106 protein-coding genes, 1 tRNA gene and 1 pseudogene (2 of these 108 only partly in view) are annotated in these 114,641 nt (G+C 64.3%); 62 read left to right on the forward strand and 46 right to left on the reverse strand.

Annotated features, from left to right (window positions below):
• A protein-coding gene (locus tag FJ973_RS16480) for a cisplatin damage response ATP-dependent DNA ligase (protein ID WP_140496899.1) crosses the window boundary here: on the forward strand, positions 1-176 show its final stretch. Its footprint begins 1,426 nt before the window's first position; only the last 176 of its 1,602 coding nucleotides appear in the window; its start codon lies beyond the left edge, outside the window; its stop codon occupies positions 174-176.
• Positions 177-200: 24 nt separating this feature from the next.
• Here the strand turns inward: FJ973_RS16480 and FJ973_RS16485 are convergent, their stop codons facing one another.
• Positions 201-1,352 (reverse strand): hypothetical protein, encoded by a 1,152-nt coding sequence (locus FJ973_RS16485; protein WP_140496901.1) that lies wholly within the window; start codon positions 1,350-1,352, stop codon positions 201-203.
• 363 nt (positions 1,353-1,715) lie between these two features.
• Between FJ973_RS16485 and FJ973_RS16490 the strand changes: the two genes are divergently transcribed.
• Positions 1,716-1,791: transfer RNA gene (locus FJ973_RS16490), tRNA-Thr, on the forward strand.
• 26 nt (positions 1,792-1,817) lie between these two features.
• Here FJ973_RS16490 and FJ973_RS16495 read toward each other — a convergent pair.
• The 3 genes from FJ973_RS16495 to FJ973_RS16505 all read right to left on the reverse strand — a co-directional run bounded on the left by FJ973_RS16495 (position 1,818) and on the right by FJ973_RS16505 (position 4,329).
• Entirely contained in the window at positions 1,818-2,516 is a 699-nt protein-coding gene (locus tag FJ973_RS16495) for a hypothetical protein (RefSeq protein WP_140556760.1), read from the reverse strand.
• A complete protein-coding gene (locus tag FJ973_RS16500; protein WP_224680244.1) occupies positions 2,513-3,109 on the reverse strand; it encodes a hypothetical protein in 597 nt (198 codons plus the stop codon). Before FJ973_RS16500 ends, FJ973_RS16495 begins: the two co-directional genes overlap by 4 nt.
• Positions 3,110-3,507: 398 nt before the next feature.
• Complete coding sequence (locus FJ973_RS16505; protein WP_224680245.1) at positions 3,508-4,329, reverse strand: membrane-anchored protein; 822 nt, start codon at positions 4,327-4,329, stop codon at positions 3,508-3,510.
• Positions 4,330-4,854: 525 nt separating this feature from the next.
• On the opposite strand from FJ973_RS16505, the gene FJ973_RS16510 reads away from it, so the two are divergent.
• From FJ973_RS16510 to FJ973_RS16545, 9 genes and pseudogenes are all read left to right on the forward strand, one after another.
• A complete protein-coding gene (locus tag FJ973_RS16510) occupies positions 4,855-5,043 on the forward strand; it encodes a DUF2158 domain-containing protein (RefSeq protein WP_140496939.1) in 189 nt (62 codons plus the stop codon).
• A gap of 305 nt (positions 5,044-5,348) precedes the next feature.
• A complete protein-coding gene (locus tag FJ973_RS16515) occupies positions 5,349-5,792 on the forward strand; it encodes an EF-hand domain-containing protein (RefSeq protein ID WP_140556763.1) in 444 nt (147 codons plus the stop codon).
• A 44-nt stretch (positions 5,793-5,836) separates the two neighbouring features.
• Positions 5,837-6,379 (forward strand): RNA polymerase sigma factor, encoded by a 543-nt coding sequence (locus FJ973_RS16520; RefSeq protein WP_140556765.1) that lies wholly within the window; start codon positions 5,837-5,839, stop codon positions 6,377-6,379.
• Positions 6,372-6,518 (forward strand): hypothetical protein, encoded by a 147-nt coding sequence (locus FJ973_RS30940; RefSeq protein WP_181165287.1) that lies wholly within the window; start codon positions 6,372-6,374, stop codon positions 6,516-6,518. The genes FJ973_RS16520 and FJ973_RS30940 overlap by 8 nt, the downstream gene beginning before the upstream one ends.
• The gene (locus FJ973_RS16525) at positions 6,511-6,960 is read left to right on the forward strand and encodes a hypothetical protein (RefSeq protein ID WP_140556767.1); all 450 of its coding nucleotides are present in this window, start codon (positions 6,511-6,513) and stop codon (positions 6,958-6,960) included. Before FJ973_RS30940 ends, FJ973_RS16525 begins: the two co-directional genes overlap by 8 nt.
• Complete coding sequence (locus FJ973_RS16530; RefSeq protein WP_140556769.1) at positions 6,957-7,406, forward strand: periplasmic heavy metal sensor; 450 nt, start codon at positions 6,957-6,959, stop codon at positions 7,404-7,406. Before FJ973_RS16525 ends, FJ973_RS16530 begins: the two co-directional genes overlap by 4 nt.
• 107 nt (positions 7,407-7,513) lie before the next feature.
• The gene (locus FJ973_RS16535) at positions 7,514-7,810 is read left to right on the forward strand and encodes a hypothetical protein (protein WP_140556771.1); all 297 of its coding nucleotides are present in this window, start codon (positions 7,514-7,516) and stop codon (positions 7,808-7,810) included.
• A gap of 168 nt (positions 7,811-7,978) precedes the next feature.
• Positions 7,979-8,212: pseudogene (locus tag FJ973_RS16540) on the forward strand (hypothetical protein); the annotation flags it as partial.
• Positions 8,213-8,306: 94 nt separating this feature from the next.
• A complete protein-coding gene (locus FJ973_RS16545) occupies positions 8,307-10,046 on the forward strand; it encodes a sulfatase-like hydrolase/transferase (protein ID WP_246675893.1) in 1,740 nt (579 codons plus the stop codon).
• 15 nt (positions 10,047-10,061) lie between these two features.
• Here FJ973_RS16545 and FJ973_RS16550 read toward each other — a convergent pair whose 3' ends face one another.
• From FJ973_RS16550 to FJ973_RS16575, 5 genes are all read right to left on the reverse strand, one after another.
• Positions 10,062-11,645 carry an indolepyruvate oxidoreductase subunit beta family protein gene (locus tag FJ973_RS16550; RefSeq protein WP_140496951.1) on the reverse strand — a complete coding sequence of 528 codons (1,584 nt, stop codon included), beginning with the start codon at positions 11,643-11,645 and terminating at the stop codon, positions 10,062-10,064.
• Positions 11,638-13,791 carry an indolepyruvate ferredoxin oxidoreductase subunit alpha gene (locus FJ973_RS16555; protein WP_140496953.1) on the reverse strand — a complete coding sequence of 718 codons (2,154 nt, stop codon included), beginning with the start codon at positions 13,789-13,791 and terminating at the stop codon, positions 11,638-11,640. The genes FJ973_RS16550 and FJ973_RS16555 overlap by 8 nt, the downstream gene beginning before the upstream one ends.
• 45 nt (positions 13,792-13,836) lie before the next feature.
• Entirely contained in the window at positions 13,837-14,319 is a 483-nt protein-coding gene (locus tag FJ973_RS16560; RefSeq protein ID WP_140550152.1) for a MarR family transcriptional regulator, read from the reverse strand.
• A complete protein-coding gene (locus FJ973_RS16565; protein WP_140556773.1) occupies positions 14,319-15,890 on the reverse strand; it encodes an NAD(P)/FAD-dependent oxidoreductase in 1,572 nt (523 codons plus the stop codon). Before FJ973_RS16565 ends, FJ973_RS16560 begins: the two co-directional genes overlap by 1 nt.
• A gap of 302 nt (positions 15,891-16,192) precedes the next feature.
• Positions 16,193-16,984, reverse strand: a complete 792-nt coding sequence (locus FJ973_RS16575) for a cyclase family protein (RefSeq protein WP_140496959.1) — start codon at positions 16,982-16,984, stop codon at positions 16,193-16,195.
• A 118-nt stretch (positions 16,985-17,102) separates the two neighbouring features.
• Between FJ973_RS16575 and FJ973_RS16580 the strand changes: the two genes are divergently transcribed.
• From FJ973_RS16580 to FJ973_RS16645, 13 genes are all read left to right on the forward strand, one after another.
• Complete coding sequence (locus tag FJ973_RS16580; protein ID WP_140556777.1) at positions 17,103-18,677, forward strand: NAD(P)/FAD-dependent oxidoreductase; 1,575 nt, start codon at positions 17,103-17,105, stop codon at positions 18,675-18,677.
• A 112-nt stretch (positions 18,678-18,789) separates the two neighbouring features.
• Entirely contained in the window at positions 18,790-20,319 is a 1,530-nt protein-coding gene (locus FJ973_RS16585; RefSeq protein ID WP_140556779.1) for an ABC transporter substrate-binding protein, read from the forward strand.
• A gap of 88 nt (positions 20,320-20,407) precedes the next feature.
• Positions 20,408-21,415, forward strand: a complete 1,008-nt coding sequence (locus tag FJ973_RS16590) for an ABC transporter permease (protein WP_140523763.1) — start codon at positions 20,408-20,410, stop codon at positions 21,413-21,415.
• Positions 21,408-22,256, forward strand: a complete 849-nt coding sequence (locus FJ973_RS16595) for an ABC transporter permease (RefSeq protein ID WP_140523761.1) — start codon at positions 21,408-21,410, stop codon at positions 22,254-22,256. Before FJ973_RS16590 ends, FJ973_RS16595 begins: the two co-directional genes overlap by 8 nt.
• Complete coding sequence (locus tag FJ973_RS16600) at positions 22,253-23,131, forward strand: ABC transporter ATP-binding protein (protein WP_140556781.1); 879 nt, start codon at positions 22,253-22,255, stop codon at positions 23,129-23,131. The genes FJ973_RS16595 and FJ973_RS16600 overlap by 4 nt, the downstream gene beginning before the upstream one ends.
• Positions 23,124-23,960 (forward strand): ATP-binding cassette domain-containing protein, encoded by an 837-nt coding sequence (locus FJ973_RS16605; protein ID WP_140556782.1) that lies wholly within the window; start codon positions 23,124-23,126, stop codon positions 23,958-23,960. The genes FJ973_RS16600 and FJ973_RS16605 overlap by 8 nt, the downstream gene beginning before the upstream one ends.
• Before the next feature lie 80 nt (positions 23,961-24,040).
• A complete protein-coding gene (locus FJ973_RS16610; protein ID WP_140556784.1) occupies positions 24,041-24,640 on the forward strand; it encodes a VOC family protein in 600 nt (199 codons plus the stop codon).
• Between the two features lie 141 nt (positions 24,641-24,781).
• A complete protein-coding gene (locus FJ973_RS16615; RefSeq protein ID WP_140556786.1) occupies positions 24,782-27,076 on the forward strand; it encodes a bifunctional salicylyl-CoA 5-hydroxylase/oxidoreductase in 2,295 nt (764 codons plus the stop codon).
• Positions 27,073-27,846: an SDR family NAD(P)-dependent oxidoreductase gene (locus FJ973_RS16620; RefSeq protein WP_140556788.1), complete on the forward strand. Its 774-nt coding sequence runs from the start codon at positions 27,073-27,075 to the stop codon at positions 27,844-27,846. Before FJ973_RS16615 ends, FJ973_RS16620 begins: the two co-directional genes overlap by 4 nt.
• A complete protein-coding gene (locus FJ973_RS16625; RefSeq protein ID WP_140556790.1) occupies positions 27,840-28,310 on the forward strand; it encodes a MarR family transcriptional regulator in 471 nt (156 codons plus the stop codon). Before FJ973_RS16620 ends, FJ973_RS16625 begins: the two co-directional genes overlap by 7 nt.
• Positions 28,307-29,119: an enoyl-CoA hydratase family protein gene (locus FJ973_RS16630; RefSeq protein WP_140556792.1), complete on the forward strand. Its 813-nt coding sequence runs from the start codon at positions 28,307-28,309 to the stop codon at positions 29,117-29,119. The genes FJ973_RS16625 and FJ973_RS16630 overlap by 4 nt, the downstream gene beginning before the upstream one ends.
• A 231-nt stretch (positions 29,120-29,350) precedes the next feature.
• Positions 29,351-30,499, forward strand: a complete 1,149-nt coding sequence (locus FJ973_RS16640; RefSeq protein ID WP_140556794.1) for an acyl-CoA dehydrogenase family protein — start codon at positions 29,351-29,353, stop codon at positions 30,497-30,499.
• Between the two features lie 57 nt (positions 30,500-30,556).
• On the forward strand, positions 30,557-30,952 hold the full coding sequence (locus FJ973_RS16645) for a RidA family protein (RefSeq protein WP_140556796.1): 396 nt from the start codon (positions 30,557-30,559) through the stop codon (positions 30,950-30,952).
• A gap of 91 nt (positions 30,953-31,043) precedes the next feature.
• Here FJ973_RS16645 and FJ973_RS16650 read toward each other — a convergent pair whose 3' ends face one another.
• Complete coding sequence (locus tag FJ973_RS16650; protein ID WP_140556798.1) at positions 31,044-32,138, reverse strand: LLM class flavin-dependent oxidoreductase; 1,095 nt, start codon at positions 32,136-32,138, stop codon at positions 31,044-31,046.
• A gap of 125 nt (positions 32,139-32,263) precedes the next feature.
• On the opposite strand from FJ973_RS16650, the gene FJ973_RS16655 reads away from it, so the two are divergent.
• From FJ973_RS16655 to FJ973_RS16670, 5 genes are all read left to right on the forward strand, one after another.
• Entirely contained in the window at positions 32,264-33,040 is a 777-nt protein-coding gene (locus tag FJ973_RS16655; RefSeq protein ID WP_140556799.1) for an HpcH/HpaI aldolase/citrate lyase family protein, read from the forward strand.
• A 214-nt stretch (positions 33,041-33,254) separates the two neighbouring features.
• A complete protein-coding gene (locus tag FJ973_RS31605; protein WP_263486784.1) occupies positions 33,255-33,386 on the forward strand; it encodes a hypothetical protein in 132 nt (43 codons plus the stop codon).
• 90 nt (positions 33,387-33,476) lie between these two features.
• Positions 33,477-34,274 (forward strand): ABC transporter substrate-binding protein, encoded by a 798-nt coding sequence (locus tag FJ973_RS16660; protein ID WP_140496991.1) that lies wholly within the window; start codon positions 33,477-33,479, stop codon positions 34,272-34,274.
• A 158-nt stretch (positions 34,275-34,432) separates the two neighbouring features.
• Positions 34,433-35,107 (forward strand): amino acid ABC transporter permease, encoded by a 675-nt coding sequence (locus FJ973_RS16665; RefSeq protein ID WP_140556801.1) that lies wholly within the window; start codon positions 34,433-34,435, stop codon positions 35,105-35,107.
• A gap of 47 nt (positions 35,108-35,154) precedes the next feature.
• Positions 35,155-36,435 (forward strand): cysteine desulfurase-like protein, encoded by a 1,281-nt coding sequence (locus tag FJ973_RS16670; protein ID WP_140496995.1) that lies wholly within the window; start codon positions 35,155-35,157, stop codon positions 36,433-36,435.
• Between the two features lie 234 nt (positions 36,436-36,669).
• On the opposite strand, the gene FJ973_RS16675 is transcribed toward FJ973_RS16670, so the two are convergent.
• The 6 genes from FJ973_RS16675 to FJ973_RS31410 all read right to left on the reverse strand — a co-directional run bounded on the left by FJ973_RS16675 (position 36,670) and on the right by FJ973_RS31410 (position 42,680).
• Positions 36,670-37,500 (reverse strand): dipeptide ABC transporter ATP-binding protein, encoded by an 831-nt coding sequence (locus FJ973_RS16675; RefSeq protein ID WP_140556803.1) that lies wholly within the window; start codon positions 37,498-37,500, stop codon positions 36,670-36,672.
• Positions 37,497-38,354 (reverse strand): ABC transporter ATP-binding protein, encoded by an 858-nt coding sequence (locus FJ973_RS16680; protein WP_140497000.1) that lies wholly within the window; start codon positions 38,352-38,354, stop codon positions 37,497-37,499. The genes FJ973_RS16675 and FJ973_RS16680 overlap by 4 nt, the downstream gene beginning before the upstream one ends.
• Before the next feature lie 2 nt (positions 38,355-38,356).
• A complete protein-coding gene (locus tag FJ973_RS16685) occupies positions 38,357-39,211 on the reverse strand; it encodes an ABC transporter permease subunit (protein WP_181165298.1) in 855 nt (284 codons plus the stop codon).
• Positions 39,212-39,281: 70 nt separating this feature from the next.
• Positions 39,282-40,289: an ABC transporter permease subunit gene (locus FJ973_RS16690; RefSeq protein ID WP_140497004.1), complete on the reverse strand. Its 1,008-nt coding sequence runs from the start codon at positions 40,287-40,289 to the stop codon at positions 39,282-39,284.
• A 48-nt stretch (positions 40,290-40,337) separates the two neighbouring features.
• Positions 40,338-41,930 (reverse strand): ABC transporter substrate-binding protein, encoded by a 1,593-nt coding sequence (locus FJ973_RS16695; protein WP_140497006.1) that lies wholly within the window; start codon positions 41,928-41,930, stop codon positions 40,338-40,340.
• A gap of 210 nt (positions 41,931-42,140) precedes the next feature.
• Positions 42,141-42,680, reverse strand: coding sequence for a hypothetical protein (locus tag FJ973_RS31410; RefSeq protein WP_224684797.1), 540 nt, complete (start codon positions 42,678-42,680; stop codon positions 42,141-42,143).
• 97 nt (positions 42,681-42,777) lie between these two features.
• Here FJ973_RS31410 and FJ973_RS16700 point away from each other — a divergent pair, with 97 nt between their 5' ends.
• The gene (locus FJ973_RS16700; protein ID WP_224646604.1) at positions 42,778-44,481 is read left to right on the forward strand and encodes a long-chain fatty acid--CoA ligase; all 1,704 of its coding nucleotides are present in this window, start codon (positions 42,778-42,780) and stop codon (positions 44,479-44,481) included.
• An 8-nt stretch (positions 44,482-44,489) separates the two neighbouring features.
• Complete coding sequence (locus FJ973_RS16705) at positions 44,490-45,236, forward strand: methyltransferase (protein ID WP_181168361.1); 747 nt, start codon at positions 44,490-44,492, stop codon at positions 45,234-45,236.
• On the opposite strand, the gene FJ973_RS16710 is transcribed toward FJ973_RS16705, so the two are convergent.
• Together FJ973_RS16710 and pgi are read right to left on the reverse strand one after the other, a co-directional pair.
• A complete protein-coding gene (locus tag FJ973_RS16710) occupies positions 45,210-45,932 on the reverse strand; it encodes an HAD family hydrolase (protein ID WP_140497010.1) in 723 nt (240 codons plus the stop codon). The two genes, FJ973_RS16705 and FJ973_RS16710, sit on opposite strands and share 27 nt — an antisense overlap.
• Before the next feature lie 5 nt (positions 45,933-45,937).
• The gene (gene pgi / locus FJ973_RS16715; RefSeq protein WP_140556805.1) at positions 45,938-47,581 is read right to left on the reverse strand and encodes a glucose-6-phosphate isomerase; all 1,644 of its coding nucleotides are present in this window, start codon (positions 47,579-47,581) and stop codon (positions 45,938-45,940) included.
• 260 nt (positions 47,582-47,841) lie between these two features.
• Between pgi and FJ973_RS16720 the strand changes: the two genes are divergently transcribed.
• Positions 47,842-49,335: a PLP-dependent aminotransferase family protein gene (locus FJ973_RS16720; RefSeq protein ID WP_140497014.1), complete on the forward strand. Its 1,494-nt coding sequence runs from the start codon at positions 47,842-47,844 to the stop codon at positions 49,333-49,335.
• Between the two features lie 193 nt (positions 49,336-49,528).
• Entirely contained in the window at positions 49,529-51,115 is a 1,587-nt protein-coding gene (locus tag FJ973_RS16725; protein ID WP_140497016.1) for a trimethylamine methyltransferase family protein, read from the forward strand.
• A 23-nt stretch (positions 51,116-51,138) separates the two neighbouring features.
• Here the strand turns inward: FJ973_RS16725 and FJ973_RS16730 are convergent, their stop codons facing one another.
• The 5 genes from FJ973_RS16730 to FJ973_RS16750 form a co-directional block, all read right to left on the reverse strand.
• Positions 51,139-51,537, reverse strand: coding sequence for a hypothetical protein (locus tag FJ973_RS16730; RefSeq protein ID WP_140497299.1), 399 nt, complete (start codon positions 51,535-51,537; stop codon positions 51,139-51,141).
• A gap of 107 nt (positions 51,538-51,644) precedes the next feature.
• Positions 51,645-52,028, reverse strand: a complete 384-nt coding sequence (locus tag FJ973_RS16735; protein ID WP_140556807.1) for a VOC family protein — start codon at positions 52,026-52,028, stop codon at positions 51,645-51,647.
• Between the two features lie 19 nt (positions 52,029-52,047).
• Positions 52,048-53,439 carry a chromate efflux transporter gene (gene chrA, locus FJ973_RS16740; protein WP_140497020.1) on the reverse strand — a complete coding sequence of 464 codons (1,392 nt, stop codon included), beginning with the start codon at positions 53,437-53,439 and terminating at the stop codon, positions 52,048-52,050.
• Positions 53,436-54,254 carry a sulfurtransferase/chromate resistance protein gene (locus FJ973_RS16745; RefSeq protein ID WP_140497022.1) on the reverse strand — a complete coding sequence of 273 codons (819 nt, stop codon included), beginning with the start codon at positions 54,252-54,254 and terminating at the stop codon, positions 53,436-53,438. The genes chrA and FJ973_RS16745 overlap by 4 nt, the downstream gene beginning before the upstream one ends.
• Positions 54,255-54,496: 242 nt before the next feature.
• Positions 54,497-56,302, reverse strand: a complete 1,806-nt coding sequence (locus FJ973_RS16750) for an IlvD/Edd family dehydratase (RefSeq protein ID WP_140497024.1) — start codon at positions 56,300-56,302, stop codon at positions 54,497-54,499.
• Positions 56,303-56,453: 151 nt separating this feature from the next.
• Here FJ973_RS16750 and FJ973_RS16755 point away from each other — a divergent pair, with 151 nt between their 5' ends.
• Positions 56,454-56,906 carry a carbon monoxide dehydrogenase subunit G gene (locus FJ973_RS16755; RefSeq protein ID WP_140497026.1) on the forward strand — a complete coding sequence of 151 codons (453 nt, stop codon included), beginning with the start codon at positions 56,454-56,456 and terminating at the stop codon, positions 56,904-56,906.
• A gap of 35 nt (positions 56,907-56,941) precedes the next feature.
• Here FJ973_RS16755 and FJ973_RS16760 read toward each other — a convergent pair whose 3' ends face one another.
• From FJ973_RS16760 to FJ973_RS16770, 3 genes are all read right to left on the reverse strand, one after another.
• Positions 56,942-58,111 carry an Mrp/NBP35 family ATP-binding protein gene (locus tag FJ973_RS16760; RefSeq protein ID WP_140497028.1) on the reverse strand — a complete coding sequence of 390 codons (1,170 nt, stop codon included), beginning with the start codon at positions 58,109-58,111 and terminating at the stop codon, positions 56,942-56,944.
• A 77-nt stretch (positions 58,112-58,188) separates the two neighbouring features.
• Complete coding sequence (locus FJ973_RS16765; protein ID WP_140497030.1) at positions 58,189-59,193, reverse strand: inorganic phosphate transporter; 1,005 nt, start codon at positions 59,191-59,193, stop codon at positions 58,189-58,191.
• A gap of 3 nt (positions 59,194-59,196) precedes the next feature.
• On the reverse strand, positions 59,197-59,838 hold the full coding sequence (locus tag FJ973_RS16770; RefSeq protein ID WP_140497032.1) for a DUF47 domain-containing protein: 642 nt from the start codon (positions 59,836-59,838) through the stop codon (positions 59,197-59,199).
• 218 nt (positions 59,839-60,056) lie between these two features.
• On the opposite strand from FJ973_RS16770, the gene FJ973_RS16775 reads away from it, so the two are divergent.
• The 12 genes from FJ973_RS16775 (at position 60,057) to FJ973_RS16830 (ending at position 72,517) form a co-directional block, all read left to right on the forward strand.
• Positions 60,057-60,434, forward strand: coding sequence for a VOC family protein (locus tag FJ973_RS16775; protein ID WP_140556809.1), 378 nt, complete (start codon positions 60,057-60,059; stop codon positions 60,432-60,434).
• Between the two features lie 92 nt (positions 60,435-60,526).
• A complete protein-coding gene (locus tag FJ973_RS16780; RefSeq protein WP_140556811.1) occupies positions 60,527-61,426 on the forward strand; it encodes a LysR family transcriptional regulator in 900 nt (299 codons plus the stop codon).
• Between the two features lie 132 nt (positions 61,427-61,558).
• Positions 61,559-62,038, forward strand: a complete 480-nt coding sequence (locus tag FJ973_RS16785) for a formate dehydrogenase subunit gamma (protein ID WP_140556813.1) — start codon at positions 61,559-61,561, stop codon at positions 62,036-62,038.
• Positions 62,035-63,591 (forward strand): NADH-quinone oxidoreductase subunit NuoF, encoded by a 1,557-nt coding sequence (locus FJ973_RS16790; RefSeq protein WP_140556814.1) that lies wholly within the window; start codon positions 62,035-62,037, stop codon positions 63,589-63,591. Before FJ973_RS16785 ends, FJ973_RS16790 begins: the two co-directional genes overlap by 4 nt.
• A gap of 10 nt (positions 63,592-63,601) precedes the next feature.
• Positions 63,602-66,511 (forward strand): formate dehydrogenase subunit alpha, encoded by a 2,910-nt coding sequence (gene fdhF, locus FJ973_RS16795; RefSeq protein ID WP_140523688.1) that lies wholly within the window; start codon positions 63,602-63,604, stop codon positions 66,509-66,511.
• Between the two features lie 128 nt (positions 66,512-66,639).
• Entirely contained in the window at positions 66,640-67,470 is an 831-nt protein-coding gene (fdhD, locus tag FJ973_RS16800) for a formate dehydrogenase accessory sulfurtransferase FdhD (RefSeq protein WP_140556816.1), read from the forward strand.
• On the forward strand, positions 67,460-67,771 hold the full coding sequence (locus FJ973_RS16805) for a formate dehydrogenase subunit delta (RefSeq protein WP_140497046.1): 312 nt from the start codon (positions 67,460-67,462) through the stop codon (positions 67,769-67,771). The genes fdhD and FJ973_RS16805 overlap by 11 nt, the downstream gene beginning before the upstream one ends.
• A 112-nt stretch (positions 67,772-67,883) precedes the next feature.
• On the forward strand, positions 67,884-69,437 hold the full coding sequence (locus FJ973_RS16810) for an alpha/beta fold hydrolase (protein WP_140556817.1): 1,554 nt from the start codon (positions 67,884-67,886) through the stop codon (positions 69,435-69,437).
• 107 nt (positions 69,438-69,544) lie between these two features.
• Entirely contained in the window at positions 69,545-70,024 is a 480-nt protein-coding gene (locus tag FJ973_RS16815) for a carboxymuconolactone decarboxylase family protein (protein WP_140513022.1), read from the forward strand.
• An 18-nt stretch (positions 70,025-70,042) separates the two neighbouring features.
• A complete protein-coding gene (locus FJ973_RS16820; RefSeq protein WP_224680761.1) occupies positions 70,043-70,471 on the forward strand; it encodes a nuclear transport factor 2 family protein in 429 nt (142 codons plus the stop codon).
• Positions 70,472-70,504: 33 nt separating this feature from the next.
• Positions 70,505-70,819, forward strand: a complete 315-nt coding sequence (locus FJ973_RS16825) for a hypothetical protein (RefSeq protein WP_140497050.1) — start codon at positions 70,505-70,507, stop codon at positions 70,817-70,819.
• 288 nt (positions 70,820-71,107) lie between these two features.
• Positions 71,108-72,517, forward strand: coding sequence for an FAD-binding oxidoreductase (locus FJ973_RS16830; protein ID WP_140497052.1), 1,410 nt, complete (start codon positions 71,108-71,110; stop codon positions 72,515-72,517).
• Between the two features lie 151 nt (positions 72,518-72,668).
• Here the strand turns inward: FJ973_RS16830 and FJ973_RS16835 are convergent, their stop codons facing one another.
• The 6 genes from FJ973_RS16835 to FJ973_RS16860 all read right to left on the reverse strand — a co-directional run bounded on the left by FJ973_RS16835 (position 72,669) and on the right by FJ973_RS16860 (position 79,547).
• On the reverse strand, positions 72,669-74,096 hold the full coding sequence (locus FJ973_RS16835; protein ID WP_140556818.1) for a gamma-aminobutyraldehyde dehydrogenase: 1,428 nt from the start codon (positions 74,094-74,096) through the stop codon (positions 72,669-72,671).
• A gap of 63 nt (positions 74,097-74,159) precedes the next feature.
• The gene (locus FJ973_RS16840) at positions 74,160-74,975 is read right to left on the reverse strand and encodes an ABC transporter permease (RefSeq protein WP_140556820.1); all 816 of its coding nucleotides are present in this window, start codon (positions 74,973-74,975) and stop codon (positions 74,160-74,162) included.
• Positions 74,965-75,930 (reverse strand): ABC transporter permease, encoded by a 966-nt coding sequence (locus FJ973_RS16845; RefSeq protein ID WP_140556822.1) that lies wholly within the window; start codon positions 75,928-75,930, stop codon positions 74,965-74,967. The genes FJ973_RS16840 and FJ973_RS16845 overlap by 11 nt, the downstream gene beginning before the upstream one ends.
• A gap of 223 nt (positions 75,931-76,153) precedes the next feature.
• On the reverse strand, positions 76,154-77,152 hold the full coding sequence (locus FJ973_RS16850; RefSeq protein ID WP_140556824.1) for an ABC transporter ATP-binding protein: 999 nt from the start codon (positions 77,150-77,152) through the stop codon (positions 76,154-76,156).
• 188 nt (positions 77,153-77,340) lie between these two features.
• Positions 77,341-78,495 carry an ABC transporter substrate-binding protein gene (locus FJ973_RS16855; RefSeq protein ID WP_140556826.1) on the reverse strand — a complete coding sequence of 385 codons (1,155 nt, stop codon included), beginning with the start codon at positions 78,493-78,495 and terminating at the stop codon, positions 77,341-77,343.
• A gap of 125 nt (positions 78,496-78,620) precedes the next feature.
• Positions 78,621-79,547 (reverse strand): LysR substrate-binding domain-containing protein, encoded by a 927-nt coding sequence (locus FJ973_RS16860; protein WP_140513010.1) that lies wholly within the window; start codon positions 79,545-79,547, stop codon positions 78,621-78,623.
• Between the two features lie 89 nt (positions 79,548-79,636).
• On the opposite strand from FJ973_RS16860, the gene FJ973_RS16865 reads away from it, so the two are divergent.
• Together FJ973_RS16865 and FJ973_RS16870 are read left to right on the forward strand one after the other, a co-directional pair.
• Positions 79,637-80,086, forward strand: coding sequence for an Rrf2 family transcriptional regulator (locus FJ973_RS16865; protein WP_140523665.1), 450 nt, complete (start codon positions 79,637-79,639; stop codon positions 80,084-80,086).
• A complete protein-coding gene (locus tag FJ973_RS16870; protein ID WP_140523662.1) occupies positions 80,076-80,975 on the forward strand; it encodes an NAD(P)/FAD-dependent oxidoreductase in 900 nt (299 codons plus the stop codon). The genes FJ973_RS16865 and FJ973_RS16870 overlap by 11 nt, the downstream gene beginning before the upstream one ends.
• A 1-nt stretch (position 80,976) precedes the next feature.
• Here FJ973_RS16870 and FJ973_RS16875 read toward each other — a convergent pair whose 3' ends face one another.
• A complete protein-coding gene (locus FJ973_RS16875; RefSeq protein WP_140556827.1) occupies positions 80,977-81,747 on the reverse strand; it encodes a DeoR/GlpR family DNA-binding transcription regulator in 771 nt (256 codons plus the stop codon).
• A gap of 443 nt (positions 81,748-82,190) precedes the next feature.
• Here FJ973_RS16875 and FJ973_RS16880 point away from each other — a divergent pair, with 443 nt between their 5' ends.
• The gene (locus FJ973_RS16880; protein WP_140497071.1) at positions 82,191-83,069 is read left to right on the forward strand and encodes a phosphotransferase family protein; all 879 of its coding nucleotides are present in this window, start codon (positions 82,191-82,193) and stop codon (positions 83,067-83,069) included.
• 4 nt (positions 83,070-83,073) lie between these two features.
• Positions 83,074-85,527, forward strand: a complete 2,454-nt coding sequence (locus FJ973_RS16885; RefSeq protein ID WP_140556829.1) for an FAD-dependent oxidoreductase — start codon at positions 83,074-83,076, stop codon at positions 85,525-85,527.
• On the opposite strand, the gene FJ973_RS16890 is transcribed toward FJ973_RS16885, so the two are convergent.
• Entirely contained in the window at positions 85,528-86,160 is a 633-nt protein-coding gene (locus FJ973_RS16890) for a class I SAM-dependent methyltransferase (RefSeq protein WP_181165288.1), read from the reverse strand.
• A gap of 105 nt (positions 86,161-86,265) precedes the next feature.
• Between FJ973_RS16890 and FJ973_RS16895 the strand changes: the two genes are divergently transcribed.
• Positions 86,266-87,168 carry a phosphotransferase family protein gene (locus FJ973_RS16895; RefSeq protein ID WP_140523657.1) on the forward strand — a complete coding sequence of 301 codons (903 nt, stop codon included), beginning with the start codon at positions 86,266-86,268 and terminating at the stop codon, positions 87,166-87,168.
• On the opposite strand, the gene FJ973_RS16900 is transcribed toward FJ973_RS16895, so the two are convergent.
• The 3 genes from FJ973_RS16900 to ilvD form a co-directional block, all read right to left on the reverse strand.
• Positions 87,165-88,088 (reverse strand): DMT family transporter, encoded by a 924-nt coding sequence (locus tag FJ973_RS16900; RefSeq protein ID WP_140523654.1) that lies wholly within the window; start codon positions 88,086-88,088, stop codon positions 87,165-87,167. The genes FJ973_RS16895 and FJ973_RS16900 overlap by 4 nt on opposite strands.
• Positions 88,089-88,290: 202 nt before the next feature.
• Positions 88,291-89,571 carry an amidohydrolase family protein gene (locus FJ973_RS16905; protein WP_140523652.1) on the reverse strand — a complete coding sequence of 427 codons (1,281 nt, stop codon included), beginning with the start codon at positions 89,569-89,571 and terminating at the stop codon, positions 88,291-88,293.
• 272 nt (positions 89,572-89,843) lie between these two features.
• Entirely contained in the window at positions 89,844-91,688 is a 1,845-nt protein-coding gene (gene ilvD / locus FJ973_RS16915; RefSeq protein WP_140523649.1) for a dihydroxy-acid dehydratase, read from the reverse strand.
• A gap of 270 nt (positions 91,689-91,958) precedes the next feature.
• On the opposite strand from ilvD, the gene FJ973_RS16920 reads away from it, so the two are divergent.
• Complete coding sequence (locus FJ973_RS16920) at positions 91,959-92,426, forward strand: VOC family protein (RefSeq protein ID WP_140497085.1); 468 nt, start codon at positions 91,959-91,961, stop codon at positions 92,424-92,426.
• Positions 92,427-92,602: 176 nt separating this feature from the next.
• Here FJ973_RS16920 and FJ973_RS16925 read toward each other — a convergent pair whose 3' ends face one another.
• Complete coding sequence (locus tag FJ973_RS16925; protein WP_140497087.1) at positions 92,603-94,195, reverse strand: peptide chain release factor 3; 1,593 nt, start codon at positions 94,193-94,195, stop codon at positions 92,603-92,605.
• A gap of 140 nt (positions 94,196-94,335) precedes the next feature.
• Here FJ973_RS16925 and FJ973_RS16930 point away from each other — a divergent pair, with 140 nt between their 5' ends.
• Complete coding sequence (locus FJ973_RS16930) at positions 94,336-95,403, forward strand: FAD-binding oxidoreductase (protein WP_140556831.1); 1,068 nt, start codon at positions 94,336-94,338, stop codon at positions 95,401-95,403.
• A gap of 42 nt (positions 95,404-95,445) precedes the next feature.
• On the opposite strand, the gene FJ973_RS16935 is transcribed toward FJ973_RS16930, so the two are convergent.
• Entirely contained in the window at positions 95,446-96,240 is a 795-nt protein-coding gene (locus tag FJ973_RS16935) for a class II glutamine amidotransferase (RefSeq protein ID WP_140523643.1), read from the reverse strand.
• A gap of 14 nt (positions 96,241-96,254) precedes the next feature.
• Positions 96,255-96,503 (reverse strand): DUF6356 family protein, encoded by a 249-nt coding sequence (locus tag FJ973_RS16940; RefSeq protein ID WP_140523640.1) that lies wholly within the window; start codon positions 96,501-96,503, stop codon positions 96,255-96,257.
• A 116-nt stretch (positions 96,504-96,619) separates the two neighbouring features.
• Here FJ973_RS16940 and FJ973_RS16945 point away from each other — a divergent pair, with 116 nt between their 5' ends.
• The 5 genes from FJ973_RS16945 to FJ973_RS16965 all read left to right on the forward strand — a co-directional run bounded on the left by FJ973_RS16945 (position 96,620) and on the right by FJ973_RS16965 (position 100,298).
• Positions 96,620-97,090 carry an Lrp/AsnC family transcriptional regulator gene (locus FJ973_RS16945; protein WP_140497095.1) on the forward strand — a complete coding sequence of 157 codons (471 nt, stop codon included), beginning with the start codon at positions 96,620-96,622 and terminating at the stop codon, positions 97,088-97,090.
• A gap of 97 nt (positions 97,091-97,187) precedes the next feature.
• Complete coding sequence (dut, locus tag FJ973_RS16950; RefSeq protein ID WP_140556833.1) at positions 97,188-97,673, forward strand: dUTP diphosphatase; 486 nt, start codon at positions 97,188-97,190, stop codon at positions 97,671-97,673.
• Complete coding sequence (locus FJ973_RS16955; RefSeq protein WP_181167621.1) at positions 97,673-98,332, forward strand: HAD family phosphatase; 660 nt, start codon at positions 97,673-97,675, stop codon at positions 98,330-98,332. Before dut ends, FJ973_RS16955 begins: the two co-directional genes overlap by 1 nt.
• 153 nt (positions 98,333-98,485) lie before the next feature.
• The gene (locus tag FJ973_RS16960) at positions 98,486-99,286 is read left to right on the forward strand and encodes an oxaloacetate decarboxylase (protein WP_140523629.1); all 801 of its coding nucleotides are present in this window, start codon (positions 98,486-98,488) and stop codon (positions 99,284-99,286) included.
• Positions 99,287-99,299: 13 nt separating this feature from the next.
• Positions 99,300-100,298, forward strand: a complete 999-nt coding sequence (locus FJ973_RS16965; RefSeq protein ID WP_140556835.1) for a proline racemase family protein — start codon at positions 99,300-99,302, stop codon at positions 100,296-100,298.
• Between the two features lie 11 nt (positions 100,299-100,309).
• On the opposite strand, the gene FJ973_RS16970 is transcribed toward FJ973_RS16965, so the two are convergent.
• Together FJ973_RS16970 and FJ973_RS16975 are read right to left on the reverse strand one after the other, a co-directional pair.
• Positions 100,310-101,023, reverse strand: coding sequence for a sulfate transporter family protein (locus FJ973_RS16970; RefSeq protein ID WP_140556837.1), 714 nt, complete (start codon positions 101,021-101,023; stop codon positions 100,310-100,312).
• Positions 101,024-101,190: 167 nt separating this feature from the next.
• Complete coding sequence (locus FJ973_RS16975) at positions 101,191-102,093, reverse strand: EamA family transporter (RefSeq protein ID WP_140512978.1); 903 nt, start codon at positions 102,091-102,093, stop codon at positions 101,191-101,193.
• 199 nt (positions 102,094-102,292) lie between these two features.
• Between FJ973_RS16975 and FJ973_RS16980 the strand changes: the two genes are divergently transcribed.
• Together FJ973_RS16980 and FJ973_RS16985 are read left to right on the forward strand one after the other, a co-directional pair.
• Complete coding sequence (locus FJ973_RS16980; protein WP_140512976.1) at positions 102,293-103,285, forward strand: adenosine kinase; 993 nt, start codon at positions 102,293-102,295, stop codon at positions 103,283-103,285.
• 473 nt (positions 103,286-103,758) lie between these two features.
• A complete protein-coding gene (locus FJ973_RS16985; protein ID WP_140512974.1) occupies positions 103,759-104,460 on the forward strand; it encodes a hypothetical protein in 702 nt (233 codons plus the stop codon).
• Positions 104,461-104,508: 48 nt separating this feature from the next.
• Here the strand turns inward: FJ973_RS16985 and FJ973_RS16990 are convergent, their stop codons facing one another.
• Positions 104,509-106,788 (reverse strand): NADP-dependent malic enzyme, encoded by a 2,280-nt coding sequence (locus tag FJ973_RS16990; RefSeq protein ID WP_140497115.1) that lies wholly within the window; start codon positions 106,786-106,788, stop codon positions 104,509-104,511.
• A 217-nt stretch (positions 106,789-107,005) separates the two neighbouring features.
• On the opposite strand from FJ973_RS16990, the gene mutS reads away from it, so the two are divergent.
• Positions 107,006-109,768, forward strand: coding sequence for a DNA mismatch repair protein MutS (gene mutS / locus FJ973_RS16995; protein ID WP_140556839.1), 2,763 nt, complete (start codon positions 107,006-107,008; stop codon positions 109,766-109,768).
• A 254-nt stretch (positions 109,769-110,022) separates the two neighbouring features.
• On the opposite strand, the gene FJ973_RS17000 is transcribed toward mutS, so the two are convergent.
• From FJ973_RS17000 to FJ973_RS17010, 3 genes are all read right to left on the reverse strand, one after another.
• The gene (locus tag FJ973_RS17000; protein WP_140556841.1) at positions 110,023-110,874 is read right to left on the reverse strand and encodes an aldo/keto reductase; all 852 of its coding nucleotides are present in this window, start codon (positions 110,872-110,874) and stop codon (positions 110,023-110,025) included.
• Positions 110,875-110,952: 78 nt separating this feature from the next.
• On the reverse strand, positions 110,953-111,345 hold the full coding sequence (locus FJ973_RS17005; RefSeq protein ID WP_140556843.1) for a DUF305 domain-containing protein: 393 nt from the start codon (positions 111,343-111,345) through the stop codon (positions 110,953-110,955).
• A 43-nt stretch (positions 111,346-111,388) separates the two neighbouring features.
• The gene (locus tag FJ973_RS17010) at positions 111,389-113,893 is read right to left on the reverse strand and encodes a heavy metal translocating P-type ATPase (RefSeq protein WP_140556845.1); all 2,505 of its coding nucleotides are present in this window, start codon (positions 113,891-113,893) and stop codon (positions 111,389-111,391) included.
• Positions 113,894-114,080: 187 nt separating this feature from the next.
• Between FJ973_RS17010 and FJ973_RS17015 the strand changes: the two genes are divergently transcribed.
• A protein-coding gene (locus FJ973_RS17015) for a [protein-PII] uridylyltransferase (RefSeq protein ID WP_140512962.1) crosses the window boundary here: on the forward strand, positions 114,081-114,641 show its beginning. 2,241 nt of this gene lie beyond the right edge of the window; the window shows 561 of its 2,802 coding nt (coding positions 1-561); the start codon lies at positions 114,081-114,083; the stop codon falls past the right edge of the window.

The following is a 114,641-nucleotide window of genomic DNA, read 5'->3' on the forward strand; positions in this document are numbered from 1 at the left end:
GCGCCGACCGTGACAACGGGCTGGTGCTGGAAGTCGCCTTCGAAGGGCTCAACCGTTCGACGCGTCACAAATCCGGCGTTGCCATGCGCTTTCCCCGCATCTCGCGGCTGCGCTGGGACAAGCCCGCCAACGAGGCCGACCGCATCGAGACGCTGCAGGCGCTGCTCGATCGTTGATCGCACCCTCTCCGGTGCCGGCGCTCAAGGCTCGACGGAGACGCGGATCTCGTAAATGTTGACCGCCTTGCCCTGCTTGTCGAAATCGGAGTTGATGGCGATCGTTCCGGCCGAGCCGGGCCGCTTGTCGGGGAATTTCACGTCGAAGAGATATTCGTTGCGCTGCTGGCCGACCGCATAGCGTTTGCGGCCGCAATCACCAAGCTCGCCGAAATTGCAGTCGACCGAGATCTGCGTGTCCTTGCCGTCCTCGGCGCGGGCGACGATATCGAACACGGCGTGCTTGCCGGCGAGCTTCTCCAGCACGCCTTGCCCGACATCGAAGCTGATCGCCGAACCGGAAGCGCCGGACTGGATGCGCAGGAATGGCCCGGAATCGTCCTTCATCGTTTCCGCCTTGGCGTCCGACGGAGCGCTGACATGCGCCGGGTCGGTGGGCGAAAACACGTTGATCCAGTTGCGCGCCTGATCGGCAGCGCCGGGCTTTTCCGGCCCGGTCTCGCCATCGGCCGGTGTGAAATCGTCGTCCTCGACGGTCGGCGGCGCTTCGGGCGGAGCGGTGTCGAGCTGAGCCTGGGTCTTGAAGACGCCGGTCTGCATGGCGAAAAACAGCCCGATGCCGACCGCGGCGAGCAGCGTCACGGTGAGGAAGATGGCGGTCAGCGGCAGCCGCCGGCCCCTGATGCGCCTCTCGTCGCGATCGGGCGCCACTTCAGCCGTCGCCTCGGACGAAGCGGGAGCCGACATGTCGATGGACGGCACGCCGGAAAGGGTCGCGTCGGGCATGATGTCTGGAACGACCGGCAAGACGCGTGAGCGCGGGGCATCGGCAGCCGGCTGCGCAGGCTCGTCGACGGAAACTGCGGGCGGTGCGGCGCTCTCGCCGGTTGCGGCGGGTGCGGCCGGGCTCGCCGGAAGCTCGACCGCCGGTGCATCGGACTCAGCCTGGGGAGCGACATCCGGCACCGCCGGCAGGAATTCGGATTCGATTTCGGTGATCTTGGCCTGTATCGCCTTGCGGCGCTTGATGGCGACTTCCACCGTCACGCCGGGATTGGCCTGGAGCGCGCGGTCGAGCGCGGCGAAAGCCGAGCGATAGACCTTCTCGCGGTATGCGCGGTCCTCGGCATTGCCTCTTTCGAGGGCGTTCCGGATCGCTTTTTCGATTGCGTCCAAGCGAGATCCCTCTGTGCGTTGCCCAAACCTCGCCATGATCGTTAGCCGCAGCCGACCAATCAATCAACGGGCGAGCGTCCGCATTCTGCCTCGTTGGAGTGTCCAAAGTCCATCTTGGCGGTATTCCGGCAACGAAATCAACATGCTTCATTGATCTTTGCCGGCAGGGAGGCACGGGGCCAGGCGCAATGTCCCGGCCGATCGGTAAGGGCGTGGCAGCCGGCTTTGTCGGCGATGTGTCGGGGCGGAACGACGCGCAACACGAATTGCCGGGCCGCATCCTGAATTCGCGATCGCCCATCTTGAATTCGCCGTCGGTTGAGTCTATCACCCAGCCCATCTTGGAGGCCTAACGCTTCCCGGGCCGCTTTAGCTCAGTTGGTAGAGCACATCATTCGTAATGATGGGGTCGCGTGTTCGAGTCACGCAAGCGGCACCACTTCCCCAGCCCTGCTGACGTCGCCGTCATGGCATCTGCCCCTGCCACAAGGGTAATCCACTTTCGGCCGCGAAGTCTTTATCCTCCGCGTAGATCGGTTCGCCTCTTCTCACCACCCGCCGAAGCAGGGCCGCATCTTCGTTGGCGTGATATCGAAAGGCGTTTCGGGTGTCGTATCCGTGCCCGGCCTGGGACAGGGAAAACCCGCTGACGACGACAGGGGCAAAGCCGGCGAAACGCGCCAGTATGATCGCGAAGGCTCCGGTGGAGATCTTCCGGTGCCAGCCGCGGAACATATGATATTTGCCGCTAAGCTGCCAAACGACGTTGGCAAGCTGCCATTTGGTAAGCGCCTGCAAGGTTTCATAACGATAATTGAAGGTGCGACAACCGGCTTTCAGCTTGTCCTCGACATCGGGCCAAACCGGGATGATCAGGTGCTTTGCCTGCCGTCCATTTAACAGATCACGCTTGTAGAAATCCTGTTCGCTGGCGTCGACAAAAATGCCGCGGCGGATAACGGCGATATCAGGAACGGGGAGGCCGACGGTTTCCGCCAAAAGCTGGGAAGCATTGACGGTCACAAGTGCCCAATCGGCATCATATCCCTGCGGGAGGCGAAAATTCGGAGCCGAGCCCATCACCAAGGCGGGACCTGTGGCCCTGGGCAGGCGAAGAATTGGTTTTTGGAAGATTGGCAAGAGATCCGAAAGCGGAGTTTTCATCCGGGAATCTGAACCGCCTGTTCCTCAAACGCGCGCAGGATGCTCTCTTCCCGGCTCCACAATTCGTCCCATTGCGTGGTGCCGGACCAACCCGCAAACCAAGGGCCGCCGAGCGTATAATGCGCCAGCGAGACATCGGCGGGATCGAGTTCGGAAGCCGAAGCCCCGACGAGGTAGTTCCACGCCAGGGGCAATTCGCCGATCTCATGGTCCTCAAGCCATTTGAAGGCGTGGAGGTCACGTCCGGGCCACGTATTGAGCATCTCATTGGTCAGCCGCTTGTTGGCGGGATGATCCAGATTCCATAAAACGACCGACGACCAGTTCTTGCGGCGATAGAACGTCTGCGTTTGTCCGTCCATCTTGACCGCTTCGGATTCGCGTTGCTGGTGCTTGACCGCCATGATCGCGTAGGAAGGATCGAGCAGATCGAGCAGTTTGACCGGATCCTTTAGAAACAGGACGTCGCAATCGCAGAACATGGCCCAGCCGCTTTGCCCCATGAACGGAACGGCAAAGCGCGATATGGCAAACTCGGTCGCCATCGGCGCCTCGGAAATCGGGCACCAGAGCTTACCGTCACGTACTTCCATCGGTCGCGTCATGATTCCTTGGGCTACAAGGTCCTTGAGCACGAGCGGCTGTATCTGCAACGGGGTGCTTGTCCGCCGATAGGCGCTCCATCGCGCCACGTCCAGAACTCGGGATTCGCGCGGATCATAGCCAATGTAGATTGGTATCATGTGGCAGTTCTATAATCTGATGTGAATTTAGACGAATCTAGCATGGCAGCACTGCACGCGGAAGACCAGAAGCACATTCGCAATGCCGTGTGTCCGGGTTGCCACGAGCGTTTCATCTCTGAAGGTGTCGATGGTGTTTTTGCGCGACAAGTGCCAAGCCGGCATCGCACCTCTTCACGACGGAGCCGTCGAGCGGATCGTCGCACTCACATTTGAGACAGCTCACCAGCGAGCCACATCGACCGTTGTTATTGGACCTCACATCTCCCGAACTGGCCTGTCCAGAGTGGCAGACCGAGCGAGTCCGCCACATGCGGATCGCTCGTATAAAGGGGGAAACCGAGCGCCAACAGCGCCAGCAGGGTGGCACGGTCGGAACCGACGTGCATCCGGTCGATGTTCAGTTTGTTGTACACATGGCCGTGCGAACCCGGGTCAATACCCGTGATGATCACGGCCGGCGCGCCGTTATGCAAGGCGTAAAGGACCGCCGTGATCCCGGTCGAGAACTTCTCCTCCAGGTGCATCTCGAAATTGGGCACACCCATCACTGCTTCGTAGAGCGCCATGCGCTGGTGACGGGTCATCGTGCGCAGGTCGCGACAGCGGTAGTTGAAGGCCGCGATGTTGCAGCGCAATTCCTCCATCGTGCGGTGTGCACGCACAATCCAGAGCAGATCGGTCTCCTGGCCGGTCAAGACGGCGCGCACGGCCACAGCGTTGGGCTTGGTCGCGTCAAGCTGGTTGACGTAAAGAAATGTCGCGTCAGGAGTACCCATCCCCCAGCGGGCAGTCACGGTCTGCGAGCCATTCACGGTAAAGAGTGTGAAAGCATCGCGCTGAAAACCCACCGGCGGGTTCGAGACCGGCGCGGAGCCCACGACGAGGACCGGCTTTGTAAGCGGCACAGGGTGCCGTGGCGCCTGGGGGTGCAGCAGGCGATATAACAGTTTCCGCTTAACCACGAGAAGCGGGTGATCGAACAAGCGCTTGCGCAGCGGCTTCTGTGCATCGGGATTCGCTGCGCTATGCTCTGCAATCTCCAGAGCGATCCCCTTGGCCTTCGCCAAACCGGCCTCCTCTCAATGCTTTCCCGGGCATGTACTCCCCCCTGCCAGCCGGCGTTGATCAGCGGCTTGATCGTTGGGGCAGGCAGCAACCATAACGTGACGAATCATTTCCTCCGGCGCTCTGATGGGAACCCTTCGCTTTTCCCCAAGCGCTTCAAGACTCTCTCACTCAATGTCGCAACTCTACTGTATTCGGCACGAGACTGCATGCGGGTTGCTGTTGTTTGTTGCTTCTGATCACGGTTCGATAGAACTCCGTCCGAAACTCATGGTGCCAGATCGGCAGCATCGCCGAAGCGATAGCCGCGCTCAATACTCAGCAGAGGGTCAATCTCCACCAGCCGAACAGGAATTTCAACATCCAATTTCGACAACAAACGGCAAGACACATTGCTGCAACTGCGACCGAGACCCGACCTCAAAACGCCGCCTGGCACTGTGGATCGCGATGCTGGCCGAATGCATCCGCCATTGTCGAGACCGAGGTTTGATGTGAAACTCCCGGCGTCAGCATGGGAGGTCAAAATGCCCAACAGTTTCAAGACCGGAGACGTCGTCAAGCTGAAGTCCGGAGGCCCGAAGATGACGATAAGCGACGGTGCCGCCTCCGGCACATATATGTGTCATTGGTTCAACCGCGAGGGCGATGTATGGACCCCGCAGCATGCCGGCTTCAAGCCGGACCAGTTGGTGGTGGCGGACCAATCGACATAGAGCGGGTTCACCGTTTCGCGGAAACGGCGAAACGCTCTATCTCTTTGTTTTTGCGCAATTCCATAGGGAAAGCGCTACGCGCTTTTCCCGGAAAGCCGTACACACTTTTCTTGGAATTGCTCAAGTTCCTGCCCTTCAGCTGAAGGGTTCGAACAGGGCGCAAGCAGCGCCCGATCGGGCGCGTTGTTGCGGCATGCGCCTGCTGGCCTAAAAGTCACCGACGGATTTCTACCGCCGCTGCGTTTAACGGGAGAAGCGTCGCCACGGCACAATGCCATGGCAGCGCGCCAACCGGAGACGCCAGCATGATACGCCGTTCGATCCTTGCCGCTGCCTTGAGCCTGCTGACCGCCACGGCGTTCGCCCAGACGGCGACACAGCCTCCGGCCGCGACGTCCCCTTCTGCACCGCCCCCCGCTGCCGCGCCAGCCACGTCAAAGACCAGGCCCGAAATCACGCTGGCCAAGTTCCAGAAGCGGCGTGAGAAGGCGATCATGGCCGCCGACACGGATGGCGACGGCAAGATCAGCCTGCTGGAATGGGAGGCCCTCCAGGCAAAGCGCGGCACCAAGGGCGACCCGACACAGTCCTTCGCGCGCGCGGACTCGAACCATGACGGCTTCATCGACCGCGCCGAGCTCGATGCGTTCTTCGCCCAGCGCTTCGCCAGGCTGGACAAGAATGGCGACGGCGTTCTGAGCGTCGACGAAATGCCGGGCCATAAATCCGCTCCCAAGGCGGAGCAATGAACGGGGGTAATGGCACGCGATGACCATCAGGGGTGCGCCAGCCGATGAGCGCGGATCCGGACGAGGATCTGGTTCGTCGTATCGGCGCCGGCGATCCGGCGGCCGTGCAAACGCTCGTCGCGCGCAAACTGCCGCGTATCCTGGCGCTTGCCGTGCGCATGCTGGGCGACGCGGCGGAAGCCGAGGATGTCGCGCAGGAGACCTTCGTCCGAATCTGGCGGCATGCCTCGGGCTGGCGGCGCGGCAATGCCCGCTTCGACACCTGGATCCACCGGGTGACGCTGAACCTTTGCTACGACCGGCTGCGCCGCCGCCGCGAATGGGTGACAGACGATCTGCCGGAGGTGGTAGACCCGGCGCCGCTTCCGGATACCCAGCCGCGGGAAGACACGTGGCGCGTCGAACAGGCCTTGCGAGCCATCGCGCCGCGGCAGCGCGAAGCCATCATCCTGGTCTACTATCAGGACATGTCGAACATCGAGGCGGCCACGACCCTGGAGATCAGCGTCGATGCCCTGGAGAGCCTGCTTTCGCGCGGCCGCAGGGCGCTGCAGGCGATCCTGGCCAGGGACGATGTCCATGAATGAAAACCGCGCCGCCATGAAGGCGCAGCGTTCGCGCCTTGCCGACACCGCCTGGCGGCCGGCTCCGATGATCGCCGCGCCGTGCGGGCACGCGATGCCAGCGGGCAAGGGGCCAACAGGCAAGGGAAAGACCGATGTCTGACCGATCCAGGGACGCACCGACGATGGATGCCGAACGCTTTGCCGCGCTGGCGGCAGCCTATGGCGGCGACTTGCGGCGATGGCCACAGGCCGAACGCGCGGCCGGCAGCATCCTTGCCGCCAGCGACGCGGGCGCGGCCATTCTGAGGGATGCCGGCAAGCTCGACGCCCTGCTCGACAGCTATCGCGTCGAGGCGCCCGGCAAGGCGCTGCACGGCGGCATAGTGAGGGCTGCCGACCGGCATCTTGCCCAACGCTCGCGCCAGCGCTTGTGGTGGCTGGGGCTCGGACTTGCCGGCATCGGCCTGGCCGGCGCGGTTGCCGGATCGGCTTTGGTGATCGTCGCCACGCCTGAGGTTCAGCCCGATCAGTATGTGCTGGACGCCAATGCGACGGCGTTCGGCGATGCCGGTCCCGACGACACGATCGAGGAAAACCTATGAGCACGGGCCGCAAGCTCCTCATCGCGTCCGTGGCGCTGAACGTCTTCCTGGCCGGCGCCCTTGCCGGCGGGGCCGTCTGGCTGAGAAGTGGCAAGGCGGGCCAGGGCTATTCGCTGGAAGCGGCCGGAGGCCGGCTTCCGGACCAGGAACGCAGGATATTCCGCAAGGCGTTGCGTGAGGTCCGGCGCGAATCCCGCCAGGTCATCCTCGACGGCCAGCAGGCCAGGCGCGAGGCCGCCGACCTGCTGCGGCAGCCCACCCTCGACACGGCAGCGCTGACGGCCGCGCTCGAGCGGGCCCGCAACGCCGACGTCACCATGCGCATGCGGCTGGAGCAGCGCATCGTCGAGTTTGCCGCGGCAAGTTCGGCCGAGGATCGCGCCGTGCTGGCTGAGGCGCTGACAAGACGCGCCGCGTTGCCGCCGGCGCCAAAAAAATCGCCATAAGCACCGACGGAATGCGCCGAAGCCGCCGTTTAAGGCAAGAAGGGCACACCTGCCGGACCGCTTGGTGCGAACAGGTTTTCAACTTCGAGACCATTTGGAGTATCGTCATGAACCGTCTGACACAATACGCGGCCGCCGCCGCGCTTGCCTTGACCGGAACGGCCGCGACCGTTGCGGCGGCATCCGCCACGCCGATGCTGGCCCAGCCAAGCGCCCCGGCGCTGATCGAGCATGTGGCATGGGGTTGCGGCCCCGGCTGGCATCCCAACCACTGGGGGCGCTGCGTGCCCAATCGGGGGGTTGTGTATCAGCGTTATTACCGGCCCGGCCCGGTCTTCCACGTCTGGCACCCCCATCCTGTCTGGCACCCACATCGGGTCTGGCACCGCTGGCGTCACTGGTAAGCGTGCGCGGGGGCCAGCCGCTTCACCGGCCTGGCCCCTCGACCGCAGCAACCGATCCGACCTGAGCGCATCGCGCCGAAAACGGGTTCATGCGCCGCGCTGGGCCTGAACAAGGAGCTGACGTGGCTATCCCGGCCAAAGGCTCCATGCCGCCGGATGCCGCCCTGGTCGGTGGTGCTGCTCGCCGGCGGCGCGATCAAGGGCGGCCGCGTCATAGCCGACTGGCCGGGCCTGAAGCCGGCCCAGCTCTACGAGCAGCGCGACCTGGCGCCGACCAGCGATGTCAGGGCGGTGCTGAAAGGCCTGCTCGCCGACCAGTTCGGGCTTTCGGCGGCGGTGCTCGGCGACAAGGTGTTCCCGGAGTCCGCGACGGTGAAGCCGATGCGCGATCTGGTCGTCTGAATTCCCATCGCACATGGCGATTAAGGTTAAATTTACTATGGAATTGTTCGAAAGCTGCAAATGACACAAAGCTCCCCCAAAGGAACGCAAAGACATGTTCGTGGGGAAAGCCATATCTCGACCTCAAGGGCCTTTGCGGGCCTTCTGCCATCCGCTGGCGTTGGTGCTGATCAGCCTTGCGGGCGTTTTTGGTGCCGGCCGAGCCGAGCATGAATGGCTGTCGGTGCCGTTCTCGCTGACATTGGTGGCGGCGCTCGCGGGAGCGGTGTTCCTGACATCGGGGCGTCTCGCCTTTTCCGTCTATCTCGCCTGGATGGCCGTTGCCCTGGTGACGCTGATCTCGGCGGTCAAATTCCGGATGAAGGGGTTCTCGCTGCACTTCTACGACACGATCTTCGTGTCCACGGATCCGGGAGTGTATCGCTTCCTGCTCGGCTCCTATCTCCACCTCATCCTGCCTGTCGCCGCGGCGTTGGTGCTTGGCATCGCCGCAGCGATCCTGATCTTTCGCGCCGACCGGAAGCTCGGCTGGCCCGCATCGGCGCGCGCCCTGCTTCTGGCCGTCCTCGTCACGCTGGTGCCGCTGACCTTTCCGGCCGAGGCTTCGAAGGACCGGTACTTCTACTATATGCAGGGCCGGCACATGTCGGCCTTCTTCATCTCACTGATGGATCTGCGTAACCTGGTCGTCGAGCCGGCGTTCGAGCAGCGGCTGCAGGCCGTCGCGCCACAGCCACCCTTCGCCGACACGGTCGACTGCGGCGACCGGGCAGCGCTTCCCGATATTTTCTTCGTGTTGAGCGAAAGCCAGTCCGATCCAAGCTATTTTCCGCAGATCGCCGGTGGCCCGGGATTCCTGCAGCGATTTGCACCTGCCGCTGGCGAGCCCCGCCCGATGCAGGTCGAGACGTTCGGCGGCGGCACCTGGATCAGCAATTTGTCCTTGATGACCGGGGTTTCGGCCAGCGATTTCGGCTGGCGAAGTCCCTATCTGACGATCACGCTACAGGACAAGGTCGCCGGCGCGTTGCCGGAGTTGCTGGCGCGCTGCGGCTATCGAACGGCCGTCATGACGCCTATGGACTTTACCTTCGTCAACGAGGGGCCTTTCTTGAAGTCGATCGGGTTCGAGAACGTCCTCGACATCAAGGATATCGCCGCGCCCTTCTACCATCTGCGCGACCGTTTCTATTACCACGCGGCGGAGGCATTCATCGCCAGGCACCGCCGGGAAGACGGCCGGCCACTGTTCCTCGAAATCCAGACCATGTTTCCGCACTCGCCCTATGAGGGGCGGATGGAGCCGGGATTGAAGATGGAAGGCGAGCCTTTCGCGAACGATTTCCAGGCCGGCGAATATCTGCGCCGCATGGCGATCGCGCGCGGCGACCTTCAGGATTTTCTCAAGCAGCGGGAAGCGGAGGCCGGCAGGCGCGGCGCCGTGGTGCTCGAATTCGGCGACCACCAGTCCTCGGCGACCAAACCGTTTGTCGATGCGACCGCAGGCAGTGACGCGCTGGCCAAGCTTGACTCGCTCGCCTATCGCACCTTCTACACCCTCACGACCTTCCATCATCCACTGCGTCACCCGATGCCCGATATGGCGTCGCTCGATCTTGCCTTTCTCAGCGCAAGCCTGCTCGATGCCGCCGGCCTGCCGATGTCACCCGTCATGTCTGATCTGGTGCGGTTGCGTAACCATTGCGGCGGCAGGTTCCATGGCTGTGCTGACCGGGCCGAGGTGGATGCACATCTGCGCCGCCGCGCCGATTCAGGACTGCTGCATCTTTTCCCGCAAGCTGCGCCGCTTCATTCACAAGTCGAAACACGGTGACGGCGCGACGCGGCCTCAGTGTGTCGGCCCGGCCCCCAGCGTCGCCACCGTCTTGAGGGCGCCGTCGAGCATGTCGCCCTTCTCGTCCTTCAGCGCCGCCTCGCGCAACCGCCTGATCCAGTCAGCGGCGTCGGCGCGCCCCTTGAGCAGGTCGAGCGCCGACAGCACGCGGTCGAACTTCGACTGGGCACGGACATGGGTGTCGCTGTAGCCCTTGATCAGCCGGCGGCAGTTCAGGATCTCGACGGCCAACGCATAGTCCTCACGCGCATGGCCCAGCGCCAGCGCGTACCAGCTCTCCAGATGCGCGGCTTCTACCTTGTGGCGCAGCAGGCGGCGGCGCCAGCGGCGCAGGCCGCCGATGAACCACAGAGCGGTGAAACCGGCAAAACTATCGGTACGGATGCGCCGGCCGCGATTGATGCGACGGTCAAGGAAGGCGGCGAGCTTCGGCCGGTTCTCGATGTAGCTGCCCAGCCCCGCCGGCAGCGTGCCGCAGAACTCCTCGATGCGCGGATGGAAATACTCGGTCACCTGCAGGACCGAGCCATCCCTGACGCCGACCTCCTTGCGCACGCGCCTGTCGCGGGTCGAGCGCGTCTTCAGGTCGGCGACGCGGATCATGTCGTCGTAGCATAGGGCGTTCGCCAAATGCTTGGCGGCGGCGATCGAGAGGGCATAGGCTCGATCAGGCCCGTCCAGCACGACGGCTTTGTCCAGGCGGTCGAGATATTCGCGTCCGTAGGCAATGTCCTGATAGTCCACGACCTTTCGCAGACCGCGCAGCGCCATGTCGCGCACCGCCACGGGCATCACGTCGATGCGGGCGGCCAGGGCCTGCCAGCCTCGCAGGAGGTCTTGCGGGCCACTCACCTGTCCAGCGGCCAGGGCGGAGCCGACGACAGCTGCTTCCGCCGGTTTTGGCGCAGCCGATGATGCCGTGCCGCGCGCGCGATCATAGGCGGCGGCGAAGGCGGCGAGGCTGGCCTTGACGCCGCGGCCACCGGCGCCGATCGCCTCCTGGTAGCTTTCGCGCGTGAACGGCAGAGCGTCGGAGCCGGCCAGCGCGCCAAGCAGACTGGCCGAGATCATCGAGCCGCTGTCGGCGGCGATCTTTTCCATATCGAAAGCGATGAAGCGCTTCGATGCGGCTTCAGCCGTCGCGTGCACCTTCGACGACGACGCCCTGCCGTCGCCGGGCTCGATCTTTTCCGATACGGCGGCGATGCGGTGCGAGGAAGTGATCAGCGTCGTGCGGTCGGGAGTGACAAAGCCGCGGATAATGGCGCGGCCGGCTTCCATCAGCTCGGCAGCGATCAAAATGTCGACGTCGCCTTGTGAGGGCGACAGCGCGAAGACCGGCAGGCGGCCGGTGTCACGGGCCATCTCGACATAGTAGATGGTGGCGCCGGTGCGCTGGGCGACGCCGGCCACCGAGGTCGATTGCGCGACGTAACCGTTGCGCTCCGCGACGTCGGTGATCCAGTCGGCAAGCACGCCGCCGCCCTGGCCGCCGACGGCAAGCACCGCAAGCTTGATAACGCGTTCGTCGGCGGCGGCGCCAGCCTTCGGGCGCAGTGTAGCGTTGGGATCAAGCATCGGCGAACATCAGACGGCGGCCCTCGCGGCGACGCTGCAAAAGGCCAATGACCGCGCGCCGGGTGCTCTCGAGGACGCGGTCCCAACGGCTCGGATTGTGCACGACGTCGGCGCGATAAAAGGACGGGCACAGCACCGCCGCGTCCGCCACCTCGCCGCAATTGCCGCAGCCGACGCAGTTCTGGTCGATGCTTGCGACAGGATCGTCGCGCAGCGGATCGTCGAGCGACTTCACCGACAGCGACGGGCAGCCGGACAGCCGCATGCAGGCGTGGTCGCCGGTGCAGATATCCTCGTCGACACCGAACTTCGGCTTGACGACGCGCGTCCCACCCTTGATCGCCTTGTCGACCAGGGGCTTTTCGCGGCGCTGGCGGTTGAGCATACATTCCGACGAGGCGACGATGACTTTCGGGCCTTTCTCGTCCGTGGTCAGCGCCTCGCGCAGCGTGTCCTGCATCTTGCCGACGTCATAGGTGCGGTCGACATGGCGCAGCCACTTGACGCCCATGCCTTTCACGGCCTCGGTGATGGGATGCTTCGTCGACTTGGTCTTGTTGCCGGCGCGAGACGACAGGATATCCTGTCCTCCCGTCGCGGCCGAGTAGAAATTGTCGACGATGACGATGACGCCGTCGTTCTTGTTGAACACCGCGTTGCCGATCGAGGAGGTCAGGCCGTTGTGCCAGAAGCCGCCATCGCCGACGAAGGAGATCGAGCGGCGCTTGGCGTCGGGTGAATTGAAGGCCGAGGCCGAGGCCGGGCCGAGCCCGTAGCCCATTGTGGTGGCGCCGAGTTCGAAGGGCGGCATGATCGAGAACAGGTGGCAGCCGATGTCGGACGCGATGTGGTGCTTGCCGAGTTCCTGTTCGACCAGTTTTGTCGCGGCAAAGATCGGCCGCTCCGGGCAGCCGATGCAGAAACCGGGCGGTCGACCTGGAACGACATTGATCAGGTCCGCCGTGTCGACGCCGTCGCCGACCTTGTTGGGAGCCCGCACTTCGCCGGGCAGAAGATGCGGCGCCTCGGTGCGCAGGAAGGCGCCGATGCCGTCGAGCATGACCTGGCCGGTATATTCGCCGGCCATAGGCAGGTGCTCCTTGCCGACCAGGCGGGTGCCACGCCCGGCCTTGTGCAGCATGGCGGCAAAGGCCTGTTCGATGTAGTTGGGCTGGCCTTCCTCGACGACCAGCACCGCCTGCTTGCCTTCGCAGAAGGACAGGAATTCGTCGTCGATCAACGGATACACGGCATTGAGCACGTAGAGCGGCACGTCGGTCTCGCCATAGGTATCGGCAAGGCCGAGCCGCTGCAAAGCGCGGATGACGGAATTGTACATGCCGCCCTGCATGACGATGCCGACGGAGCCGTGATCGGAACCGAAGATCTCGTTGATCTTGCGGCTCTTGATGAAATCCACCGCCGCCGGCCAGCGCTTCGCGACCTTCTCCTTCTCGTGCAGGAAGGAAGCGGGCGGCAGCACGATGCGGCCGGTGTCGCGGCGGGGCGCCTCCAGCGCATCGGCCACCGTCATCGGCGGCCGCTTGTTGTCTTTGGCGGTGAAATGACCGTGGACATGGCAGCAGCGGATGCGCACCTGCAGCATGACAGGCGTGTTGGAGGCCTCGGACAACTCGAAGCCGTCTTCCACGGCCTTGACGATCGAGGGCAGGTTCGGGCGCGGGTCGAGCAGCCAGACCTGGCTCTTCATGGCGAAGGCATGGCTGCGCTCCTGCATGATCGAGGAGCCCTCGCCATAGTCCTCGCCGACGATGATCAACGCACCGCCGGTGACGCCGCCGGAGGCGAGGTTGGCGAGCGCGTCGGAGGCGACGTTGGTGCCGACCGTCGACTTGAAGGTCGCCGCGCCGCGGATCGGATAATGCACCGAGGCCGCCAGCATGGCGGTGGCGGTGGCTTCCGAGGCGCTCGCCTCGAAATGCACGCCGAGTTCGCCCAGAATGTCCTGTGCATCGGCCAGCACGTCCATGAGATGGCTGATCGGCGCACCCTGGTAGCCGCCGACATAGCCGACGCCGCATTGCAGCAGCGCCTTGGTGATGGCGAGGATGCCTTCGCCGGCAAATTCCTCGCCCGCGCCGAGCCTCAGCTTTTCGACTTCCTTGGCAAAAGACCGTTCGGCCATTTTTGGCCTCCTTCCGTTGCCGCCCGGCAGCGGCGGCGCGTACGTCTAGATGTCGTGCTTGCGAATGTTCTTCAGCATCTTTTGCAGCGTGGCGATCAGCGCTGCGTATTCGGCGTCGTCGACGTCGTCGAACATGGCCTCGAAGGCGTCATGCATGGCCGGCCAGGCGCGGGTGAACTCGGCACGGCCCTCGTCGGTCAGGAACACATGGCGGATGCGGCTGTCGCTAACCCCCTGCTCGCGCCGCACAAGCCCCTGCCCCTCAAGCGTGTCGAGCGTGCGGCTCAAGGTGGACTGCTCGATCACCGTGTAGACCGAGAGGTCGTTGACGGTGACGCCGTCGGTGACCGACAGCACCGCGAGCGCCCGCACCTGCGAAATGGTCAGGCCCTGCTTGCGGAAATCGTCGCGCAAGGTGGCGTTGTAGCGGCCCATGATGCGGTTCATCAGATAGGGCGCGAATTGCTGCAGGCCGATCTGGCCCAAGGTCGAAATGCGCTGGCGCTTTTCCGCGATTTTCTGCTCCATCACAGTCTCCCCGCCAGGAGAAAGCCGGAGCCGCCGCCGAGGCCCGCGCCCGGATGGGTCGAGGCGCCGATATGGTAGAGGTTCTTGATGCCGGTCTGGTGATTGCGGCTGGTCTTGAACGGCCGCCACAGGAAGGACTGGTCGACGGTCGAGGACCCGCCATAGGGGTCGCCGCCGACCAGATTGATGTTCATCGCTTCGAGATCAGCAGGCGAATAGGCGCGGCGCGCGATGACGCTGTCCTTGAAGCCATCGATATGACTGGCAAGGATCGCTTCGGCGCGATCGGCATAGGCCTCGCGCAGCGCGTCGGTCCACTGCCCGTCCGCCGGTGCCTGCAGCTTGCCGGCGGCATCACCCTTGATGTGACGGGGAGCCTCGGGCAGTTGCAGCCACAGGATCGCCTTGCCTTGCGGGCAACGCGAGGGATCGAGCGCGTGCGGCTGGCCGACGCAGATGGTCGGCACTTCGGGCAGCATGCCCCGCACCGCCTCGTTGCAGGCCTTCGATACCCCGTCCAACCCAGGCGTCAGATGCAGCAGCGCCACCTTGTCCAACCCCTGGCCTCGCCATGAAGGCGGCTTGTCGAGGGCATAGTGGATCTGGAAATTGCCTTTGCCGTAGCGGTATTTTTGCGTCGCTTCGACGTCGGTTTTGGGGCCGTCACTGCCGAGCAGCCGACCGTAAAGCTGCGTTGGCGTGACCGAGCAGATGACGCTCTTCTTCGCATGGACGGTTTCGCCCGAGGCCAGCCGCACGCCGGTGGCGCGACCTTCGGTCAGGATGATCGAGGCAACGTCGGCCTCGGTGGAGATGACCCCGCCGCGCTCTTTGACAAGCGCCTCGAAGGCCGACAGCAGGTTCTTCGCCCCGCCCTTGACGATCGGCGCGCCCGCAGCTTCCAGCGCGAAGGCGATGACCTTGGCGATCTGGCCGGAGAAAGCATCTTCCGGCCCAAGTCCGGCATGCAGGACCCACGGTGCCCACAGCGCGCGTATGGTTTCGGACCGATAGGTGCTTTCCAGCCATCCGCGCGCCGGCACCAACGCATCGCCGAGAAAGGCGGCCAGCCCGCGCGGGCTCCGCCGCCAGGCATCACCGGCGAGCAGCTTCGCCGTCGGGTAGGTCCACAGGCTGCCGCCGAGCAGGCCGAACAGCAGCCCGGCATTGCGCTCGATGCCGCCGACATCCTCGGCGTGCTGGTCGCCGTCGCCTGCGGCGATCGCATTGAAGGCGGCGATGTTGGCGGCGCGGTCGGTGCTGAGCACGGCATGGCTGCCGTCGGGCCGCAGCACCCCCGTCGGGGTGGCCGCGTGACAGAACTCCAGGCCATGCCGGGCCAAGTCCTTGCCCAGCGCCGCGTAAGCCGGCGAGGTAATGAACAGCACGAAGGTCGTCGCCATCACATCATGGATGAAACCGGGCGCGGTGATTTCCTCGGTGCGCATGCAGCCGCCAATGCGGTCGTTGCGCTCCAGCACGAGTACCTTGGCGCCCTTGCCGCCGAGCAACGCCGCGCACACCAGCGCGTTGATGCCGCTGCCGACGATGATGTGGTCGGGGGCGTTCATGGGCGGTGGCTTTTCGTCGGCGGGTGGGATTCAATTGCGTGGGACAGCGCTCTACGGCGCCCCCCTCTGCCCTGCCGGGCATCTCCCCCACAAGGGGGGAGATTGGCCGTCATCTCGGCTTTCGCCAATTTCCAACGTCGCAGGATGGTATGCGGCGCCCGAGCCGCCAATCTCCCCCCAAGTGGGGGAGATGCCCGGCAGGGCAGAGGGGGGCGCCGTAGAGCGCCAGCGTTGCCCTTCTCCCACCTCGTCACTGCATCATCGCCCGCGCGCATGATCTTCTCCCGAAGATCCACTTCGCCCTATTTGCCCGGCACCAGCGCCAGGGCGCGGATCGGGCTGCCGGTGCCGTGCTCGATCTTGAGCGGCGCGGCGATCAGGATGGCGCCCTTCGGCGGCAATTGGTCGAGATTGCACAAGCTGGCCAGGCCGTAGCGGTTGGCCTTGTGCATCAGCGTGTGGGCCGGGAATGGCGGCTCCATGCCGCCGGCCTTGCCGGCATCGGTGCCGATCGTCTCCGAGCCCCAGCCCTTGATGTCCTTGCTGATCAGGAACTGGATTGCTTCCGCCGTCGGGCCGGGCGTGTGTGGGCCGGTCTCGTTGGCGTTGAGGAATTCGGCTTCCGAGCCGTTGCGCTTGTACCAGTCGGTGCGCATCACCACCCATTCGCCGGCGTTGATGGCGCCATGCTTGGCTTCCCACGCCTTGATGTGATCGACGGTGAGCAGGAAATCATGGTCTGCGGCGGCTTCCTTGGAGCAGTCGATGACATTGACCGGACCAATAAAGTTCTGCGCCGGAATGGTGTCGGTGGCGCCATCCGGATAATCCTTACCGCTGATCCAGTGCTGCGGCGCGTCGAAATGCGTGCCCGAGTGTTCGCCGAGCTTCAGCCAGTTCCAGGCCCACCAGGGACCATTCTTGTCGTAACGGGAGATGTTATGGATCTCGACCTTCGGCGTGTCGACGGCAAGTTCCGGCGGCAGCTTGATCAGCGGCGTGTCAGGACCGAGCGGCGCCGACAGGTCGACCACCTTGATGGCGCCTGAAAGAAGCTGGCCGGCGACTTCGCCGAGGAGTTGTTGCGTGTCCATGGTCTCTGTTCCCTCTTGTCTGATGTGCTGAAGGCTCGTCTCGGCCCTTAATATCCTACTAGACGAAAACATATGCATCTGCAATTATCTTTAAGCATAAAGGAAATGGGTGCGGGGCGTGAGCGAGTTCGACGCCATCTTTGTCGGGGCGGGCCACAACAGTCTGGCTTGCGCCGCGCATCTGGCACTCAAAGGCTGGAAAACCGGGGTTTTTGAGCGCAGTGCAACGATCGGCGGCGCCGTCCAGACCCGCGAGTTCACGCTGCCGGGTTTTCGGCACGATTTCGGTGCGATGAATCTGAGCCTGTTCGCCGGCTCGGCCTTCCACCGGAAATATGCAAATGAATTGAACGCCCACGGGCTGGAATTCGCGCCGGTCGCCGACTGTTTCGCCAGCGCCTTCCCGGACGGACGCTGGTTCGGCGTCAGCAACGATCTGGAAAAGACGGCCGCGCGCATGGCTGCCTTCTCCGCCGCCGATGCCGCCACGTGGCGCAAGCTGGTCGCCGCCTTCCCGGCGGAAGCAGAGCATCTGTTTCGCCTCTTGGGGTCACCGATGAGCGCCCGCGCCCTTGCCGGCACGGTGTGGAACCTTTGGCGCAAGAAGGGCCTTACCGGCGCGCTCGATACCGGGCGCCTGCTGCTTTCCTCGCCCCGCGCGTGGCTGGAGGAGACTTTCGAGTCGCCCCATGTGCGGGCGACGCTCGCCACCTGGGGCATGCATCTCGACTTTGCGCCCGACATCGCAGGCGGTGCCGTGTTCCCTTATCTGGAATCCATGGCCAACCAGAGTTTCGGCATGGTGCTGGGCAAGGGCGGCGCCCACACCATCATTCGTGCCTTATCGGGGATGGTCACGGGCGCCGGCGGCAAGATCTTCACCAACGCCGAGGTGGCCGAAATCACGGTTTCGGCCGGCAAGGCGACGGGTGTGCGGCTCAAGTCCGGTGAGACGCACACGGCCACCAGGGCGGTCATTGCCGGCGTTGCACCCAAGGCGTTGGCCGGCACGCTTTTGCCCAACGGTTCCGGCGACGCCGGCTTCGACACGGCGATGCAAAAATTCCGCCACGCGCCGGGCACCATGATGATCCATCTGGCGCTGGACGATCTGCCGGACTGGCGCGCCGGCGCCGAGTTGCGGCAGTTCGCCTATGTGCATCTGTCACCGTCGCTCGACGCCATGTCGCGCACCTATCAGCAGGCGATGGCGGGCGTGCTGCCGGACGAGCCGGTGCTGGTCCTCGGCCAACCAACCGCGGTCGATCCGTCGCGCGCGCCTCAAGGCAAGCATGTGCTGTGGGTGCAGGTGCGCATGCTGCCGGCAGAAATCCTTGGCGACGCCGCCGGCAAGATCACGCCCGCGCATTGGGATCAGGTCAAGGATCGCTATGCCGAGCGCGTGCTCGACATCGTCGAAACCTACGCGCCCGGCCTGCGAGCCAAGATCCTTGGCCAGGCCGTATTCTCGCCCATCGACCTCGAGCGCGAGAACCCGAACCTCGTCGGCGGCGACCAGGTTTGTGGTAGCCACCACCTGGCACAGAATTTCCTGTTTCGCCCGGCACGCGGCTACGCCGGTTGGAACACGCCTGTGGCCAATCTGCATCTCACCGGTGCCGCCACATGGCCGGGCGCCGGCACGGGTGCCGCCTCGGGCTTCATGCTGGCGCAACAGCTTGGCGGGAGGTAGCAGCCGAAAGGCATTGGGGTGGAGCAAGGCAAGGTACGGTTGCCCAGGGAACCCACTGATCAAACAACGAAGCCGTGCACGGAAAACAGAAAAACCAACAAGGGGAACGACCATGACAATCAACAGGCGCGAATTGCTCGGATACGGTGCCGCCGCACTCGGGGCGACGGCCATCGGCCTGCCGAAGATCGCCGGAGCGGCGGCCGGCGAACTGACCATCGCCTACAATGTCAACCTGCCGTCCTGGGATCCGACCACCGGACCTTCGGCGGTCAACCCGACCATCCAGGGCCTCTACCAGTCGGTGTTCGATCAGTTCATCCCGCAGAAGCCGGACCTGTCCTTCGCGCCGGGGCTGCTCACCGAGTGGGGCTGGAATGACGACCGCACCAAGATCATGATGACGGTGCGCGAGGGCGTAACCTGGCATGACGGCTCGCCGTTCACGCCCGAGGACGTGGTCTGGTCGTTGCAGCGGGCCGGCGATGAAAAGACCGGCAACCCGATCCAGTTCGTGTGGAAGAACGTCAACAACTTCAAGATCGAGGGCAACAAGATCACGGGCGATGTCGTGCAGTTCGACCCGGTCTACTTCAAGTGGATGTCGTTCCTCACGGGCTACATCATGCCGAAGGCCTATTACGAGAAGGTGGGCGCCGAAGGTTTCGAAAAGGCTCCGATCGGCACCGGCCCGTACATGGTCGAGAAGTTCGAACGCAACGCCTTCCTGCGGCTGAAGGCCAATCCGAAGTACTGGGGCGGCAAGCCGGCATTCGAGAACGTGACGATCAAATTCGTCACAGACGCGGCGAGCCGTGTCGCCGAAATCGAGTCCGGCTCCTCGCAGGTGACGCTCGAGATTCCCTATGAGGAGTATGACCGCCTGATCGCCAAGGACGGCCTTGCCGGCTCGATCAAGAATGTTTCCGACATCGGCATGATCTTCTTCAACGACGTCGAGGCGATGCTGGACAAGAACGTGCGCCAGGCAGCCGTCATGGCGGTCGACAAGGAGCTTCTGGTCAAGCGGCTGCTGCGCGGCTACGGCCAGCCGCTCGCCACGCTGGAAACGCCGGAATACGCGGCCTACGACGCGTCGATCAAGGTCGAGCACAATCCGGAAAAGGCCAAGCAATTGCTGGCCGCTTCCGGCTATTCGCCGGAGAAGCCGGTCAAGTTCACCATCCAGACGACCAAGGGCTTCAAGCCCAAGGACTACGAGATGATCCAGGCGATCGTCGGCATGTGGCGCAAGGTCGGCATCGAGGCCACCATTGAAGTCTACGAGATCGCCAAGCATTACGAATTGCGCGCCGCCGACAAGCTGGCGCCGGCGGCCTTCTACAACTGGGGCAACGCCATCGGCGACCCGACCACCTCGACCGGCTTTGCCATGTATGGACCGAGCCCGCACTCGGTGTGGGACAGCCAGGATCTGATCGACATGATCAACCCGCTGTGGGGTGAGAAGGACGAGGCCAAGCGCATCGCCGGCTGGAAGGCGGTGGACAAATACATCGCCGAGCAAGCCTATGTGCTGCCGCTGATGCAGTATGCGCAGCCGATCGTGCATGCCAAGGGCGTCAACGTCGTGCAGCATGTGTCCGGCGCGCTGTTGCCGGCCCTGATGACCCCGGCCTGATATCGGCCGGGCTTGCCGCGCGCCGTCCATAGCGTCGGCGCGCATCTTCTTTCGGCATACGAGCCTCCGGGCTCCAGCAAAGATTTACATGCTCCTGCAACGGTTCCTGATCCGTCTTTTGACGATGCTGATCACGCTGTTCGGCGTGGCCGTCGTCGTCTTTGTCGTGATCCGCATCGCTCCCGGCGATCCGATAGCCATGATGCTGCCGCCCGGCGCATCCGATGCCGATATCGCCCGGCTGCGGGCGCTCTACGGCCTCGACAAGACGATCATCGAGCAGTTCTTCATCTGGCTGTCCGGCGTCGTCAAAGGCGATTTCGGCACCTCGATCTCGCTTCGGCAAGACGTGCTCGGGCTTGTCTTCAACCGGCTGCCGGCAACGCTGGAGCTTGCCATCGTCGCGCTTGTCATGGCGGTGGCGATCGGGGGGACGACGGCCATCCTCGGCGCCCGCGAACGAGGCACGGCGGTGGAAGCCGGCATCGACATCGCCAGCGGGGCAGCACTTTCCATTCCCGATTTCCTCTGGGGCCTGGTGCTGATCCTGCTGTTCGGCGTGCTGGTGCCGATCTTCGACATTTCCGGGCGGGTCTCGCCGCAGCTAGACCTGCCCTTCGTCAGCCAGTTCTATCTGTTCGAAAGCTTGCTTCGGCTGCGCCTCGATCTCACATGGGATCTCCTGAAGCACATGCTGATGCCGGCGGTGGCATTGGCATTGCCGCTGGGGGCGATCATCTCGCAGCTGTTGAAACAGTCGCTGAAGGAAGTGCTCGACCTCGACTATGTCGTGCTGGCGCGGGTGAAGGGTTTTTCGGAAACGCAGGTCATCCTACGCGAGGCGCTGAAGAATGCCGCCCTGCCCACGCTGACGCTGGTAGGCGTGCAGTTCACCTTCCTGATCGGCGGCACGGTCATCGTCGAGCGGCTGTTTTCCTATGAGGGCCTCGGCAACATGGCGATCGACGCCGTCATCAACCGCGACCTGCCGCTGATCCAGGGCATCGTGCTGGTCTTCGCGCTGTTGTTCGTGCTGATCAATCTCGCCGTGGACATGATGTATGCGCTGCTCAATCCGAGGCTGCGCCATGGATGAGAGGCGCATCTCGAGACACGGCTCAAGCGCCAGGCTTTGGCTGGCCGGCGGCTGGCTGCTGCTGGTGCTGCTGGCGGCGATCCTGGCGCCGCTGGTCGCACCGCGGGACCCGCTCGCGCAGGATCTTATGCTCGAACGTTTGCCGCCGTTCTGGCTCGATGGCGCGGAGCCCGGCTATTGGCTGGGCACCGACAGCCTCGGCCGGGATCTCTTGTCACGCCTGATCTTCGGCGGGCGCATCGCCTTCATCGTTGCGTTCGCCGCCGCCAGCGCCGCCTGCCTTGTCGGCTCGACCCTGGGCTTGATCGCTGGCTATTTCGGCGGCTGGGCCGACCGCATCATCTCGCGCATCGTCGATGTCTGGATGGCATTCCCGCCGGTGCTGTTCGCCATCCTTTTGGTTGCCGTGCTCGGCACGGGTTTGAGCTCTGTCATCCTGGCGATCGCGATCATCGACTGGACGCGTTTCTGCCGGGTCATCCGCGCCGAGGCGATGGGCCAGTCGCGCATGGACTATGTCGAGAACGCCCGCATCGCCGGCTATGGCCGCATCGGCATCATGCTGCGCGAAGTGCTGCCCAATGTGGTGCCATCGATCGTGGCGCTGCTGTCGCTGGAAATGGGCATCGCCGTCATCGTCGAGGCGATCCTGTCCTTCGTCAACCTGTCGATCTCGACCGACGACCCGACCTGGGGCGGCATCATCGCCGAGGGCCGGCTGTCGATCCACCAGGCCTGGTGGGTGCTGGTATTCCCGCTGATCACACTGATCCTGACCGTGCTGTCGTTCAGCCAGTTCGGCGAGGCGCTGAAGACACGTTTCGATCCGGTGCTGCGATGAGCGCCTGTCTCGATATCAAGGAGTTGAGCGCCGTGCTGCCGAACGGCCAGCGCGTGCTGCGCTCGGTGTCGCTTGCCGTGCAGCCCGGCGAAGTGCGAGCACTGGTCGGTGAAAGCGGCGCCGGCAAGACGATGATCGGCAAGGCGGTACTTGGCGTCTTGCCGTCGAGCGTGCGCATCGTCGAGGGCGATATGCGGCTCGAGGGCGAAGACCTCGGCAAGCTCAACCCGAAGGCACGGCGCACGCTGATCGGCGCGCGCACCGCACTGATCCCGCAGGATCCGCTGACCGCGCTCAACCCGTCGCGCCGCATCGGCCCGCAAACGACCGACCGGCTGGTGCGCATCCTCGGCTGGAGCGGCGAGAGGGCCGAAACCCGCATCCGGCAATTGCTGGACGAGGTGCAGATCCGTGACCCCGACCGGGTACTGAAAAGCTACCCGCACGAGCTTTCCGGCGGCATGCGCCAGCGCGTGCTGATCGCCGCAGCCTTCGCCGCCGAGCCCCGGCTGATCGTCGCCGACGAGCCGACCACGGCGCTCGACGTCACCGTGCAGAAGCAGATCCTGCGGCTCATCGCTGCGTTGCAGCGCGAGCACGGCACGGCGATCCTGTTCGTCACCCACGACCTCGGCGTCGTCTCCAAGATCAGCCAGAAGGTCTCGGTGCTCTATGCCGGCAAGGTCGTGGAAGAGGCCGAAACAGCTGCCCTCTTCGCGGCACCGCAGCACCCCTACACACGGGCACTGATGGCGGCAACGCCGCGCTACACCGATCCCCTCGCCTCGCTAAAGCCGGTCGACGAGGCAGTGCTGGCCGGGCTTGCCACGGAGATTGCGGCCGCGGACCAGGCGTGGAGGCGACCGCATGGCTGAGCCGCTGTTTTCCGTGCGCGGCCTGAAAGTCGCGCTGCCCGACATGACCCGCAAGCCGCTGATCGGCCGCGCGCCGCTGGCGGAAATCCTAAAGGGCCTGGACTTTGACCTGCCCAAGGGATCGGTGACCGGCATCGTCGGCGAGTCCGGATCCGGCAAGTCGACGCTCGGCCGTGCCCTGGTACGACTGCTGGAGCCCAGCGCCGGCAGCATCAGCTTCGAGCGCCTCGACATCACGCATCTGCCGGAGGCGGAGTTGCGGCCGCTGCGCCGCGATCTGCAGATGATCTTCCAGGATCCTATGTCGTCGCTCAACCCGCGCCGCACCATTGCCAGCATCATTGCCGCGCCGCTGAAGCAGAACGGGCTTGGCGACAATCTCAGGGACCGCGTGGCCGAGGCCTTGCAGCGCGTCGGCCTGCCGCAGAGCTTCGCCGGCCGCTACCGCCACGAACTGTCGGGCGGCCAGCGCCAGCGCGTCGGCATAGCGCGCGCGCTGGCGCTGGCGCCGAAATTCGTGCTGGCCGACGAGATCGTCTCCGGCCTCGACGTCTCGACGCAGGCGCAGATCCTCACCCTTCTGGAGAAACTGGCGGAGGAGATGGGGCTGACGGTCGCCTTCATCAGCCACGATCTGTCGGTCATCCGGCGGCTGTGCCGGCAGGTCATCGTCATGCGCGAAGGCAGGATCGTCGAAGCGAGCGCGACGGACGCTCTCTTCGAAAATCCCCGACAGACCTACACGCGCGACCTGATCGCGGCCATCCCACTGCCCGAAATCGACGACGGCTGGCTGGATATTCCTTCCGCTGCCAAGGCTCCGACATGAATGCATACGCACGCCGAAAAGCGGGCTCGGATGTGCGACCGGCCAATGACAAAGCCCCGCCAAATGGAGGAGAAACTGACATGAAGACAATAATTCGAAATGCAGCACTCGCTGCCGCCATCCTCGGCAGCACCGGTATGGCGGCAGCAAGCTCGATCCCCGGCATGCGCGGGCACGACCACACCGGCATCACGGTTCCCGACATGAAGCAGGCGGTCGATTTCTTCACCGACGTGGTCGGCTGCAAGAAGGCGATGTCGTTCGGCCCGTTCGCCGACGACAAGGGCACCTTCATGCAGGATCTTCTCGGCGTCGATCCGAAGGCTGTCATCGAGCAGGTCACCATGGTTCGCTGCGGCACGGGGTCGAATATAGAGCTGTTCAAATACACCGCGCCGGACCAGAAGGACCTGACACCGAAGAACAGCGACATTGGCGGTTTTCACATCGCCTTCTATGTCGACGACGTCGCGGCGGCGAAAGCCTATCTCGAGGCCAAGGGCGTAAAGACCAGGTTGGGGCCGCTGCCGGTCAAGGAAGGACCCGCCGCCGGCCAGACCATCCTTTACTTCCAGGCGCCTTGGGGCTTGCAACTGGAAGCGATCAGCTATCCCGACGGCATGGCTTACGAGAAGAGTGCCGAGACGGTGCTGTGGAGCCCGAAGAACCCGGAAAAGTGACCCCACGGACCGCGCGTGCGGCGATGCGCGAGCGCGCGGTCCGCTATTTCGCATAATCGTTTCGGCATAAAACTTTAAGCTTGAAATATCTTGGCCCCGGCGCGATACTGAAATCAAGCAAGCGAAGAGGAGATCGCACAGATGAAGGTTGCGGTTCTCGGCGGCGGACCAGCCGGCCTTTACTTCGCCATTTCGATGAAGCTGAGGGACGCCGCGCACGATGTGACGGTTTTCGAGCGTAATCGCGCCGACGACACGTTCGGCTGGGGCGTCGTTCTGTCAGCCGAAACGCTTGAGAATCTGGCCAGGAACGATCCGGTCAGCGCCGTCTGGATCAAGAAGCATTTTGCGTATTGGGACGACATCGCCGTGGTCCATGACGGCGTGCGCACTGTATCCTCAGGCCACGGCTTCTGCGGCATCGGCCGCAAGCGGCTCTTGATCCTGTTGCAGCGGCGCGCATGCGAGCTCGGTGTCAAGCTGGTGTTCGAGACCGACATCGCCGATCCCCGGCCCTATATGGAGACGCATGACCTGGTCGTCGCCGCAGACGGGCTGAATTCCAGGGCGCGCAACAGCTTCGTCGACATCTTCAAGCCCGACATCGACACGCGCAAATGCAAGTTCGTGTGGCTCGGCACCCACCAGAAATTCGACGACGCCTTCACCTTCATCTTCGAAAAGACCGAGCATGGCTGGGTGTGGGCGCACGCCTACCAGTTCGACAGCGACACCGCGACCTTCATCGTCGAGTGCAGCGAACAGACCTGGGCCGCCTTCGGCTTCGGCGCCATGACGCAGCAGGAATCCATCGCCGTCTGCGAGCGCATCTTCGAAAAGCATCTTGGCGGCCACAAGCTGATGACCAATGCCAACCACATCAGGGGCTCGGCCTGGATCAATTTCCCGCGCGTGCTGTGCGAGCGCTGGTCGTTTGAGAATCTGGCGCTGATGGGCGACGCGGCGGCCTCAGCCCATTTCTCGATCGGCTCCGGCACCAAGCTGGCGCTCGAAAGCGCGGTTGCGCTGGCCGAGTATGTCGAAACCGAACCGGACCTCGACGCCGCCTTCCGCAAATATGAAGACGCACGCCGCACCGAGGTGCTGAAGCTGCAGTCGGCGGCACGCAATTCGCTCGAATGGTTCGAGGAGGTCGAGCGTTATCTCGGCCTCGATCCGGTGCAGTTCAACTATTCGCTGCTGACCCGCTCGCAGCGCATCAGCCACGAAAACCTGCGGCTGCGCGACGCGGAGTGGCTTGAAAGCGCGGAGGAGTGGTTCCAGCGCCAGGCGGGCGCCGGCGCCAACAGACTCCGTCGCGCGCCAATGTTCGCGCCCTTCAAGCTGCGCGACATGCGGCTCAACAACCGCGTGGTCGTGTCGCCGATGGCACAATACAAGGCTGTCGACGGCTGCCCGACGGACTGGCATTTCACGCACTATGCCGAGCGTGCCAAGGGCGGCGCCGGGCTCATCTATATCGAGATGACCTGCGTCAGTCCGGAAGGGCGGATCACGCCCGGCTGCCCGGGCTTCTATGCGCCCGAACATGAGATGGCGTGGAAACGGCTGGTCGGCTTCGTCCATGCCGAGACCGAAGCGAAGATCTGCGCACAGATCGGCCATTCCGGCGCCAAGGGTTCGACCCAGGTTGGGTGGGAAGGCACGGACGTGCCGCTCGCCTCGGGTAACTGGCCAGTCATGGCGGCATCGGCGGTCGCTTGGTCGCCGCAGAATCAGGTGCCGAAGGCGATGGACCGCGCGGACATGGACAAGGTGCGCGACGAATTCGTCGCCTCCGCCGAGATGGCGGATCGCTGCGGTTTCGACATGCTGGAGATCCATGCAGCGCACGGCTATCTGCTGTCGTCCTTCATCACCCCGGTCACCAACCGGCGTACGGACGCCTATGGCGGCTCGCTGGAAAACCGCATGCGCTATCCCCTCGAAATCTTCCACGCGGTGCGCGCCGCCTGGCCAGCGGAAAAGCCGATCTCGATGCGCATCTCGGCCAATGACTGGGTCGGCATCGAAGGGGTGACGCCCGCCGATGCGGTCGAGATCGCGCGGTTGCTGCATGAGGCCGGCGTCGACATCTGCGATGTCTCGGCCGGCCAGACTTCGATTGCCGCCAAGCCGGTCTATGGCCGCATGTTCCAGACGCCGTTTTCCGACCGCATCCGCAACGAGGTCGGCATGGCTACGATGGCGGTCGGCAACATCTATGAGCCGGACCACGTCAATTCGATCCTGATGGCCGGCCGCGCCGATCTAGTGGCGCTGGCACGCCCGCACCTTGCCGACCCCTACTGGACGCTGCACGCCGCCGTCACGCTTGGCGACCGTGGCGTCACATGGCCGGATCCTTACCTGCCCGGGCGCGACCAGCTCTACCGTCTGGCCGAGCGCGATGCGGCGGCGGGGCTGAAAGTATGAGTGCCTCGCCGAGCATCTCCGGTAGACACGCGCTGGTCACCGGTGGCGGCTCCGGCGTCGGCAGGTCAATCGCGTTGGCGCTGGCCAATGCCGGCATCGACGTCACTATCTGCGGCCGCCGCGAATCAGAGCTCGCCAAGGTGACCGGCGAAAACGCCCGCATCCACGCCATCGCCGCCGATGTCACCAACGAGGCCGCGATGGCGTCGCTCCACGAGATAGCGGAAGCCGCGCGCGGGCCATTCGACATCGTCGTCGCCAATGCCGGCATGTCCGGTAGTGCCCCGGCGCACAAGACCACCCTTGCCGACTGGCAGCGGACGCTCGACGTCAACCTGACCGGCGCCTTCCTGACAGTAAAGCCGGCGCTGGCCGGGATGGCCGCGCGCAAGACGGGTCGCATCGTCTTTATCGCCTCCACGGCGGGACTGAAAGGCTATGCCTACGTCGCTCCTTACGTCGCGGCCAAGCATGGTGTCGTCGGCCTTATGCGGGCGCTGGCGGCGGAGGTTGCGAAATCCGGCGTCACCATCAACGCCGTGTGCCCGGGTTTTGTGGAAACCGAAATGCTGGAGGAAACCATCCAGCGCATTGTCGAAAAGACCGGCCGCTTGGCTGCGGAAGCGCGCTCGAGCCTGGCCTCCACCAACCCGCAGGGCCGTTTCATCCAACCGCAGGAGGTCGCCGACGCCGTGCTTTGGCTGTGTGGCGATGCGGCGGCATCGATCACCGGACAGACGATCTCCATCTCGGGAGGCGAGACATGGTAGCCGGCCCCCTGCCCGCGCCGTCAGGACCCGGCAAGGAACGATTGCGTCTCTGGATACGACTGCTGCGCGCCTCGCGCACGATCGAGGCCGAACTGCGCGAGCGGCTGAAGAAGGAGTTCAATACGACGCTGCCGCGCTTCGACGTGATGGCCGCGCTCTACCGTGCGCCCGAAGGCATGCTGATGAGCGATTTGTCGCGCTTCCTGCTGGTGTCCAACGGCAATGTCACGGGCATCGTCGATCGGCTCGTATCCGAGGGGCTGGTCGCCCGCGCCCGCCGCAATGGCGACCGCCGCACCTCGATGGTGCGGCTGACGGATGAGGGCTCGAAGTCCTTCGCAGTCATCGCTGCCGCTCACGAGGGCTGGGTCGGCGAATTGCTGGGCAAGGTAAGCGAGGACGACGCGCGCCGGCTGACCGGCATGCTGACCTCATTCCGCAGCAACTGGGAGGGACGCGAATGAGCAAGATGGCCGGCTTCAAGCCGAAGCATTTCCTCTGGCAGGTCGAAGGCCGGATCGCCAAGGTCCGGCTCGACCGGCCGGAGCGCAAGAACCCGCTGACCTTCGACAGCTATGCGGAACTGCGCGATACGTTCCGCGACCTCGTCTATGCCGACGATGTCGATGCCGTGGTGTTCCTGCCCAATGGCGGCAATTTCTGCTCCGGCGGCGATGTCCACGACATTATCGGCCCGCTGGTAAAGATGGACATGAAGCAGCTCCTGGCCTTCACCCGCATGACCGGCGACTTCGTCAAGGCGATGCTGAACTGCGGCAAGCCGATCATCGCGGCGGTCGACGGCGTGGCGGTCGGCGCCGGCGCCATCATCGCCATGAGCTCCGACATCCGCATCGCCACGCCGGACGCCAAGACGGCATTCCTGTTCACCCGCGTCGGTCTTGCCGGCTGCGACATGGGAGCCTGCGCTATCCTGCCGCGCATCATCGGCCAGGGCCGCGCCGCCGAACTGCTCTACACCGGCCGCACCATGACGGCCGCCGAAGGCGAGCGCTGGGGGTTTTACAACAGGCTTGTAGAGGCGGCATCGCTCGAGGCCGACGCGCTGGACATGGCGGCGCGCATCGTCTCCGGCCCGACCTTCGCCCATGGCATCACCAAGACGCAGTTGAACCAGGAATGGTCGATGGGCCTCGACCAGGCGATCGAGGCGGAAGCGCAGGCGCAAGCGATCTGCATGCAGACGCGCGATTTCGAGCGGGCGTACAAGGCGTTTGTTGCCAAGGAAAAGCCGGTGTTCGAGGGGAATTGAGGATGAGCAGGTTGATGGAGACGTTGGCGGGACAGCGCCCCCCTCTGGCCTGCCGGCCATCTCCCCCTCTAGGGGGGAGATTGGCAGCTTCGGCGGCGGCAGCCATCCTGCGGCGCAGGCGATTCGCGAAAGCCGAGATGAGGATCGATCTCCCCCTTAGAGGGGGAGATGTCCGGCAGGACAGAGGGGGGCGCCGTAGAGCACGGACTCTGGAGAATAGCGGAGGCAGAAATGCCTGACCGCTCCTTCCTCGACTGGCCCTTCTTCGAAGACCGTCATCGCGAACTGGCCGGGCACCTCGAGGCATGGTGCGCGAAGAACCTGCCCGTCGATCACCATGACGTCGACACTGCCTGCCGCGAGCTGGTGCAAAAACTCGGCCGGGACGGCTGGCTGAAGCCGACGGCGCTCGACACCGACAATCCGGGACCGCTCGACGTGCGCACCTTGTGCGTCACGCGCGAGACACTGGCGCGGCATGACGGGCTTGCGGATTTCGCCTTCGCCATGCAGGGGCTCGGCACCGGAGCGCTCAGCCTGTTCGGCACGCCGGAGCAGCAGCAATGGCTTTCGAAGACGCGCGCCGGCAAGATCATTTCCGCCTTTGCGTTATCCGAACCGCGCTCAGGGTCGGATGTCGCGAGTATGGAGATGACCGCGAGCCGCGATGGTGAGGGCTATGTTCTATCGGGCGAAAAGACCTGGATCTCCAATGGCGGCATCGCCGATCTCTATGTCGTCTTCGCCCGCACAGGCGAGGCACCCGGCGCCAAGGGGCTATCCGCCTTCATCGTGCCGGGGGACAGCAAGGGCCTCGACATCGCGGAGCGCCTTGAAGTCATAGCGCCGCATCCGCTGGCACGACTGTCTTTCGATCAGGTCCGCCTGCCGGCCGCCGCACTGATCGGCAAACCGGGCGACGGCTTTCGCATTGCCATGTCGGTGCTCGACGTGTTCCGCTCGACCGTCGGCGCGGCGGCACTCGGCTTTGCACGCCGCGCGCTCGATGAAAGCATCAAGCGGGTGGCCGAACGCAAGCTGTTCGGCGCGCCAATGACCGAGCTGCAGATGGTGCAGGGCCATATCGCCGACATGGCGCTCGACGTCGATGCCGCGGCGCTTTTGGTCTACCGTGCCGCCTGGACCAAGGACATGGGCGCGGCGCGGGTAACGCGCGAGGCGGCGATGGCCAAACTGTTCGCCACCGACAAGGCGCAGGAGGTGATCGACAAAGCGGTGCAACTGCATGGCGGCGACGGCGTCCGCAAGGGTCACATCGTCGAAAGCCTGTATCGCGAGATCCGCGCGCTGCGCATCTATGAGGGTGCTTCCGACGTGCAGAAGGTGGTGATCGCGCGACAGGTGATGGGGGCGGCCTGACTCCGGTCACGTCAAGGTTTGGACTGTTTCGAACGCGGATATTGCGGAGAGTTTGAAATGCACGAGATTCTGCAGCCGGATGGCTGGGCCAAGCCGGTCGGTTACTCCAATGGCGTAGCGGCTCGCGGGCGGCTTGTCTTCGTCGGCGGACAGGTCGGCTGGAATGGGCAGTGCCAGTTCGAGACCGACGATTTCGTCGGCCAGGTGCGGCAGACGCTTCAAAATATCGTCGCGGTGCTGGCGGAGGCCGGAGCTGAGCCGCGGCACATCACGTCAATGACGTGGTATTTCACCGATAAGAGCGAATATCTGGCCAATCTCAGGGGTATAGGCGAGGCCTATCGCGAGGTGATCGGCCGGCATTTCCCGGCGATGGCCGCGATGCAGGTGATGGCGCTGGTCGAGGACCGCGCCAAGGTGGAGATCCAGGCCACCGCGGTTATTCCGGAATAATCGGCCGTCGCTTCGTCATCCTGGGTGCAGCAAGGAGCGTAGCGATACGGCGCAGACCCCAGGATGAGAAATCAGGAAGGCATGGGCCAGACTATTCTCCGCGAAGGCCGGCCTGCTCCAGCAGCGGCAGCACGTGATCGCAGAAATAGGGGAGTTCCTGCGTGTAGTTGACGAAGGACAGCGCAATGCCCTGGTAGCCATGCCCGGCAATGGCGACCATATCGGCGGCGATCGTTTCGGGCGTTCCGACCAAGGGATAGGTGCCGGCGCCGCCGGCGAAACGCTGGCGGTAGCGGTCATAGGCATACGGATCGTGCGACCGCGAGAACTCCTTCTTGCCGGCCATATGGGCATCGACCGCCTCACGGTCGGCCAGATCGACGGCATAGCGCGTGTAATAGGCCTGCGCCTCCTCCATCGTCGGCCGGCAGACGACATGCGCCACGGTGTAGACGCCGACCTCGCGGCCAGCCTTGTCGGCCCGCTCGCTGATATCGGCGACATGTTTGCCGGCATCGGCCATCTCGGAAAAGGTGGTGAACAGATAGTCGCATCTGGCGGCAGCGAAATCGCGGCCCGGACCGCCGAAAGCCGCGTTCATCGTCACCGGTCGCGGAACTTGCAGGCTGGCCGGCCGGCTCACGGCTTCCTTGAGACGATAATAAGTGCCCTCATAGTCGAGAGGTTCAGCCGACGCATAAAGCCTTTCCAAAATTTCGATCCATTCGGCGGCCTGATCATACCCCTTCTCGACCAGCGGCGTGCCGAACATGCCGAATTCCTTCGGGTTCCAGCCGCAGACGATGTTGAGGCCGGCACGGCCCTGGCTGATATGATCGACCGTCGCCAGCGCCTTGGCGGCGTACAGCGGATGCACGAGGGGCACATGCACGGTCATGAACAGGCCGATCTGCTGGGTGGCCACACTGAGCGCCGCCGCCCAGGTGAAGGTCTCGAACGACCATTCGCGCACCCTGTTGCGGCCGCCAAAGCCGCGCCAGCGCGCAATCGGCAGCAGGAATTCCAGCCCCGCGCGGTCGGCGATCTGCGCCGCCGTCAGATTGTCGTGCCAGCTTGCCGTCCAGCGTTCAGGCACATCCGATATGGCAAGGCCGCCATCGGCATTGGTCGAGAAGACGCCGAGCTTCAGTCTGTTTGGGCGGTGCAGGGGATGCGCTTTGATCATGTCCGGAACTCGCGGCGGGAGATCGACACGCTAGGCCCGCGCGAAAATATTTCAAGCCTGAAATAGCTTCGCCTCGCCGCTGTTTGCGGATATGAATTCCGGCACGACAACAAAGGGATGGAGCGATGAGCGGGTTTCGCAACAAATGCATCGGCAGGGAAAGCCTCGTCGGCTCCTTTGCCGCCATTCCGCATCCCGTTGCGGTCGAAGTGATGGCGCAGTCCGGTCTCGATTTCCTCTGCATCGATTGGGAACATGCCCAGATTTCGCGCGACATGATCGAAACAATGGTGCGCGCGGCCGATATCCATCGCGTGCCGGCCATTGTGCGCGTGCCCGGCCATGCACCGGAAGCGATCGCCGCGGCATTGGACAGCGGCGCGCAAGGCGTGCTCGTCCCACGCGTCTCGACCGCTGCCCAGGCGCAGGCGGCGGTGAAGGCCTCGCGTTATCCGCCGACCGGCGAGCGCGGCGTCGGGCCCGGGCGGGCCGCCGGCTATGGCTACCGCATCTCCGAATATCTCGCTCAGGCCAATGACAGCATCGTCGTGGCGGTTCAGGTCGAGACATCGGAAGGGCTGGCCAATATCGAGGCGATCGCCGCCGTCGAGGGTGTCGACGTGATCTTCGTCGGGCCCGGCGATCTCTCCGTATCGATCGATGCGATCGGCCCGAAAGGCGCCGACAAGCTCGCGCAAGCGATCCGCAGGATCATCGATGCGACGATCGCGCATGGCAGGACATCCGGGATCTTCTGCGCGAAGCCGCAAGATGTCGCCCAATGGGCGACACTCGGCGCCAGTTTCTTTATCCTGGCCAGCGACACGATGTTTCTGGGGGCTGGCGCTGCTGCCGGCAAAGCCAGCGCGGATGCCGAACTGGGCAGGAGCGGCCGCAGCTAGCGCTATCGAAAGGTATGCCAGGCGCCGCCGCCAACTTTTTAAGCTTAAAACTTTTGCCTTGAAAACTGCCGCGGTTTGGATAAGCATTCCTCGATCGATGGCGACTGCCGTTCCGGACGGGCTTGCCGGATATCCATCGTGGTGCATCGGGTGGGATCAAAGGGTTTCAGTCCTTGTCGTTCATGCTGCCCCCAGTCATCCTCCGACACGCGCCATGCGTGAGATGGCGTGCGCGCGCCAGATCCGCGATCCGCATACCGAGAGCATCGCCAACCTTGCCTTCCCGCCCATGTGCGTCTGCCGCGACCGGACAGCGCCCGACCGTATGGCGGCGAGCATGAATTGACGCCCCGCTGGGAGGTGGGGCGGCAAGAAACCGTGCGGGCATCAGCCCGCCCGATCAACAACCAGAGGGAACACCCCAGAGGGACCAACAATGAGCCTGACCCGTCGCAATCTCATCCTTCTCGCGGCCGCCATCGGCATCGCCGCCGGACCGGCAACCGCCTATGCCGCCGATGTGCTCAATGTCGGCGCCTACCCGACCAACCCTCCGTTCGAGTACAAGAACGAGAGTGGCACTTTCGAGGGCTTTGAAGTCGACATCGTCAACGAAGCGGCAAAGCGCGTCGGCATGACCACCGACATCGCCGATCTCGGCTTCCAGGCGCTGTTCGCCGCCACCACCTCGAAGCGCATCGATGTCGCCATCTCGTCGATCACCATCACGCCGGAGCGGCTGAAGTCGCAGTCGTTCACGCAGCCTTACTATGATTCCGACATGGGCATCGCCACCAAGACCGACAGCCCGATCAAGGCCGAGGCCGACCTCAAGGGCAAGATCGTCGGCGTGCTGTCCGGCTCGACCGGCGAGACCTGGGTCAAGGCGCATCAGGAGGCCGATGGCCTCAGCGATGTTAAGGGCTATGACACACAGCAGAACCTTTTGCTCGACCTCAGCGCCGGGCGCATCGACGCGGCTGTCAGCGACATTCCGGGCATGCAGTACTCCTTCACCAAGATGAAGGATCTCACCGTCAAGGAACGCATCAAGACCGGCGAACAGTACGGGCTGATGATGACCAAGGACCACCCGCTGCTCGGCAAGCTCAACGACGCGCTGACGGCAATGAAGAAGGACGGCACGCTGGCCGCGATCCACAAGAAGTGGTTCGGCAGCGACGCGCCCGCCGATTCCTCGACCGCCAAGGAAATGCCGGTGCCGAAGGCCTGAGCGGCGGCCGCCAAGGAGAACGTGCCGGCTCGAAAGGCCGGCACGTTCCGTTTGATACATAGTCTCCCGGAACCAGCGCGGCGCGGCAAAACCGCTTTCGCTGTTCCGGACCTCTGCTCCGGCGTCAAGGGACGCCAAACGGTTCGGGAAAGCCTCCCATGTCGCTGCTCGATACCTTCTTCAACGCCGACGTCATCGCGTCCAGTCTGCCGGCGCTGCTGCGCGGGTTTCTCAACACGCTGCTGCTCGGCCTGCTCAGCATCGGCATCGGCATCCCCATCGGCCTGGTGATCAGCCTGTTGCGGCTTTATGCGCCGAAGCCGCTCCGGTGGCTGGCGGTCGGCTACACCGATATCTTCCGCGCGCTGCCGGTGCTGGTCGTGCTGATCCTGATCTATTATGCGCTGCCCTTCCTCGGCATCCGCCTGTCGTCCTGGGCTTCCGCCGTAACGGCCTTCGCCATCATCATGTCGGCCTATTCGGCGGAAGTGTTCCGCTCCGGCATCGAAAGCATTCCGCGCGGCCAGTTCGAGGCGTCGCAGGCGCTCGGCCTGCCGTTCCTTTTGACCTTGCGCAAGGTGGTGCTGCCGCAGGCGGTGCGCGTGGTCATCCCGCCGATGACCAGCAACTGCGTCTCGATGTTCAAGGACACCTCGCTCGCCTCCACCGTGGCGCTGCCGGAACTTTTGAAAGAAGCGACCAATGCGCAGTCGCTCTACGCCAACCCCTCGCCGCTGATCGGCGCAGCCCTGGTCTATCTCATCTTCCTGTGGCCGATGGTTCGCCTCGTCAGCCTGCTTGAAGGCCGTTTCAAAACCGAGAAGACGCGCTGACCGCGCCTTCAACTTCCCCTCTACCGAGCACTTCGCAGGAGACGACCATGAACAAGCATCAAGCCGCCAATGCGACCGGCACTTCCGGCGCATTCCCTGTTGAAAGAATCCGGGCGATGTTTCCGGCCTTGCAGCGGGCAGGCGACTTCATCTTCCTGGACAACGCCGCCGGCGCGCAGATTCCGCAGAGCGTGCTCGATGCGGTGACCAACCATCTGGTATCGCACAATGTGCAGCGCGGCGGCCGCTATGGCCGCAGCGTCACCGTTGACCAATCGGTCGCCGATGCGCGGACAAGCGTGGCACTGCTGATCAATGCCTACAGCCCATCCGAGATCTGCTTCGGCATGAACGCCACCTCGTTCATCCGCCTGGTCAGCCTCGGCATCGGCCAGATGCTTGGAGAGCGCGACGAGATCGTCGTCACCGACATGGACCACGACGCCAACATCGCGACATGGCTGGCGCTCGAATCCGCCGGCGCCAAGTTCAAGTGGTGGCGCATGCGCGAGGACGGCAATTTGCATGTCGACGATTTGCGCCCGCTGGTTTCAGAACGCACCCGGCTTGTCGCCTGCACGGTGACGGCGCATTCCATCGGCTCGATCGTCGACGTGGCTTCAGTGGCGGGGATTGCCCACGCCGCCGGCGCCGAAGTGTTCCTCGACTGCGTGCATTACGGGCCGCATGGGCTGATCGACGTGCAGGCATGGGATTGCGACTATCTCGTCTGTTCCGGCTACAAGAATTTCTCGCCGCATATGGGTTTCCTGTGGGGCCGCTTCGAAACGCTGAAGCGACTGCCGACCTTCCGCGAGGACTTCATCCCCGACGAGCCGCCCTACAAGGTCGAGGCCGGCACCTTCATTTACGAGAACGTGTCGGGCATGGATGCGGCCGTGCAGTATCTCGAGCTCATCGGCCGCAATCTTGCTCCGTCCAACAACCGCTCGCGGCGCGAAAACATCGTCGCCGGCATGGGCGCCATCCGCGACTACGAGCTGGTGCTGGCGCGCGAGATGCTGGCTGTGCTGAAGAGCTGCGGGGCAACAATCTACGGCGTTTCCGAGGAGGCCCGGATCAACGAACGCGTGCCGACCTTCTGTTTCAACATCGGCAAATTGTCGCCGCAGCGGATCGTCGAGGAAATGGCCGAGATGCAGATCGGCATTCGCGACGGCCACATGTACGCCCCGCGCCTGATGAAGCGCCTCAACCTGTCGATGGACAGCGGCGCCATCCGCGCCTCGCTGGTGCACTACAATACGGTCGAGGAAGTCAGGCGTTTCGGTGAAGCGCTGCGGGCTGTCATCGCGAAGCTGTCGTAGCGCTCGACCCTTTTCGCGAGAGAAACCGGAGGCGTGACTGCCTCCGTTTCGTCATCCACGGGCGGAGCAAGGAGCGGAGCGACGCGGCGCAGACCCGAGGATTCATGCCGTGATATGCGAGCGTTACCACGGTGCACAACCTGCTCCGCAGCGCTTTTCGGCTGAGATAACGGCATGGATCCTAGGATCTCCGCACCGCGTTGCGGCGCTCCGCCCTAGGATGACGAATTGGAGTCACGCCGCTTTCTTCTTCGCCAGCCTCGCCTTGATGCTGGCGACATCGGCGCGCGGCGTGGCGGCGAACAGCGTCCTGGTGTAGCTGTGCTTGGGGTCTGAAAAGACCTCGTCGCGCGAGCCGTATTCGACCGCCTCGCCGAAATACATCACCATCACGTCGTCGGCGATGTAGCGCACCACGGAGAGATCGTGGCTGATGAAGACATAGGTCAGCTGGAATTCGTCCTGCAGGTCGGCGAGCAGGTTGAGCACCTGTGCCTGCACCGAAAGATCGAGCGCCGAGACCGGCTCGTCCAGCACCAGAAGGCTCGGGTTCAGCATCAATGCGCGGGCAATGGCGATGCGCTGGCGCTGGCCGCCCGAGAACATGTGCGGATAGCGGTTGTAGTGCTCGTGACCGAGGCCGACCTTCTTCAGCATCTTCATGGCGAGGTCGCGCCGCTCGGCGGCCGTCTTGTCGGTGTTGATCAGCAGCGGCTCGCCCAGCACGTCGCCGATCTTCTGGCGCGGGTTGAGCGATCCGTAGGGGTTCTGGAAGACGATCTGCACCTTGCGGCGCATCTCCTTGGTCAATCCGCCCCTGGCGATGTCGACCTTGTTGCCGTCGATGAACAGTTCGCCCGATGTCGCCGGATCGATGAGCGTGATGATGCGGGCGAGCGTGGACTTGCCGCAGCCGCTTTCGCCGACGATGGCGAGCGTCTTGCCCTTGTCCACGGTGAACGAGACGCCCTTGACCGCGTGCACCGTGCGCGGCCCGCTGAACAGGCCGCCGCCGATATGGTAGTCGCGAACGATGTTCTTGCCTTCGAGGACGGTGGTGCTCATGCGGAGGCTCCCGCGGCCGAGGGCGCCGGCTCGAACAGCATGTCGGAAACGGTCGGCAGCCGGTCGCCGACCGCGTTCTCCGGCAGCGCCGACAGCAGCGCGCGCGTGTAGTTGCTTTTCGGGCTCTCGAACAGCGACAGCACGTCGGCCTCTTCCATCTTGCGGCCCTTGTACTGAACGATGACGCGGTCGGCTGTCTCGGCCACCACGCCCATATTGTGGGTGATCATGATCAGGCCCATGCCGTATTTGGCCTGCAGCGAAACCAGGAGATCAAGGATCTGCTTCTGGATGGTGACATCGAGCGCGGTGGTCGGCTCGTCCGCGATCAAGAGCTTCGGATTGCAGGCGATGGCGATGGCGATCATGACGCGCTGGCACTGGCCGCCCGACATCTGGTGCGGAAACGAGCTCAGCCGTTCTTCCGGATCGGCAATGCCGACGAGCTTCATCAATTCGATGGCGCGCGCGCGGCGCTGGGCGCGGTCCATGCCCATATGGAAGCGCAGCACCTCCTCGATCTGGAAGCCGACGGTGAAGCACGGGTTGAGGCTGGCGATCGGCTCCTGGAAGATCATGGAGATATCCTTGCCGACGATCTTGCGCCGCTCGGACGGGCTGAGCTTCAGCAGATCGACGCCGTCGAAGGCCATGCGGTCGGCCTTGACGGTCGCGGTGTTGGGCAGCAGCCCCATCACCGCCAGCATCGCCACCGATTTGCCGGAACCGGATTCGCCGACGATCGCCAGCACTTCGCGCGGCTCGATCGACAGGTCGATGCCCTGCACGGCCATGAACGGACCGGCGGCGGTGTCGAAGGAAACGGTGAGATTCTTGATCTCGAGCAGGGACATGCTCACGACCTCTTCAGCTTGGGGTCGAGCGCGTCGCGCAGGCCGTCGCCGATCAGGTTGATGGCAAAGACGGTGATCAGGATGGCAAGGCCCGGGAAGGTCACCACCCACCAGGCGCGCAGGATGAACTCGCGTGCTTCGGCCAGCATCGTGCCCCATTCCGGGGTCGGCGGCTGCGCGCCCATGCCGAGGAAGCCCAGCGCCGCGGCCTCGAGGATGGCGTTGGAGAAGGACAGCGTCGCCTGCACGATCAGCGGCGCGATGCAGTTGGGCAGGATGGTGACCAGCATCAGCCTGAAATGGCTGGCGCCCGCGACCTTGGCCGAGATGACATATTCGCGGTTCTTCTCCGCCATCACGGCGGCGCGGGTGAGCCGGGCGAAGTGCGGCTGCAGCACGAAGGCAATGGCGATCATGGCGTTGACCAGCCCAGGTCCGAGAACGGCGACCAGCACCAGCGCCAGCAGCAGCGACGGGAAGGCCAGGATGATGTCCATGATGCGCATGATGAGCGTATCCACCCAGCCGCGGCAGTAGCCGGCGAGCAGGCCGAGGATGACGCCGGAGATCAGCGCCGTGGTGACGACGACGAAGCCGATGGCGAGCGAGAAGCGCGAGCCGTAGATCAGGCGCGAGAGAATGTCGCGGCCGACGGCGTCGGTACCGAGCAGGAACTGGGCGTTGCCGCCCGCCTGCCAGGCCGGCGGCGTCAGGAAGAAGTCGCGGAACTGGTCGTCCGGCGAATGCGGGGCGAGCAGCGGCGCGAAGACGGCGATCAGGATCAGCAGCGCGAAGACGAAGAGGCCGATCACCGCGCCCTTGTTGATCGAGAAATAGTGCCAGAACTCGGCGAACATCTGCAGCCGGGCGTCCTGCGGCCTGACGACGGTCGCGGCTTCGATTGTGGCAGGGCCTTCGTTGGTCATGTCAATTCGCCCGGATACGCGGGTTGATGACGGCATAGAGCACGTCGACGATGAGGTTCACCGACATGACGATGAGCGCGATCAAAAGCAACCCGCCTTGCACGGTGAAATAGTCGCGCTTGGAAATAGCGTCGATCATCCATTTGCCGATGCCTGGCCACGAAAAAATGCTCTCGGTCAGGATGGCGCCGGTCAGGAGCGTGCCGACCTGCAGGCCAATGGTGGTGACGACCGGGATCAGCGCATTGCGGAAAGCGTGCAGCCCGATGACGCGGCGAGGCGCCAGGCCCTTGGCGCGCGCGGTGCGCACATAGTCCTCGCCGAGGACCTCGAGCATGGCCGACCGCGTCTGCCTGGCGATGACGGCAAGCGGAATGGTGCCGAGCACGATGGTGGGCAGGACGAGGTGCGACAGGGCCGAGCGGAATGCACCCTTCTGTCCGGAGATCAGGGAATCGATGGTCATGAAGCCGGTTACCGGCTTGAAGAAATAGAGAAGGTCGATGCGGCCGGAAACCGGCGTCCAGTGCAGCATGCCGGAGAACACGATGATCAGCAGCAGCCCCCACCAGAAGATCGGCATGGAATAGCCTGCCAGCGCCGTTCCCATGGTCAGTTGGTCGAACCAGGAGCCGCGGCGGATCGCGGCGAAGATGCCGAAGGCGACGCCGATGACGATGGCGAAGATCATGGCGAAGATGGCAAGTTCGACGGTTGCCGGGAACCGCACCAGGAAATCCTTGAGCACCGGCGTCTTGGTGGAAAACGAGGTGCCGAAATCACCGCTGAGGATATTGGCCAGATAGGTCAGGTACTGTCGCCAGATCGGCAGGTCGAAGCCGAACTGGTGCATCAGCGCAGCGTGACGTTCGGGCGACAGGCCGCGTTCGCCCGCGAGCACCAGCACCGGATCACCGGGCAGGATGCGCACGAAGCCGAAGGCGAGGATGGTTATCCCGATGAAGGTCGGGACGATGAGGGCGAGCTTGCCGAGGATATAACGCAGCATGGCGGGCGAGGTGGGACGGCGCTGTGGCGCCGCCCCGTTTCGCGAACCTTATTCGGCGATATCGACGCCGTCGAAGCGATGGATGCCGAGCGGATCCATCGCAAAGCCGGAGACGGTCTTCTGCATCGGCATGAACACCTTGGAGTGTGCGAGCGTCGCCCACGGTGCCTGTTCCTTGAAGATGACCTGCGCCTGTTCGTAGAGCTTGGTGCGCTCGGCCTGGTCGGAAACCGTCTTGGCCTTGTTGATGAGCGCATCGAAGTCCTTGTTGCACCATTCCGCGCGGTTGTTCGAACCGACGGAAGCGCAGCTCAAGAGCACACCGAGGAAGTTGTCCGGATCGCCATTGTCACCGGTCCAGCCGACGATGACGGCGCCGTCGTGATCGACCGCCGAAGCGCGCTTGAGGTATTCACCCCAATCGTAGCTGACGATGTTGACGGTGACGCCGACCTTGGCGAAGTCGGCCTGGATCAGCTCGGCGGTGCGGCGCGCGTTCGGCATGTAGGGGCGCGACACAGGCATGGCCCAGACATTCATCTTGAGGTCCTTGACGCCGGCCTCTTCGAGCATCTTCTTGGCCGCATCCGGATCGTACGGATCGTCCTTCACGTCCTTGTTGTAGGACCACATGGTCGGCGGGATCGGGTTGACGGCCACCTGGCCGGCGCCCTGGAAGACCGCGTCGATGATAGCCTTCTTGTTGATGGCCATGTTGAGCGCCTTGCGCACGCGCACGTCGTCGAACGGCTTCTGCTGGGTGTTGTACATCAGCGCACCGACATTGAGGCCTTCCTGCTCGTCGACCTTCAGGTTCGGATCGGCCTGCAGGCCGGCGATGTCGGCCGGCGCCGGGTAGGACATGATATTGCACTCGCCGGCCTTCAGCTTCTGCGCACGGACCGCCGGATCGGTGGTGATGGCGAAGACAAGGTCGTCGATCTTCTGCTTGCCGCCCCAATAGTCGGGGTTGGCCTTGTAGCGGATAGCAGCGTCGGTCTGGTAATCGACGAAGATGAACGGGCCGGTGCCGATCGGCTTCTGGTTGAACAGTTCAGGCGTCTTGTCCGCCTGCAGCTTGTCGGCATATTCCTTGGAAACGATCGAGGCGAAGTCCATGCCCAGCGTCGGGATCAAAGTGATCGCCGGCTCCTTGAGGGTGAACTTCACCGTCAGGTCGTCGACCTTCTCGACCTTGGTGATGTTGTCGCCGAACTGGTCATTGTAATACTGGTAGGCAATGCCCGGTATGTACTGGAACCAGGGGCCGTTCTTGTCGACCTGACGCTGGAACGAGAACACCACGTCGTCGGCGTTGAAGTCGCGCGTCGGGGTGAAATAGTCGGTAGCGGCGAACTTCACACCCTTGCGAAGCTTGAACGTGTATTCCTTGCCATCGTCGGAAATGGACCAGCTTTCGGCCAGGCCCGGCGAGACCGTTGTCTTGCCATGATCGAATTCGACGAGGCGGTTGAAGACCGTACGCGAAGACGCATCGAACGTCTGTCCCGCGGTGTAGGGCGCCGGGTCAAAGCCTTCCGGCGAAGCTTCGGCGCAGTAGACCAAGGTTTTTGCGTTGGCCACGCCGCCCAGGACGCTTGCAGCCAGCAACGCGGCTGCAAAAGTCAGTTTCTTCCTCATTGAGCACTCCCTGATGTTTTTCCAAGCCCCTCTATCAGGCTCGCGAAGCGCGCATATAAGCACCGTTTCTCCGGCTTTGGAACACCCAGTTTGCCTACCCCATGGTAAGCGGGAAAAAAATCCTCCTCTCCGCAAAAAAATGGAAAAATTCAGTATTTTTTTCTATTCACAACATTATTAACGACCGCATTTTTTTATTGATCACCAATCTTACGAGATCAACGTCGCGCCCGCTTTCATATGACCGGGGATGCCGGACGATGCAGGGCCGCTGCGCCCGTGGCGGGAAAGATTTTCGGCGGCAAATCTTTCGACGGCTTGCCGCTGGGGCAAGGCTTGCACGCCCGCCGATAGAGGCCATACATAGACAAGGCACCGTCGGCAGCGGGGGACGCCTCTCTTAGCAGGAGGCGAGCGCGGCAGGGGCGAACAAAACAGGGAGGGACGGTTGGCAAAAGCATCGAACAGGACGGCTCCGCCGAAGACGGCCAAGGCGACCCTGAAGCCGGCCGCGGGCGCCGACAAGCAGCCAACGCCCTCCGCCAAGAACGCAAAGGGCGCAAAGAGCACAAAGGCAAAGGTCGCAGGGAAACCTTCCGCCGGCAAGGCGGACGCTGTTGTCAAACCGGCCGCGAAGCCGGCGGCCAAAGCCGTCCCCGCAAAGACGTCGGCGAAGGCCGGAACTGCTAAAACCGGGACGACAAAGACCAGTTCGACCAAGGCCGGGACGACGAAGACTGGCGCGAGCAAGACCGGGGCGACCCGGACTAGCAAGACTGGGGCCGCACAAGCCGCATCCGTGGCCAAGCCGGCACCGGCGGCCTCGAGACCGGCGGCCGCCAAGCGATTGCCGAAAGCGCTCACCGCCCTTGCCGCAGGCTTGCCGGAAAAGCCCTGGCTGGAAAGCTACCCGAAGAACATGCCGGCCGAGATCGGCGCCCTGCCCTACAGCTCCATCGGCGATTTCCTCGTTGCCGCCTGCAAGCAATTTGCCGGCCAGCCGGCCTTCACCTGCATGGGCAAGTCGATCACCTATGCGGAACTCGAACGGCTTTCGGCGGCGTTCGGCGCCTACCTGCAATCGACCGGGTTGCCCAAAGGCGCACGCGTCGCCCTGATGATGCCGAACGTGCTGCAATATCCGGTGGCGATGATGGCGGTGGCGCGCGCCGGCTACACGGTGGTCAACGTCAACCCTCTCTACACGCCGCGCGAGCTGGAACACCAGCTCAAGGATTCCGGGGCACAAGCGATCATCATCCTGGAGAACTTCGCCAGCACCTTGCAAGCGGTGATCGCCAGGACGTCGGTCAAGCACGTCGTCGTCGCGGCCATGGGCGACATGCTCGGCGGGCTCAAGGGAAGCATCGTCAATCTGGTGGTGCGCCGCGTCAAGAAGATGGTGCCGGCCTGGTCATTGCCCGGCCATGTCAAGTTCAACGCGGCGCTGAAGGTGGGCAGCGGCATGGGTTTCAAGCCGGCCAAGGTGGCGGCCGACGATATCGCGTTCCTGCAATATACCGGCGGCACCACGGGAATCTCGAAGGGTGCTATCCTGCTGCACAGCAACGTGCTGGCCAATGTCGCGCAGAATTCGCTGTGGCTGCAGGACGCTTACACGGTCAAGCCAAAACCCGCCCATCTCAACCTCATCTGCGCACTGCCGCTCTATCATATCTTCGCGCTGACCGTGAATGCGCTGATGGGCATGCAAATGGGTGGACAGAACATACTGATCCCCAACCCGCGCGACATCCCCGGCTTCGTCAAGGAAATGGGCAAGTATCCGATCCATATCTTTCCAGGCCTCAACACGCTGTTCAACGCGCTGCTCAACAATGAGGATTTCCGCAAGCTCGACTTCAAGCCGCTGCTCCTGACGCTGGGCGGCGGCATGGCGGTGCAGAAGGGCGTCGCCGAGCGCTGGAAGGCGCTGACGGGCTGCCCGGTCAGTGAAGGCTACGGCCTGTCGGAGACGTCGCCCGTGGCAACGGCCAACAAGTTCAGCTCCGGCGAATTCACCGGCACGATCGGCCTGCCGCTGCCGTCTACCGAGATCGCCATCCGCGACGAGGAGGACAACAATTTGCCGCTCGGCGAGGTCGGCGAAATCTGCATCAAGGGGCCGCAGGTGATGGCGGGCTACTGGAACCGGCCTGACGAGACCGCCAAGGTGATGACCAAGGACGGCTTCTTCAAGTCGGGCGACATGGGCTTCATGGACGAGCGCGGCTACACCAAGATCGTCGACCGCAAGAAGGACATGATCCTCGTTTCCGGCTTCAACGTCTATCCGACCGAGCTCGAGGAAGTCGTGGCGCTGCATCCCGGCGTGCTCGAAGTGGCGGCAATCGGCGTGCCGGACGAGCATTCGGGCGAAGTGCCGAAACTGTTCATCGTCAAGAAGGACCAGGCGCTGACCGCCGAGGCCATCACCGCCTATTGCCGTGAGAACCTGACCGGCTACAAGCGGCCCAGATACATCGAATTCAGGACAGAACTGCCGAAGACGCCGGTCGGAAAGATCCTGCGGCGCGCATTGCGCGAATAGGAGCCGGCTTGGACCACGATCTTGCCGGCGACGATGCGCCGGACCGGCGCCAGCGCCTCGACCCGGCCGAGTTCATCAAGGCCAACATGCGCCTTGTCCCTGCGCCTGCGCTTCCAGAAATCCGGTTTTACACGGCGCACCCCAGCAGCGGATTGAGACGGCTCGTCGAGCCCGAAGGCGATGCGGAAGATGCACCGGAGCCACAACCGCCCTACTGGGCCTACGCATGGGCCGGCGGCACCGTGCTCGCGCGCTATGTCCTCGACCATCCGATGACCGTGGGGGGACGCCGCGTGCTCGACCTTGGTGCCGGTTCCGGCATTGTCGGCATCGCTGCCGCGAAGGCCGGGGCCCGCGAAGTGATCGCCGCCGAGATCGACCGAAACGGCGTCGCCGCGCTCGGTCTCAATGCAAAAGACAACGGCGTCACGATCTCGGTGATCTGCAAAGACATTACCACCGGTCCGCCACCAGCGGTCGACCTTGTGCTGGCTGGCGACGTGTTCTACGGACCCGATGTCACCCAACGCATGATCCCCTTCCTCGACCGCTGCCTTGCCGCTGGCGTCGAGGTCCTGATCGGCGACCCGCGCCGCGCCGATCTACCATTGTCGCGGCTCAGGCTGCTCGCCGAATATCAGGTGCCGGATTTCGGCGACGCGAAGGGCGCCGCAAGCAGGCCGAGCGGCGTCTTTTCCTTCGAAGCCGAGACGCCGCTAGCGACGAGATCAGATCGTCTCCTTGACCCGCGCTGAAAGGAAATCCGGCAGGTCGACAACCGAATCCAGGATCACGTCGGCAATTCCGGCCAGAGATTCACGCGTGCCGGTGCCCGAGAGCACGCCGACCGCCAGGCCGCAGCCGCCGGCACGAGCCATTTCGAGATCGTGGCGGTTATCGCCGATCATGGCGACCTGCGTCGGCTTCAGGCCGGTGAGATCGCAGAAGGCCTGGATCGTATCCGGCGCCGGCTTGGGATTGGCCACCGCGTCATAGCCGTAGGCGGCGTCGAACAGCTGCGCGACGCCGAGCGTTACCAGCGTTTTTTCCGCGCCGCTGGTCGAATCGTTGGTGGCGACGCCGAGCCGATAGGACCTTGCGTGCAAGGTGCCGAGCGTTTCGACGATGCCCGGCAGAGCCACCGCCATCGCCGAGCCCTGCACCGAGGTGATCTGGTTGAAGCGGGCGACGGCCAGCATCTGGTCTTCATCGGACAGGCGCGGAAACCACAATTCGACGACGTCGAGATTGGTGCCGGAGGCAAAGATGGAGTCGGGCTTGAAGCGCCTGTTGGCGAAATCGAAGCCCGCGGCCGCAAGCAGCCTGTCGGCCTTCCAGCGGTCGCCTTCGGAGGCGTCCATGGCCATGAAGTCGGCAACCCCGAGCCAGGTCGCATTGAAGTCGACAAGCGTTCCGTCCTTGTCGAACAATATTCCCTTGATGTCTGCCAACTCAGTCACTCCGAACCACGCAATTGGTGGATGTGTTCCACCAGGCCGGCGGTCGAGGCATCCCGCTTTGCGGCACTTTCCTTGCCTTCCACGACTGGCAGAAGGCCGGTGGCCAGTTCCTTGCCGAGCTCGACGCCCCACTGGTCGAAGGAGTTGATGTCGAACAGCGTTCCCTCGACGAAGACGCGGTGTTCGTAGAGAGCGATCAGGCGGCCGAGCGTGCGCGGGTCGAGCTTGCGATAAAGAATGGTCACCGAGGGCCGGTTGCCGGAGAAGACGCGGTGCGGGGCAATGCGATCGACATCGGCCGGCTTCATGCCCTTGGACAGCATCTGCGCGCGCGCTTCCTCCAGCGTGCGGCCCCTCATGAAGGCTTCCGACTGCGCCAGGCAGTTGGCGAGCAGCAGGTCGTGATGGTGCTTCAGCTCCGGCTCGTGGCCGTTCGCCGCGGCGAGGAATTCGACCGGAATGAAATCGGTTCCCTGGTGCAGGAGCTGGAAGAAGGCGTGCTGGCCATTGGTGCCGGGCTCGCCCCAGACCAGCGGCCCGGTCGGCGTCGCCACGGGGCCGCCGTCCAGGGTGACGCTCTTGCCGTTCGATTCCATGTCGAGCTGCTGGAGATAGGCCGGCAGCCTGGACAGGCGCTGGTCATAGGGGATGACCGCGCGGGCCGGGTATTTGCAAACGACGCGATGCCACCAGCCGACAAGGCCAAGCAGCACCGGCAGGTTTTTGGCCAGCGGCGCTGTGCGGAAGTGTTCGTCCATTTCGTGCGCGCCATCGAGGAAGGCGCGGAAATCGCGTGGACCAATGGCGATCATCACGGGAAGGCCGATGGCGCCCCACACAGAATAGCGGCCGCCGACCCAATCCCAGAAGCCGAAGACGCGGTCCGGCTCGATGCCGAACTTCGCCACTAGGTCGAGTGCCGTCGAGACAGCGGCGAAGTGCTTGCCGATCGCTTCCTTGCCGAGCGCCTTTTGGACCCAGTCGCGCGCCGTCTGCGCATTGGTCATCGTTTCGACCGTGGTGAAGGTCTTGGAGGCGACGATAAAAAGCGTGCTCTCGGCGGAAAGACCCTTCAGCGTGTCGTGGATATGGGCGCCGTCGATGTTGGAGACATAGTGCGCGCGCGGACCGTCATGATAGGGCGCCAGCGCCAACGTCGCCATGGCCGGGCCGAGATCGGAGCCGCCGATGCCGATATTGACGATGTCGGTGATCTTCTTGCCGGTGGCGCCTGTCGCCTTGCCGGAACGCACCGCGTCGGCGAAGGCGCCCATCGCGTCCAATACGGCGATGACCTCCGCCTTCACATCCTGCCCGTCGAGCACGATGCCCTTGCCGGTCAGGTTGCGCAGGGCGGTGTGCAGAACAGCGCGGCCCTCTGTAACGTTGATCTTCTTGCCGGCGAACATGGCGGCGCGGCGGCCTTCGAGATCGGCGGCGTCAGCCAGATTCTCCAGCAGGTCCATCGTGCGCGCATCGACGGCGCATTTCGACCAGTCGAGCAACAGGTCGCCGTCGCTGGCGGAGAACGTCTTGAACCGCTGCGGATCGGCGGCGAAGGCCTGGCGCATCTCGCCGGCTGCCGCGGCGCGATGGTCGCGCAAGGCGGCAAGCTGTTTTTGGAAGGCTGACTGATCCACCGGCGGGCTCCTGGGACTGTTAAATTATCTTAGCAGACCGGATGTTTCCGGCGCGTGTCGTCGCGCCAAACTATTGAGCCGAATTCCGTCCGGTCAATACGCGGCGATGACGCACTGCGTTACACGGGATGCGAAGGCCGAAAGATCACTGGCATAAATCCCAAAGATCAGAAAAATTGATTGGCGCAACCCCTTGTGCCACCGTTACATTCGACTGGTCCAGCCAAACGAAAAAAGCTGGCCATCGAGGAACATTTCCCATGCCACAGCGCAACGACACGGCCATATGGTCCGGCCTGTTCCGGATTTCGGCCGAATCCGGCCAGACTTTGCAGGCACAGATCCGCCAGGCGATCGTGGCCGCTATTCTCGACCGCCAGATCGCCGCTTCGATGCCGCTTCCGTCATGCCGGATATTGGCCGAAAAACTCGGCGTGGCGCGCGGAACCGTGGTGCTGGCCTTCCAGCAACTGGTCGACCAGGGCTTCCTGGTGGCGCGCGAGCGGCGCGGCCATTTCGTCAATCCCGACGTTTTGGCGACGCCGGCCAAGCCGCACCAGAAGGCGCCCGACCAGGCCAACGAGATCGACTGGAAGGCACGCCGGCAGATCGCGGCCAGCGACATGCCGCCGCCAGCCAAGCACGAGAACTGGATCAAGTCGTCCTACCCCTTCGTCTATGGCCAGTTCGATCCGGCGCTGTTCCCGACCGCCGAGTGGCGCGAGTGCAACCGCATGGCGCTTGCCGTGCTGGAGATCCGCAACTGGGCCTCCGACATGGTCGATCGCGACGATCCGCTGCTGATCGAGCAGATCCAGGCGCGGCTGCTGCCCAGGCGCGGCATCTTCGCCAACCCCGACGAGATCATCGTCACGCTGGGCGCCCAGAACGCGCTCTACATGCTGGCGACGCTTTTGATGACCAAGGGCTCGAAGGTGGCGATGGAGGATCCGGGCTACCCCGACGCACGCTCGATCTTCCGGCTCGCCGGCGCCGACATCCAGCCGGTGCCGGTCGACCAGTCCGGCATCGTAACCTCTTCGATTCCCAACGATTCCGGCTTTGTCTTCGTCACGCCCAGCCATCATTGCCCGACCATGGTGCCGCTGTCGGCGGAACGCCGGCAGGACCTTCTGGCGCGCGCCAACCGCTACAACCAGATCATCATCGAGGACGGCTATGACAGCCAGCTTCTCGACGAGGCGCCGCAGCAGGCCTTGAAGAGCCTCGACCGCTCGGGCCGCGTCATCTATGTCGGCTCGATGTCGAAGACGCTGGCTCCGGGCCTGCGGCTTGGCTACATCGTGGCCTCGGCTGGACTAATCGCCGAACTCAGGGCGCTGCGCCGCTTCATGCTGCGCCATCCGCCGGCCAACAACCAGCGCGCGGTCGCGCTGTTCCTGTCGCTCGGCCACCACGAAGCGCTGGTGCGGCGGCTGTCGAGCGCCTTCGACGAGCGGCGCAAGCGCCTGGTCCATGCGATTTCCGCTTTCCTGCCCGAGTGGCGTTCGACCGACTCGGCCGGCGGCACGTCGCTGTGGCTGGAGGGACCGCGCGGCACCGATTCCCGCGGACTGGCCGAGGCCGCCGCCTCGCGCAGCGTCATCATCGAGCCGGGCGACCGCTTCTTCGACCGCACCGAAAAGCCTTCGCGTTTCATGCGCTTGGGCATCTCCTCGATCGCGCTGCAGCATATCGAGCCCGGTATCCGCGAACTTGCAACCGCCGCGGGCCGCAGGCCGGCCGCCGCCTGATCACCTGGGCCTGACCACCTCCCGGGAGCCGCGCAACAGCGGCTCCTGCTTCTTTAGCACTGGCATATGCAACCGGACCGGCTGGCTCATAGGCTGTGCCAATGCCGGCGGCATAGTCGAGGCCTAAAGGGGACGAAGCAGCCGATGGTGGACCAACCGCCGCCCTGCTTCCGAGAAAAGGTGGAGTGCTTCCATGTCAGTGGCTGTCGAAAAGCAGGAAGCGGCCGACCAGCGTTCGCGCCGCTCCGGCGGACGCGAAGCGCGTCGCGCCATGCGGGCGGCGCCGCTCGCCGACGACATCAGGCCGGTTCGCGCCGGCCTTGAGGGGGGGAGCTATGGCCCCCTGCGCGGCACTGATTGCGAGCGCATCCACGAAGCGGTGCTGACCCTGCTGGAGACGGTCGGCTTCGCCAACGCAATCCCGTCCTGCATCGAGGCGCTGACCAAGGCCGGCGCCAGCCATGGCGACGACGGCCGTATCCGTTTCCCGCGCGCACTGGTGCTCGACACGATCAAGCGGGCGGCGCGGCATTTCACGCTGCACGGCCAGGACCCGAAGCACGACATGGTGATCCAGGGCAAGCGCGTGCATTACGGCACGGCGGGTGCTGCCGTGCATCTTGTCGACGTCGAGAAGCGCGAGTATCGCGAATCCTTGCTGCAGGACATCTATGATGCCGCGCGCATCGTCGACGGGCTCGACAACATCCATTTCTTCCAGCGGCCCATGGTGCCGCGCGACATTCCCGATCCGCTCGAAATGGACTTCAACACGCTCTATGCCTGCGTGATGGGCACGTCCAAGCATGTCGGCACGTCCTTCACGGTGCGGGAGAACGTGCAACCGGCGCTCGAAATGCTCTACGCGATCGCCGGTGGCGAGGAGAATTTCCGGGCCCGGCCGTTCGTGTCGAACTCCAACTGTTTCGTCGTGCCGCCGATGAAATTCGCCGAGGACGCCTGCGGCGTGCTCGAGGCCTGCGTCGAAGGCGGCATCCCGATCCTGCTGCTTTCGGCCGGACAGGCCGGGGCCACCGCTCCGGCGGCGATCGCGGGTGCGGTGGTGCAAGCCGTGGCCGAAGTGCTGGCCGGCCTTGTCTATGTCAACACCATCAAGCCGGGCCATCCGGCGATCTTCGGTACCTGGCCGTTCGTGTCGGATCTGCGCACCGGCGCCATGTCCGGCGGCTCGGCCGAACAGGCGGTGCTGACCGCGGCCTGCGCGCAGATGGCGCAGTTCTACGACCTGCCAGGCGGTTCGGCCGCAGGCATGACGGATTCGAAACTGCCCGACATCCAGTCCGGCTATGAAAAAGGCATTACCAATGTGATGGCCGGCCTTTCCGGCCTCAACCTGGTCTACGAATCGGCCGGCATGCATGCGTCCCTGCTCGGCTTCTGCCTGGAAAGCCTGATCATCGACAACGACATGCTGGGCCATTGCCTGCGCTGCGTGCGCGGCATCGAGGTGACGGACGACGCGCTGTCGATCGACACCATTGCTGATGTCTGCCTGAAAGGCCCGGGCCACTATCTCGGCAACGAGCAGACGCTGAAGCTGATGCAGACCGAATATTTCTACCCCGCCGTCGGCGACCGGTTTTCGCCGAAGGAATGGAACGAGAAGGGCCGACCCGACATATTGCAGCGGGCGATCGTCGAGAAGAAGCGCATCCTCGCCGAACGCTTCCCGCGCCATGTGCCGAAGCCGCTCGACGACAGGCTGCGCGCCCGCTTCGGCGACATGATCAAGCTGCCGCGCAACGGCATGGGCGGCTGAGAACGCCCCCCTTTGAAAATAGGTTAATCCGCGCTCAGCCCATAATGTTCGACGACCTCGGTATTGACCAGCTTGGCGTGTAGCGCCATCAGCACGATCTGGGCGTCGAAACTGTCTCCGGCATCGACCGCGGCCTCTATCCGACGCTCCACGTCCTGCCGCGGCTGCGCGCCATGAGAGCGCTCGAATGCCTCAGGCCCAGCAATACAATAGCTGAACAAACACGCCACTTGCGCATAAGCCTGCGGCGGCGGCTCGTCGGGCCAGTGATCCTTCATCAGGTTGACGATGGTGAGCTTTACGCCCTCCGGCACAAGGGCGGGATGCAAGTCGGCTCCGCGCAATGCGGCATCGAGCTGCCTGAGGTCGCTTGAACGGCCGAACATGCCGAGGAAACCGAGGGAAGAGCGTCGTTTGGCCATCATGGTCCAATCTGTTTCCCAGCAAATTGAGTGGCCTGGCAACGGAATGCAAATGCCGTGCAGGTGGTTTCTGCCCATGTCAGCTGGCTATTCGTGACAGGGACGCATTATCTGCGCCCCGATTCGAACAGTTCCACCAGATTGCCGGATGGGTCCCGCAGCAATATCTGGCTGCCGCCCATGCCCTTGACGATTTCGTTCCTGAAAGCCTGGCCGGCAGTTTTCAGCTTGTAAACCACGCCTTCGAGATCCTCCACCTCGATCTGAATGCGGTTCCAGCCGCCGGGTTCGGGCACGCTGCCGTCGGGCATCGGCTGCGACGCCCCACCAGGGCCGCCAGCGGCATTGAGCAGAAGCCGCAGGTTGCCCCTGGAAAGCATGGCGAAGGACGGCGCCGGGTGCATGGCGACCGTGAAGCCGAGATGGTCGCGGTAGAAGGCGATCGCCCTGTCGACGTCATTGACGATATAGCGAACGTTGACCGTTTCCATGGTCTCCTCCGTGCCGAAGCTACCCACTCGCCGCAAGCAATAAGACACCCGCCAGGGCCGATCCGGCAAGCGTCGGCAGCATGCCGATTTTCAGCTTGAGGATGGCGATCATGGTAGCGCAGGACAGCAGCGCGGCACGCCAGTCGATCGAGGACAGCACCGGCATCTCCATTCCGAGCCCCGTCGCGCGCACGTCGCGGAAGATGACGTGCAAGGCGAACCACAGGGCCAGATTCATGATGACGCCGACGACCGCCGCGGTGATCGCGCCCAATGCCGCCGACAATGCCTTGTTGCCGCGCAGCGCCTCGATGTAGGGCGCGCCGAGGAATATCCAGAAGAAGCACGGCGTGAAGGTAACCCACAGCGTAAGCAGCGCTCCAAGCGATCCGGCAAACAACGGATATGGCGATCCGGAATGGCGCAAGCCTGCAAGGAAGCCGACGAACTGCAGGACCAGGATGAGCGGTCCTGGCGTGGTTTCGGCAAGGCCCAGGCCATCGACCATTTCGCCTGGCGCAAGCCAGCCAAGAGAACCGACGGCCGCTTGCGCGACATAGGCCAGAACGGCATAGGCGCCGCCGAAAGTGACGACCGCCATGAGGCTGAAGAAGCCGCCGATCTGCGTCCAGACGCTGTTTGCCGATGTGAAGGCCCAGATCAGCACAACCGGTCCAAGCCAGATCGGCAGCCAGATCGCGATGGTGCGCGGCGCGTGCCATCGCGTCGGCCTGGTGTGGGCCAGTTCGCCGCGCTCGAACATCAGATCGACCGCGCCCGTGGCGTCGGGAGCTTCGTCCTTGCCATGCGCGGCGCCAGAAAACAGGGCCGGCGCGATGCCGTTTCCGACCCATCCCACCAGTCCTGCAAACAGGACGAGGAGCGGAAAGGGGACGTTGAGCACGTAGATGCCGACAAAGGCGCAAAGCGCGATCGCCGCCATAACCCGGTTCTTCAAGGCGCGCCGGCCGATGCGGATCACGGCCTCGACCACGATCGCCAGCACCGCCGCCTTCACCCCGAAAAACAGCGAGTCGACCAGCGGCGCATCGCCATAGAGCGCATAGAGGATGCTCAAGGTCAGCATGACGACCGCCCCGGGCACGACGAAGAGGATGCCGGCGACAAGACCGCCGATCGTCTTGTGCAGCAGCCAGCCGATGTAGATGGCGAGTTGCTGGGCCTCGGGGCCAGGCAGCAGCATGCAGTAGTTCAGCGCATGCAGGAAACGCTGCTCGCCGATCCAGCGCTTTTCCTCGACCAATTCCCTGTGCATGAGCGCGATCTGCCCAGCCGGTCCGCCGAAACTGAGCAACCCGATCTTCGCCCAGAGTTTCGTGGCCTCGCGGAAGCTCGGGACCGCAGGCGCCTCGATGAGGTCAGCACTTTCCTCGGAAAGGAGGGAGCTCATGACGCCTTCGCCCCGGCCGGCCAATTGTGCGTTTCGTCGGTGGCATCGCGGCACCAGCGGAAGAACGCGTCGTAAAGCAGCATGCCGGCATCCAATTGTTGCAGGTCATCGCGAAACATGCGCGACAAGCCAAGCGAGGCGGCGAGAAATCCCGCCGCCTGCGGAACCAGGTCGAGGCTGGCCGTGTCGGCTGCGCGCACGATCACGGCGAGGCGGTCGAGCGCTTCGGATTCGAGCCCGAACTCCTCGAGCATCGTGTCGAAGGTGCAGCGCTCGCCGCGATGGCTCCAGAACGCATTGTCGATGTCGAAAGGCACGGCCTGAAAACGATCGGCGACATCGGGCACTTCCGCGGCGTCGACGAACAGGAAGACCGCTTGAGGATCGACGAAACGGCGGATCAGCCAGGGGCAGGCAATGCGATCGACTTTGGGCCGGGCCCGCGTCACCCAGACGGTGCGGCCCTTGTCGTCACGAGGCGGCATCCTGTCGGCACGGACCAGAAGGCCGTGGGCGTCCCGCCAGGCTTCGAAGCCGCCTTCGAGCGATTCGGCGGCAATCCCTTCATGACGCAACCATGCGGCGACGCCTTGCGAGAGCTTTTTTCCCTGCTGGCAGACGACCGCCACGCGGCCACCGGCGAAGTCGGCTGCCCAAGTCTGGACGGTTTTGAAATCGCGCCGGTACGACGCCGGCAGCAAACGTGGATCGGCGTTGTAGTCGTCCTCGGTACGGATATCGAGGATTGCAGGCGCGCCCGGCAAACCGACCATACGGATCAGTTGCGGCACGGTGACAGCGGTTGTTGACGGCATGGCGTCCACCTCCTGAAAGAGAAGCCTGGACGCGAACGTTGGGCTGACGCCTCACGGGGTCGTCGCGATGAACCCCTTGCAGCGATGGTGGATTTGTTGGGCAGGCTTGTCAAGGACGCAATGTCCCCGGCCTGTGGCAGGCCGCGAAACGGAAAGACGACCGGCGGCCGATCAGGCCGCCGATCGGCGATCGCTATCCGTCAATTATCGCTTGAAACGATCGATGATTGTCCGGGGAATAATCAGTGATTGTCCCGGGGCACGCCCTTCGTATGAGCGACGTCCTGGTATTTCACCGCCGGTTTCAGCACCATGCCGCCCGAGAACTGGTCGACCATACCGCGCTGGATTTCCTGCCATGGTGTCTGGTGCTCGGGATAATGGTAGCCGCCATTGTTCTGCAGCTCGGCGCGGCGGCGGGTGATCTCGTCATCGGTGACGAGAATGTTGGCCGTGCCCTTTTTCAGGTCGATGCGAACGCGGTCGCCTGTCTTGAGCAACGCAAGCCCCCCGCCGATGGCGGCTTCCGGCGAGGCGTTGAGGATGGAGGGCGAGCCTGACGTGCCGGACTGGCGGCCGTCGCCGATGCAGGCCAGCGCGTGGATGCCCTTCTTGATGAGATAGGCCGGCGGCTGCATGTTGACGACCTCGGCGCCGCCGGGATAGCCGACCGGACCGGCGCCGCGCATGAACAGGATGGTGTGCTCGTCGATCCCTTGCGCCGGGTCGTCGATGCGGGCGTGGTAATCCTCCGGACCGTCGAAGACCATGGCATTGCCCTCGAAGGCCTCGGGGTCCTTCGGGTTGGAGAGATAGCGCTCGCGGAATTCGGGCGAGATGCCGCTGGTCTTCATGATTGCCGAATCGAACAGATTGCCCTTGAGATTGATGAAGCCGGCATTGGCCTTCAGCGGCTCGGCGACAGTGCGGATGACCTCGCGGTTCTCGTTGACGGCATCGCGGCAATTGTCGCCCATTGTCTTGCCGTTGGCGGTCAGAGCATCCGGATGCGGCAGCAGCCCGGCTTTCATGAGCTCCGCCACCACGGCCGGCACGCCGCCCGCGTGATGGTAGTCCTCGCCCAGATATTCGCCCGTCGGCTGGAGATTGACGATGAGCGGCACGTCGAGGCCGATCTTCTGCCAGTCGTCATTGTCGAGCGGCACGCCGAGATGGCGGGCGATGGCGTTGAGATGGATCGGCGCGTTGGTGGAGCCGCCGATCGCCGAATTGACGACGATGGCGTTCTCGAACGCCTTGCGCGTCATGATGTCGGAGGGCTTCAAATCCTCGTGCACCATATCGACGATGCGTTTTCCCGTCTCGTAGGCGATCTGGCCGCGCTCGCGATAAGGAGCCGGAATCGCGGCCGAACCCGGCAGCTGCATGCCGAGCGCCTCGGCCAGCGAGTTCATGGTGGTGGCGGTGCCCATGGTGTTGCAGTAGCCGGTGGACGGCGCCGAGGAGGCGACGATGTCCATGAACTCGTCGTAGCCGATCTCGCCGGCCGACAGGCGCTGGCGCGATTCCCAGACGATGGTGCCCGAACCGGTGCGCTTGCCCTTGTGCCAGCCGTTAAGCATCGGACCGACCGACAGCGCTATGGCCGGAATGTTGACGGTCGCCGCCGCCATCAACAGCGCCGGCGTCGTCTTGTCGCAGCCGATGGTGAGCACGACGCCGTCAAGCGGATAGCCATAGAGCACTTCTACCAGGCTGAGATAGGCAAGGTTGCGGTCGAGAGCTGCGGTCGGGCGCTTGCCGGTCTCCTGGATCGGGTGGCACGGGAATTCGAAAGGAATGCCGCCCATCGAGACGATGCCTTCGCGCACGCGTTTGGCGAGCTCGATGTGGTGGCGATTGCAAGGCGACAGGTCGGAACCGGTCTGGGCAATGCCGATCAGCGGCTTGCCCGACATCAGTTCGGCGCGCGTCAGCCCGTAATTCAGGTAGCGCTCCAGATAAAGTGCCGTCATGCCCGGATTGTCGGGGTTGTCGAACCACTCCTGCGAGCGAAACTTTTTCTTTCCTGTGGGGGCGCCAGCCATCATGGTCTCCGTATTTGTATGACAAATCGATATGACAACGCGCGGATGCAGGCAAGGGGCACGCGTGATCTGAATCCGGACTTTGGTGCGATAGACATCAATCGGGCCGCACGCTACCAACAATCCGACATTGGTCGTCCGGGAGGTTCTGATGGCTTTGGTGATCGAGGGCGAGGAGCGCATCGCCGCACCCCTCCAGAAAGTTTGGGAAGCGCTGAACGATCCGGCGGTGCTGAGAGAAAGCATCCCCGGCTGCCAGAGCCTCGAAATGAAGTCGCCGACTGAGATGGCGGCGACGGTGGTGCTGAAGATCGGCCCGATCAAGGCGACCTTCAACGGCGAGGTGACGCTGAGAAATCTCAATCCCCCGCATGCCTACACGATCCAGGGCGAAGGCAAGGGCGGCATCGCCGGCTTCGCCAAGGGCGGCGCCGACGTGACGCTGACCGAGGATGGGGCGGACGCGACGGTGCTCAAATACGCCGCCAAGGCCGAAGTCGGCGGCAAGATCGCCCAGCTCGGCAGTCGGCTGATCGAATCGACCTCGAAGAAACTGGCGGGACAGTTCTTTTCGAGCTTCGGCGAGAAGGTGGGGGCTGCTTAGGCTGGTCTATCCAGCGTTAGCGCCCCTGGACGACATTACTCGAAGACGATGCTCGGCACGGCGTCCGCGGCCGCGCCGCGCTCTTCGTTGACCCTGTCCCAGACCTTCGAAGCGATATCGCGATAGATCTTCGCTTCGGCACTGTCGGGCTTCGATGCCACCACCGGCGCACCTTCATCCGAGCTTTCGCGAATGCCCATCTCCAGCGGCACCTCGCCAAGGAAGGTGACGCCGAGGCGCTCGGCCTCACGGCGTGCGCCGCCATGGCCGAAGATGTCGTAGCGCTTGCCGGTGTCGGGGGCGAGGAAATAGCTCATGTTCTCGACGATGCCGAGCAGCGGCACGTCGACTTTCCTGAACATGTTGAGGCCCTTGCGAGCATCGATCAGGGCCAGATCCTGCGGCGTCGAGACGATGACCGCGCCGGCCAACGGCACCTGCTGGGCCATGGTGAGCTGGGCGTCACCGGTGCCAGGGGGCATATCGACGACGAGCACGTCGAGCGGCCCCCATTCGACTTCGCGCAGCATCTGCGTCAGCGCCGACATCACCATCGGCCCGCGCCAGATCATCGGCGTTTCCTCGTCGACGAGGAAGCCCATCGACATCACCTTGAGACCGTAATTCTGCATCGGTTTCAGGATCTTGCCGTCGACGGTCTGCGGCCGGCCGCGGATGTTGAGCAGCCTTGGCATGGACGGGCCATAGATGTCGGCATCGAGCACGCCCACTTTCAGCCCGTTGGCGGCGAGGCCGAGGGCCAGATTGACGGCTGTGGTCGACTTGCCGACACCGCCCTTGCCGGACGCAACCGCGATGATCGCCTCGATGCCGGGCACGCCGCGCTTGCCCTGGCTGTGCGAGGCAGGCGCATGGGGCGCCGGGCGCGGCGCGGCAACGGGCGGGGCGGGACGTGGCGCCGGGCGCGCCGCGACAGGCGCCTCCATGCCGCCGCCCTTCTTCTCCGCCGTCAAGGCGACGACGGCGCCGGCGACACCAGGAATAGCTTTCACGACACGCTCGGCCGCGGCGCGCAATGGCTCCATCTCCTGCGCCCTGGCGGCCGGAACGGTGATCGAGAAGAACACTTTCGAATCGGCGATGAAAATCTCGGAAACCATGCCGAGGTCGACGATGTTGCCGGTGAAATCGGGGCCATTGACCGTTTTCAGGCGCTCGATGACGGTTTCCTTGGTGACGGACATGGCTGTTGCTTCCCTGGCGTTCGGCTGCTGCTCACATAGTGCAGATCGCCGGCGGCTCCAAGCGCCAGGCCGCGACATCAGCCTGCCAGGCGAACCGCCAGATAGGTCAGTGCAGAAATCGCCGCCGTCGCCGGCAAGGTGACGACCCATGCGATGACGATGTTGCCGGCTATGCCCCAGCGCACCGCCGAGACACGGCGGGCGGCGCCGACGCCGATGATGGCGCCGGTGATGGTGTGCGTGGTCGAAACCGGAACACCGAGCCATGTCGCGGCGAAGAGGGTGATGGCGCCGCCGGTCTCGGCGCAGAATCCCTGCATCGGGTTGAGCCTGGTGATCTTCGAGCCCATCGTGTGGACGATGCGCCAACCGCCGAACAGCGTGCCCAGCGCCAATGCCGACTGGCAAGTCAGGACCACCCAGAGCGGCACGTAGAAATCCGTTCCGAGCATGCCTTGGGAATAGAGCAGCACGGCGATGATGCCCATGGTCTTTTGCGCATCGTTGCCGCCATGACCGAGCGAATAGAGGGAGGCGGAAAAGAACTGCATGACACGGAAGGTACTGTCGACGGCGAACGGCGTCTGGCGCACGAACAGCCAGGAAACCACCAGGATCAGGAGAAGCGCCAGGACAAAGCCCGTCGCCGGCGACAGGACGATGGCGGCGACCGTCTTGCCGAGCCCCGCCCAGACGATGGCACCCGTGCCGGCCTTTGCGACGCCTGCCCCCACCAATCCGCCGATCAGCGCATGCGAACTGCTCGACGGGATGCCGGCGATCCAGGTGACGATATTCCAGACGATGGCGCCGACCAGGGCGGCGAAGATCACCGCCGGGGTGACGATGCTTGCATCGATGATACCCTTGCCCACGGTTTCGGCGACATGAAGGCCAAAGAACATGAAGGCGATGAAATTGAAGAAGGCCGCCCAGAACACCGCGTAATGCGGTCTCAGCACCCGGGTCGAGACAATGGTGGCGATCGAGTTGGCGGCGTCGTGCAGGCCGTTGAGGAAATCGAAGAACAGCGCGACGGCGACGAGGCCGACCAGCAGGGGAAAGGCGATCGCGACTTCCATCGCCTAGACGTTCTCGATGACGATGCCGCTGATCTCGTTGGCGACGTCCTCGAAGCGGTCGACCACCTTCTCCAATTGGCCATAGATCTCCGAGCCGATCAGATAGGCCATCGCATCGCTGCGGCCGTGCCGCCTGAAGAGATCCTTCAGGCCCTGCTCATGCAGATCGTCGGCTCGGCCTTCGGCACGCATGACTTCCTCGGCGAGTTCGTTCAGGCGCGCACTGTTGGCGCCGACCTTGGCCAGCAGCGGGATCGCCTCCGCGACGAGCCTAGCGGCATCGACAATGACGGCGCCCATTTCCTGCATCAGCGGATCGAATTCCCTCTTCTCGAACAGCCGCACCGTCTTGACGGTCTTGTGCATCATGTCGATGGCGTCATCCATCGACTGGATCAGGTCCTTGATATCGCCGCGGTCGAAAGGCGTGATGAATGAGCGCCGCACGGCAAGCAGGACTTCGGCGGTGATATGGTCGGCTTCGTCCTCGAGATCGACGATCTTTTCGCACCAATGCTCGATGTCCTTGCCCAGGAGGAGCTGCTGCAGGGCCTCCGCGCCGCCGACCACCGTGCGGGAATGCCGCTCGAACAGGTCGAAGAAGCGATCTTCGCGCGGCAACAGCTTGCGGAACCAGCCCAGCATGTTCGTCCCTCCCGGCGCACCAGTTCCATCCACATAGCGCCGCATGCGCCCATGGGGAACAGTAAGCCGGCTGAAAGATGTGGATGCAGCCAATTGCAAGCACCGCTCGCGAACGGCAATTACCGGCCATCGCCGGCAAAGCGGGGCTCGTCAAGCGACGGGGGCGACCTATTTCCAAGGAGACGCCGGGGACGACAAGCAGCGAAGGAGAAACGATCATGCTTGCAAACAGCAACGCGACGGCCAACCTCGCGGTGAAAGACCTGGCGAAGGCAAAGGCTTTCTATGAGGGGACGCTCGGCCTGAAACAGGTGCATGACGAGGGTGGCGAACTGATCGTGTACAAAAGCGGCGACACCACGATCAACGTCTATCGCTCTCAGTTCGCCGGAACCAACAAGGCGACGGCGGTGACGTGGACGGTCGGCGATGAGATCGACACCGTCGTCAGCGGGCTGAAATCGAAGGGCGTTGCCTTCGAACACTACGAGATGCCCGGCCTGACACTGGAAGGCGACATCCATGTCGGTCACGGCATGAAGGTCGCCTGGTTCAAGGATCCGGACGGTAACATCCTCAATCTCGTCGACCGATAGGTTTCTGCGATCAAGCATCGGCTTGGGGCGATCTACATCGCAGTGGCCGGCAGCCCTCTGGCGCGGTGCGGCGGCGGCGGTTAGCTTCAGATATGATCGACAAGCTGGAATTTTTCATCGCGCTGGCCAAGGAAGAGCATTTCGGGCGGGCTGCCGAAGTGTGCGGCGTCACCCAGCCCACCTTGTCGGCCGGCATCAAGCAACTTGAGGGTCAGCTGGGCGTGATGCTGGTCCTGCGCGGCTCGCGCTTCCAGGGCCTGACCCCGGAGGGCAAGCAGGTGCTGGTGTGGGCGCGCCGCATCGTCGGCGATACCAGAACCATGCGCGAGGAGATGCGGGCGGCGCGGCACGGCTTGTCGGGACGTATCCGCATCGCCGCCATTCCCACCGCGCTCGCCATGGTGGCGCGGCTGACGACGCCATTCCGCGAAAAACACCCCGGCGTCACCTTCTCGGTACTGTCCCGGACCTCGATCGAAGTGCTGTCGCTGCTCGGCAATTTCGATATAGACGCCGGCATCACCTATCTCGACAACGAACCGCTCGGACGAGTGACCAGCGTACCACTCTACGATGAGCGCTATCAGCTGATCACCGCCATCGGAAACCCCTATTCCGACCGCGACAAGGTGACATGGGCCGAGATCAGCCACCTGCCGCTCTGCCTGCTAACCCCGGACATGCAGAACCGCCGCATCATCGACCAGCACCTGGCCGAGGCCGGTGTCGAGGTCCGGCCGACGCTGGAATCCAATTCGATGATCGTGCTGTTCTCGCATATCCGCACGGGCAAATGGTCCTCGATCATGCCGCTCAACCTCACGGAAACGTTCGGCTTTTCCGAACCTATCAGGGCTATCCCGATCGTCGAGCCGGACGCCAGCCACACGGTCGGGCTGGTGGCCGCGTTGCGCGAACCGCACACGCCGCTGGTTTCGGCGCTGCTGGACGAGGCGATGGCGCTTGCAGACGATTTCCGTGCCCCCCGCTAGGTTAGGAAATGCAGGTGCTGGAATTCGATAGAAAATTTCTATCAAGCGACGGATCCGCTTTATTGATTTCAGGGGTTTCTCCTGATTTTGTAAAGACTTAGCGATAAAGCCACCGACCAGGGAGGGCGCTGCGTGACGATGCAGCCTGCAAGTACCGAGATCGCATCGCGCACGGCCGCGATCATCCAGGATATGAAAGACCTCGAAGGTCCGCTGCTGCCGATCCTCCATAACATTCAGGAAGAGTTCGGCCATGTGCCGCAGGCAGCACTCCCGGTCATTGCCGACGGACTGAACCTTTCCAGAGCAGAGGTGCACGGCGTCGTCACCTTCTATCACGATTTCCGCGCCCGCCCGGCAGGCCGGCATGTGCTCAAGCTCTGCCAGGCCGAAGCTTGCCAGTCGATGGGTTCCGATGCGGTGGCCGCCAGGATCAAGCAATTGCTCGGCATTGATTTCCACGAGACGGCGAAAGACGGTTCGGTGACCCTGGAGCCGGTTTATTGCTTGGGACTGTGCGCCTGCTCGCCCTCGGCGATGCTCGATGGCGAGGTGATCGGGCGGCTCGACAACGAGAAGATCGAAGAGATCGTCGCGGAGGTGCGCTCATGATCCCGCGCATCTACATTCCCGGCGATTCCGGCGCGCTGGCGCTCGGTGCCGAAAGGGTCGCCAAGGCTGTTCGTGCTGAACTCGCCGAGCGCGGCGTTGAGGCCAAGATCGTCCGCAATGGATCGCGCGGCGCCTATTTCCTAGAGCCTATGGTCGAGGTCGCCACAGCAAACGGCCGCGTCGCCTACGGGCCGGTGAAGCCTTCCGACGTCAAGAGCTTGTTCGACAGCGGCTTTCTCACCGGCGGCCATCACAAGCGCTGGCTGGGCGCGCCGGACAAGATCCCGTTCCTGGCCAAGCAGACCCGTCTGACCTTCGCGCGCTGCGGCATCAACGACCCGCTGTCACTCGACGCCTATAAGTCGCTTGGCGGGCTGAAGGGCCTGCAGAACGCGGTGGCCATGGCGCCGGCCGAGATCGTCAGCCAGGTTACGGAGTCCGGCCTGCGCGGCCGCGGCGGCGCCGGCTTCCCGACCGGTATCAAATGGAAGACGGTGCTCGATACGACATCCGAGCGCAAATACATCGTCTGCAACGCCGACGAGGGCGACAGCGCCACCTTCGCCGACCGCATGATCATGGAGGGCGATCCCTTCGTGCTGATCGAAGGCATGGCGATCGCCGGCATCGCCACCGGCGCGACCAAGGGCTTCGTCTACATCCGCTCGGAATATCCGCATGCGGTGGCGGTCATGAACAAGGCCGTCGAGGTCGCCCGCAAGGCCGGGGTGCTCGGCGTCAACGTGCTCGGTTCGCTCAGCGCCTTCGACATGGAGATCCGCGTCGGCGGCGGCGCCTATGTCTGCGGCGAGGAGACCTCGCTTCTGAACAGCCTGGAAGGCAAGCGCGGCGTGGTGCGCGCCAAGCCGCCGCTGCCGGCAATCCAAGGCCTTTTCGGCAAGCCTACGGTGATCAACAACGTCATCTCGCTGGCTTCGGTGCCTGTCATCATGGACAAGGGCGCCGCCTACTACAAGGATTTCGGCATGGGCCGCTCGCGCGGCACGATCCCGATCCAGATCGCCGGCAACGTCAAGCGCGGTGGCCTGTTCGAGGCGGCTTTCGGCATGACGCTGGGCGAAATCATCGACGATATCGGCGGCGGCACGGCCACCGGCCGGCCGGTCAAGGCGGTGCAGGTCGGCGGTCCACTCGGCGCCTATTTTCCGCGCGCTTTGTTCGACACGCCGTTCGACTATGAGGAATTCGCCAAGCGCGATGGACTGATCGGCCATGCCGGCATCACCGTGTTCGACGACACCGCCGACATGCTGAAACAGGCGCGCTTCGCCATGGAGTTCTGCGCCATCGAAAGCTGCGGCAAATGCACGCCCTGCCGCATCGGCTCGACGCGCGGGGTGGAGACCATCGACAGGCTCGCCGCCGGCATCGAGCCGGAGAAGAACCTCGCCCTGGTCACCGATCTCTGCAACACGATGAAGTTCGGATCGCTCTGCGCGCTGGGCGGCTTCACGCCCTACCCGGTGATGAGCTCGATCACGCATTTCCCCGAGGATTTCAAGCCCGCGCCGGCGCGCGTGGCTGCTGAATAGGACCTGGCAGATGAACATCAAGGCCGACTTCCCGACGCTCATCGAAGAGATCGACTACGGAACTCCGCAATCGAAAGCTGAGAAGCGGATCACGCTGACCGTCGACGGCCGCAGCATCAGCGTGCCGGAAGGCACGTCGATCATGCGCGCCGCGATGGAAAGCGGGGTCGAGATCCCGAAGCTGTGCGCCACGGACATGCTGGACTCCTTCGGCTCCTGCCGCGTCTGCCTGGTCGAGATCGATGGCCGCGGCGGCACGCCGGCGTCCTGCACGACGCCCGTCGGCGAAGGCATGGTGGTGCGCACGCAGTCGGAGCGGCTCGATGCCATTCGCCGCGGCGTCATGGAGCTCTATGTCTCCGACCATCCGGTGGGCTGGAACGAGAAGGCCGGCACCGGCGCCAGCGAGTTCGACGCGGTGGCGAAGTCGGTCGGCCTTTCCGAGAATCGCTACGGCGTCGAAGGCCGCAATCACGTCAAGGAGGATGGCGTCGCGCCCGGCCACGGCTCGCTGGCCGTCGACTACATCGCGCGTGACGAATCCAACCCGTATTTCACCTATGATCCGGCGCAATGCATCGTCTGTTCGCGTTGCGTGCGGGCCTGCGAAGAGGTGCAGGGCACCTTCGCGCTGACGATCGAGGGCCGCGGCTTCGAATCGCGCATGGTCGCCGGCATGCACGAGGATTTCATTGCTTCCGAATGCGTGTCCTGCGGCGCCTGCGTGCAGGCCTGCCCGACCGATGCGCTGCGTGAGAAGACAGTGCTCGCCAAGGGCCTGCCGGAACGCTCGGCCGTCACCACCTGCGCCTATTGCGGCGTCGGCTGCTCGTTCAAGGCCGAAGTGAAGGATGACGAGGTCATCCGCATGATGCCCTACAAGGAGGGCAAGGCCAATCACGGCCATTCCTGCGTGAAGGGCCGCTTCGCCTATGGCTATGCCACCCACAAGGACCGCATCCTGTCGCCGATGATCCGCGAGAAGGTGAGCGATCCCTGGCGCGAAGTGAGTTGGGAGGAGGCGATCGCCCACACGGCCAAGGAGTTCCGCCGCATCCAGTACCAGTATGGACGCACGGCGATCGGCGGCATCACCTCGTCGCGCTGCACCAATGAGGAGACCTATCTGGTCCAGAAGCTGGTGCGCCAAGGCTTCCGCAACAACAATGTCGATACCTGCGCGCGCGTCTGCCATTCGCCGACCGGCTACGGGCTCGGCCAGACCTACGGCACCTCGGCCGGCACGCAGGATTTCGATTCCGTCGAATTCACCGACGTCGCCGTCATCATCGGCGCCAATCCGGCTTCCGCACACCCGGTTTTCGCCTCGCGGCTGAAGAAGCGGCTGCGCCAGGGCGCCAAGCTGATCGTGCTCGACCCGCGCCGCACCGAGATGGTCAAGTCGGCGCATGTCGAAGCCGACTACCACCTGCCGCTGAAGCCCGGCACCAATGTCGCCGTGCTGACGGCGCTGGCACATGTCATCGTCACCGAAGGCCTGTTCGACGAGGCCTTCATCCGCGAGCGCTGTGACTGGACGGAATTCCAGGACTGGGCGTCCTTCGTCGCCCTGCCGGAGAACAGCCCCGAAACCGTCGGCAAGCTGTCCGGCGTCGATCCCGAACTGATCCGCGGTGCGGCACGTCTCTACGCCAAGGGCGGCAACGGGGCGATCTACTACGGCCTCGGCGTCACCGAGCACAGCCAGGGCTCGACCACGGTGATGGCGATTGCCAATCTCGCCATGGCCACCGGCAATATCGGTCGCCCGGGCGTCGGCGTGAACCCGCTGCGCGGCCAGAACAACGTGCAGGGCTCGTGCGACATGGGCTCCTTCCCGCACGAACTGCCAGGCTATCGCCATGTCTCGGGCGACGCGGTGCGCGACATCTATGAAAGCCTGTGGGGCGTGAAGCTGGACGACGAACCGGGGCTGCGCATCCCCAACATGCTGGATGCAGCCGTCGACGGCTCCTTCAAGGGCATCTACATCCAGGGCGAGGACATCCTGCAGTCCGATCCTGACACCAAGCATGTCGCCGCCGGCCTGGCCGCGATGGAATGCGTGGTCGTGCACGATCTCTTCCTCAACGAGACGGCGAACTACGCGCATGTGTTCCTGCCGGGCTCGACCTTCCTCGAGAAGGACGGCACCTTCACCAATGCCGAGCGCCGCATCAACATGGTGCGCAAGGTGCTGGAGCCGAAGGCGCGCTACGCCGACTGGGAAGCGACGCAGGAGCTTGCCCGCGCCATCGGGCTCGACTGGAACTATATGCATCCGTCCGAGATCATGGACGAGATCGCCAAGACGACGCCGAGCTTCGCCGGCGTCTCGTTCGAGTTGCTCGACCGCGTCGGGTCGGTGCAGTGGCCCTGCAATGAGAAGGCGCCACTCGGCACCCCCATCATGCATGTCGACGGCTTCGTGCGCGGCAAGGGCAAGTTCATCCGCACCGAATATGTGGCGACGGACGAGCGAACCGGGCCGCGCTTCCCGCTGCTTTTGACCACCGGCCGGATCCTGTCGCAGTACAATGTCGGCGCGCAAACGCGGCGCACCGACAATATCATGTGGCACTCCGAGGACCGGCTGGAGATCCATCCGCACGACGCCGAGAACCGTGGCCTGCGCGACGGCGACTGGGTGCGGCTGACCAGCCGCTCCGGCGAGACGACGCTGCGCGCGCAGATCACCGACAGGGTGTCACCGGGCGTGGTCTATACGACCTTCCACCATCCCGACACACAGGCCAACGTCATCACCACGGACTTTTCGGACTGGGCGACCAACTGTCCGGAATATAAGGTGACGGCGGTGCAGGTCGGTGCCTCCAACGGACCATCGGAATGGCAACGCGACTATGACGAGCAAGCGCGCAACAGCCGCCGCATCGCCCCGCTGGAAGCGGCGGAGTAGACTTGGACGAGACATTCGACAATAAGAGCTTCAATCTTGATGGTTGATCGACCACCATTGCGTCGAGCTTCACTCGATACCCCTTCCCCGATCGACCGGGATGAGGAAAGGCTTGAGGGGTGCGTCTCGTGACCCGCAAACGCCTCGCCATCACCGAAATGTCCCGTCTCGCTCGCCGCGCCAGCGGCACGGCAGCGGCCCGCCGCATGGTGCCGGAAGAAACGCCGGTGGCGTTCTCCTTTGCCGGCACGGCGCACGCGGTGATGATGGCGAGCCCGGCCGATTTGAAGGATTTCGCGCTCGGTTTCTCGCTGACCGAAGGCATCATCGCTTCACCCGAAGAGATCGAGGCGATCGAGGTCGAGGATCTAGGCGCCGGCATCGACATCCAGATTCGACTGAAGGACCAGGCCAACACGCGCTTCGAGGCGCGGCGGCGCAGGCTCGCCGGACCGGTTGGCTGCGGGCTCTGCGGCATCGAATCCATCGAGGAAGCGATGCGCGCGGTCGATTCGGTTGGTGCGTCTAAACTTACGCTTGATGCCGGCGACATCGTCCGTTCCGTCAAGCTTCTCTCCAGGATGCAGCCGCTGCACAGCGAGACGGGCGCGGTGCACGCCGCCGGCTTCTATATCCCCGGCAAGGGCACCGTCATTGCGCGCGAGGATGTCGGCCGTCACAACGCACTGGACAAGCTGGCCGGTGCATTGGCCAAGGCCGGCATCGACGGCGCGACCGGCGCGGTAGTGGTGACGTCGCGCGTCTCCGTCGAGATGGTGCAGAAGACGGCGACGATCGGCTCGCCCTTCATCATTGCCGTCTCTGCGCCGACCGCGCTCGCCGTCCGCACCGCCGAACAGGCCGGCATGACGCTGGTGGCCTTGGTTCGCGGCGACGATTTCGATATTTTCACCCATCCGGACCGGGTGGTTCGCGGAGTTGCCAAACATGTCGCATGACGAAGACCACATCATGAGCACCAGCGAGAAGCTGGTGCGGATGGCCAACCAGATCGCGGCCTTTTTCCACTCCAGGCCGCGCGAAGAAGGCGTGGCCGGGGTGGCCGAGCATATCAACAAATTCTGGGAGCCGAGGATGCGGCGTCAGTTCTTCGAGATGCTGGACAGCGGCGGCGACGGCTTCGATGAACTCGTCGTGGCTGCCTCGACCAGGATCAAGCAGCCGGTCTCGCCCGCCGAGGCCGATCTGAAGCTCGGGCTCAAGCTTCCCCCAGGCGACGTAGCCGCCTCGCAAAAATAGCCATTGGTTCGCGTCCGCTTATATTTCCTTCCGCTAAAGTTTAAGCTGCCGCACGCGACGCAGCTCTGCTATGGTCAGCGATCCGAAATCGCCAGGCCGGGCGGAACAACTCGTGAGGCCGATCGAGACCCGATACGCCCGTAGCGGCGATGTGCGGATCGCCTATCAGGTGGTCGGCCAAGGCGCGTTCGATCTCGTCTTCGTGCCGGGCTTCATCTCCAATCTCGACCTGCATTGGGAGGATGAAGGCTATAGCAGGCTGCTGAAACGGCTTTCCGCCTTCTCAAGGCTGATCCTGTTCGACAAGCGCGGCACCGGCCTGTCCGACCGCGTCGATGCCAACCATCTCCCCAGCCTCGAAACGCGCATGGACGACGTGCGTGCGGTGATGGACGCGGCCGGCAGCGGCCGCGCGGCCCTGCTCGGCGCCTCGGAAGGCGCTCCGATGGCCATGCTGTTCGCCGCCACGTATCCGGAGCGGACGCGCGCCCTGGCGCTCTATGGCGGCTATGCCCATTTCCACCGATGGGTGATGCCGCCGGAACGGCTGGACGCATTCATCGCGACGACGGAAACCGCCTGGGGCACAGGCGCCACCTTGCCGCATTTTGCGCCCGGCCGCGTCGAAGACAGTCACTTTGCCGCCTGGTGGTCGCGGTTCGAGCGGCTGTCGGCAAGTCCAACGGCGGCGGCGGCGCTGGCGCGCATGAATGCCGGCATAGACGTGCGCGGCATACTCTCGGCGATCAGCGCGCCGACGCTGCTGATCCACCGCCGCAACGACGCGCGCGTCGATCCCGATGCCAGCCGCTTTCTCGCCCGGAAGATCCCGAACGCCCGGCTTGTCGAAATCCCCGGGCGCGACCACCCGGTATGGACCGGTGACGTCGACCGGGTCGCCGACCTAATCGAGGAATTCCTGACCGGCGAGCCGGCCGTGGCCGACAGCGAGCGCGTGCTCGCCGCATTGCTGGTGACGCGCATCTACGATACGGCGCGCCTCGGCGACCGCATGTGGAGCGAGCGCAGCCAGCGATTCCAGGAGACCTGGCGATTGCTGGTGGGGCGCCATGGCGGACGTGTCGCAGGCACGCATGGCGAGCTGATGATCTCGCGCTTCGACGGTCCGGCGCGCGCCATACGCTGCGCGGCGGCATTGCGCGAAGCGGCGCAGGAGATCGGTGTGGCCAGTGCACAGGGCGTGCATGTCGGCGAGATCGAGATGCGCGGACCGCCGGTCGGCTTGACTGCACGCGTGACCATACAACTTGCGGCCCATGCCAGCCGCGGCGAGATCCTGGCGTCGCGGCTGGTTTCCGACCTGGCGACCGGCTCCGGCCTACACTTCATCGATGGCGGACGCATTGCGCTCGACGAGTTGGACGAGCCGTTGGCGTTTGTTCTTGCGACGTCCGAGCAGCATCTGGAACCCGCCTGCCGATCCAAGCCCAGGCCTGCCGAACCGGCCGCGCTGACGGCGCGCGAAAGCGAGGTGGTGAGCCTGATCGCCGACGGCAAAAGCAATGCCGCGATCGCCGCCGAGCTCAACCTCAGCGAGCATACGGTCAAGCGTCACGTCGCCAACATATTGCTCAAGCTCGACCTGCCGTCGCGGGCGGCGGCGGCCGCGTTTTCGGCACGGAACCCTGGCCCGCACGGGCCATAAAGGCCATGGCGCTTTCGGGCGAAGCGGCCGATGGCGTCGGGGATTATCAATTCTTCCCATGCAGGCCAGGCGATATCGCCGTGACGGTACTGCGAAGGGAGGATGAAATGGTGAAATCAAGTCGCAAGACCAGATTGCTCGTCATCGCGGCCGGCGTCGGCGCCTTGCTGGCCCTGGCTCCGGCGCGGGCCGAGGATGCCTCGGCGACGGCAGCATACAAGGACATAGAGGCCACGCTCGGCTCCATACCGGACATGTTCAGGACTTTGCCTGACGTGGCGGTCGCCGGTGCCTGGGCCGAGATAAAGTCGATGCAGCTCAACCCCAAGACCGCACTCGACGGCAAGACCAAGGAACTCATGGGGCTTGCCGTCGCCTCGCAGATTCCTTGCCAGTACTGCGTCTACTTCCACACCGAGGCCGCCAAGCTCAACGGCGCGACCGACGAGGAGATCAAGGAAGCGGTGGCGATGGCGGCGATCGTTCGCCACTGGTCGACGATGCTCAACGGCAGCCAGGTCGACCTCACAGCCTTCAAGAAGCAGACCGACGACGTGTTCGCGGCCGTGAAGGCCAAGTCGCAGTGACACTATCGCTGCACGGCGATGATCGCCGGGCAGCACTTTGCTCATCAACCGCCCGATCGGGAAGACGGGCCCATGGAGGACGAAATGCTGACCAAGACACAGACCGTTGACGGCGCGGCAATCAAGAAAGCCATCGAAGGGCGCGACGGACAGATGCTGTCGAGCTTTTACGCCGACGATGCGGTGTTGCGGGTCGTCGACCGCAATAATCCGCCGAGCAAGCCGCGCGAGATCCGCGGCCGAGCGGCGATCAGCACATTCTGGGACGACATCTGCAGCCGGGCAATGACCCACAAGGTCGATACCACCATTGCCGATGGCGACAATCTCGCCTTCACCCAAGCCTGCGCCTACCCGGACGGGACCAAGGTGTTCTGTGCGGCGATGCTGGAACTCAAGGGCGGGCGGATTGCACGGCAGACCGTCGTGCAGGCCTGGGACGAGTAAGCGGCATCAGCCGCATCTTCGGAGGAGGAAAACATGTTCAGCGCCAGATGGCAGATCGACGCCAGGTTCGGACACAAGCAGACCGTGCTCGACCTCTTGCGGAAATGGGAATCCGAGATCGGTTCGCAGGTCGGCGTCGCCGACCTGAAGTTCCAGATCATGACGGGTTCGATCGGCGCGCGGGAGGCGACGGTCGAATCTCACCACCAGGTCGAAAGCCTGGCCCAGTTGGAAGAGTTCTTCGCCAGGATCGGCAAGATCGACGCGCATGCCAAATGGGGCAAGGAGATCGAGCCTTACGTCGTGTCGGGCACCAGCCTCTGGCAGATTTTCCGCATCGTCGAATAATGCATGTCGCCCAAAGGTGCCCATAGAACAACGATCTGAAGCGCGCCGCATCGGTCCCTTTCGACGCGACGCGCTTTCGCTACCATGACGGCTTCCGCCTGCCCGCTATGGCTCTCCCGGGCCATTTCCCCACTGGCCCTTTCGGGCGAAGCAGCGAGGAGCCGGATCGGTGCAATGTGCTCTCCTGCACCATCCTGCGCACCCGACGGATGGACGGCACAAGCAAAGCCACAAGATAAATCGTCGCGTCGAAACCATATGGCGCGGGCGCGATCAGGGAGGAAACCGATGACCGACGAAACCTATGCAAAACTGCGTGAAGGCTTGCGCGGAGAGCTGATCCTGCGCGGCGAAGCCGGCTATGAGGAGGCCCGCAAGGTCTACAACGGCATGATCGACAAGAGTCCGGCGCTGATTGCACGCTGCGTCGATGTCGCCGACGTGATCACCGCTGTAAGGTTCGCGCGCATAAACGACCTCCTCATCGCCGTGCGCAGCGGCGGCCACAACGGCGCGGGATTGGGGATTTGCGACAACGGTCTCGTCATCGACCTGTCGATGATGAAAGGCGTCCATGTCGACCCGAAAACCCGCACCGTGAGGGTCGCGCCCGGCTGCACTTCGGGCGACGTGGACCACGCCACCCATCCTTTCGCGCTCGCCGTTCCGTTCGGCATCGTTTCGACCACGGGCGTCGCCGGCCTTACCCTCGGTGGAGGAACCGGCTATCTCACGCGCAAATACGGCCTCACCATCGATAATCTGATCGAGGCCGATCTGGTGCTGGCCGATGGCAGCATGGCGAAGGCCAGCAAAAGCGAGAATCCCGACCTGTTCTGGGCGCTCCGGGGCGGCGGCGGCAATTTTGGCGTGGTAACCAGCTTCCTGTTCCAGGCTCATCCGGTGAACATGATCTTCGGCGGTCCGGTGTTCTGGGACGCCAGGCACGCGTCGGCGGTCATGCGTACCTATCGCGACTACCTGCCGGAAGCGCCGGAAGACCTCGGCGCTTTCGTCGGCCTCAAATCCGTCCCTTCGAGCGATCCTTTCCCGCGCGAGCATTGGGGCAAGCGCGCCTGTGCCATCATCTCGTGCTACAACGGCACGGAGGAGGACGGGCGCAAGGCCATGGCGCCGCTGCTGGACACCTTGCCGCCGCCAATGTTCAACTGGATGGGCGTAATGCCGTTCCCGGCGATGCAGTCGCTATTCGACCCGCTCCTTCCGAAAGGCCTGCAATGGTACTGGAAGGGCGATTTCGTCAAGTCGCTTCCCGACGAAGCGATCGCGACCCATATCGCACAGGCCGCCCAGGCGCCCAGCGAATTGTCGCTTATGCATCTATACCCGATTGACGGCGCCGTCCGCCGCGTCGGCAAGGACGAGACCGCCTGGAACGCGCGCGACGCAAGCTGGTCGATGGTCATCGCCGCCATCGACCCCGATCCCGGCAAAGCCGCCGACCTGACCGCGTGGGCACGGAATTACTGGGCGAGCGTCCATCCCCATAATGGCGAGGGCGGCTACGTGAACTTCATGATGGACGATGAAGGAGACGCGCGCTTGCAGGCGAGCTATGGCGGAAATTACGAGCGGCTGAGCCAGGTTAAGCGAACCTACGACCCATCCAATGTCTTCCGGGTCAACCTGAACATCAAGCCTGCGACATCGGCGATGCCGGGCCGGACGGCCGCGTAGTGCCGGGGTCTCGCCGCTGATGCCGTTCGGCGGCCGTGCCTGTCAAATGCAGCGCAATCGCGAAGTGGAATGGCGCTGACGACCCTCTCAAGCGGGGTCGCCGGCGCCGGCCACAGCCATATAAGATCTGCCTTTGCCGGAAGGAGACAGATTACCCGTGCGCCACCATCACATGGCGCACGGCGGTATAATCCTCCAGCGCGTAGAGCGACATGTCCTTGCCGTAACCGGACTGCTTCAGCCCGCCATGCGGCATCTCGTTGGTCAGCATGAAGTGGGTGTTGATCCAGGTGCAGCCATATTGCAGGCGAGCGGCCGTCGCCATGGCGCGCGAGACGTCCCTGGTCCACACCGACGATGCCAGCCCATAATCGCTGTCATTGGCCCAGTTCACCGCCTCGTCGACTTCCGTGAAACGGGTGACCGAGACCACCGGGCCGAAGACTTCGCGGCGCACGATCTCGTCCTCCTGCAAGGCGCCGGCGACGACGGTCGGCTGGTAGTAGAAGCCGGTGCCCTCGCCCGGCTTGCCGCCGGTGGTGATCTCGATGTGCTTCAATTCCGAGGCGCGCTCGACGAAGCTCGAGACACGGTCGCGTTGGCGGCGCGAGATCAGCGGGCCGATCTCGTTCTCGGCATCGTCCGGCAGATTGTACTTGATGGTCGACACGGCCGAGGAGAGATCGGCGACGAGCTTGTCGTAGACCTTCTTGCCGGCATAGATGCGGCAGGCGGCGGTGCAGTCCTGGCCGGCATTGTAGTAGCCGAAAGCGCGCAGGCCATTGACCACGGCGCCGAGGTCGGCATCATCGAAGACGATGACCGGGGCCTTGCCGCCGAGTTCCAGATGCGTGCGCTTGACCGACTTGGCGGCCGCCTGCAGCACCTTCTTGCCGGTGGCGACATCGCCGGTGATCGAGATCATGTTGACCTTGGGATGGTTGATCAGCGTATTGCCGACGCTGTCGCCGCGTCCGAGCACGACATTGACGACCCCTTCGGGCAGGATTTCGGCCAGGATCTTCGCCAGTTTCAGCGCCGTCAGCGGCGTCTGTTCCGACGGTTTGAAGACGACCGTATTGCCGCCGCCGATCGCCGGCGCCAGCTTCCAGGCCATCATCATCAACGGGTAATTCCACGGCGCGATGGAAGCGACGATGCCGATCGGATCGCGCCGGACCATCGAGGTGTGGCCCGGCAGGTATTCGCCGGCTACCTGGCCTGGCATGGAGCGGACGGCGCCGGCGAAGAAACGGTAGCAGTCGACGATCGCCGGGATTTCATCATTGAGCACGGCATTGATCGGCTTGCCGCAGTTCAGCGCCTCGAGCGCCGCGAATTCCCTGGCTTCGGCCTCTATGCGGTCGGCGATCTTAAGGAGATAGCCCGAGCGCTGCGCGGGCGTGGTACGCGACCAAGCCGTGAACGCCTTCCCGGCAGCCGTCACCGCCGCCTCGATCTGCGCCGGGCTCGCCTCGGGGAGATTGAGAATGGTCGCCCCGGTCTTCGGATTGAGGACCGACTCCTCGGTCTCGGTGCCTTTCTCGAACTTCGAGCCGATCAGCATCTGGGTGTCCATTGGGTTCTCCTTGAAGAGGAGCGAATGCGAATAGTGCTACCCGCTATTCCCTATTCGCTGTTTTCATTTCCCGCTGCCGGCGATCTGGTCGCCGTCGCGGGTCAGGTAGTAGGCGGCGAGGATCGGCAGCAGCGTCACCAGCACCACCACCATCGCCACGACATTGGTGACCGGGCGCTGGCGCGGGCGGATCAGTTCTTCAAGCATCCAGATCGGCATCGTCTGCTGCTGGCCGGCGGTGAAGGTGGTGACGATGACCTCGTCGAACGACAGCGCGAAGGCCAGCATGCCGCCGGCAAGCAGCGCCGTGGCGATGTTGGGCAACACGATATGCCGGAAGGTCTGGAAACCATCCGCGCCGAGATCCATCGAGGCCTCGATCATCGAGCCCGAGGTGCGGCGGAAGCGGGCAACGGCATTGTTGTAGACGACAACCACGCAGAAGGTGGCGTGGCCGAGCACGATCGTCCAGAACGAGAACGGAATGTCGGCCAGCGCGAAAGCCGAACGCAGCGCAATGCCGGTGATGATGCCGGGCAGCGCGATCGGCAGGATGACCAGCAGCGAAATGGTTTCACGGCCGAAGAATTTCGTCCGTGACACCGCGGCGGCGCACAGCGTGCCGAGAACCAGCGCGATGGCCGTCGAGATGGCGGCGACGCGCACCGAGAGCGACAGCGCTTGCCACACGTCCGGCCGGTTCCAGGTGACGGCGAACCACTGCGTGGTGAGCCCCGGCGGCGGCCAGACGAAGCTCTTCTCCTCCGTCGTGAAGGCATAGACGAAGATCAGCAGGATCGGCAGATGCAGGAACAGCAACCCGCAAGCGGCGGCGATCTTCAGGCCAAGCGGAGCCGATTGGGCACGGTCAGAGCGCATCGAAGGCCCCCATGCGCTTGGCGCCCCAGAGATAGAAGCCCATGATGACGATGGGCACGACCGTGAAGGCGGCGGCGAGCGGGATGTTGCCGGCCGTGCCTTGCTGCGAATAAACGGCCTGGCCGATGAACAGGCGCGACGTGCCGATGATCTGCGGGATGATGTAGTCGCCCAATGTCAGCGAAAAGGTGAAGATCGAGCCGGCGACGATGCCGGGCAGCGCCAGCGGGAACAGCACATTGCGAAAAGTCTGGCCGGGCGACGCGCCAAGGTCGGAAGAGGCTTCGACCAGATTGCCGGGCACGCGCTCGAGGGCTGCCTGCACCGGCAGGATCATGAAGGGCAGCCAGACATAGACGAAAACGATAAAGGTGCCGGTGAACGACACCGACAGCGAGTTGCCGCCGACGACCGGCAGCGACAGCCAGGCGTCAAGCAGCCACAACAGGTTCAGCTTGGCGAGCAGCCAGGTGAGAATGCCTTCCTTGGCCAGGATCAGTTTCCAGGCGTAGATCTTGACCAGGTAGCTCGACCACAGCGGCAGCATGACGCCGAGATAGAACAGCGCCTTCCAGCGGCCGCGCGCATAGCGCGCCGCGTAGTAGGCGATGGGGAAAGCGACGACGGCCGAGACCAGGGTCACCAGGGCTGCCATCGTCACCGTGCGCAGGATGATGTCGAGATTGGCGGCCTGCAACAGGTCGCCATAGGTCTTCAACGTGAACTCACGATTGATGAGGCCGGAGAACTCGTCGATCGAGAAAAAGCTCTGCGCCAAAAGAGCGAACAACGAGCCGATATAGACGATGCCGAGCCACAGGACCGGCGGCAGCAGCATAAGCAGAAGGAGCAGTTGCGGCCTGCGCCAGAAGAGGTCGGAGAGCGCGCCGCGTATGCCGCCGCTGCCGGGCAGGATGGCAGGGGCTGGGCTGGGGGTGAGCGCGGCAATGGTCATGGGGCCGCCGTGTGCTGAAGAGAATTATATGAGAGGCCGCGTTCTGCGTCGCCCCCCTCTGTCCTGCCGGACATCTCCCCCTCACGGGGGGAGATTGGCAATTTCTCGGCCTCGCCAATTCTGCGACGTTGGAAATTGGCGAAACCCGAAAGGGCAGCCAATCTCCCCCCTTGAGGGGGAGATGTCCGGCAGGACAGAGGGGGGTGCTTCGCGCAAGCCTTCATCACACCGGCTCGTCCATCAAATGCAGGCTCTCGCGGTTGAAGGTGAGCACCACCGCCTCGCCTTCCCCAGGCAAGGCCGTACCGGCAGGCACGATGGCGTGCAATTTCAGACCGTCGGCATCGAGCGCCAGCCTGGTGGTCGCCCCGAGATAGTTAGTTGAGACGAGGCGCGCGGCGACGCCCTCGCCGCTCGCCGCGCGGCCGACGCGGATGGATTCGGGGCGCAGGCTGCCCCAGCCGCGCTGGCCGCAATAACGCTGGACGAAATCCGGCGGCAGCACGTTGGAGGAACCGACGAAATCAGCGACGAAGCGAGTGCTCGGCCGCTGGTAGATATCTTCCGGCGTGCCGATCTGCATGATCCTGCCGTCGTTGAAGACGGCGACGCGATCGGCCATCGACAGCGCCTCGCCCTGATCGTGAGTGACGAAGACGAAGGTTATGCCGAGCGCCTTTTGCAGCGACTTCAGTTCTTCCTGCATGTTCTCGCGCAGTTTGAGGTCGAGCGCGCCGAGCGGCTCGTCGAGCAGCAGCACCTTGGGCTGGTTGACCAATGCGCGGGCCAGCGCGACGCGCTGGCGCTGGCCGCCGGAAAGCTGGCCGGGGCGGCGGGCGCCGTAGCCGGGCAGCCTGACCAGCGACAGCGCCTCTTCCGCTGCCTTGTGCCGCCCGGCCTTGCCGACGCCCTTGACCATCAATCCGTAGGCGACATTGTCGAGCACATTGAGATGCGGGAACAGCGCATAGTCCTGGAAGACAGTGTTGACGTTGCGGCGATAAGGCGGAACGCCCTCGGCGCGCTCGCCGAAGATCGAGATCGAACCCGCCGTCGGCTGCTCGAAACCGGCAATGAGGCGCAGGCAGGTCGTCTTGCCGGAACCGGACGGCCCGAGCATGGCGAAGAACTCGCCAGGTACGATTTCGAGGTCGACCGTGTCGACGGCGCGCACGCTGCCGAAATGGCGCGAGACTTTTTGAAAGGAAACGGCTGAGGTCATGGAGTGTCCTGATCTGCCGGGCTCATCGATCTCAGGCGGCGCCGCCCCTCATCCGCCTGCCGGCACCTTCTCCCCGTGAAGGACAGGGGAAGGGACGCGCGCCAACGCTGGCGATACCCTCTCCCCGTTCTTCACGGGGAGAGGGTAAGGGTGAGGGGCGGCGCCGGCTTCGGCAAAGTAAGGCTAGGTCACCGCCCGCCGATGACGCCGATATAGTCCGACACCCAGCGGTAATAGGGCACGCACTGGTCGTTCTGGGTGGCGCATTTGGTCACCGGCGTCTTCCAGAACTTGATCTTGTCGAAATTTTCGTAGCCGTTGGTCTTGCAGCCTTCGTCGGTCAGCAGCTCGTTGCCCTTGCAGGCGGCGGGGACGACCGGCAGCGAGCCGAACCAGGCCGAGACGTCGCCCTGCACCTTGGGCGAAAGCGAGTGTTCGAGCCACATATAGGCGCAGTTCGGATGTGCCGCGTCGGCCTCCATCATGGTGGTGTCGGCCCAGCCGGTCACGCCTTCCTCCGGCACGGTCGAGGCGACCGGCTTCTTGGCGGCGACCAGCGTGTTGACCTGGTATGGCCACGAACCGGAGGCAACCACGCCTTCGTTCTGGAAATCGTCGACCTGGATGGCGGCGTCGTGCCAGTAGCGGCCGACCAGCGTGCGCTGGACGCGCAGCAACTCGAGCGCGGCCTTGTATTGGTCCTCGTTCAACTCGTAGGGGTCCTTGATGCCGAGCTCCGGCTTGTGGAACATCAGGTAGTTGGCGGCATCGGCGATGTGGATCGGGCCGTCATAGGCCTGGACGCGGCCCTTGTTTGATTTGCCGTCCGGCAGCTTCATCTCCTCGAAGACGATGTTCCAGCTCTTGGGCGCTTCCTTGAAGACATCGGTATTGTACATCAGGACGTTCGGCCCCCACTGGTAGGGGACCCCATAATGAACCTTGTCGACGGTGAACCAGGGGGCGTCCTTGATGCGGTCGTCGACCGTCTTCCAACTCGGGATGAGATCGGTATTGATCGGCTGCACGCGCTTGCCGGCAACGAGGCGCAGCGATGCATCGCCCGAAGCGGTGACGAGGTCGAAGCCGCCCTCGTTCATCAGCGAGACCATCTCGTCCGACGTGTTGGCGGTCTTGACGTTGACCTTGCAGCCGCTTTCCTTCTCGAAGGCGGTGACCCAGTCATAGCCCTTGTCGGTCTCGCCACGCTCGATATAGCCCGGCCAGGCGACGATATTGACCTCGCCTTCACCCTTGCCGAGTTCCGTGACCTGAGCGATGGCCTGGCCGGAGAAGGTCAGCGCGACCGTCAATGCAGTGCATGACTTCAGGAATGAATTCATCTTCGATCTCCCATTGATAGGCCCGCGCTTCGGCGGCGGCTTTGTTCCCTGAAGCGAAGTTGCTGTGAAAATCCCGGTTTCGCAAATTCATTTATCAGAAGGGGGATATCGGTTTTTCCGATAGATTAGCGGCCGTTCTTGTCGGGGCGCTGGCGAACCATGCGCTGCGACTGCGCCAGACCGATGAAATCGCGCGCAGCCTGCGGCAGGCCGGAGCCGCGGCGCCAGACCATCCCGACCTGGACGACGGGTAGGGCACCGGAGACGTCGCGCGACTCGATGCGGTCGCCTTCCAGCGACCACGGCCGGTAGACGAGGTCGGGCAGCAGCGCCACGCCCGCGCCGGTGGCGACGAGGCTGCGCACCGCTTCGACCGAACGGGTGCGGAAGGCGACATGCGGCTTGGCGCCGATTGCCGTCAGCAACTTGCCGGTGTTCTCCTCGATCTCGTCGACGGTCAGCATGATCAGCGGCTCCGAAGCGATGTCGCCGATGCCGATGATGTCGGCGCCGGCGAGCGGATGCCCGAGCGGCAGCCACAGGCGGTAAGCCGAGACTTCAAGGATTTCCGATTGCAGCGCGGTTCGGTCGCGCAGATTGGACGTGACCATCACGGCGATGTCCAGCTTGCCGCCGATCAGCAGATGCTCGAGATAGTCGCCATTGTCCTCGATTGCCGAGACCTCGACGCCGGGATAGGCACGACGGTAGCGGGAAAGCAGGTCCGACAGCACATAGCCGGCGACCAGCGAGGTGACGCCGAGCTGCAGCCGGCCGCCCGCTGTCGCCTGCTCGCCGAGGAAGGCGCGGCGCGCATCGGACACATCGGCCAGGATCTTGGTGGCATGACGCAGGAACTGGTGGCCCTTGTGGGTGATGTTGAGGCCGCGCGGATGGCGGTCGAACAATTCGACGCCGAGATCGCCTTCGAGCTCCTTGATCGCTTCGGTGACCGAGGATTGCGAAATGGAGAGGTTCTGCGCGGCACCCGACACCGTGCCCTGCTCGGCGACGGCGATGAAGAACTGCAACTGGCGGATGGTGAAAGCCATGGCCGGACTAAACACGGCGGGGACGACACTGGGAAGTGGAAACGGATCGGCAACTTGACGGCCCCCAGAATTGTAACTAAATAAGTTACATGAAACGCAACAGCCGGCTGTCTTCCACCTTGCACATTCTGGTCCACATGGCCGAGAAGCCCGAGCGGGCGCTGACCTCGGAGCAGCTTGCCACCTTCATCCATACCAATCCGGTCGTGGTGCGCCGCACCATCGCGGGGTTGCGGGATGCCGGCATCGTCACCTCTTCACGCGGACATGGCGGCGGCTGGCTGCTCGGGCGCCCGCCCGACGAGATCTCGCTGGCCGAAATCAGCGCCGCGCTTGGCGAGACGCTGCTGCAGTTCGGCACCGAGCCGGAGAGCCCCGGCTGCCTTGTCGAGCAGGCCGTCATCGCCGTCCTCGACGATTTTCGGATCGCGGCGGAGAAGCTGCTGGCGGAGAAGCTCAGCCGTATCACGCTGGCCGACCTGACCGCCGACTTCCGCCGCCGTTACGACCTCATCGGAGTCTCCAGCCATGCAGTATGATCTTGCCGTCGTCGGCGGCAGCTTTGCCGGCTTGTCCGCCGCCATCCAGGCGGCCCGGGCCCGGCGCAACGTCCTGGTGATCGACGCCGGCCAGCCCCGAAATCGGTTCGCCGCGCATTCGCACGGCTTCCTCGGCCAAGACGGGCGCACGCCAGGCGCCATCCTGGAGGAGGCAAGACGGCAGTTGCTAGCCTATCCGACGGCTCGCCTTGTCAAGGGACGTGCGGACAAGGCGGTCGCCAATAGCAGCAGCGACTTCGAAATCAGCACAGAGGGCGGCGAGACCTTTGGCGCCGCGCGGCTGGTTCTGGCCACCGGCGTGCGCGACATCCTGCCGGAAGTTCCCGGGCTTGCCGAGCAGTGGGGCAAGACCGTGCTGCACTGCCCCTATTGCCACGGCTACGAGGTTTCCGGCGGGCCGCTTGGCGTGCTGGCGACCGGGCCCATGTCCCTGCATCAGGCGCAGTTGATCGCCGACTGGGGCGACGTCACGCTGTTCGGCAATCGCCTGATCGAGCCCGATGCCGAACAGATGTCTGTCCTGGAAGGCAAGAATGTGAGGTTCGAACCCGCTGCGGTCGCCGAACTGCGGGAGGATGGCGCGGGCGGCTTGACGGTGATCCTCGACGGCGGCCGAAAGGCGGGGGTTCGCGCGATATTCACCGCGCCGCGCAATACAATGGCGAGCCCGGTGGCCGAACAGCTCGGTTGCGGCTTCACGGACGGTCCCCTTGGCCCGGTGATATCAATCGATGACAGGCAGCAGACGACGGTTCCCGGCGTCTACGCCGCCGGGGACGCGTCACGCGCGATGCACAACATCGCCTTCGCCGTATCGGGCGGCGCCTTCGCCGGCATATGCGCACACCAGTCGCTGGTATTCGGTTAGCTCAGGCTGCGTTGCCCGCGACGCTGAGCCGCGCGCCGGCCTGCGCCAGGCCAGCAGCGATGTCGCGCGGCGGCGGCCGGTCGGTGGCGAGCTCGGAAAAGCCATCGAAGCCGCAGACCTGGACCAGGCCCTGGCGCCCGAACTTGGAATGATCGGTGACGACGAGCGAACGCTGGCCGCGCGACAGCACCATGCGGGCGAACTCGGCCTCGTCGAGATCGTAATCCATGACACCCGTCACCGCATCGACGGCACCCGTCGAGATCACCGCATGGCTGACCGAGAAGCGGCTGACGAAGTCGATGGCCGAGGCGCCGAAGGCGGCGCCGGAATCGCTGCGCAGCTCACCGCCGGCCATGTAGACCTTGTTGCCGTTGACGGTGGCCAGCGTGCGGGCGATGTCGGATGAGTTGGTGACGACCGTCAGCCGCCGATGGCCGAGCAGTTCACGCGCCAGGAACGAGGTGGTCGTTCCCGTGTCGAGCATGATCGATTCGCCGTCGCGGATGGTGGCGGCGACCATGCGGGCGATGAGGCGCTTGGCCTCGGCGTTCTCTCGCATGCGCCGTTCGAACGGCGCTTCGCCGATCGTCGACGGCAGGCCGACGGCGCCATGCATCTTCAGGAGCGAGCCGTCGCTGGTGAGGGGCTTGACGTCGCGGCGAACGGTTTCCAGCGAGACGCCTAGCCGGTCGGCCAGGCTGGCGATGGTGACGGTGCCTTCCTCCTGCAGAAACCGCAGGATTTCGCCGTGCCGCTTGGAATGGCTCATCGGGTCATTTCCAGTCGCGCCATGATGCAGTGACCGCTTCTATGGCAAATCTGCCGCATATTACAAGGAATCTCGAAAGAATACGGGCAGGAAAGCAGAAAAAGCCACAGAATCTCGTTGACAACGTGGCTTACCCGGCGTGACACTGATGCCGTGTCAGGCTCGCACTGCCACGGAAAAGCGATAGCGGAGCCTGATCCGAATTTGTGTGCCCCAAGGTCTGGAAACTGCCTGACGCGAGGGCGACTGGAAGAATTTTCTCATCCGCGGGGGCGGATGCCGGCCTCGAAGAGCCCGGCACGTGGGGCTCGTCGGTGCGGCGCGGGATACCGATCCCGAATGCCGCGCCGGCGAGGTCTTTGCCAGAACGAGCGTCCGGACAAACGGCGGGTCGCCACGGTGGTGCCGCCCCGTCGGCGCCTTGCCGGACGAAGGGCGAATTCATGACGGCCGAGGACCGCATCCGCGCCCTGCCTTGCTGGACAGGCAGCGTCGAGATCGAGCCGCTGCCCGGCGGGCTGAGCAATGCCAATTATCGGGTTAAGGACGCGGCCGGGAGGCATGTCGTGCGTTTCGGCAGGGACTATCCCTTCCACCACGTCTTTCGCGAGCGTGAGGTGATGACCGCACGCGCCGCGCATGCCGCCGGTTTCGCGCCGGCGGTCCGCCATGCCGAACCCGGCATTCTCGTGACGGAGTATCTCGGCGCCAAGACCTGTCTGGCTGAGGACGTGCGCGCCAATCTCGGCCGTGTCGCCGCCCTGATGCGCGGCTTCCACCGTGAGATGCCCAACCACGTCTCCGGTGCCGGCTTCATGTTCTGGGTGTTCCACGTCATCCGCGACTATGCGCGCACGCTGGAGGACGCCGGCAGCCGCAAGGCGAGCGACCTGCCGCGTCTGCTGATGCTGGCCGACGAGCTCGAACGCGCCCAGAAACTGCTGCCGATCGTGTTCGGCCACAATGATCTTTTGCCGGCGAATATTCTCGACGACGGCAGCAGGCTATGGCTGATCGACTTCGAATATGCCGGCTTCAATACCGCGATGTTCGACCTTGCCGGCGTCGCCTCGAACGCCGGCATGAGCGACGAGGAATCCTTCGCCTTCCTGACCGCTTATTTCATGAAGGAGCCGGACGAGGCGATCCGCCGCTCGCATGCAGCCATGCAATGCGCCTCGCTGCTGCGCGAGGCGATGTGGAGCATGGTTTCGGAACTCTACCTCGACGTGCCCGGCATCGACTACGTCGCCTACACGGAAGAGAACCTGACGCGGCTCGATGCCGCGCTGGAAAACTACCGGACAAAATACGGGACCTGAATTCATGACCTTGCCAACCCAGGCAGCGATCGTCGTCATCGGCGGCGGCATTATCGGCTGCTCGACGGCCTACCATCTGGCCCGCGACCACAAGGCAGATGTGGTGCTGCTCGAACAGGGCAAGCTGACCTCGGGCTCGACCTGGCACGCCGCCGGCCTGGTCGGGCAGCTGCGCTCGTCGGCCTCGATCACCCGCGTGCTCAAATATTCGGTCAACCTCTACAAGGGCCTGGAGGCCGAGACCGGCCTTGCCACCGGCTGGAAGATGAGCGGGTGCCTGCGCCTTGCCACCAATGCCGACCGCTGGACCGAGTACGAGAGGCTGGCGACGACAGCGAAGAGCTTTGGCATGGACATGGAGTTGCTGTCGCCGGCAGAGGTCAAGAACATGTGGCCGCTGATGGAAACCGGCGATCTCGTCGGCGCTTCCTGGCTGCCGACCGACGGTCAGGCGAGCCCATCCGACGTCACCCAGTCGCTGGCCAAGGGCGCGCGCATGCATGGCGCAAGGCTTTACGAGGAAGTGCGCGTCACCGGCTTCGAGATCAAAGGCGGCCGCATCATTGCGGTGAAGACCAACATGGGCGACATCGCCTGCGACAAGGTGGTGAACTGCGCAGGACAATGGGCACGGCAGGTTGGCGCCATGGCCGGCATCAACGTGCCGCTGCAGCCGGTGAAGCACCAGTTTATCGTCACCGAGAAGATCGACGGGCTGGCGACCGATGTCCCGACCATCCGCGACCCGGACCGGCGCACCTATTTCAAGGAAGAGGTCGGCGGGCTGGTGATGGGCGGCTATGAGCCAAACCCGCAGGCCTGGACGACAGATCTCCCCGGAGGCGACGTGCCCAATGACTGGGAGTTCCGGCTGTTCGACGACGACTATGATCATTTCGAACAGCACATGAGCCAGGCGATCGCGCGCGTGCCGGCGCTGGAAACCGTCGGCGTCAAGCAGATGATCAACGGGGCCGAGAGTTTCACGCCGGACGGCAATTTCATCCTCGGCGTGGCGCCCGAATGCGCCAACATGTTCGTCGGCGCCGGCTTCAACGCCTTCGGCATCGCTTCGGGCGGCGGCGCCGGCTGGGTGCTGGCGCAATGGGTGGTCGATGGCGAGGCGCCGTTCGATCTGTGGGTCGTCGACATCAGGCGCTTTTCCAGCCTGCACCGCGACCGGCACTGGGTCCGCGAGCGCACGCTGGAAGCCTATGGCAAGCACTACACGATCGGCTTTCCGCATGAGGAGTATCTTTCCGGCAGGCCGCGCATCGTTTCGCCGCTGTACAACAGGCTGAAACAGCATCGCGCCGTGTTCGGTTCGAAGCTCGGCTGGGAGCGGCCGAACTGGTTCGCCCCCGAAGGCGTCGAGCCGCGTGACGTCTATTCCATGGGCCGGCAGAATTGGTTTTCAGCCGTCGGCGACGAACATCGCCATGTGCGCGAGAAGGTCGGCATCTTCGACCAGTCGTCCTTCGCCAAATACGAGCTGACCGGGCCCGACGCGCCGAAGGCGCTGGACTGGATCTGCGCCAACGACGTCAACAAGCCGGCCGGCCGGCTGACCTATACGCAGCTTCTCAACACGCGCGGCGGCATAGAGGCCGATCTCACCGTGTCGCGGTTCGGCGAGGACAGGTTCTATATCGTTACCGGCACGGGCTTCCGCACCCATGACCTGTCCTGGATCAGCGACCATGTCGAAAAGGAGCTCGACATCACGCTCACCGACGTCACCGAGGATTTCGGCACGCTGTCGCTGATGGGACCGCGCGCCCGCGAAGTGCTGGCCGGCGTGACCGATGCCGACATTTCCAACAGCGGTTTCCCATTCGGCCATGCCCGCGAGATTGTCGTTGCCGGCCACACCGTGCGGGCGTTGCGCGTCACCTATGTCGGGGAACTCGGCTGGGAGCTGCACGTGCCGATCTCCGCAACCGGCGAGATCTTCGACACGTTGATGTCGGCAGGCAAGCAACATGATATCCGCCCGGTCGGCTACCGGGCCCTGGAATCGCTGCGACTGGAAAAGGGCTATCGCGCCTGGGGCTCCGATATCACCCCCAACGACACGCCGCTGGAAGCCGGCCTCGGCTGGGCGGTGAAGCTTCGCAAGAACACGGATTTCGTAGGGCGGCGCGCCTTGGAGAAAATCACTGGCGGGCCATTGAAGAAGCGTTTCGCCGGCTTCACGGTCGACGATCAGGACATCGTGCTCGTCGGGCGCGAGACGATCCTGCGCAATGGCGAGCCGGTCGGCTATCTCAGCAGCGGCGGCTATGGCTACACCGTGGAGAAGAACATCGGCTACGGCTATGTGCGCAATGCCGACGGCGTGAGCGACGATTTTCTCGCCTCGGGCCGCTATGAGCTGGTCGTGGCGATGCAGCGCACGCCGGCAAAGATCCATCTCGAGCCGATGTATGATCCGGCCGGGAACAGGATCAAAGCCTGATCAGTTCACACGCAAGGCGAGGCAGCGGCTGGGCACCGTGTCGGCCTCGCCCGGCATCGAGACGTACGGGCGCGTTTCCTCGATGCGGGTGACCAGCCCCTGAGCCTCCAGCTCAGCGACTCGCGCGTTAAAGCCTAGATCCCAGATCGTGTTCTTGACCGTCAGCACGATCACGCCGCCCGGCCGGCAGATGCGGATCAGTTCGTCCAGCCCTTCGGCACCGACATGGCCCGAGGTAAAGACGCCGGCCGAGATCACCCCGGCATAGGCATTGTCGGCAAAGGGCAGCGGCCCGCCAAGCGCAAGGCAATGCAGGGCCGAATAGACGCCCTTGCGCTCTGCCTGATCCAGCATGCCTTGCGAGATGTCGAGCGCCTCGACCTCGGGATAGCCGGCAATGTCCAGCCATTCGCCGATGAGCCCGGTGCCGGCCCCGGCATCGAGCAGCGGGGCCGAGCCACGCGGCAGATGCCTTGCCAGCAAGGCCAGGCAGATGGTGGGATGACGATAGCCGGCGGCCGACATGTCGCTGTCGTAGGTCTGCGACCAACGGTCATAGAGCGCCGCCACGTCTTCCGGGCGCTTGGCCGCGTAGGCAGCGCCAAGCGCGCCCTTATGCTTGCTGTCGGTCACTTTCGTCCTGTCCGCCATGCCCCTAAATTGGTCTCGCACGGATGATAGCCAAAGCACGAATTTTGTGGAACCGTCTCTGCGACAAATAACAGCGGGGGAGCGGGCATGACAATGGACGAGGCACGGACAAAACTTGCCGCCATTCCCATGCTGGCCGGCTATAACGGGACGCTGGAGCGGCTTGGCGGCCTCACCAACCTGGTTTTCAAGGCCGGGGACTTCTGCCTGCGCATTCCAGGCAAAGGCACCGAGGAATATATCAACCGCGCCAATGAGGCGGTGGCGGCGCGCGAAGCGGCTAAGGCAGGCGTCAGCCCCGAGGTGCTGCATGTCGATCCGGGCACCGGCGTGATGGTGACGCGCTTCATCGCCGGCGCCGTAACCATGTCGCCGGAAAAATTCAGGGTTCGGCCGGGCAGCCCGGCGCGTGCGGGAGAGGCCTTCCGCAAGCTGCATTCGTCCGGTGCGGTGTTTCCGTTCCGTTTCGAACTGTTCGCGATGATCGATGACTATCTGAAGGTGCTGTCGACCAAGGAGGTCGCCCTGCCCGCCGGCTATCACGACGTGGTGCGCGAGGCCGGTGGCGTGCGCGCGGCGCTGTCGGCCCACCCGCTGCCCGTCGTCGCCTGTCATTGCGACCCGCTGTGCGAGAATTTTATCGATGCGGGTGACAGGATGTGGATCGTCGACTGGGAATATTCAGGAATGAACGATCCGCTCTGGGATCTTGGCGACCTCTCCGTCGAAGGCAAGTTCGATGCCGCGCAGGACGAGGAGATGATGCGCGCCTATTTCGGCGGCGAGGCGAAACCGGCGGAGCGCGGCCGCATCGTCATCTACAAGGGGATGTGCGACCTGTTGTGGACACTGTGGGGACTGATCCAGCTCGCCAACGACAATCCCGTCGACGATTTTCGGGCCTATGCCGACGGCCGCTTCGCGCGCTGCAAGGCGCTGATGGAGACGCCGGAATTTTCACGGCACCTGGCGGTGATCCGCGAGGGCTAATTCACGCCCTTCGGCACGTTTTCAGGCGGCACCGTCGTGTCGACCACCTTCTGGCGATGGAAGATGAACAAGCCGGCCAGCACGACGATGACCGAGCCGATGAGGATGCGCGGGCCGGGAACGTCGCCGAAGAACGCCAGCCCGAAGACCACCGCCCATAGAAGCAGCGTGTAGTGCAGCGGCGCCAGCGTCGAGGCCGGGGCCAGCTTGAGCGCCCGCGTGATCATCAGATGGGCACCGCAGGAGACGATGCCGAGCAGCAGCATGGCGCCGAAATCGAGCGCCGACGGCGTGTGCCAGGCGCCGATGGTCAGGGCGCCGCCGACCAGCAGCGTGCCGATGGTCTGCCATGTCACCAGATTGGTGTCGCTGGTGCCGCGCAAGCGCCGGTTGAGGATGATGGCGAAAGCGAAGGCAATGCTGCCCGCCAGCGCGAAGCCCGACGACAGCGAGAAAGCCGCCGAGGAGGGCTTGAGCATGATCAGCACGCCGCAGAAGCCGAGCAGGATCGCCATCCAGCGGCGCCAGCCGACCTTCTCGCCAAGCAGGAGATGCGAGAGTGCCGCCACATAGATCGGCCCGGCCATATAGAAGCTCATCACATCCGCAAGCGGCAGATAGACGACGGCGGCATAGAAGAGCCCGGTATCGAGCGTGGTCATGATGACGCGCAGGACCTGCAATTCGGGCCTTTCCATGCGGAACAGCTTGGCGGCGCCCTGGTGGGCGATCATCGGACCGAGCACGAAAAACGCGCCGATCGACCTGATCAGCACCACCTGGCCGACGGAAAAGCTGGCGACCAGCCATTTGCCCATGGCGTCGTTGAGCGCAAACAGGAAGTCGCCGGCCAGCATCAAAAGAATGCCGGCCAGAAGCACGTTCCTGATTGTGGAATTCTGCGCCACGGGTTGCGTCATGCCGATCCATTGCCTGTCTAGAGCGGTTCACCGTTTTACGAAAACGGCGAACCGCTCTATCTCTTTATCTCGCCCAATTCCGGACGGAAAACCGTACACACTTTTCCTGGAATTGCTCCAGGCCGCGTCGTAGACGGAAGCGGCCGTTTTGACGAGGAGAAATCCGGGAATCGGCAAGGCCAGCGCCGGGAATCGGCTGGGTCTAGGACGATGTGTGCCGCCGGTTCACCAGTGCCGGCCTGCCGGGGACGGCAAGCCGGGTGTCCTGCCTGGTTCGTTCCGCCACCACCTTGCCCCTGGCGATGACGCAAATGCGTTCGGGGCGCAGGCGAATGGCCTCGACCGGATTGCCGGCGTCGAGAACGACCAGGCTGGCGCGCTTGCCGACGGCGAGGCCCAGATGATCGAGCCCCATGATGGCGGCATTGACGTTGGTGACCATGTCGAAACAGCGCGCCATGTCGGCCGGGCTCGACATCTGGGCGACGTGAAGCCCCATGAAGGCGACGTCGAGCATGTCGGCGGTGCCCAGCGAATACCAGGGATCGAGCACGCAATCCTGGCCCCAGCCGACGCGGATGCCCAGCGCCAGCATCTCCTTGACCCGGGTCATGCCGCGGCGCTTGGGAAACGTGTCGTGGCGCCCCTGCAGCATGATGTTGATCAAAGGATTGGGGATGACGGAGACGCCCGCCTCGGCGATCAGCGGCAGGAGTTTCGAGACGTAGTAATTGTCCATGGAATGCATCGAGGTAAGATGCGAGCCGGCCACCTTGCCCTGAAGGCCGAGACGCTGCGTCTCATAGGCCAGTTGCTCGATGTGACGCGACAGCGGGTCGTCGGTCTCGTCGCAATGCAGGTCGACCATCAGGCCGCGTTTTGCCGCGATCTCGCAAAGCTCGGTCACCGAGCGGGTGCCGTCGGCCATGGTGCGCTCGAAATGCGGAATGCCGCCGACGATATCGACACCCAGATCCAGCGCGCGGATGGTGTTTTCCCGTGCACCGGGCGAGCGGTAGAGCCCATCCTGCGGAAAGGCGACCAATTGCAGGTCGATATAGGGCGCCACCGTCTTCTTGACATCGAGCAGCGCCTCGACCGCCAGCAGCCTGTCGTCGCAAACGTCGACATGGGTGCGGATGGCGAGCAATCCCATCGACACCGCCCAGTCGCAATAGGCGAGCGCGCGATGGCGCACCGCTTCATGCGTCAGAAGCGGCTTCAGTTCGCTCCACAGAGCAATGCCTTCAAGCAGCGTGCCCGAGGCGTTTATCCGCGGAATGCCGTAGGAAAGCGTCGCATCCATATGGAAGTGCGGGTCGACGAACGGCGCAGAGACCAGATTGCCCCGCGCGTCAATCGTCGTGCCGGCGTTGCCATCGAGCTTCGGCTCGATCGTCGCGATCGTCTCGCCGACGATGCCGATGTCGGCAACCCTGCCGTCAGGCAATGTGCCGCCGCGAACGATAAGGTCGAAATCCATCTGTGTCGTCCCCGAAGAATCAGCACCTGTCGGCTGCCGCCGTGATCGCGGCGGGCGAAAAATCTTGCCACGTGGCGCCGCCCCTCATCCGCCTGCCGGCACCTTCTCCCCGTCTAGAGACGGGGAGAAGGGAGATGCTGCGACCTCGCCGCCATTTTTGCAACGTCTACAATTGGCGAAATCTTTGGTTATAGCCCTTTCTCCCCGTCACTTACGGGGAGAAATGTCCGGCAGGACAATGAGGGGCAGCACGAACCTGGCCGATTCGAGCGCTACTCCGGAACGTGCCTCACCGCACCCTTGTCGGCGCTGGTGGCGAAGGCGGCGTAGGCGCGCAACGCGGTCGTCACCTTGCGCTTGCGTTTTTCTTCGGGCTTCCAGGCCAGGGCGCCCTTGGCCGCCATCGCCGCCCGGCGGCTGGCGAGCTCCTCATCGCTCACGGCGAGGCGGATCGAGCGGTTGGGGATGTCGATCTCAATCGTGTCGCCTTCCCGCACCAGCCCGATCGTGCCGCCTTCGGCGGCTTCGGGCGAGACATGGCCGATCGACAGGCCCGACGTGCCGCCGGAGAAGCGCCCGTCGGTGATCAGCGCGCAAGCTTTGCCCAAGCTTTTCGATTTCAAATAGCTGGTCGGATAGAGCATTTCCTGCATGCCGGGGCCGCCGCGCGGTCCTTCATAGCGGATGACGACGACGTCGCCGGCCTTGATCTCATTCGAGAGAATCGCCTTGACCGAGGCATCCTGGCTTTCGAACACCCGCGCCGGGCCGGTGAATTTCAGGATCGACTCGTCGACGCCGGCCGTCTTCACGATACAGCCGTCGAGCGCCAGGTTGCCCTTGAGCACGGCAAGGCCGCCGTCTTTGGAAAAAGGCGTCTTCGCCGAGCGGATAACGCCCGTCTCGCGGTCCAGATCGAGCTCGTCCCAGCGACGATCCTGGCTGAAGGCGACCTGCGTCGGCACGCCGCCGGGCGCGGCGAGGAAGAAATCTCGCACGTTCTGGCTTGAGGTGCGCGAAATATCCCAATGATCGAGCGCCTCGCCGAGGCTTGATGTGTGCACGGTCGGCAGGTCGCGGTTGATCAGTCCGGCTTGGTCGAGCTGGCCGAGGATCGCCATGATGCCGCCGGCGCGGTGGACGTCCTCCATGTGCACGTCGGACTTGGCCGGCGCCACCTTGCACAGCACGGGCACCCTGCGCGACAGCCGGTCGATATCCTCCATGGTGAAGTCGACCTCACCCTCATGCGCCGCGGCCAGGATGTGCAGCACGGTGTTGGTCGAGCCACCCATCGCGATGTCGAGCGTCATGGCGTTCTCGAACGCGCCCTTTGAAGCGATGCTGCGCGGCAGCGCCGTCTCGTCGTCCTGCTCGTAATAGCGTTGGGCGAGATCGACGATCAAGTGTCCGGCCTCGACGAACAGCCGCTTGCGGTCGGCGTGCGTCGCTAGTGTCGAACCGTTGCCCGGCAGCGACAGGCCGAGCGCTTCGGTCAGGCAGTTCATCGAATTGGCGGTGAACATGCCCGAGCAGGAACCGCAGGTCGGGCAGGCGGAGCGCTCGATGACCTTGACGTCCTCGTCGGAGATCTTGTCGTCGGCGGCGGCGACCATGGCGTCGACCAAGTCGAGCGCCTGCGCCTTTCCGGCGAGCACCACCTTGCCCGCTTCCATCGGCCCGCCGGAGACGAAGACGGTCGGGATGTTGAGGCGCAGCGAGGCCATCAGCATGCCGGGCGTGATCTTGTCGCAATTGGAGATACAGACCATGGCGTCGGCGCAGTGGGCGTTGACCATGTACTCGACGGAATCGGCGATCAGCTCGCGCGACGGCAGCGAATAGAGCATGCCGTCATGGCCCATGGCGATGCCGTCATCGACGGCGATGGTGTTGAATTCCTTGGCGACGCCGCCGGCCTTCTCGATCTCGCGCGCGACCAGCTGGCCGAGATCCTTCAGGTGGACGTGGCCCGGCACGAACTGGGTAAAGGAGTTGACCACCGCGATGATCGGCTTGCCGAAATCGCTGTCCTTCATGCCGGTGGCGCGCCAGAGGCCGCGGGCGCCGGCCATGTTGCGGCCATGGGTGGTGGTGCGGGAGCGATAGGCAGGCATGAACTTTCCTTAGCTGGCTGGCTGCGCCCGATGCGGAGCGTCGCGGCCCTGAATATGGATCGCAGGCGTTATAGACCGGCAATTATTGTCTGGCCACATTTTTGCAATGCGCCAGATTCTCCAGAAAAATTCAGAGTTTGCGAAAAAAGATGGCCTCCCGTGTCGGATCGCCTACCGGGCGCCCGTCCTTGGATCAACGGCAAGGGAGTGGGACCATTTTCTCAGACGGCCGTTCCATTGTAGCAGCAAGAAGCAACCGAGGAGCACGACATGCAAAAGATCACCACCTGCCTGTGGTTCGATGGACAGGCCGAAGAGGCGATGAACCACTATGTCTCCATCTTCAAGAATTCGAAGGTGCTGAGCGTCATGCGTTGGCCCAAGGGCCACGCCGATGAAGGCAAAGTGCTGCTGACCACGTTCGAGCTCGACGGCGTGCCGTTCCAGGCGCTCAACGGCGGACCGCAATTCAAGTTCAACGAGGCGATGTCGCAGTCGATCGACTGCAAGACGCAGGAAGAGGTCGACTATTTCTGGGAGAGGCTCACCGAGGGCGGCGAGCCCGGCCCGTGCAGCTGGCTGAAGGACAAGTTCGGCGTCTCCTGGCAAGTCGTGCCGGAACAGCTGCCGCGCCTGCTCCAGGATCCGGACCGGGAAAAGGCCGGCCGGGTGATGAGTGCGATGATGAAGATGGGCAAGATCGACATCGCCAAGATCGAAGAGGCGGCGAAGGGGTGAGAAGTGGTCCGCGTAGCGGACGGAAAGCCAATTGCTGGGCTTTCCGAGCTTCGAACGCCCTGAGCCTGCGAAGGGCAGGGCTGTCCATTGATTTTTGAGGCCGGCGCTGCCCCTCATCCGTCGCCTTCAGCGACACCTTCTCCCACAACAAGGGGAGAAGGAAAAAGGCAGCGCCGCTACGCCGCCTTGTCGCGGACCTGGTAGTCCTTGATCGTGGCGAAGCGGATCGCCTTCCAGCGCTCGGCTTCGTAGTTCAGCGAGAAGGCGTGCTGGGCGAGGAACACCGGGTCGTTGTCGAGATCGCGGGCAATGTCGCCGCGATGGGCTTCGATGAAGCGCTGCACTTCCGTCTTGTCGTCAGCCGATATCCAGCGGCAGACCGAAAAACGCGACATCTCGAATTCGACCGGCAGCGTGTATTCGAAGTTCAGCCGCTCCTTCAGCACGTCGAGCTGCAGCGCACCGACGACGCCGACGATGGCCGGCGAGCCGTCCTCGGGCGAAAACAGCTGCACGACGCCCTCCTCCGCCATCTGGTGCAGCGCCTCCTTCAGCTTCTTGGCCTTCATCGCATCACCGAGGCGCACACGACGCAGGATTTCCGGGGCGAAGTTCGGCACGCCGCGGAACAGGATTTCCTCACCCTCGGTCAGCGTGTCGCCGATGCGCAGCGTGCCGTGGTTGGGGATGCCGACGACGTCGCCGGCAAAGGCCTCGTCGGCGGTGACGCGGGTGCGGGCGAAGAAGAATTGCGGCGCAGACAGGCTCATCGGCTTGCCGGTGCGCACCAGCTTGGCCTTCATGCCGCGCTCGAGCTTGCCCGAGCAGACGCGCACGAAGGCGATGCGGTCGCGGTGGTTGGGATCCATATTGGCCTGGATCTTGAAAACGAAGGAGGTCATCTTGTCCTCGGTCGCCTCCACCATCCGGGTGTCGGCATCCTGCGCGCGCGGCGGCGGCCCGAAAGCGCCGAGCGCCTCGATCAGGTCGCGCACGCCGTAATTGCGCAGCGCCGAGCCGAAATAGACCGGCGTCAGATGGCCCTCGCGAAAGGCGTCGATGTCGAGCGGACGGCAGGCTTCGCGCGCGAGTTCCAGCTCCTCGATGAAGGCCTCGCGCTCGTTTTCCGGCAACAGGCCGGCGACGCGGTTGGAATCGGGACCGTTGACCGGAGTGCGTTCCTTCTCGTCATCGCCCTTGCGCACGGCGTTCAGCGCCAGGTGGTAAGTGCCCGAAAACGTCCTGCCGCGGCCGATCGGCCAGGTGATGGGCGCGGTATCGAGCGCCAGCTTCTGCTCGATTTCGTCCAGTATCTCGAAGGGATCGCGGCTCTCGCGGTCCATCTTGTTGACGAAGGTGATGATCGGGATGTCGCGCAGCCGACAGACCTCGAACAGCTTCAGCGTGCGCGGCTCGATGCCCTTGGCGGCGTCGATGACCATGACCGCCGAGTCGACCGCCGACAGCGTGCGGTAGGTGTCGTCGGCGAAATCCTCGTGGCCGGGCGTGTCGAGCAGATTGAAGACGTTGTCCTCATACTCGAACGTCATCACCGAGGTGACGACCGAAATGCCGCGTTCGCGCTCGATCTTCATCCAGTCCGACCGGGTCTGGATGCGGTCCTTCTTGGCCTTGACCTCACCGGCAAGCTGGATGGCGCCACCGAACAGCAGCAGCTTTTCGGTGAGCGTCGTCTTGCCGGCGTCCGGGTGGGCGATGATCGCGAAAGTACGGCGGCGCGATACCGCCTGTTCGATGTCTTCAGCCAATTTATGAAATCCTGTCTGTGGCGCGGGCTTCTAGCAGCGCTTTCCCGGCCTGTCGAACAGATTTGCCCGGATCGGTCCGCCGGCTCTTGAGATAGGGAAGACGCGATGGCATCAGAAGACCTGTTCGATGGAGATCCTGCATGAGCAAGAAAGTGATCGTCATCGGCGCCGGCATCATCGGCGCCTCGATCGCCTGGCACCTGGCCAAGGCGGGCGCGCAGGTGACGGTCATTGCCGACAGCGCTGCCGGCGGCGTGGCGACGCCGAACTCGTTTGCCTGGATAAATGCCAGCTGGGGCAATCCGGAACCGTATTTCCGGCTGCGCATCCGCTCCATGGCGGAATGGTCGCGGCTGGCGCAGGACCTGCCCGGCCTTCCGCTCGCCTGGTGCGGCGGGCTGTGCTGGGACTTGCCGGCGGACAAATTGGAGGCCTATGCGGCGGAGCATTCGTCCTGGGGTTATGGCATCAGGCGGGTCGACCGCGCCGGCGCGGTCGGCATCGAGCCCAATCTCGCCGGGCTTCCCGACTTTGCCTTACATGTCGCCGAGGAGGGTGTCGCCGAGCCGGTCGCAGCGACGAACGCGCTGCTGGCCGACGCCGAACGGCGCGGTGCGCGCTTCGTCTCCAGCACGGTTACGGCGTTGGTCCAAACCGGCGGCAGGACGACGGGCGTGGACACGTCGCATGGGCTGTTTGCAGCCGACGAGGTGGTGATCGCGGCCGGCGTCGGCTCGCCGGAGATTGCCGCGACGGCCGGCATAAGGCTACCGATCGAAATGCCGCCCGGCCTGATCGTCCATTCGCGACCTTACAGAAAATTGCTCAACGGTCTGGTGCTGGCCGAGCGGCTGCACATGCGCCAGACGGCGCAAGGCCGCATCATCGCCGGGTCTGATTTTGGCGGTGCCGACCCGGGGATGGATGCGGCGGCGACGGCGCGCGAGCTGTTTGCGGCGGTGCAAGCCATGCTGCGCGGCGGCGATGGCCTGGAACTCGATTTCCATACGGTCGGTTACCGGCCGACGCCGATCGACGGCTTCCCGATCATCGGCCGCGCCGAGGGCATGGACGGCCTCTACATCGCGGTCACGCATTCCGGCATCACGCTGGCGCCGGCGGTCGGCTTGTTCGCGGCGCGCGAAATCCTCGACGGCGAGCGCGATCCGCTGCTGGCGTCCTATGGATTGGGTCGGTTCGCTCAATAGCTTGGTGGACGGCTCTCTACGGCAATTCGCGCCGCGAGGAGGCTACCCGGCCAGCGCCAGCTTCGCCGGGGCCGGCGCAAACGGCTGAATATTCACGCCATCCCTGGTCATGGTGACGAAGCTCGATGGCGGGATCGCCTGCCAGTCGCCGCCTTCACGGTCGAAGGGTTCGGAGACGATGCAGCGGCCGCCGCCCTTGGCGGCGGTATAGAGGGTGGGCGCGTGGTCATCCGTGGCGTAGCGGACCGCGTGGAGCGCCTGCCCGTCGGAAAAGGCGGCCGTCAGCTTCAGCGCCGGCTCGATGCCGGCACGCCGCGAAGCCTCCAGCACGCGGCTGGTGGCACGGGCGACGGCGCCTTTCGGATCGGCGGCCAACCCTTCGTCGATCATCAGGAGAAAAAACAGCTCGGAATCGGTGGTGCCCTCGCGCTGGTCGAAGACGGCGTCGGACAGCGAATTTTCCAGCGCGCGGCGGATCTTCTCGAAGCCGCCGATCTGGCCGTTGTGCATGAACGACCAAGGGCCCGAGATGAAGGGATGGCAATTCATGCGGCTGGTGGCGCCGCCGGTCGAGGCGCGCACATGGGCGAGAAACAATCCGGATTTGATCTGTCGGCACAAGCTCTTCAGATTGGGATCGGACCAGGCCGGCAGGATGTCGCGGTAGAGGCCGGGCTCGGGCCGGTCGCCATACCAGGCAAGGCCGAAACCATCGCCATTGGTCGGCGACTTGGCTTCCTCGGCGCAATGGCTCTGGGCGATCAGCGAGTGGCAGGGCGCCGTGAGGATGTCTTCGAGGAAGACCGCTTCACCGAGATAGGCCGCCCACCGGCACATCGCTTCTTCCGTTCCTAGGCGTGGTCCGGAAGGGCCTTGGGCTCCTTGACCGCGTGCGAACCTCTGTTGTGCGTCCGCTCGTAAAGTTCGCGGACGATTCGGCTGGCGGTAGTCTCGAACAGAAATGGCAAGAAAGCGTGAACGAGGGCGGCCCCGGCGGCCGTCAGCAGGCGCGAGGAAAACCAGGCGGCAAAGGCCATGTGACCGAAATAGGTTTCGCCAACCTTGGCCGGATGGGAGGTGAAAATCCTTGCGACCGACATGCTGCTTCCCCTTCAGCGCTTAAAGTTCCTGATATGGGGTATCCTGGCACGGTTCGTCGGTTCATCGGTCTCAAAATGTCCTTGTATTTTGCTTGTTCGTGGGACAAACATCCCACATGGCCATCGAAATCGACGAAATCGATCGGAAATTGCTCGCCGAATTGCAACGCGACGGCACGTTGTCGGTCGACCAGCTGTCCGAACGGGTAGCCTTGTCGCGCAACGCCTGCTGGCGGCGCGTCAAGCGGCTGGAGGAGGATGGCGTCATCACCGGCCGGGTGGCGTTGGTCGATGCCGAGAAGCTCGGGCTCGGCCTCTCCGTGTTCATCCTGGTCCGGACCTCAAATCATGATCCCGAGTGGTTGCAGAAATTCCGGGCGGCGGTGACCGGGTTTTCCGAGATCACGGGAGTCTACCGCATGTCCGGCGACCTCGACTATGTCTTGCGCGCCCGCGTCGCCGACGTGAAGGCGTATGACCGGCTCTACCAGCGGCTGATCGCCAAGGTGGCGCTGTCGGACGTTTCGGCGTCCTTCGTGATGGAGGAGATCAAGGAGACGACGGTGGTGCCGATGGAAGTGCGCTAAGGGTTGGCTCCGGCCATAGTGATGCCCGAAAGAAAGCCGTTGATAGGATTGCGGGCGAATTGACCGAATCGGCAATCGCGCCGATAGGATCGATTTTATGCGCGCAGCCATCCAAAATTCCTCCGTCATCGGTCCGACCGTCGGCTTCGTAAGGTTACCGCATGCGGAAGGACTCCCCCTCCCTGCCTATGAAAGCCCCGGCGCCGCCGGCATGGACCTGCGCGCGGCGGTGCCCGACGATCGGCCGCTGCTGATCCTACCGGGAAAACGTGCGCTGGTGCCGATCGGACTGATCCTGGAAATTCCCGAAGGCATGGAAGGCCAGGTGCGGCCGCGCTCCGGCCTTGCCTTCAAACACGGGCTGACCGTCCTCAACACGCCGGGCACGATCGACAGCGACTATCGCGGCGAGGTGAAAGTGCTGCTGGTCAATCTCGGCGACGAGGATTTTGCGGTGACGCGCGGCATGCGCATCGCCCAGATGGTGTTCGCCGCGGTGACGCAGGCGGGCGTCGAAGAGCGCGACCTGGCCGGCGGCACGGCGCGCGGTTCGGGCGGGTTCGGCTCGACCGGCACGGCCTGATGAACATACCGAAACTTGTCATCTTCGACTGCGACGGGATTCTGGTCGATACCGAGAACCTGGCCAACCGGCGTCTCGCCGAATGGCTGAGCGAAGCCGGGTATCCCACCAGCTTTGAATATTGCCGCAAGAACTTCTCCGGCCGCAGCATGGTCTCAGTGCAGAAGCAGATCGAAGAAGAGACCAGCGTCAGGCTCGGCGCAGACTTCGTCGAGCGCTGGAATGCAGGGCTGCCGGACCTGTTCGCCCATGGGGTCGAGGCGATTCCCTATGTCCGGGAGTTCGTCGAGGCTGTCCGCGCGGCCGGCATCGCCTATTGCGTCGCCACCTCGGCCAGGGTGTCGAAAATGCACATCACGCTTGGCCAGACCGGCCTGCTGCCGCTGTTCGAACATGCGATGTTTTCCTCGACCATGGTCGCGCGCGGCAAGCCGTTTCCGGACTTGTTCCTACATGCGGCCAAGACGATGGGCTTTGCGCCTGCCGACTGCATCGTCATTGAGGACAGCGTCGCCGGCACGCAGGCCGGCATCGCCGCCGGCATGCGGGTATTTTCCTATCATGGCGACCCCTACAGCGACCGTGACGGCTTGATGCGAGCCGGCGGCATCCTGTTCGACGACATGCGCACACTGGCCGGACTGGTGCCGATCCACTGATCGGCGCCGGTTTTGACGGGGTTGCAGGGACGCGCCGGACGAATTGTCAGCAGAGAACGCGAAACGCTTCTGAGCCAACCGCATTCGTTTGCCCGGGCAAGGCGGGCAAGCTAAAATCCGCGCCATCGCACTCAACACGATGGGGGAACTTCCATGGACAAGGGCAAGATCTTTCGCGACCTGCATGCCTCGACCTTCGTCATGCCCAACCCTTGGGACGTCGGCACGACGAAGCTGCTTGGATCCTTCGGTTTCAAGGCGCTGGCGACGACCAGCGCCGGTTTCGCCTTCTCGCGCGGCCTGCCGGACGGCGCGGTGACCTTCGACCAGATGATCCATCATTGCCGCGAGGTGACGGCGGCAACCGAGCTGCCGGTTTCGGCCGACCTCGAACGCGGCAAGGGCGACAGCGCCGAGCAGGCCGCCGAAACCATCTTCGCGGCTGAAGCCGCCGGCCTTGCCGGCTGCTCGATCGAGGACCACACCGGCGACCCGAACAAGCCGATCTATGATTTTTCGCACGCGGTGGAGCGCGTCGCGGCGGCGGCGGAAGCGGCCCGCGCGCTGAAACGCGATTTCGTCTTCACCGCGCGGGCGGAGAACTTCCTCTGGGGCAAGTCCGACCTCGACGACACGATCAAGCGGCTGCAGGCATTCGAGAAGGCGGGCGCCGACGTGCTCTACGCGCCGGGCATCGGCGACGTCGAGATGGTGCGCACGGTCTGCTCGGCGGTGAGCAAGCCGGTCAACGTCATGGCAAGGCCCGACTTCACCATTGCCGATCTGACCGCGGCCGGGGCAAAGCGCGTTTCGCTTGGGCCGTGGCTCACCAACTTCGCCTATGGCATGCTGGAAACGGCGGCGCGCGAGATCCAGCAGGACGGCACGTTCGGCTTCGCCCGCGCCGCCATGCCCTTCGGCAAGTTGCAGGCGCTGTTTGGCAAATCGGGATAAGCGGGCCGAACACATGACGCTGACCGTCGTCGACATGCACACCGGCGGCGAGCCGCTGAGGATCGTCACCGGGGGTTACCCCGATATCCCGAAGGGCACGATCCTGGAAAAGCGCGCCCATGTGCGCGACCATCTCGATCATCTCCGGAAAATCCTGATGTTCGAGCCGCGCGGCCATTACGACATGTACGGCGCGCTGCTGGTCGAGCCCGATTTGCCGGGCGCCGACCTTGCCGTGCTGTTCATGCACAATGAGGGCTATTCGACCATGTGCGGCCACGCCATCGTCGCGCTCGGCCGCTATGCCGTCGACGAAGGGCTGGTGACCAAGCGGGAACCGGTGACGATGGTCAACATCGAGGCGCCCTGCGGCATGGTGATTGCCTCGGTCGAGGTGCGCGACGGCAAGGCAGGTGCTGTGTCGTTCGAAAGCGTGCCGGCGTTCTTGTTCGCACGCGACCGCAAGATCGAGCTGCCCGGCTACGGCGCGATCGGCTTCGACATCGCCTATGGCGGCGCATTCTATGCGCTGGCCGACTGTCACCAGTTCGGATTGGAATTCGGCCGCGATCGGGTGCGCGATTTCGTCGATGCGGCGACGGCGCTGTCCGAAAGGCTGAAGCAGGAATTTCACCTGTCGCACCCCGACCATGCCGACCTCGCCTTTCTCTACGGCACCATTTTGACGGGCGGGCGGGATACGTTTTCGGGTGAGCCGACGAAAAACGTCTGCGTCTTCGCCGAGGCGCAGGTCGACCGGTCGCCGACCGGCTCCGGCGTCACCGCCCGGCTGGCGGCGATGCATGCCAAGGGCGAGATCGCAACAGGCCAGACACGCACTTTCGAGAGCATCGCCGGCTCGCGCTTTTCCGGCGCGGTGGCGCGGATGGCGAAAGCCGGACCGCATGAAGCGATCATCGCCCGCGTCGGCGGCCGCGCCTACTATTGCGGCCGGGCGGAATTCATCGTCGAGCCCGACGACGAACTGGGGCGCGGCTTTCTGCTGCGGTAGGGACTGGCGCATCAACGGGACGGCTTGCTCCGCCGATCGGGCTGGGCCGAGATCGCCTTGTGCAAATGCACCATCATGGCTGCGGCAAAGAGCGGCGTCACCAGGTTGAGCAGCGGCACGGCAAGAAAGGCCGCGATGACCAGGCCGGCGAGAAAGACCGTCCGGGCATGGTGCCGGCGCAAGGCCCTGGCCTCTTCTTCCGGGCGGAAACGCATGGCGGCGAATTCGAAGAATTCGCGCCCGAGCAGGTAGCCGTTGACGATGAAAAAGGCGGCGATGTTGATGCCCGGCGCCAGCAGTAGCAGCAGGGCGACGATGTTGCCCAGAACGACGACGCCGAAGAACTTTATCGCCAGCACCAGCGAGCGCAGCGCCGGCATGGCGCGGCCGGGCGGATCGCCGGGATAATCGGTACGCTCCACCACTTCGGCGACATCGTCGAGGAACAGACCGGCGACGACGGCCGTGGCCGGCGCGACGACCAGCGCCATGCCGAAAGCAAGCGCGATGGCCGCGACGATGCCGCCCAGCCAACCGGCCCAGGACGGCAGGCCGGGAAACAGCGTGTGCAGCCACGGCAGCGCCAGCCACTCGACGAGGCTGGTCAGCCCGAACCACAAGGCGACCAGCGCAAGCACAGTCAGGCCTAGCGTCTTGAGGAAGACGGCGCGGAATTCGGGCGAGAACAACTGGCCGGCGGCGGCGCGGGCGGCGCTGGAGATCACGGTGCTTCCAACCTCACTTCGAACGCCGTGAGGATAGGCAGCAGGTCCACCCGTCACAAGCGTCTGTTGCCATGGCAATCGCTTGAGGGCTCGAATTCTCCGCATCCACCCTCTTGCGAGCGTCGGCGCCCCCAACTTCGGCAATTGAAGGCGATTGCCCCGTTTGACTATTGTGCGAGCGCCGGCTTGCGGGTGGGAATGGTCATGGCCGCGACGCCGGCGACGACGAAGGCCATGCCGAGCCAGGCCGTCGAACCCAGGCTTTCGCCAAGGAAAACGGCGCCGATGCCGACGCCGATCGGCACGCGCAGATAGGCCTGCGAGGTCGTGCCGACCGAGCCCAGCGTGTGGATCAGGCGGAAATAGATGACGAAGGCCAGCGCGGTCGAAAACACCGACAGGCCGAGCAAGGCCAGGATCGACGCCGTCGACGGCGCCAAGGTCCAGGGCTGGTCGACGGCGAGGCTGAGCGGCACCAGGATGACGGCGCCGCAGAGCATCGAGCCGGCGGCGGGCAGCATCGGGTCGAGGCCCTTGAAGCCTCGGCCGAAGATCGCCGCCCCCGCATAGCAGACCGTTGCAAGGACGATGGCAAGCTGCGCCCAAAGTTCATGGCCGAGACCGCCCAGCGCCTGTGTGCCCACGATGAGGCAGATGCCGGCAATGCCGGCGCCGACGCCGATCAGTTTGCGCAGCGTCACCGGTTCATGGCGGGTGATGAGCGCGGTCAACAGGAAGGTGAAGATAGGCGACGTCGCGTTGAGGATGGTGGCGAGGCCGGCATCCACCGAGCGCTCGGCGGCGGCGATCAGGGTGAACGGGATGACGCTGTTGAGGCACGCCTGGAAGGCGAAACGACGCCAGCTCGCTGCATCGCCCGGCATGGCGAGCCCGCGCCAGCGGATGATGGCCAGCAGGATCGCGCCCGCGATCAAGGTGCGGGCGGCGATGAACGTCACCGGCGGGATCGTCTCGACGCCGATCTTGATGAACGTATAGGAGGCGCCCCAAAGCACCGCCAGGAGGGCGAGCAGCGCCAGATCGGTGTTCATGTCGTTTCTTTCAGGCATGGGCTTGCCGCCTTCGGGCCGGGATCGAACGGCCCTTTTTAGGCAAAGCCGCGGTGAAATGCTTCGGCCACGACCGAATTGTCGTAGCTCCTGGGCGTCACGCGATATGAACATGGCCTAGGCAAACCGGTTGCAAATCGCTAGACCCGCGCCCGGCCGGCATGGCAAGAAGCCGGCGCGGATTTTGGCGGAGACATTGATGCCGGACTATGACGTGCTTTGCATCGGCAATGCGATTGTCGACATCATCGCCCAGTGCGAAGAGGAATTCCTGGAGACCAATGGCATCATCAAGGGCGCGATGAACCTCATCGACACGCACCGCGCCGAGCTACTCTACAGCCGCATGGGCCCGGCGATCGAGGCGTCCGGTGGCAGCGCGGGCAACACGGCGGCCGGCGTTGCCTCCTTCGGCGGCCGCGCCGCCTTCTTCGGCAAGGTTTCCAACGATGCTTTGGGCGAAATCTATGCCCACGACATCCACGCCCAGGGCGTCGCCTTCGACACCAAGCCGCTTCAGGGCGAGCCGCCGACGGCGCGCTCGATGATTTTCGTCACCCCCGACGGCGAGCGCTCTATGAACACCTATCTCGGCGCCTGCGTCGAGCTCGGGCCGGAGGATGTCGAGGCCGACAAGGCGTCGGGCGCCAAGATTACCTATTTCGAGGGCTATCTGTGGGATCCGCCGCGCGCCAAGGAGGCGATCCGGCAGACGGCCAAGCTGGCGCACGCGGCGGGCCGCGAAGTGTCGATGACCTTGTCGGATTCGTTCTGCGTCGACCGCTACCGCGACGAGTTCCTCGAGCTGATGCGCTCGGGCACCGTGGACATCGTCTTCGCCAACAGCCACGAGATCAAGTCGCTCTACCAGACCTCGTCCTTCGACGAGGCGCTGGCCCAGATCCGCAAGGACTGCAAGGTCGCCGCCGTGACGCGTTCGGAAAAAGGCTCCGTCATCGCGCGCGGCGACGAGACCGTCGTCATCCAGGCGACCGCCATCAAGGAGCTGGTCGACACGACGGGCGCCGGCGACCTCTATGCCGCGGGTTTCCTGCATGGCTATACCCAGGGCCGCGACCTCAAGACCTGCGGCGATCTCGGCTCACTGGCGGCCGGCCTGGTGATCCAGCAGATCGGGCCGAGGCCAAGGCAGAATCTGCGTCGCGAGGCCGAGCTGGCGGGGCTGCTGTAGGAGGGCGGTGAAGCTGCCGATCTCCCCCTCGTGGGGGAGATGGCCGGCAGGCCAGAGGGGGGGGCGCTGTCCCGCTGGCATATCCAGGGTTCTACACTGCCGCCAAGCCCGAAATGAACGGCATGAGCGTACTGTCATGTCGGGGCGCCAGTTCGAAGAGTATGGGCACGCGGAAGGGAACCACCGCAACCTAGCGATCCTTCGCGCGCCCCTCTGCCCTGCCGGGCATCTCCCCCACGAGGGGGGAGATCGGCAGCTTCACCGTCGCGCGGCTGTCACACATCGCACCTACACGCAATCTGGGCGCCCTTTGACTGACATTTGGGCGCCCTCAACCAGTTGGGGTGCCAAGATGCAAGAAAGCAAGCTGTCGGGCGGCCGGATTTGTTGCCGCCGCGATTTCCGCTTTCCACATTAGAAATTCAGCAACGGGCGCAGTCGGGGAGGAGCGCTCGCGGCCCGAAGACAGATGCATGAACAGATTTCACATAACCGGTCTTAAACAAGACGACTTCGCGGACATGGTCGCGGAGAAGGTCGAGCGGGCGCTCGCCCACTATGACGAGGCCATCAACAAACCCACCATGGTCTCGGTTGGCAAGATCGCCGGCAGCATAGCGTCAGCCGTCACCTTGCTATCGCCGACGCATCAGCGCGCCATCGATGCCATTCATGCCGACCTTCCGGGGCTGGCGTCGAAATTCGTGCGTGCGCTGGCCGTGGAAGCCGCGCGCCGCAGCGAAGCCGGCACCGCGGGCGCCACAAATCCATCGGCGGGTTTCGACGGCCCCGCCTCCCCGCTTCCGCGCACCCAGTCCGACGACCTCGAATCGATGCTGATCGAAGACTGGGCCGGGCGGGTCGCCGGTTCGACCTATCTGGAGGAACACCTGCGCATTGCCCGCTCGACCCTGCACCGCTGGCAAAGGCGGGGCGAGGTGGTCGCCTTGCGCAAGGGCGGCCGCAAGCACGTCTTCCCGCTGGCGCAGTTCGTCGACGGCAGGCCGGTGGCGGGTATTCGAGAGGTGCTGTCGTTGATCGGCAATCCGAGGCTGGCATGGCTGTGGCTGACCCGCCCCTCGGCGCCGCTCGACGAGCGCATTCCCATCGACCTGCTGCGGCAAGATCAGGTCAAGGAGGTCGTCGAGGCGGCGCGGGTGTTTTCCGCGGGTTAAGCGCGATCAGATCCGCCGCTGCTTTCGCATCCGACGCGCGGACCTTCCTCAGGTCCCCGCCGTGTAGGCCGCGATCGCCGCCATGTTGACGATATCGCTGTCCTTGGCGTTCAGCGAGACGATCTGCACCGGCTTGTTCAGCCCGACCAGCAGTGGGCCGATGACCGTCGAGCCGCCGAGCTCCTGCAGCATCTTGGTTGAGATCGAGGCGGAGTGGAAGGCCGGCATGATCAGCACATTGGCCGGGCCGGTCAGCCTCATGAACGGGTATTGCGCCATGGCACGGGCGTTGAGCGCGACGTCGGCGGCCATCTCGCCGTCATACTCGAAATCGACGCGGCGCTTGTCGAGGATGCGCACGGCTTCTTGGATGCGCTCGGAGCGCTCGCCGTGGGGATGGCCGAAGGTGGAATAGGCGAGCATGGCGAGCCTCGGCTCATAGCCCATGCGGCGGGCAAAGCCTGCCGCTTCCTCCGCGATATCGGCGATCTGCTCGGCGTTCGGCATGTCGTGCACGGCGGTGTCGGCGACGATCACGGTGCGGCCGCGCGCCAAAACGATCGACACGCCGATGACGCGGTGGCCGGGCTTGGCGTCGATGACGCGCCTGACATCGTCGAGCGCGGTGGAATAGTTGCGGGTGACGCCGGTGACGATGCCGTCGGCATCCCCCAGCGCCACCATGCAGGCGGCGAAATGGTTGCGGTCGTTGTTGATCAGGCGCTGGCAGTCGCGGAACAGGAAGCCTTTGCGCTGCATGCGCTCGTAGAGATAATCGGTATAGACCGAATTGCGGCGCGACAGGCGAGCATTGATGATCTCCAGCCCCTGCTTGTCGAGGTCGATGCCGGCGTGCCTGGCGTTCTCCTTGATGACGTCGTCGCGGCCGAGCAGGATGGCGGTGCCGAGCCGCTGGTTCACATAGGAGACGGCGGCGCGCATCACTTGCTCCTCCTCGCCCTCGGCGAAGACGATGCGCTTGGGCTGGCGGCGCACACGGTCATAGATGCGCTGCAAGGTCGAGGCGATCGGATCACGGCGGGCCGACAGCTCCTGCGCGTAGCGGTCGAGATCGAGGATCGGCTTGCGGGCGACGCCAGAATCCATCGCCGCCCTGGCGACGGCCAGCGGAATGGCCGAAATCAGGCGCGGATCGAACGGCACCGGGATGATGTAGTTGGGGCCGAATTTCGGCCGGTTGCCCTGGTAGGCTGCGGCGACGTCGTCGGGCACGTCCTTGCGTGCCAGGTCGGCAAGCGCACGCGCGGCGGCGATCTTCATGTCGTCATTGATGGTGGTGGCCCGCACATCCAGCGCGCCGCGGAAAATATAGGGGAAGCCGAGCACGTTGTTGACCTGATTGGGATAATCCGAACGCCCGGTCGCCATGATGGCGTCGGTGCGGATCTCCGCCACTTCCTCGGGCGTGATCTCGGGATCGGGGTTGGCCATGGCGAAGATGATCGGGTTCTTGGCCATGGAACGCACCATGGCGGTGGTCAGCGCGCCCTTGGCGGAAAGGCCGAGGAAGACGTCGGCGCCGTCCAGCGCCTCGGCCAGCGACCGCGCATCGGTCTTGACCGCATGCGCCGACTTCCACTGGTTCATGCCTTCGGTGCGGCCCTGGAAGACCACGCCCTTGGTGTCGCACAGGATGATGTTTTCGGGCGCAAAGCCCATCGCCTTCATCAGCTCGATACAGGCGATGCCGGCCGCACCGGCGCCGTTGCAGACCATCCTGGTGGTCTTCATGTCGCGGCCGGTGATCTCCAGCGCGTTGATCAGGCCGGCGGCCGAGATGATGGCGGTGCCGTGCTGGTCGTCGTGGAAGACCGGGATGTCCATCAGCTCGCGCAACCGCTGCTCGATGATGAAGCATTCCGGCGCCTTGATGTCCTCCAGGTTGATGCCGCCGAAGGAGGGCCCAAGGAAGCGCACGCAGTTGATGAACTCGTCGGCGTCCTCGGTGTCGACCTCGAGGTCGATGGAATCGACGTCGGCGAAGCGCTTGAACAGCACCGCCTTTCCCTCCATGACCGGCTTGGAGGCCAGCGCGCCGAGATTGCCCAAGCCCAGGATCGCGGTGCCGTTGGAGATGACGGCGACCATGTTGCCGCGCGACGTGTAGTCGAAGGCACGGCTGGGATCCTCCGCGATGGCCAGTACCGGCACGGCGACGCCAGGCGAATAGGCGAGGCTCAAATCGCGCTGCGTGGCCATCGGCTTGGTGGCGACGATCTCGAGCTTGCCGGGCCGCCCCATGGCGTGGAATTCGAGCGCTTCCTGCGCGCTGACGGACGGACCGCTGTTTTCGGTTTTCCTTGCCATGATGCTTTTGATTTCCTCGCCATGCGGCACCTCCTTGAGGCGGGTGCCTTGTGTGATTCCGAATTAAGACTACGCGCCGCCGCGTGTAAACCGCCAAGCGTTACCGAACTGGCGTCGGAAGGACGCATGGCGTTCAATGGTGGTTGATCTCCGTTCTTCCCCTGCTTTTCCAATGGCCGGCATTAAACCCCGCCGCCACATCTGCTAGCGTGAGCGCATGAACATGCACATTCAAAACGAACCGGACGCTCCCGAGGCGATCACGCCGGCAGCCGCTGGCGGCGTCACGCCGATGATGGAGCAGTTCATCGAGATCAAGGCGGCGAACCCGGATTCGCTGCTGTTCTACCGGATGGGCGATTTCTACGAGCTGTTCTTCGAGGATGCGGAGAAGGCGAGCCGGGCGCTCGGCATCGTGCTGACCAAGCGCGGCAAGCATCAGGGACACGACATCCCGATGTGCGGCGTGCCAGTGCATGCGGCGGACGACTATCTGCAGAAACTGATCGCGCAGGGTTTCCGCGTCGCCGTCTGCGAGCAGATCGAGGATCCGGCCGAAGCCAAGAAGCGCGGCTCCAAATCGGTGGTGCGCCGCGATGTGGTGCGGCTGGTGACGCCTGGCACCATCACCGAGGACAAATTGCTGGCGCCGTCGGAATCGAGTTTCCTGATGGCGCTGGGACGAGTGAAGGGCGGCGGCGATCCAAGAAGTGGGGAGCGCGGCGGCGCGACCGGGACCCAAGGAAGCTTTGCCCTGGCCTGGATCGACATTTCGACCGGGGCTTTCCGGGTCACAGACACCACCGCCGACCGGCTGCTGGCCGACATCTTCCGCGTCGATCCGCGCGAGCTGATCGTCGCCGATCCGGTGTTCCACGATCCCGAATTGCGACCGGTATTCGACATGCTCGGCCGCGTCGCCAACCCGCAGCCGCCGAGCCTGTTCGATTCGGCCTCGGCGGCCGCGCGCATCGCCCGCTTCTTCGAGGTGGCGACACCGGACAGCTTTGGTGCGTTTTCCCGTGCCGAGCTGTCGGCGATCTCGGGCGCCATCGCCTATGTCGAAAAGACGCAGAAGGCCGAGCGGCCGCCGCTGTCGCGCCCCGAGCGCGAGGAGGCCGGCTCGACCCTGTTCATCGACCCGGCGACGCGCGGCAACCTGGAACTCCTGCGCACGCTGTCGGGCAGCCGTGAAGGCTCATTGTTCAAGGCGATCGACCGCACGGTGACCGGCGGCGGCGCCAGGCTGCTCGCCGACCGGCTGATGGCGCCGCTGACCGATCCGGCGGCAATTGCCGCGCGGCTGGATTCGGTGTCGTTCTTCCGTTCCGAGACGCGGCTTTGCCAGACCGTGCGGGCGAGCCTGAAGAGCGTCGCCGACATGCCGCGCGCGTTGTCGCGGCTGGCGCTCAACCGCGGCGGCCCGCGCGACCTCGGCGCGCTGCGCGCCGGCTTCGAGGCGGCCGGCGCGATCGCGGAGGTCTTTGCCGCGACCGCCCTGCCCCAGGAATTGGCGGCGGCGCTCGCCGCCATCCGGGCGCTGCCGCACGCGCTTGCCGGGCATCTGACGCAGGCACTTGGCGAGGAACTGCCGCTGCTGAAGCGCGACGGCGGCTTCATCCGAGGCGGCTACAATGCCGAGCTCGACGAGATGCGGGCGCTGCGCGACGAGTCGCGAAAAGTGATCGCCGGGCTGGAGCGTTCGCTGATCGAGGAGACCGGCATTCGGTCCCTGAAGATCCGGCACAACAATGTGCTCGGCTACTACATCGAGGTGACCGCCAACCATCACGCGGTGATGACCGGCAGCGATGGCGCCAAGGCGCGCTTCATCCACCGCCAGACCATGGCCAACGCCATGCGCTTCACCACGACGGAGCTGGCGGAGCTGGAAACAAAGATCGCCAATGCCGCCGACCGGGCGCTGAGCATCGAGCTTGCCGCCTTCGACGCGCTGACGGCGGAAGCGGTCGGCGAAGCGGAGAAGATCCGCGCCGGGGCCGATGCGCTCGCCGTGCTGGACGTGTCGGCGGCGCTCGCGCTTTTGTCGGAAAGCGAGGCCTGGTGCCGGCCGCTGGTCGATGCCAGCCTTGCCTTCGAGATTTCGGGTGGGCGCCATCCCGTGGTCGAACAGGCGCTGCGGCGCTCGGGCGAAGGGCCGTTCGTGGCCAATGACTGCGACCTGTCGCCGGAGGGCCGCGCCAAGAACGGCGCGATCTGGCTGCTGACCGGCCCCAATATGGGCGGTAAATCGACATTCCTGCGGCAGAACGCGCTGATCGCCATCCTGGCCCAGACCGGCTCTTTCGTGCCGGCGACATCGGCTCATATCGGCGTCGTCGACCGCCTCTTTTCCCGCGTCGGCGCCTCGGACGATCTGGCGCGCGGCCGATCGACCTTCATGGTCGAGATGGTCGAGACGGCGGCGATCCTCAACCAGGCCGGCGAACGGGCGCTGGTAATCCTCGACGAGATCGGCCGCGGCACCGCCACGTTCGACGGCCTGTCGATCGCCTGGGCCGCGGTGGAATATCTGCACGAGAAGAACCGCTGCCGGGCGATCTTCGCCACGCATTTCCACGAAATGACCTCGCTTGCCGGCAAGCTGGCGCGGCTCCACAACGTCACCATGCGGGTCAAGGAATGGGAGAACGACGTCGTCTTCCTGCACGAGGTCGGCAAGGGCGCGGCCGACCGCTCCTACGGCATCCAGGTGGCGCGGCTGGCCGGCCTGCCGGAGGCGGTGGTGGACCGTGCCAAGGAAGTGCTGCACCAGCTCGAGGAAGGCGAGGTTTCGGGCAAGACCAACCGGCTGGTCGACGACCTGCCGCTGTTTTCCGTGGCGGTGAAGCGGGAAGCGCAGAAGCCGGTCAAGAGCGATGCGCTGGGCGTCGCACTCAGTGACATCAATCCCGATGAGATGACGCCGAGGGAAGCGCTGGAAGCGCTTTATCGGTTGAAGGGGTTGGCGGGGATGTAAATTGAACCTGCTGGCATGGCGGTATCGCCGAAACCGCCAATCTCCCCCCCTTGAGGGGGAGATGTCCGGCAGGACAGAGGGGGCCTCGTAGAGTGGCGGCCTTGATTAACTTGCCCTCTGGCGATGCTCGCCGGAGTATGCCAGCGCGGAAGCCGTCGTTGTAAAAATTGATGTGTTGGCGGGACAGCGCCCCCCTCTGCCCTGCCGGGCATCTCCCCCTCGAGGGGGGAGATTGGCAGCTTCACCGATAACGCTCAGATCATCTCCAGCCCGCGTTTGCGGCTCGGCGGCGGGAAGGCGCGGTCGAGGTCGGCGAGGTCCTCGCCTGTGAGCTCGATGTCGAGTGCCGCGACATTCTGGTGGACATGGTCCTGGCTGCTGGCCTTGGGAATGGCGATGACGCCATCCTGGTGCATCACCCAGGCCAGTGCGATTTGTGCCGCGGTCGCACCGTGGCGGTCTGCGACCGCGTCTAAACTGGCATTGCGCGCCAAGGCGCCCTGCTCGACCGGCGAATAGGCCATAAGAGGAATTCCGCGTTTGCGTTTCCGGCTCCAGGGCGCCAGATCGAACTCAAGGCCGCGCCGGACCAGATTGTAGAGCACCTGGTTGGTCTGGACGTTGCCGCCGTCGGGCAGGCCGACCAGCTCTTCCATCTCCCCGGTGTCGAAATTGCTGACGCCCCAGTGGCGGATCTTGCCGGCTTTCTTCAGCGCCTCGAAAGCTTCGACGGTTTCGGCCAGGGGCACGCTGCCCGGCCAATGCAGCAGATAAAGATCGATACGGTCGGTGGCGAGGCGCTTCAGGCTGTTTTCGCAGGCGCGCTGCACGCCGGCGCGCGAGGCGTTGGACGGCAGCACCTTCGAGACCAGGAAGACCTCGGCACGCTGCCCGGCAATGGCTTCGGCCACCACCTCCTCGGCGCCGCCGCTGGCGTACATTTCGGCGGTGTCGATCAGCTTGACGCCGAGATCGAGACCAAGCTTGAGGGCATTCACCTCCTCCGCGCGGCGGCGCGAATCCTCGCCCATTTTCCAGGTGCCCTGGCCGAGAACGGGGATGGCTTCGCCGCAGGGCAGCGTGGTGGTTCTGACGCTCGATGGCATGGCAGGCTCCAGTTGAGACGGGATCGCATCACAGGCCGGACGAGAAATTCAGAGGCGTTCTCGCCGAGCCGCGAAAGCTTACTTCACCGGATGGGCGGCGAGCCAGTCCTGCATCTGCTTGATCTCGGCTTCCTGCGCCGCGATGACGGCCTCGGCCAGCTTGCGGATCTCGGGGTCCTTGCCGTTGGCGAGTTCGACCTTGGCCATGTCGATGGCGCCCTGGTGGTGCGGGATCATGCCGCGGACGAAATCGACGTCGGCGTCGCCGGTGTATTTGGAGGCCATCATGTCGGCGTGCATCTTGTCCATAGCCGCCTTGTAGCCTGCGGTCGACGGGCCTTCCGCCCCCGTCGCCATGCCGGCCATGTCGTGCTTCATCTCTTCGCTCTGTGCGGGAACGCTTTCGAGGAAGACGGCAACCAGCATTCCAGCCGCCATCAGCAGCAGCACGATTTTTTTGGCCAAGGTCATTGATGGTCTCCTGTTGATCGGGTTTCGTATTTGGGGGATCGGCTCAAAGTTTCAATGTCCTCAGCCGCAACGCATTGGCGATCACTGAAACCGAGGACAGGCTCATCGCCGCCGCCGCCAGCATCGGCGACAACAGCGTGCCGGTCAGCGGATAGAGCACGCCGGCCGCAACCGGCACGCCAAGCACATTGTAGAGGAAGGCGAAGAACAGGTTCTGCCTGATATTGCGGATGGTCGCCTGCGCCAGTGTGCGGGCACGCACGATGCCGTTGAGGTCGCCCTTGACCAAAGTGATGCCGGCGCTTTCGACGGCGACATCGGCGCCGGTGCCCATGGCGATACCGACATCGGCGGCGGCCAAGGCCGGTGCGTCGTTGACGCCGTCGCCGGCCATGGCGACGCCGGCGCCCTTGCCGCGCAATTCCTCGACCAGCGCGCCCTTCTGTTCCGGCAACAGGCCGGCGCGGACTTCGTCGATGCCGAGACTGCTGGCGATCGCGTTTGCCGTGCGCTCATTGTCGCCGGTCGCCATGATGATCCTCAAGCCGCTGTCGTGCAGGGCCTTGATCGCCTCGGCGGTGGTCGCCTTGACCGGATCGGCGACGGCGACGATGCCGGCCAATTTCCTGTCCACGACGACGAACATCGCCGTCTTGCCATCGCCTTGTAGCGCCTCGGCCACGGCCGAAACGGTGGACACGTCGACACCGAGATCACGCATCATCGCGGCGTTGCCGAGCGCGACATTCCTGCCCGAAACGGCACCGGAAACACCCTTGCCGGTGACCGCCTCGAAGCCATTGGCTTCGGCGACCCTTACACCGCGGGTCGCGGCGCCTTCGACAATAGCCTCGGCCAGGGGATGCTCCGAGCCCTTCTCCAGGCTCGCGGCGAGGCCCAGCAATTCCTCCTCCGAAAACCCATCGGCCGCCACGACATCCGTCAGTTTCGGCCGGCCTTCGGTCAGTGTCCCCGTCTTGTCGACGATCAGCGTATCGACGGAAGCGAAGCGTTCGAGCGCGGCGGCCTCCTTGATCAGCACGCCGGCGTGGGCGCCACGTCCGGTGGCGGTCATGATCGACATCGGCGTGGCGAGGCCGAGTGCGCAGGGACAGGCAATGATCAACACCGAGACCGCCGAGACGATGGCGAAGATCAGGCTGGGCGTGGGCCCAAAGATCGCCCAGGCGACAAAGGCAGCGATGGCGACCAGAACGACAGCCGGGACGAAGTAGAAGGAAACGCGATCGGCCAACCCTTGTATCGGCGCGCGCGAGCGTTGCGCCTTGGCGACCAGCTCGACGATGCGCGAGAGCGTGGTCTCGGCGCCGATCCGCTCGGCGCGCATGATCAGCGAGCCATTCTTGTTGAGCGTGCCGCCGGTGAGGGCATCCCCTTCGGCCTTCTCGACCGGCAACGGTTCGCCGGTGATCATCGATTCATCGATGGAAGAGCGGCCTTCGAGCACGGTACCGTCGACCGGCACGGCATCGCCGGGCCGGATGCGCAGGCGCTCGCCGGCCTTGACGCTGTCCAGCGGCACATCGCTCTCGGAACCGTCCTCTCCTATGCGGCGGGCGGTCTTGGGCGCAAGGTCGAGCAGGGCGCGGATCGCCGAGCCGGTCTTTTCGCGGGCGCGCAGTTCCAGCACCTGGCCGAGAAAGACCAGCGCGACGATGACGGCTGCGGCCTCGAAATAGACCGGCACCGCCCCGCCATGGCCGCGGAACTGATGCGGAAAAATGTCCGGGAACAGCGTCGCGACGACGCTGTAGAGATAGGCCGCACCGACGCCGAGCGAAATCAGCGTCCACATGTTCGGGCTGCGGTTGCGGATCGAGTCCCAGCCGCGATGAAAGAACGGAAATGCGGCCCAAAGCACGACCGGGCTTGCGAGCGCCAGCTCGATCCAGACCTTTGTCCGGTCCTCGATCAGGTTCTCGAACGACAGACCGATCATCGGCGCCATGGCGACGATGAGAAGGGGCACCGAGAGCACCGCACTGACCCAGAACCGCCTGGTGAAATCGACCAGTTCGGGATTTGGCCCCTCATCGCCTGTCGGCACGCCCATCGGCTCGAGCGCCATGCCGCAGATCGGGCAGGAGCCGGGCTTGTCGCGGACGATCTCGGGATGCATCGGGCAAGTGTATTGGGTGCCTTTCGGCATCGCTTCCGGCGCCGGTCTGTCGCCGAGATAGGTTTGCGGCGCCGCCTCGAATTTCGACTTGCAGCCGGCGGAGCAGAAATAGAAGCCCTGGCCGTCATGGCGCAGAAAATGCTTTGCCGTGGCGCGGTCCACGCTCATGCCGCAGACGGGGTCGGTGGCGGTCAGGTATTGTTTCGGCTCGGCTTGGAACTTTGTCCGACAGCCTTCGCTGCAGAAATGATAGAGGCGGCCAGCATGCTCCGATACCGGCTTGCCGGCGGCTGGATCGACGATCATGCCGCAAACCGGATCGCGCGTGACGGCGCCGGCATCCACGGCCGCGCCTTTTGCCGCGCAGCAACCACCATGCGCGTGATGATCGTGATCTGAATGCGTCATTTCGAATGCCTCTATCAAACTGCTTCGAGCCGGAGGTAGTCCTTCCAGTAACTGGAAGGTCAAGGACTGGCTTGAATTTTATTGTCGCGGGTGTCCCGCACCATGGAAACGCGTCAACCCGCCCCCATACCCAGCGCCGCGGAAACGCGCTATAGACGCCGCCCAAAAGGCAAGGCCAACCGGTACCATGGCGAAAATCTCCCTGAAGCTCGATGAACTGATCGACGGCGACGCCTTGCGCCGCGAGATGACCGCGCTGACGGCGGCCACGACCGGGGACGGCTCCGGATCGGCCGCCCGCGCCGGGGTTCTCCAGCTTCTCAAGGGCCGGCTCGCCGCGGGCCGCAAAACAGCCGAGGCCATGCTGAAGCAGGATGGCGGCGGCAATGCCTGCGCCGAGCGGCTGTCGCATCTGATGGATGAGCTGATCCGGGCGCTCTACGATTTTGTCGCGACCCATGTCTACCGGGTAAAGAACCGGTCGGTGGCCGAACGCATGGCCGTCGTCGCGGTCGGCGGCTATGGGCGCGGCACGCTGGCGCCGGGATCCGACATCGACCTCCTGTTCCTGTTGCCCTACAAGCAGACGCCGTGGGGCGAACAGACAGTCGAATACATGCTCTACATGCTGTGGGACCTCGGGCTGAAGGTCGGCCACGCGACCCGCAACATCGAGGAATGCCTGCGGCTGTCGCGCACCGACATCACCATCCGCACCTCGATCCTGGAAGCGCGCTTCCTGTGGGGT

The sequence above is a fragment of the Mesorhizobium sp. B2-1-3 genome, assembly GCF_006442495.1.
GTDB lineage: Bacteria > Pseudomonadota > Alphaproteobacteria > Rhizobiales > Rhizobiaceae > Mesorhizobium.

Coding starts and splice junctions, on each gene's coding strand:
- FJ973_RS16720 (WP_140497014.1), top strand. CDS start 47,842: ATGCCACAGCGCAACGACACGGCCATATGGTCCGGCCTGTTCCGGATT.
- FJ973_RS16620 (WP_140556788.1), top strand. CDS start 27,073: ATGAGTGCCTCGCCGAGCATCTCCGGTAGACACGCGCTGGTCACCGGT.
- FJ973_RS16735 (WP_140556807.1), bottom strand. CDS start 52,028: ATGGAAACGGTCAACGTTCGCTATATCGTCAATGACGTCGACAGGGCG.
- FJ973_RS16850 (WP_140556824.1), bottom strand. CDS start 77,152: ATGACCTCAGCCGTTTCCTTTCAAAAAGTCTCGCGCCATTTCGGCAGC.
- FJ973_RS31605 (WP_263486784.1), top strand. CDS start 33,255: ATGCGTGAGATGGCGTGCGCGCGCCAGATCCGCGATCCGCATACCGAG.
- FJ973_RS16840 (WP_140556820.1), bottom strand. CDS start 74,975: ATGCGCTCTGACCGTGCCCAATCGGCTCCGCTTGGCCTGAAGATCGCC.
- FJ973_RS16585 (WP_140556779.1), top strand. CDS start 18,790: ATGACAATCAACAGGCGCGAATTGCTCGGATACGGTGCCGCCGCACTC.
- FJ973_RS16930 (WP_140556831.1), top strand. CDS start 94,336: ATGAGCAAGAAAGTGATCGTCATCGGCGCCGGCATCATCGGCGCCTCG.
- FJ973_RS16875 (WP_140556827.1), bottom strand. CDS start 81,747: ATGAGCCATTCCAAGCGGCACGGCGAAATCCTGCGGTTTCTGCAGGAG.
- chrA (WP_140497020.1), bottom strand. CDS start 53,439: ATGAGCTCCCTCCTTTCCGAGGAAAGTGCTGACCTCATCGAGGCGCCT.
- FJ973_RS16625 (WP_140556790.1), top strand. CDS start 27,840: ATGGTAGCCGGCCCCCTGCCCGCGCCGTCAGGACCCGGCAAGGAACGA.
- mutS (WP_140556839.1), top strand. CDS start 107,006: ATGAACATGCACATTCAAAACGAACCGGACGCTCCCGAGGCGATCACG.
- FJ973_RS16515 (WP_140556763.1), top strand. CDS start 5,349: ATGATACGCCGTTCGATCCTTGCCGCTGCCTTGAGCCTGCTGACCGCC.
- FJ973_RS16690 (WP_140497004.1), bottom strand. CDS start 40,289: ATGCTGCGTTATATCCTCGGCAAGCTCGCCCTCATCGTCCCGACCTTC.
- FJ973_RS16870 (WP_140523662.1), top strand. CDS start 80,076: ATGCAGTATGATCTTGCCGTCGTCGGCGGCAGCTTTGCCGGCTTGTCC.
- FJ973_RS16745 (WP_140497022.1), bottom strand. CDS start 54,254: ATGCCGTCAACAACCGCTGTCACCGTGCCGCAACTGATCCGTATGGTC.
- FJ973_RS17010 (WP_140556845.1), bottom strand. CDS start 113,893: ATGACGCATTCAGATCACGATCATCACGCGCATGGTGGTTGCTGCGCG.
- FJ973_RS16600 (WP_140556781.1), top strand. CDS start 22,253: ATGAGCGCCTGTCTCGATATCAAGGAGTTGAGCGCCGTGCTGCCGAAC.
- FJ973_RS16630 (WP_140556792.1), top strand. CDS start 28,307: ATGAGCAAGATGGCCGGCTTCAAGCCGAAGCATTTCCTCTGGCAGGTC.
- FJ973_RS16940 (WP_140523640.1), bottom strand. CDS start 96,503: ATGTCGGTCGCAAGGATTTTCACCTCCCATCCGGCCAAGGTTGGCGAA.
- FJ973_RS16730 (WP_140497299.1), bottom strand. CDS start 51,537: ATGGCCAAACGACGCTCTTCCCTCGGTTTCCTCGGCATGTTCGGCCGT.
- FJ973_RS16975 (WP_140512978.1), bottom strand. CDS start 102,093: ATGCCTGAAAGAAACGACATGAACACCGATCTGGCGCTGCTCGCCCTC.
- FJ973_RS16500 (WP_224680244.1), bottom strand. CDS start 3,109: ATGGAAGTACGTGACGGTAAGCTCTGGTGCCCGATTTCCGAGGCGCCG.
- FJ973_RS16845 (WP_140556822.1), bottom strand. CDS start 75,930: ATGACCATTGCCGCGCTCACCCCCAGCCCAGCCCCTGCCATCCTGCCC.
- FJ973_RS16835 (WP_140556818.1), bottom strand. CDS start 74,096: ATGGACACCCAGATGCTGATCGGCTCGAAGTTCGAGAAAGGCACCGAG.
- FJ973_RS16935 (WP_140523643.1), bottom strand. CDS start 96,240: ATGTGCCGGTGGGCGGCCTATCTCGGTGAAGCGGTCTTCCTCGAAGAC.
- fdhF (WP_140523688.1), top strand. CDS start 63,602: ATGAACATCAAGGCCGACTTCCCGACGCTCATCGAAGAGATCGACTAC.
- FJ973_RS16725 (WP_140497016.1), top strand. CDS start 49,529: ATGTCAGTGGCTGTCGAAAAGCAGGAAGCGGCCGACCAGCGTTCGCGC.
- FJ973_RS16825 (WP_140497050.1), top strand. CDS start 70,505: ATGTTCAGCGCCAGATGGCAGATCGACGCCAGGTTCGGACACAAGCAG.
- FJ973_RS16675 (WP_140556803.1), bottom strand. CDS start 37,500: ATGAGCACCACCGTCCTCGAAGGCAAGAACATCGTTCGCGACTACCAT.
- FJ973_RS16860 (WP_140513010.1), bottom strand. CDS start 79,547: ATGGCTTTCACCATCCGCCAGTTGCAGTTCTTCATCGCCGTCGCCGAG.
- FJ973_RS16885 (WP_140556829.1), top strand. CDS start 83,074: ATGACCTTGCCAACCCAGGCAGCGATCGTCGTCATCGGCGGCGGCATT.
- FJ973_RS16765 (WP_140497030.1), bottom strand. CDS start 59,193: ATGGAAGTCGCGATCGCCTTTCCCCTGCTGGTCGGCCTCGTCGCCGTC.
- FJ973_RS16945 (WP_140497095.1), top strand. CDS start 96,620: ATGGCCATCGAAATCGACGAAATCGATCGGAAATTGCTCGCCGAATTG.
- FJ973_RS16650 (WP_140556798.1), bottom strand. CDS start 32,138: ATGATCAAAGCGCATCCCCTGCACCGCCCAAACAGACTGAAGCTCGGC.
- FJ973_RS16880 (WP_140497071.1), top strand. CDS start 82,191: ATGACGGCCGAGGACCGCATCCGCGCCCTGCCTTGCTGGACAGGCAGC.
- FJ973_RS16790 (WP_140556814.1), top strand. CDS start 62,035: ATGATCCCGCGCATCTACATTCCCGGCGATTCCGGCGCGCTGGCGCTC.
- FJ973_RS16670 (WP_140496995.1), top strand. CDS start 35,155: ATGAACAAGCATCAAGCCGCCAATGCGACCGGCACTTCCGGCGCATTC.
- FJ973_RS16920 (WP_140497085.1), top strand. CDS start 91,959: ATGCAAAAGATCACCACCTGCCTGTGGTTCGATGGACAGGCCGAAGAG.
- FJ973_RS16985 (WP_140512974.1), top strand. CDS start 103,759: ATGAACAGATTTCACATAACCGGTCTTAAACAAGACGACTTCGCGGAC.
- FJ973_RS16555 (WP_140496953.1), bottom strand. CDS start 13,791: ATGGCCGAACGGTCTTTTGCCAAGGAAGTCGAAAAGCTGAGGCTCGGC.
- FJ973_RS16805 (WP_140497046.1), top strand. CDS start 67,460: ATGTCGCATGACGAAGACCACATCATGAGCACCAGCGAGAAGCTGGTG.
- FJ973_RS16815 (WP_140513022.1), top strand. CDS start 69,545: ATGGTGAAATCAAGTCGCAAGACCAGATTGCTCGTCATCGCGGCCGGC.
- FJ973_RS16990 (WP_140497115.1), bottom strand. CDS start 106,788: ATGGCAAGGAAAACCGAAAACAGCGGTCCGTCCGTCAGCGCGCAGGAA.
- FJ973_RS16560 (WP_140550152.1), bottom strand. CDS start 14,319: ATGGAGCAGAAAATCGCGGAAAAGCGCCAGCGCATTTCGACCTTGGGC.
- FJ973_RS17005 (WP_140556843.1), bottom strand. CDS start 111,345: ATGACCTTGGCCAAAAAAATCGTGCTGCTGCTGATGGCGGCTGGAATG.
- FJ973_RS17000 (WP_140556841.1), bottom strand. CDS start 110,874: ATGCCATCGAGCGTCAGAACCACCACGCTGCCCTGCGGCGAAGCCATC.
- FJ973_RS16645 (WP_140556796.1), top strand. CDS start 30,557: ATGCACGAGATTCTGCAGCCGGATGGCTGGGCCAAGCCGGTCGGTTAC.
- FJ973_RS16905 (WP_140523652.1), bottom strand. CDS start 89,571: ATGGATTTCGACCTTATCGTTCGCGGCGGCACATTGCCTGACGGCAGG.
- FJ973_RS16865 (WP_140523665.1), top strand. CDS start 79,637: ATGAAACGCAACAGCCGGCTGTCTTCCACCTTGCACATTCTGGTCCAC.
- FJ973_RS16685 (WP_181165298.1), bottom strand. CDS start 39,211: ATGTTCGCCGAGTTCTGGCACTATTTCTCGATCAACAAGGGCGCGGTG.
- FJ973_RS16575 (WP_140496959.1), bottom strand. CDS start 16,984: ATGGACACGCAACAACTCCTCGGCGAAGTCGCCGGCCAGCTTCTTTCA.
- FJ973_RS16680 (WP_140497000.1), bottom strand. CDS start 38,354: ATGTCCCTGCTCGAGATCAAGAATCTCACCGTTTCCTTCGACACCGCC.
- FJ973_RS16775 (WP_140556809.1), top strand. CDS start 60,057: ATGCTTGCAAACAGCAACGCGACGGCCAACCTCGCGGTGAAAGACCTG.
- FJ973_RS16530 (WP_140556769.1), top strand. CDS start 6,957: ATGAGCACGGGCCGCAAGCTCCTCATCGCGTCCGTGGCGCTGAACGTC.
- FJ973_RS16590 (WP_140523763.1), top strand. CDS start 20,408: ATGCTCCTGCAACGGTTCCTGATCCGTCTTTTGACGATGCTGATCACG.
- ilvD (WP_140523649.1), bottom strand. CDS start 91,688: ATGCCTGCCTATCGCTCCCGCACCACCACCCATGGCCGCAACATGGCC.
- FJ973_RS16955 (WP_181167621.1), top strand. CDS start 97,673: ATGAACATACCGAAACTTGTCATCTTCGACTGCGACGGGATTCTGGTC.
- FJ973_RS16820 (WP_224680761.1), top strand. CDS start 70,043: ATGATCGCCGGGCAGCACTTTGCTCATCAACCGCCCGATCGGGAAGAC.
- FJ973_RS16980 (WP_140512976.1), top strand. CDS start 102,293: ATGCCGGACTATGACGTGCTTTGCATCGGCAATGCGATTGTCGACATC.
- FJ973_RS16660 (WP_140496991.1), top strand. CDS start 33,477: ATGAGCCTGACCCGTCGCAATCTCATCCTTCTCGCGGCCGCCATCGGC.
- FJ973_RS16610 (WP_140556784.1), top strand. CDS start 24,041: ATGAAGACAATAATTCGAAATGCAGCACTCGCTGCCGCCATCCTCGGC.
- dut (WP_140556833.1), top strand. CDS start 97,188: ATGCGCGCAGCCATCCAAAATTCCTCCGTCATCGGTCCGACCGTCGGC.
- FJ973_RS16545 (WP_246675893.1), top strand. CDS start 8,307: ATGTTCGTGGGGAAAGCCATATCTCGACCTCAAGGGCCTTTGCGGGCC.
- FJ973_RS16525 (WP_140556767.1), top strand. CDS start 6,511: ATGTCTGACCGATCCAGGGACGCACCGACGATGGATGCCGAACGCTTT.
- FJ973_RS16755 (WP_140497026.1), top strand. CDS start 56,454: ATGGCTTTGGTGATCGAGGGCGAGGAGCGCATCGCCGCACCCCTCCAG.
- FJ973_RS16595 (WP_140523761.1), top strand. CDS start 21,408: ATGGATGAGAGGCGCATCTCGAGACACGGCTCAAGCGCCAGGCTTTGG.
- FJ973_RS16900 (WP_140523654.1), bottom strand. CDS start 88,088: ATGACGCAACCCGTGGCGCAGAATTCCACAATCAGGAACGTGCTTCTG.
- FJ973_RS16565 (WP_140556773.1), bottom strand. CDS start 15,890: ATGAACGCCCCCGACCACATCATCGTCGGCAGCGGCATCAACGCGCTG.
- FJ973_RS16520 (WP_140556765.1), top strand. CDS start 5,837: ATGAGCGCGGATCCGGACGAGGATCTGGTTCGTCGTATCGGCGCCGGC.
- FJ973_RS16895 (WP_140523657.1), top strand. CDS start 86,266: ATGACAATGGACGAGGCACGGACAAAACTTGCCGCCATTCCCATGCTG.
- FJ973_RS16830 (WP_140497052.1), top strand. CDS start 71,108: ATGACCGACGAAACCTATGCAAAACTGCGTGAAGGCTTGCGCGGAGAG.
- FJ973_RS16640 (WP_140556794.1), top strand. CDS start 29,351: ATGCCTGACCGCTCCTTCCTCGACTGGCCCTTCTTCGAAGACCGTCAT.
- FJ973_RS16535 (WP_140556771.1), top strand. CDS start 7,514: ATGAACCGTCTGACACAATACGCGGCCGCCGCCGCGCTTGCCTTGACC.
- FJ973_RS16615 (WP_140556786.1), top strand. CDS start 24,782: ATGAAGGTTGCGGTTCTCGGCGGCGGACCAGCCGGCCTTTACTTCGCC.
- FJ973_RS16780 (WP_140556811.1), top strand. CDS start 60,527: ATGATCGACAAGCTGGAATTTTTCATCGCGCTGGCCAAGGAAGAGCAT.
- FJ973_RS16655 (WP_140556799.1), top strand. CDS start 32,264: ATGAGCGGGTTTCGCAACAAATGCATCGGCAGGGAAAGCCTCGTCGGC.
- FJ973_RS16605 (WP_140556782.1), top strand. CDS start 23,124: ATGGCTGAGCCGCTGTTTTCCGTGCGCGGCCTGAAAGTCGCGCTGCCC.
- FJ973_RS16960 (WP_140523629.1), top strand. CDS start 98,486: ATGGACAAGGGCAAGATCTTTCGCGACCTGCATGCCTCGACCTTCGTC.
- FJ973_RS16750 (WP_140497024.1), bottom strand. CDS start 56,302: ATGGCTGGCGCCCCCACAGGAAAGAAAAAGTTTCGCTCGCAGGAGTGG.
- FJ973_RS16965 (WP_140556835.1), top strand. CDS start 99,300: ATGACGCTGACCGTCGTCGACATGCACACCGGCGGCGAGCCGCTGAGG.
- FJ973_RS16695 (WP_140497006.1), bottom strand. CDS start 41,930: ATGAGGAAGAAACTGACTTTTGCAGCCGCGTTGCTGGCTGCAAGCGTC.
- FJ973_RS16760 (WP_140497028.1), bottom strand. CDS start 58,111: ATGTCCGTCACCAAGGAAACCGTCATCGAGCGCCTGAAAACGGTCAAT.
- FJ973_RS16495 (WP_140556760.1), bottom strand. CDS start 2,516: ATGAAAACTCCGCTTTCGGATCTCTTGCCAATCTTCCAAAAACCAATT.
- FJ973_RS16665 (WP_140556801.1), top strand. CDS start 34,433: ATGTCGCTGCTCGATACCTTCTTCAACGCCGACGTCATCGCGTCCAGT.
- FJ973_RS16770 (WP_140497032.1), bottom strand. CDS start 59,838: ATGCTGGGCTGGTTCCGCAAGCTGTTGCCGCGCGAAGATCGCTTCTTC.
- FJ973_RS16855 (WP_140556826.1), bottom strand. CDS start 78,495: ATGAATTCATTCCTGAAGTCATGCACTGCATTGACGGTCGCGCTGACC.
- FJ973_RS16550 (WP_140496951.1), bottom strand. CDS start 11,645: ATGCTTGATCCCAACGCTACACTGCGCCCGAAGGCTGGCGCCGCCGCC.
- FJ973_RS16510 (WP_140496939.1), top strand. CDS start 4,855: ATGCCCAACAGTTTCAAGACCGGAGACGTCGTCAAGCTGAAGTCCGGA.
- FJ973_RS30940 (WP_181165287.1), top strand. CDS start 6,372: ATGAATGAAAACCGCGCCGCCATGAAGGCGCAGCGTTCGCGCCTTGCC.